The following is a 115,343-nucleotide window of genomic DNA, read 5'->3' as shown; positions in this document are numbered from 1 at the left end:
ACCACAAAAAGCAACAGAAGAATTAGAAAACACTATTTGGACAAAAATTGTAGAAAAAGACGATTTAGAAGAAAATATGAAATTGTACAATGTGTTGTCTAGAAATTTTAATACAGACAATACGTTAAATATCAGAGTGCATGCAGAAGAAAAACCTTCGAACGATTTTGTAGCGGCAACTCCGCAATTAGACGATGTGTATTTTATTGCATTAAAACAAGATGAGCCGGAACTGGTTTAAAGTTTTGGGTGTGCTTTCAATTACACAATTACACAAAATAACAATTACACATTTTATATGTTTTCAACTATTTTTAAACACGAATTAAAATACTGGTTTAACAAGCCTGTTTTTTATATTTATATTTCAATTTTTTTATTAATATCTTTCTTTTTATCGGCAACCTCTGCAGGTATTTGGGATGGAGTTTCTGGTACCACTGGTTCTTCTAGAATTGTAAATTCGCCAATTGGTGTTACAGGTATTTTTAATGCATTTACTATTTTAATCTTCTTTTTATTTCCATCAATTATTGGTGTTTCTATTTATAGAGATTTTAAAAGTGAAATGCACTCCATTTTATTTTCGTATCCGTTTACAAAAGCCAATTACTTATTTGCTAAGTTTTTTAGCGGAATTGTAGTAGTTTCTGCTATTGTTTTGGTGGTTGCTTTAGGTATGGTTATTGGGTTTCGTTTTCCAGGAACCAATGCTGATATTGTTGGTGATTTTAATATTACGACTTATCTAACAACGTATTTGGTCTATATTTTACCAAATGTATTGTTTTTTGGTGCTGTTGTTTTTGCTGTTGTTACATTTTCTAGAAGTGTTGCAGCTGGTTTTATTACGGTAATTATTCTAATGTTTGTTCAGGGAGTAATTTCTAGTATTTTATCTGAACCAGAACAAGCAACTTTATTAGCTATTTTAGATCCTTATGGTTCTTCTGCATCTTCTTATTATACAAAATATTGGACTGTTTCTGAGCAAAATGAAATGCAAATTCCAATAGGTGAATTGGTTATTTATAATCGCTTATTGTGGTTGGTAATTTCTTCTTTAGTTTTTGGATTGGTTTATAAATATTTTAAATTCACACAAAATGCCATTACACTTTCTTTTAGAAAAATAAAAGCAGAAAGAATTACAAAATCTAATTTTAGCGGAGTTACAAGAATTACGTTACCAAAAGTATCTCATGATTATTCTTTTATTCAGAATTTAAAAGTGATGTGGCACTTGTCTAACATCGATTTTAAATACATTTTTAAAAGTTTACCATTTATTTGTATTCTTATTGTTGGTCTTTTAATGTTGTTTGGTACTTTATTTATTTCTAGTGAAATTTTTGGAACAGATACATTACCAGTTACTTGGCAAATGTTGGGTGGTGGAAATATTTTTAGTTTATTTGTTATTAATGTTTGTACTTTTTTATACGCAGGTATGTTGGTACAAAGAGCAAGAACTGCAAAAATTAGTCATTTAGTTGATAGCACACCAATACCAAATTGGACATTATTATTCTCTAAATTAATAGCAATTTTAAAAATGCAATTGGTTTTACTGGCAGTAATTATGGTTTCTGGTATGTTGTTTCAAGCGTATCAAGGATATTATAATTTTGAAATTGGCCATTATATAAAAGAGTTGTTTGGGTTAAAGTTTTTAAACTATGCAATTTGGGCTTTCTTAGCAATATTTGTACAAACGTTGTTTAAAAATCAATATTTAGGTTTATTGGTTTTGTTAATCGTTGCTATGGGGATTCCGTTTTTAGACTTAATAGGAATTGAGTTAGCTATTTTTAAATATAACGAAGGTCCAGGTTTTAGTTATTCGGATATGAATGGTTATGGCTCTGCGTTGTCTCGCTATTTATGGTATAAAATCTATTGGATTTTAGGAGGAACATCATTACTTCTTGTAAGTGTTTTATTTTGGGTTAGAGGATTACCAAATTCTTTTTCTGAAAGAATGGATATTGCTGTAGCAAGATTTAAAACACCTCAAAAAGTTGGTTTAGCGGTTGTTTTGGTTGCTTTTTTAACTTTAGGATTTACGATTTATCAAGAAACAAAATCAGAGGATGAAAACTCAGCATCTAAACAAGCTGAATTAAATGCTGTTAAATGGGAAAAAAGTTATAAAAAATACGAAGATTATAAGCAACCAAGAATTGTAGCTGTAAATGCAGATGTAGCTATTTATCCGAAGAAAAGAACGTACAAAGCAAGTGCTGTTTTTACAATGATAAATAAAACGGATAAAGCAATTGATAGTATTTTCTTAAATCATAATTCATTAGAAAATACCTTCGAATTTAATAAACCAAATAATTTGGTCTTAGAGGACACGGTTTTTAATTTTGATATTTATAAGTTCGATAAAAAAATACTACCTGGAGATTCTTTACAACTTACAGTACATGTAAAAAGTAAAGAAAATACCATGTTTCAAAGAAAATCGCCTGTTTTAGCAAACGGAACATTTTTAAATAATTTTTCAATGTTTCCTTCTTTAGGATATTCTTCTGCAGGAGAATTAACAGACAATAAAACAAGAGAAAAGTACGATTTACCACCTAATAATTTACAATCTCAACCAACAGATTCTACCGCTTTAGGAAACACGTATATTTCTAAAGATTCTGATTGGATAGATTTTGAAGCAACCGTTTCTACATCCGAAGATCAAATTGCAATTGCACCAGGTTATTTGCAGAAAGAATGGACAGAAGAAGGGCGTAAATATTTCCATTATAAAATGGATAGTAAAATGTTGAATTTCTATGCGTTTAATTCCGCAAGATATCAAGTTAAAAAAGAAATGTGGAATGGCATTAGTTTAGAAATTTACTATCACAAACCACACGATTATAATTTAGATAGAATGCTAAAAGGGATGAAAGCATCTGTAACGTATAACGAGAAAAACTTTAGTCCTTATCAACATAAACAGTTAAGAATTGTAGAGTTTCCGAGAACACAAGGTACTTTTGCGCAATCTTTTGCAAATACAATTCCGTTTTCTGAAGGCTTTGGGTTTATTGCAGCTGTAGATGATACAAATGATGATGGAGTAGATTATCCTTTTGCGGTAACTGTACATGAGGTTGCACATCAATGGTGGGCGCATCAAGTTATTGGTGCAGATGTTTTGGGTGCTACTATGTTGTCAGAAAGTTTGTCGGAATATGTTTCGTTAAAAGTATTAGAGCATCAAAATGGAAAACCGAAGATGCGTACCTTTTTAAAGAAAGCCTTAGATGATTATTTAATGCAAAGAACCATGGAAAGAAAACGTGAAAATGCATTGATGTATAACGACGGACAAGGGTATATCCGTTATCAGAAAGGGTCTTTAGTTTTTTATGCTTTAAGTGATTATATAGGTGAAGAAAACTTAAATGGTGCTTTAAAAAAGTATGTAGAAAAAGTGAAGTTTCAAGAAGCTCCATATACAACTTCTGTAGAAATGGTAAATTATATTAGAGAAGTAACACCAGACTCTTTACAATATGTAATTAAAGATATGTTTGAAACCATTACGTTGTACAGAAACCAAATTTTAGAAGTAAAATCTACAGAACTAGACAACGGAAAATACGAAGTAGAAATAGAATTTGAAGTTTCTAAATATAGAAATGATGAAAAAGGAAAACGCTATTATGGTGAAAAAGTAGGAGATACTTTAACGTATCAAACGGATGATATGAAAAAACCTATTTTATCAGTTCCGTTGGCAGATTATATTGATATTGGTATTTTTGCGCAAGAAGAAGTTGATGGAGAAAAGAAAGAAAAAGAACTATATTTAAAGAAGCATAAGATTACAGAGATCAATAATAAAATTACAATTATTGTTGATGAAAAACCGATTGAGGTAGGAGTAGATCCTTACAATAAGTTAATAGATACGCAATCTGAAGATAACAGAAGAAAGTTGTAGTGTTTTATGATATTTGACCTTTCATTTTTTTAATTTGAAAGGTCTTTTTCAAAATTAAAATTATGAAAAGTATTGTTTTAGGTATTTTAGGTTGTCTTGTTTTTTGTTCTTGTAAACATGAAAAAGCAACCGAATTAAATTTTTTAGATGAATTTGTTTTAGCAGATTCAATAGCATTTCAAAACTCAATTATTGGTGGTTTGTCTGGTGTGGATTATGCAAACGGAGAATATTATTTTGTAGTAGATGATGCTAGAAATCCTCGTTTTGTAAAAGCAGAAATTAAGATCAAACAAAATAAAATAGAAGCTGTAGATTTAAAACAGGTTGTTTTACTAAATGATACTACAGCGTCTTATTATAAAGAAAACGCTTTAGATTTGGAATCCATTTTTGTAGAAGCAGAAACCGAAGAGGTATATTTTGTTGGAGAAGGATCTATTAATAACGGTAAAAGTCCGACTGTTTTTAAAACAGATTTAAACGGAAATTTTGTAGAAGCTTATGAGCTTCCTAAAAACTTAAGTGATACTAATAATATAAAACACAATGCCGTTTTTGAAGGTTCTTCTAAAAGCATAGACGGAAAAGGATTTTGGGTAGCAATGGAAGGTCCTTTAAAATCAGATGGAGAAGATCCTACTTTTACAAAAGCATCATCACCAATTAGAATTACGTATTTTGATAAAACATCAAAAAAAGCGACAAAGCAGTATGCGTATCAATTAGAACATATTACAAAACCATCTAAAGGAAATATTAATTTAAACGGATTAACATCGATCTTAGAGTATAAAGAAAATCACTTTTTTATTATTGAAAGAACGTATCAAAGTGGTTATGGTTCTTATGGGAATATTGTGAGAATTTTTGAAGCAGTAATCGATAAAGAAACTACGAATATTTTAAATATTGATGCTTTAAAAGAGTCGGATTTTATTCCGCTTAAAAAGCGTTTGTTATTAAATTTTGAAGAGGTTAAAGATCAGCTAACAGATGGAATAATCGATAACATAGAAGGTATTACATTGGGTCCAAAATTAGAAAATGGAAATCAATCTTTACTTTTAGTTGCTGATGATAATTTTCAGGTGTATGGAAAACAATTAAATCAATTTATTTTATTAGAAATTAAGTAGAATTAATTTCTAATTTTTATCAAGATAATCTATTTTAAGAATGAATTTTTTGAAGTTAAAAGAATCCAGTATCAAAAAAAAGTTTGATAAAAATATCAAACAAGTATCTGAACGCAGAAATGTTTCTCAAAAGGAAATTAAATCTGTGGGTATTTTAACAACGGCAAGTATTTCTTTAAGTATAGATTTACAAGCAAAAATAGAAGCTGTTCTAGGCGTTAAAAATGTTAGAATATATAGTTTTAAGAAAAGTGATGCTACAAAAGATACTTCCTTTAAATACTTTACACAAAAAGATATCAATTGGAAAGGGATTTATATTGAACCTAGTTTTAAAAGTTTTTTAGAAGAACCATTCGACTTATTAATAGGTTATTTTAGTGAAGCTAATTTGTATTTAGAAACTGCCGTTTTACAATCTAATGCTACTTTTAAAGCCGGTTTTTCTGGAGTGAATTCTAAATTGTATGAATTAGAAATTTCCGAAAGTACAGCACATGTAGAAGCGTTTTCATCAGAATTAAAAAAATACCTACAAATTCTTAAAAAACTAAAAAATTAAACTTTAATAATAAAGTTGTTTATTCTTGGTAAGAATTGTTTTTTTAGTGATGAAATTCAGCATTAAATTGTAATTTTACGCCTTATAAAATACATAATAATGCAGAAATTTATTGGAACTGGAGTTGCGTTGATAACACCTTTTAAAGAAGATTTAAGTGTAGATTTTGATGCACTTGTAAAATTGGTGAATTTTAACATCGATAACGGAACAGATTATTTAGTTATCAATGGTACAACCGCAGAAAGTGCAACCATTACTAAAGAAGAAAAACAAGAAATAATTAATGTTATTATTAAGACAAATAATAAACGTTTGCCTTTGGTTTTAGGTGTTGGAGGTAATAACACTGCTTTAGTTATAGAAGAATTACAAACAAGAGATTTTACAGGTTTAGACGGTATTCTATCTGTTGCTCCTTATTATAGTAAGCCAACGCAAGAAGGCTTTTATCAGCATTTTAAAGCCATTGCACAAGCTACAGATTTACCAATTATTTTATATAATGTTCCTGGTAGAACTGCAAAAAACATGGAGCCTGCAACCACAATACGTTTGGCGAATGAATTTGATAATATAGTAGCTATTAAAGAAGCAGGTAATAACCAACAACAATATTATACATTGTTAAAAGACAAACCAGCAGATTTTTTAATTATTTCTGGAGATGATGATATGGCTTTAGGCGTTGCCTTGGCAGGAGGTTCTGGAGTAATTTCTGTAATCGGACAAGCTTTTCCTAAAGAATTTTCTGCAATGATAAACCACGGTTTACAAGGTAATAATAAAGAAGGATATGCTATTCATTATAAAATGATGGATGTTGTAGATTATATTTTTGAAGAGAATAATCCTGCAGGTATAAAAACTGTTTTACAGGAGTTAGGTCTTTGTAAAAACGATGTTCGTTTACCTTTAGTGCAAGCAAGTGCAGAACTTCAATCTAAAATTGCTAAATTTGTAGCGAACTTTAAATAGAAAATATGTTATCACCAGTTATAGAAAAAGCATTAAACGAACAAATTAGAGTAGAAGCACAGTCTTCTCAAATATATTTGTCAATGGCTTCTTGGGCAGAAGTTTTAGGTTTTGAAGGCGTTGCACAGTTTATGTACGCACATTCAGACGAAGAAAGAATGCACATGTTAAAGTTGGTGAAATTTATAAATGAACGCGGTGGTCATGCAATAGTATCAGCATTAGATGCACCTCCGGTGGAATTTGGTGAATTTAAAGAAATGTTTCAAGAATTATTTAATCATGAAGTTCATGTTTCTGCATGCATAAATGATTTAGTAGATATTTGCCTACAAGAAAAAGATTATGCTACTCATAATTTCTTACAATGGTATGTTTCTGAACAAATAGAAGAAGAAGCATTGGCTAGAAACATCTTAGATAAAATAAAGTTAATTGGTGATGATAAAGGTGGTTTTTACCTGTTTGATAATGATATTAAACAGTTAATTACAGCAGCTGCACCTACGCAACAATAATATTAACAAACTTTTAGTAACAACTAATCGCTTTTTTTGCGTCTTTTGTGTCGTTATTGTATGACATAATTTATTGTCAAAAAAAGCGTTTTAGTTTCATGTGTTATTCTTAATACTGTGTGTTTAGAACTTTCATTGAAACAGTTATCCTAAAGTTGTTTTAGGAGCTAAAAGGGAAGAATTATTTGAGAAAAAATAAATTCTTTTATTATCCATATTTAATCACTAATTTTGCACGATGCAAAAAATTAAAAATTTAGCGTGTTTATTGATGTTCTCACTTGTATTATTTTCATGTGGGGAATATCAAAAAGTTTTAAACAAAGGTACTACGGAAGAGCAGTATAAAATGGCTGTGAAATTGTACGAAAGCAATAAGTTTAGTAAAGCTTTGCGTTTGTTTGAGAAAATTACACCAACTTATAGAGGGAAACCACAAATGGAGCGTATCCAATTTATGGTAGCACAGTCTAATTTTAACGAGAAGAATTATAGCATGTCTGGTTATTATTTTGATCGTTTTGCAAAGAATTATCCTAAAAGTTCTAAGCTTGAGGAAGCAGCTTTTTTATCAGCGTATAGCTATAAATTGGCTTCTCCTAGTTTTAGTTTAGATCCAACGGATACAAATAAGGCATTAGACGCTTTTCAAAGTTTTATAAATACGTACCCAGATTCTGATAAAATAGAAGAAGCGAACCAACATTATAAAGAATTAAGGTATAAGCTTCAGAAAAAATATTTCGAAATTGCTAAAACGTATTATAGAACAGCAGAATATGATTTAAGAAATTATAAAGCGGCAATACAGGCTTTTGATAATTTATTAGCAGATTTTTTAGGTTCTGAATTTAAAGAAGAGGCATTATATTACAGGTTAAAAGCGGCACATGACTTTGTGTTAAAAAGTTATGATAGAAGAAAACCTGAACGTATAAAGGATGCAATAGATGCATACGATAAGTTAAAAAGAAATTACCCAGAATCTCAATTTATGGAAGATTCAAATATAATGTTAGCGACCTTACAAAAAGAACAAGTAAGAATTGATGCATTGATTGCAAAACAGGTTGAAGTTCAAAATTCAAAAAAGAAATAATAATTAATTATGGATTATAAAGATACAAAGGCACCTTTAAGTACTATTACTTATAATAAGAATGAAGTAGAAGCTCCTACACAAAATATTTATGAAGCTATTTCTATTATTGCCAAAAGAGCAAATCAAATCAACGGTGATTTAAAGAAAGAATTGGTTGATAAATTAGAAGAGTTTGCGACTTATAACGATAGTTTAGAAGAAGTTTTTGAAAATAAAGAGCAAATAGAAGTTTCTAAATTTTACGAAAGATTACCAAAACCAACAGCTATGGCTATGGAAGAGTGGTTAAACGGTAAAGTTTATTTTAGAACTCCAGAAACAGAATAATGTCTGTTTTAAGTGGTAAAAAAATTTTATTAGGAATTACTGCTGGAATTGCTGCATACAAAACGGCTGGTTTAGTCCGTTTATTTATAAAATTAGGCGCAGAGGTCAAAGTTATTATGACTCCTGCGTCTAAAGATTTTATAACACCTCTCACACTTTCCACACTTTCTAAGAACCCTGTTTATTCTACTTTTTATAATAAGGAGGATGAAGAAAATGAGCTTTGGAATAATCATGTAGATTTAGGTCTTTGGGCAGATTATATGGTAGTTGCTCCGGCAACTGCAAATACGATGTCTAAAATGGCAAATGGTACTTGCGATAATTTATTATTAGCAGTCTATTTATCTGCAAAATGTCCTATTTATTTTGCGCCTGCAATGGATTTGGATATGTACATCCATCCATCAACCAAAGAAAGTTTACAGAAATTAAAATCTTTTGGAAATACAATTATCCCTGCAACTTCTGGTGAGTTAGCAAGTGGTTTAGTTGGTGAAGGAAGAATGGCAGAGCCAGAAGATATTGTGTCATTTATAGAAAATGATATTTTATCAAAATTACCTTTAAAAGGAAAAAAACTTTTATTGACTGCTGGTCCAACGTATGAAGCAATAGATCCTGTACGTTTTATAGGAAATCATTCTTCTGGTAAAATGGGCTTTGCAATTGCGAATGCAGCGGCTAATTTAGGTGCAGAGGTTTTTTTAATTTCTGGTCCAAGTCATCAAAAAATAAATCATTCTTTAGTACATAGAATAAGTGTGGTTTCTGCAGATGAAATGTACAATGCTGCTCACAAATACTTTAAAGAAGTAGATATTGCTATTCTTTCTGCTGCGGTTGCAGATTATAGACCAAAAAATATAGCAACTCAGAAAATAAAAAAGACTACTTCTGCGTTAGAGATTGAGTTAGAACCAACAAAAGATATTTTAGCATCCTTAGGTGAAATTAAAGAAAATCAATTTTTAGTTGGTTTTGCTTTAGAAACCAATAATGAGCTAGAAAATGCAAAAGGGAAACTAAAACGTAAGAACTTAGATGCTATTGTTTTAAATTCTTTGCAAGATAAAGGTGCTGGTTTTGCTACAGACACAAATAAAGTTACTATTATTGATAAAGATTTGACTGAAAAATCATTCGAATTAAAATCGAAAGAGGAAGTGGCCAAAGATATTATGAATGAAATTTTAAAGAATATTTCTTAAAATTTCTAGTCTCCTCGAGCGCAGTCGGGAGGTTTTAGTTTAGGTCTCGACTGCGCTCGACCAAACAGTAAAAAATAAAACGAATGCGTAAACTTATATTCTTTTTTCTGTTTTTATTTTCGGTTTCTGTGTTAAAAGCACAAGAATTGAATTGCTTGGTAACTGTAAACTACAACCAGGTTCAAGGTTCAAATACTCAGGTTTTTAAAACTTTAGAAAAATCTTTGTCAGAGTTTGTAAATCAAACCAAATGGACAAATAACGAGGTAAAGCCAGAAGAAAGAATAGATTGTGCTTTTACAATTATTATCACTTCTAGAGATGCAAATAATTTTAATGCAACCATACAAGTTCAATCTACAAGACCCGTTTTTGGTTCTACATACGCATCACCTATATTAAATTTAAAAGACAACGATTTCAATTTTAAATACAATGAGTTCGACCCATTAATTTTTAATAAAAATTCTTATGATAGTAATTTAATCTCTACCATTGTTTTTTATGCAAACATTGTTTTGGGAGCGGATGCAGACACTTTTAAAAGAAATGGTGGAGAGTCGTCTTTTAGAGTTGCAGAGAATGTAATGTTACAAGCGCAGCAAAGTGGAATTGCTTCTTGGCAAAATGTAGTAGGAAAGCAAAATAGATTTTTATTGATTGATAGTTTCTTATCACCAAAGCTTTCAGCATACAGAACCGCTACTTATACGTATCATAGAAAAGGATTAGATGAGTTTTCTTTAAACAATGGTATTGCGAAACAAAACATGGAAGAGGCGGTAATCTCTTTAGAAAGTATCTATAATAAAACAGTTGGTAATTATCTAATCCGTGTGTTTTTTGATGCTAAAGCAGATGAAATTGTAAATCTATATACGGATGATGCTGCTTCTAGAAATAAAAATAGACTGGTTGAAATAGTGAAAAAAATATCTCCGAATAACAATCCTAAGTGGAAAAATATTAAGTAAAACATTCCTTATAATTATTGTTTATTCTTGATACAATTTTCCTTAATTTTAGCTTCTAAAATTTCGAGCATTTGTTAACACAACTTTCCATTAATAACTACGCATTAATCAATCACTTATCTATTGATTTTTCTTCAGGTTTATCTATTATTACAGGTGAAACCGGAGCAGGTAAATCTATACTTTTAGGAGCTTTAGGATTGGTTTTGGGTAACAGAGCAGATTTATCATCCTTAAAAGATACAAGCACTAAATGTGTTGTAGAAGCTAAAGTTGCTATTGCGAATTACAATTTAGAAGAATTTTTTAACGAAGTAGATTTAGATTACGAAGCAGAAACCATTATTAGAAGAGAGATTTTACCATCTGGTAAGTCTAGAGCTTTTGTAAATGATACGCCCGTAACGTTGTCTGTTTTAAATAAATTAAGAACAAAATTGATTGATGTGCATTCTCAGCATCAAACCATAGAATTATCAGACAATCTTTTTCAGTTTTCAATTTTAGATGCTTTAGCAAAAAATACAGCAAAAATAGCTTCTTACAAACGTGGTTTTTCGCAGTTAAGTAAATTAAAGAGAGAATTTTCTAAATTAAAAGACCAACAGAAAGAAGCTAATCAACAATACGAATACAATTTGCATCTTTTTAAAGAGTTAGAAGAAGCTAAAATTAAGGCGGAAGAACAAGATGATTTAGAGGAACGTTTAGAAAAGCTGAATAATATAGAAGATATAAAAGGGAATTTATCGGAAGCTTTAGAAATTACGGTGAATGAAGAAATCGGAATTCAGAATTTGCTAAATACATTAGAAAATAGATTGTCTAAAATTGCAACATTCTCTAAAGAATATCAAGTACTTTCAGAAAGAGTTACTTCTGTGAAGATTGAAATCGATGATATTGTTTCTGAGTTAGAAGACGCTAATGAAAATGTAGATTTTAATCCGAATGAAGCAGAAGAAATTAACGATAGATTACAATTACTATATAATTTACAGAAGAAACATACAGTAAGTAATAATGTAGAATTACTTAAAGTTTTCGAAGAACTTTCAAAAAAAGTAGCGCAAGTAGAGTCTGCAGACGAAGTCATTATTGAGAAGCAAAAGGAGATAGATGAAATTTCTTTAAAATTAGATAAAGTTGCCGATTTAATTTCGAATGCAAGAACAAAGTCAATTCCTAAATTAAATAAAGAACTACAAGCTTTATTGTCTGATTTAGGTATGGAAAACGCTCGTTTTTCAATAAAAATAAAACAAACTAAAAATTATTTTGCAAACGGAAAAGACGAATTAGAATTTCTTTTTTCTGCAAACAAAGGAGGTAGTTTTGGAGAATTGAAAAAAGTAGCTTCTGGTGGAGAATTGTCTAGAATTATGTTGTCTGTAAAAACAATTTTATCAGAAAACACACAATTACCAACCATTATTTTTGATGAAATTGATACTGGAGTTTCTGGTGAAGTTTCAAATAAAATAGCCGCAATTATGCAAAAAATGAGTGCTAATATGCAAGTAATTGCTATTACGCATTTACCGCAAATTGCTGCAAAAGGAGCGAATCATTACAAAGTGTATAAACAGGAAGTAAAAGGAGTAACCACAACCAATTTAAAACTTTTATCTACAGATGAAAGAATTAAAGAAATTGCAGAAATGCTAAGTGGTAAAGATATCTCTGACTCTGCACTTACCCACGCAAAAGAATTATTGAATTAGTTTATATAAAACTTAAAAGTTTATAATGTCATTTCGAAATGAGCTTTTTAGCCTTTCGACTTCGCTCAAGATAAACTAATGAGAAATCTCATAAAACAAACACTAACAACATGTACAACTTACTAAAAGGAAAAAAAGGAATTATTTTTGGTGCTTTAAACGAAAATTCTATCGCTTGGAAAACGGCACAAAGAGCACATGAAGAAGGAGCAGAGTTTGTGTTAACTAATGCACCAGCTTCTATTAGAATGGGTGAATTAGATGTTTTAGCAAAGAACACAAATTCTCAAATTATTCCTGCAGATGCAACTTCAATAGAAGATCTAGAAAACTTGATAGAAAAATCTATGGAGATTCTAGGTGGTCAAATCGACTTTGTATTACATTCTATTGGTATGTCTGTAAATGTTAGAAAAAAGAAAGCTTATACAGATCCAAATTACGATTTTACTGAAAAAGGTTGGGATGTTTCTGCGGTCTCTTTTCACAAAGTTTTAAATGTTTTGTATCATAAAAAAGCTATGAAAGAGTGGGGGTCTATCGTTGCCTTAACTTATATGGCGGCGCAAAGAGTATTTCCAGATTATAATGATATGGCAGATAATAAAGCGTATTTAGAGTCTATTGCACGTAGTTTTGGCTACTATTTTGGTCGTGATTTTAAAGTGAGAGTGAATACCATTTCTCAATCACCAACGCCAACTACTGCCGGAAATGGCGTAAAAGGTTTCGATGGATTTATCAATTTTTCTGAAAAAATGAGTCCGTTAGGTAATGCTTCTGCGGCAGATTGTGCAGATTATACCATTTCACTTTTCTCTGATTTAACCAAGAAAGTAACTTTACAAAATTTATTTCACGATGGCGGATTCTCTAACATGGGAGTAAGTGATGCTGTTATGGATAAATTTGAATAACCATATATTCAATCTGATTTTTTTAAAATAGCTTCATATAAATATTTTTATTTGAAGCTATTTCTTGTTATGAGGTTATCTTGAGTGTAGTGGAAAGACACTCACTTTTTTTTAATTAGAGAAATAATAAAAAAGAGCTCAAACAAATGCTTCAATAAGAGTTAAACTAGTTTACTTATTTAAGCTTTATAAGCATCAATAAGCCCTTGTATAACTTCCGAAGTCAACTCAAAACCTTTTAGTTGAGGCCAACCTTCCCAAACAACAATCCCATTAGGATCAATAATTATACAATGCGGAATTCCTTTAATTTCTAAGGCTCTATTAAGTCTAGCTCTTCTATCAATCGCACTATAATATTCAATTTTAGCTTTATTAAAACGTTCAATTTTAGCCGTAGATTCATTACTGAGACCAATAACCACCATCTCTTTAGCAAACTCTTTATAAAAAGAATTCATTTCTGGAATACCTTTTACACAAGGTCCACACCAAGTTGCCCAAAAATCGATTAAAACAAATTTACCTTCCGTTTCAGGTTTATCCGTTAACCATTTACTAACCACTAATTCTGGTGCTTTTTTATTTAAAAAAGACTTGGCCCACATCTTTTTTTGTTGCGCGTAGGAAGTCATAAAAAAGAGACAAATAGATAATAAGGTAATTTTTTTCATCTGTTTTTTATTCTATGATTTCGTAATCAATACTTAATTTTCTTAGTGCTCTTAAAGAAGAACCAGTATTTTTATCTTCCATTTCAATATCTACAACGTCACCTTCTAAAAGTATTTCTGTAAGTTCATTAGATAAAGATTCAGAAATGTTCATCGAAATTTCTACAATACATCTAGCAATAGCTCTCTTATCTGGTCTTTGTGCATCACAAGACAATAAGTTTATTTTCATAATATTTATTTGTAAATGCAATATACAAGAATTGAAATAAGAACAGTCAGTATATTCATTCCGATATAATTTTTTTTAAGAGATTGAGGAATCTCGTAGCTTTATAATTAATAGATTTTTACTGCTTTATAGGTCATGATTAATAATGCAAGATGAACCATCATTGTGAATGATAAAGGATTTCAATTATTTTATATTCAATCTTATAGAATAAGTTTAGATTTTTTGTTTCTTTTTTCATCTATAGAAAAAAGAAAAGAATACTATCTTTACTATAACCAAAAAACGAATAATGAAAGTAGTTACACTTACCATAAATCCTGCGTTAGATAAAAGTGCTAAAATAGATGAAATGACACCTTTTGATAAATTAGAGTGTTATGATATTACCTATCATCCGGGAGGAGGCGGTGTAAATATTTCTAGAGTTTTACACCGGTTGGCTGTAGAAAGTCATTGTTTGTTTCCTTACGGAGGTAAAACAGGAGAGCATTTGGTAGAGTTGTTACAAGAACAAAATGTACAAGTAATTAGTACGCCAATTTCTAATTTAACTAGAGAGAATTTTGCGGTCTTTAATACAGAAACAAAATTACAATATAGATTCGGAATGCCTACAAGTCCGTTTTCTGAAGATGAATTAGCCCATTTAGAAGCGTTAATAAATGTACAGGTGGCTACCAATGATATTTTTGTTATTAGTGGAAGTTTACCAAAAGGATTGCCGACAGATTATTACTCTAAAATCATTCAGAACTTAACAGTAAAAGGCGTAAAAGTAATTGTTGATACCTCCGGACCTGTTTTTAACGAAGTTTTAAAAAATGAATTGTTTTTAATAAAACCGAATCAAAAAGAATTGGCCAGATTAGCAGGTAAAAAATCTTTAAATAAAGTAGCACAAGAAGCTTTTGCAATGCAACTCGTTACAAATAAAACAGCACAATATGTAGTAGTTTCTTTAGGGAAAGATGGTGCGTTTATGGCGCATAAAAACGGAATTGAATATGTTTCGTCACCTGTGATTTCTGTAAATAGTACTATTGGAGCAGGAGACAGTATGGTGGCAGGTTTAATTTATGCAATCACACAAAATGAAACTCCTAAAAATATGTTACGTTGGGGCGTTGCCTGTGGTGTATCTGCAACCTTAAGTGAAGGATCTGATTTGGCACACAAAGAAAATATAGAGAAAATTTTAAAATTATTATAAAATGGTATTTAGCATTTTTTAGAAACAAAGTAATCGCTTTGTAAAATAGATGTGAAATTATCCTGATTTTTTTTTTTACGGATGATAAATTTTTTAGGAAGCTATTTCCTGCTTTCCACTATATCTTTTTTATGAAAAATAAAAAAGGATGTCGTTTCAATCAGGGCTAGAACTGCTTGCTAACTTTTTTTAAAGTAGCAATCAAGTAGCTTTTTATCTATTTCCTCTTCTTGTCATTTCCTCTTCCGTAATAAAACTATCTCCGTTTGTATCTCTTTGATCAAAATTTTCTTTCAACCTTCCTTTTACTTCAGATTTGCTTAGTTTTTTATCTTTATTGGTATCCATTTTGTCTAATAATTCAGAAAAAAAAGGAGGAGTATTATTGTTATTTCTAGCTGGTTTTTGTTCCGTTTTAGTTGCTTCTTTTTGTGTTTGTATTGTTGATGTGTCTGTATTTAATTTTGTGGTTGGTGTTATGTCTTTAACAGCCCTCACGTAATTATAGACATATTTTACATCGCCTTGTGGACCAAAATATTCTGGATAATTTTCTTTCATACCACTTTTAGGATCACTTCTTTGTGCTCCAGCTCCATGAACATCCATTAAACGATTTCTCATTTTACCTTGTGCTTCTCCAAAAGCAATATAAACGGCACTTGCAAACGGATTTCTACCGTCTAAATGAGAAGTGCTCGTCGAAAAATAAGGATATTGTTCATCTCCATTCGGATCAGTAATTTTTGTGGTTTCAAAAAGAGGATTAATTGCTGGTGAATTTGTTGTTTGTATAGATCGCGAATAATCAACAATACTTTGTAGTTCTTTTGCATTTGGCAAACGCCAATCTGAATGAGAAGCCAATTCTAAATTTTCAGCATAAGAAAGAGACGTTTCCCAGTCTTTACCTATTCCATCATCTGCTTTTTGCCACATTAATCCTGTTGCTAAATCACTAATAGTTCCATCATTGTTGTCAATAAAATTATTTTCTCCGTAGGCTGTATTTCCACGAACCATTCTAAAATACATTTTATTCTCATTTTTAGTTCTAGGATTATTTTTAGGATATCCTTTAATTCTACCATCAACAAAATTTACTCCAAAAACAGTTGCATCAGCATTCATGGTTTTACCAACATATTCGGTGGCGCTCCAAGTTTGTGCATCAATTTCACGTTCATTGGCATTGATATCACCTAAAGGTTGATTGAAATATTCGGTATCAATAAACATTTTAATAGCTTTTTCACCTTTTACTTGTCCAGAGAATAAAATAAGAGAATACAATTCTTTAATCGTAGGGATTCTCCAATCTGAATAACCACCTAAAGTAGCATTCTCGGCTTTAGAAAAAGCTTCCTCAAAAGTCATTTTTTCTCCCATGTCTTTTTGCCACATCAATCCAGTAACATTGTCTGTTATGGTTTGGTTGTTATTGTTTGTGTAAGAAGGAGTATTGCCTAAATAATTAGCATCCTGACCGTAAAAAGCTTCGTTTACTGTGGGATTAGAAATACTTTCTACATCAGAATAAAAGTCTTTTACATTCGTGTCTACAATTGGGTAAGAAAGTTGTTGCGCTGTTTTATTTTTAATTACAATACTTTTATCTACTGGAATTTTCATTAAATCTTTTGCAAAAAGCACATTTCCTTTATAGTTTTTCCTCATTTCTGCGGTAGTAGCTGCTTCGTCAATATCTGTAAAATTAAAATGAGTTAACACTACGTTTTTAACATTCGCTTCTTTTGCCATTAAAGAACTTTCAGCCAAATTAACATGTGCTTTTTGGGTGTTTTTTCTATTATTCTGATTTCCATTAGGTCTAGCTTTTTTGCCTAATTCAATAGCTCCGCCAGAATCCATAATTAAATAATCGACATTTTTTGCCAAGACAGATAAGGATTTAGAATAGATTAAATCTCCAGAAATTACAATAGATTGGTTGCTAGTTTCAAAACGATATGCGAGTGTAGTAATGGTGTGATTTACGGGAGTGGTGGTAATTTTTATCTCTCCAATAGTAAAAGACTCATTTCCTTTCAAATCGGTATATGTACTGTTTTTAATGGCATTTTTTAAACTTCGACCAGATTTAGAAAGTCGATAATTAATATCTTCCTCATAAGTATCTAAAATATTATGAACCATGGTAGTGGTAGGGGCAGGACCTGAAATAGTTACTTTATTTCCGCCTAAAAGAGATTGAATAAAAATAGGCGTAAACTCTTCATTATGATCTAAATGATGATGTGTAAACAACAAGCCGTCTATACTTCTTATTTTGGTATTGAGTTTATTCAAATTAGCTTGGGTTCCGTTCCCCATATCAACCAAAATATTAGTGTTTTTGTAAGAAATTAATACTGAAGGTCCAGCTCGTTCTGTATTAAATTTTGGCGAACCAGAACCAATAATTGTAGCATTTAACTGGTTGGTGTTTTGTTGAGATAATAAAGGGAAATTGATACTTAAACAAAGAGCAATTAAAAGAAAATAGGATCTCATAAATAAGTTTTTGTATAAGACCTAATTTTATGTGTAAGGTTTAATTTATTATAAAAACTATTAATTTTAGAAGTACTGTCATTCCAAAATGAGTTTTTTTAAGTGACAGCAGATGTTCATTTTCTTTTTTCTTGCAGAAAAGCTTTCTTAACTTTAGAGTTTAAAATCTAGCTATTTTTAAGAAAAACCTCTTTTTTTTAATAGAATGTTATTTGGATTCTTTTTTTTTCCAAACAGCACTTTTTGTTAAAAGAGTTAGTGTTACAAATATTAAAAGAAGTATAATTTTTCCAATTAAATAACCAAAACCATATTCAGTTAATCTATCAAAATCATTATTTAGAATATTAAAAATACTGATTAGTAATATTATCGAAATTACAGAAGAAATATAAAATATTATTTTTTTCATTTTCAGATTATTCAAAAAGAAGGTAACTGTTAAATTACCTTCTTTTATTTAATTTACAAACTATTTAGTTACTGTAGTTGTAGATGGAGTATAAATTCCGAATGTTAAAGCAGATACTAATCCGTTAACAAATGATTGTCTAGTGAAAACAGTATAATCTTTTGCACCATCTGCCATTTTTTTAGAGTCAGAAACTCCAACTGGAGCTAATCCATAAACAACATAATGATTCCATTGAGTTGTTTGAGAATTCCCTTTAGCACCTTCACCTACAACACTTGTGTAAGAATAACAAGAAGATAATAACATTGATGAAGCAAATAAAACAGTCATCATTTTCATTGAATTTTTAATCATTTTTTAAGTTTTAAATTAAACATTATTTATAATACTCTTTATTGAGTTTTGTTAGGGCATTTTATACCCATAATTTATGCAGATTAGTCTTTCATTTTGCAAATGAAGTTAATCTTTTTTAAGTTTTATATTCTAATTTAGAAATTCTTTCATAGCAAATAAGAAGAATTTGTAATGTTAAAATTAGTGATAATATTGGTTTTAGACTTCTTTACTTTTAATTTTTTTTGTGTTTTTTTTAACATAATCCTTATAGGTTGATTTTAAAATAATTACAAATATTTAAATTGTAACTACATTTCTTATTACTTGATTATAATTTATAAACTAGGTTAAAAATCATTGTTTTCTATGTAAAAGTAGTCCCTAATGAATTGAATTAAGTAAGGCTTTCCGTAAAGTGATTCGTTTTATAGTAGTCATGCTGAAATAAGTTTGTTTTCAGTATTTGAGAAATTTCACTTTCAGGTAATTTTTAGATTTCCCCTCCTTTGTCGTTCTAAATGACAAAGGTGAGTTTTGATTAAGTTTAGAAGAGCGAGGTAACCATTCTACTCTATATTTTTTATATGATATATATTAGGTTAAGTATGTCATTTCAAAATGAGTTTTTTCCGATTGGGGAATCTTATTTTGTAATGATTATAAATGTTCTCTGTAAGTTCATTATTGTATTTATTAAATAAAAGCGAATTGTATATAAATCACCATCTATTCTAAGTATTTCACTGCACTTATCAATCGATAAAAAGAAAGAATTAAAATAAATTATAACCCTACAAAATAAATAGACATCGTATTTTTTAATAATGTAATGATTTGTTATATAGTGTTTTAGTGAAATGTGTAACCGTTGGGTATAGTATGTTTAAACGTTTAAATATTTATAAAACACAATAAAATGTTATTTTTGGTAGCTGATTATCATTTAAATAATTAAAGAACAAACAAATGGCAAATACATTATTTGACAAAGTATGGGATTCACACGTTGTTCGTCAAGTTAAAGACGGACCAGATGTGTTTTTTATAGACCGTCACTTTATCCACGAAGTTACAAGCCCTGTAGCTTTTTTAGGCTTAGAAAGTAGAGGAAACAGTGTTGTATATCCTGCGCGTACATTCGCAACGGCAGATCACAACACACCAACCATAAATCAACATTTACCTGTAGAAGATCCTTTATCTGCAAATCAGTTAGATGCTTTAGAAAGAAATGCAAAAAAGCATGGTATTTCTCACTGGGGTTTAGGAGATCTTAATAATGGAATTGTACACGTTGTAGGTCCGGAAAACGGAATTACATTGCCTGGAGCAACTATTGTTTGTGGAGATTCTCATACATCTACGCATGGTGCTTTTGGTGCTATTGCCTTTGGTATTGGTACTTCGGAAGTAGAAATGGTATTATCTACACAATGTATTATGCAACCAAAACCTAAATCGATGCGTATTAACGTAAACGGTAAATTAGGTTTGGGTGTAACTCCTAAAGATGTTGCTTTATATATTATTTCAAAACAAACGACTTCTGGTGCAACTGGATTTTTTGTTGAATATGCTGGAGATGTTTTTGAAGATATGTCTATGGAAGGTCGTATGACTGTGTGTAACTTATCTATAGAGATGGGAGCACGTGGAGGTATGATTGCTCCAGATGCTAAAACTTTCGAATATTTAAAAGGTCGTGCTCAAACTCCTAAAGGAGCAGATTGGGACACCGCAATGAAATATTGGGAAACTTTATATACAGAAGAAGGAGCAGAGTTTGATGTTGAATTTAATTATGACGCAGCAGATATCGAGCCAATGATTACTTACGGAACAAACCCAGGAATGGGAATGGGCGTAACTAAATCAATTCCTACTGCAGAAAGTTTAGAAGGTGGAGTAGAAACTTACAGAAAATCATTAGGATATATGTCTTTTAACGAAGGAGATTCTATGATTGGAAAAGAAATAGACTTTGTGTTTTTAGGTTCTTGTACAAACGGACGTATAGAAGACTTTAGAGGATTCTGTTCTATTGTAAAAGGAAGACAAAAAGCACCTAATGTAACTGCTTGGTTAGTACCAGGATCACATAAAGTGGTAGATCAAATAAAAGCAGAAGGATTAGATAAAATAATTACAGATGCAGGTTTTGTTTTAAGAGAACCAGGTTGTTCAGCTTGTTTGGCTATGAATGATGATAAAGTTCCTTCAGGAAAATTATCAGTTTCAACATCAAACAGAAACTTCGAAGGAAGACAAGGACCAGGATCTAGAACATTATTAGCTTCTCCATTGGTAGCTGCAGCATCTGCAGTTAGCGGAGTAGTAACGGATCCAAGAACAATTTTAAACGCTAACGCTTAACACAGAAAACATGGCTTACGATAAATTTGACGTACTAACAAGTACAGCATATCCTTTACCTACAGAAAATGTAGATACAGATCAAATAATTCCTGCTCGTTTCTTAAAAGCAACTGAGCGTAAAGATTTTGATATCAATTTTTTCCGTGACTGGAGATTTGAACAAGACGGAACACCAAAAGCAGATTTTCCATTAAACAAAGAAATTTATGCAGGTTCTAAAATATTAGTAGGAGGTAGAAACTTTGGTTCTGGTTCTTCTAGAGAGCACGCAGCTTGGTCTGTGTACGATTTTGGTTTACGTTGCGTCATCTCATCTGCCTTTGCAGATATCTTTAAAAATAACTGTTTAAACGTAGGGGTTTTACCTGTACAAGTTTCTGCAGCATTTGCAGACACATTATTTGCTGCAATTATGGCAGATCCTAAAACAGAAATTAAAGTAGATTTACCAAACCAGAAAGTAACTTTAGTTGCAACTGGTGAATCTGAATCTTTTGTAATTAATACCTACAAAAAAGACAATATGTTAAACGGTTTTGATGATATTGATTACTTAAAAAACATCGAAAACGAAATTTCTGCTTTTGCTGAAACAAGACCATTTTAAGAATACTTTTTTAGGTTAAATATGGCTAGAAGAAAGATTGAAATAATGGATACGACACTACGTGATGGAGAACAAACATCAGGAGTGTCGTTTTCAGTTTCCGAAAAATTAACAATCGCAAAATTACTCTTAGAAGAATTAAAAGTAGATCGTTTAGAAATAGCATCTGCAAGAGTTTCTGAAGGAGAATTAGAAGCTGTTAAAAAAATAACTTCTTGGGCTTCTGAACAAAAATGTTTAGAAAAAATAGAAGTATTAACTTTTGTTGATGGAGGAAAATCTATCGATTGGATGCTAGAGGCTGGCGCTAAAGTTCAGAATTTATTAACCAAAGGATCTTTAAACCACTTAACACATCAACTTAAAAAAACGCCAGCACAACATTTTGCAGATATCAAAGCAAATATTGAGTCGGCTGCTACGCATAACATTAAAACCAATGTATATTTAGAAGATTGGTCTAACGGAATGCGTAATTCTAAAGAATATGTTTTTGAATATTTAGATTTCTTAACGGCTCTAAATATAGAACGTATTTTATTGCCAGATACTTTAGGTATTTTAACGCACGATGAAACTTTTAAATTCATTGCTGAAGTTCGAGAAAAATACCCAACAACGCATTTCGATTTTCATGGTCATAATGATTATGATTTAGGAGTTGCCAATGTTATGGAAGCTATAAAAGCGGGTGCAAATGGTTTGCATTTAACCATAAATGGGATGGGAGAACGTGCAGGAAATGCACCAATGGCAAGTGTAATTGCTGTTATTAATGATTTCCTTACGGATGTAAAAATCACTGTTAATGAAAAAGCATTAAATAAAGTTAGTAAACTTGTAGAAACTTTTTCTGGTTTTCGAATTCCTGTAAATAAACCGGTTGTAGGTGCAAATGTTTTTACGCAAACTGCCGGAATTCATGCAGATGGAGATAATAAAAACAACCTTTATTTTAATGATTTAATGCCAGAACGTTTTGGTAGAAAACGTAAATACGCATTAGGAAAAACATCTGGAAAGGCAAATATTCAGAAAAACTTACAAGATTTAGGTCTGAGTTTAAATGATGAAGAGCTAAGGAAAGTTACCCAAAGAATTATTGAATTAGGCGATAAAAAAGAAGTCGTTTCTCAAGAAGATTTACCTTATATTATTTCTGATGTTTTAGACAGTAATGCTATTGAAAAGCGTGTTGTTGTAGAAAATTATGTTTTAGGACATGCAAAAGGAATGAAACCATCTACCACTTTACAATTAAGAGTAGAAGGCGTGCAATATGAAGCACATGCACAAGGAGATGGGCAGTTTGATGCCTTTATGAATGCTTTGCGTAAGTTGTATAAAAAACACAGTAAAAGAGATTTACCGTCTTTAATAGACTATGCGGTAAGAATTCCTCCGGGAAGTAATTCTGATGCTTTGTGTGAAACAATTATCACTTGGAAATTAGAAGAAAAAGAATTTATTACTCGTGGTTTAGATTCAGATCAAACAGTATCTGCAATTAAAGCTACCGAGAAAATGTTGAATATTATTTAAAAAAAGTTCGCAGTAGGCAGTATTCAGTCTGTCAGTTCGAGTGATTTTCGATTCTTTTTTAAAAATTATATCGAGAACATTTTAGAAAACGAAAAACTATTCAATAATTAAAACATCTCGATACAAAATTCTTGAAAAAAGAATTTCACTCGATGTGACATTACGATAAAAAAGTAAATTTAAAATTAAAAGATTGAATTATTTAATCTTTTAATCATTCAATAAAAATTAAACACATGAAATTAAATATCGCATTATTAGCAGGAGACGGAATAGGACCTGAAGTAATTGACCAAGCAGTAAAAGTATCTGATGCAATTGCTAAGAAATTTAACCACGAAATTACTTGGAATCCAGCTTTAACTGGTGCTGCTGCAATTGATGCAGTTGGTGAACCTTATCCAGATGCAACACATGATATTTGTGTAGCTTCAGATGCTGTTTTATTTGGTGCAATTGGGCATCCAAAGTATGATAATGATCCTTCTGCAACGGTTCGTCCAGAGCAAGGTTTATTAAAAATGCGTAAAAAATTAGGCTTATTTGCAAATGTAAGACCAACGTTTACGTTTCCTTCTTTGTTAGATAAATCTCCATTAAAAAGAGAAAGAATAGAGGGAACTGATTTGGTTTTTTTACGTGAATTAACTGGAGGAATTTACTTTGGTGAAAAAGGTAGAAGAGATGGTGGTGAAACTGCATTCGATAATTGTGTTTATACAAGAGCTGAGGTACAAAGATTGGCTGTAAAAGGTTTTGAATTGGCAATGACTCGTTCTAAAAAATTATGTTGTGTAGATAAAGCAAACGTTTTAGAAACTTCTCGTTTATGGAGAGAAACTGTACAAGCAATGGAAAAAGATTATCCAGAGGTTGAAGTTTCTTATGAGTTTGTAGATGCAGTTGCAATGCGTTTGGTACAATGGCCAAATAGTTATGATGTTTTAATTACTGAAAACTTATTCGGAGACATTTTAACGGATGAAGCTTCTGTGATTTCTGGTTCTATGGGATTAATGCCAAGTGCATCTGTAGGAACTGAAAATGCTTTATTTGAGCCAATACACGGTTCTTATCCGCAAGCAACAGGATTAAATATTGCAAACCCAATGGCTACTGTTTTATCTGCAGCAATGATGTTTGAAAACTTTGGTTTACATGAAGAAGGAAAAGCAATTAGAGCAGCTGTAAATAGTGCTTTAGATGCAGGTTTTGTTACTGAAGATTTAGCAGACGGAGGAAAATCTTACGGAACTAAAGAAGTAGGAGACTGGTTAGCTAAAAATATCTAGGATTATCTATGTCCGTTCGAGCCCAGTCGAGAACTTATTGAGGTTTTAAATCTTAAATAATTTCTTCTTCTTTACGCAACGAGACAAAAAGTATATATTAAAAAAGGTTCGCAATTTGCGAACCTTTTTTAGCTTTAAAATGTATGTTCTTATTTTGTTTTTTTAGCTCGTTTTACCAATTCTAATTTATCTGTAGTTGTTTTTGTAGTAAAGAAACCATAATTAATAGTTACTTTTTTCTTATCAATTTTATCGATTGTACCCACAGAGTTTGAGCCAATAACTTTTACGCTATCATCAATTTGATAATTGTACTCAGACTTTTCTTTGGCTATCTTAGCTTCTTCTATTTTCTTTTCTTTTCTAACTTCTACAACTTTTTGTAATACTTCTTTTTCTACTTTTTTAATAATCTCTTGCTGTTGTTTTTCGGCTACTTTTGCTTTGTGCTTTTGTGCTTTGGTTACAGGAGCTATAGGTTTTTTCATGACTTGTTTTACTTTTAAGTCGGCAACCCATTTATTGAAATTAGTATTTAATTCCTTTTTATTATTGGTTTGAAAGTATTTGTTAAGTAACTCATTTGTTTTTCTTCCTAAAGAAAGCATTCTTTGGTTTTGATCATATAATTCTTGAAAACCAGATAGTTTATCTTGAACACGTTGTTCTTTTTCTTGTAAATTATCTAAATGCTCTTGTCCTTTAAATTTTTGTTGCTCTAAATTATCAGAATGCTTTTGTAATCGATTACGTTCTTTTTGAAGTTTAGAAATTGTTTTATCTAAACGCACTTTTTCTGTTTCAACACGTTTTTTAGCTTTATTGATAATGCTAAACGGAATTCCATTTTTCTGAGCAACTTCAAACGTAAAAGAACTACCTGCTTGTCCAATAAATAATCTATATAGCGGTTCTAATGTACGTTCATCAAACTGCATGTTTGCATTGGTAACATTTTCTAATTCGTTTGCTAAGACCTTTAAGTTGGAATAATGGGTGGTTATAATTCCGAATGCTTTTTTATAATAAAATTCTTCTAAGAAAATTTCTGCCAAAGCACCACCTAATTCAGGGTCTGAACCTGTACCAAATTCATCAATTAAAAACAAGGTGTTAGGTCCACATTTACGTAAAAAGTTACGCATGTTTTTTAAACGATAGCTATAGGTACTTAGTTGGTTTTCTATAGATTGATTGTCTCCGATATCTGTTAAAAAAGTATCAAAAATATACGTCTGACTGCGTTCATCAACAGGAATTAAAATACCACTTTGTAGCATTATTTGCAATAAACCAATGGTTTTTAAAGTGATACTTTTTCCACCAGCATTAGGACCCGAAATAACAATAATTTGTTGTTTTTCATTTAGTTCTATACTTTGAGAAATGGTAGGTAAATCTTGTTGTTTATTTTTTCTCCATAAAATGGGATGATATGCGTTCTTAAAATAGATTTTCTTTTCTCTAGAAATTTTAGGCAAAACAGCATTCATTTCAACGGCATATTTTGCCTTTGCTCCAACAACATCAATATGAATTAAAAAAGATAGATATTCTTCTAATAAATAAACATACGGACGAACAGTGGCAGATAATGCGCGTAATATTTTTACAATTTCTTGCTTTTCGTCATAAATTAAATTTTGATATTCTCTAGAGTATGCAAGTGTTGCTTGTGGCGCAATATAAACGATGTTACCAGATTTTGAAGAACCTAATAAACTACCAGCAACCTTTTTTCTGTGCATTGCAGAAACAGCTAAAACACGCTGATTGTCTACAACGGTTTCTTTAATATCATCTAAATGACCTGCAGAAATTGCTCTAGATAAAGCGCTAGAAAAACTCGCACCAATTTTTCCACGAACATTATTTATGTCTTTTCTTATTTGTCTTAAAGAATCTGAAGCGTTGTTTTTTACTTCACCAGAAATATCAATTATTTTTTTGATTTCATCATCTATAAAAGTGGTGAATTCAATTTCTTGTGAAAGCTCGAAAAAAGTTGGGAATTGCACATTAAATTTCTTGAAAAATTTAATCAATTCGTTTACGGTTAAAGAAGTAGTGGCAATTTTTAGAAAAGCATCGGTTTCTACAAAGCTATTTTCTATAGCCAAACGTTTTACATTTTCTGTAATATTATCGAAACTATGATTGGGAACTCTATTTTCACTTTGAAAAGAAGAAACGTATTCGTTTACCAAATACAACTCTTTAAAAAGTGCTTTTTTATTAATGATAGGTTCAATCTCAGTAACTTGTTCTTTACCCAAACCAGAAATACAATGTTCTGCAACATGCTGTAAAACTGTAGAAAATTCTAAATCTTGTAATGTCTTGGATGATATGTTATTGTTCAAAAAAAGTCGATTTTATTGCGAACACAAATCTATAAATTCTTTTCGTTTGGTTTTAGAAACTGGCACTCTTTTTTTGTTCTCTAATACAATATATCCTTCATTTTCGAAATGACGCACTTTTTCTAGGTTTATAATGTGAGATTTATGGCATTTGTAGAAGAAATTATTCATCATTTTTTCATACTTCCCTATATTGTAGGAGCTTACGATTTCTGTGTTGTCTATAAGGTGAATTTTGGTATAACCATCAAATCCTTCTATATGTATCACTTCTTTTTGCGGAATAAAAGAAACACCTTTAATAGTTGGTATAATTAACTTGTTTGAGTTAGAATTTGTTTCTGCAATAAACTGTAAAAGGTTTGCATTTTTTTCGTTCTCGTGTTTTAAAGTGATACTTTCTTTTGCTTTATGAACAGCTTTTATTAAATCATCATCATCTATTGGTTTTAAGATGTAACCAATAGCACATTTTTTAAAGGCTTCTATAGCATATTCGCTAAAAGCAGTAACAAAAATTACTTGAAAATTGATTTCTCTTAATTTTGATAACAATTCAAAACCATCAATTCGGGGCATTTCTACATCCAAAAATAAAATATCAGGTTGTTGTTTTGTGATGTTGGTAATTGCTTCTTCTGGTTTTTGGTAAGTACCAATGATGCTTATGTCTGGAAACAAATTAGCCATCTTTTTCTCCAATCCTTTTAGGTTAGAAATTTCATCATCAACAATAATAGCAGAGATTGTATTCATGTTATTTGCTTTTAATTATAAAAGTAGATATGTTTCCTTTTTCATCGTTTTTAGGATGTAATTCTTCTGTAAAATACAAAATCTCCCATTCTTCTAAAGTGTTTAAATAGGTTAAACGTTGTTGTAAAACGTTAGAAGACTTTATTTTTTTACTTTTGGACTTTGTGTTTATAAACCCAACACCATCATCTATAATTAAAACTTTATAAGTTAAAGTATCTACTTTTTTGAAGTTGATGGTCACTGTACCTGTATCAAATTTATTGAAAATTCCATGGTTTACAGCATTTTCTACAATGGGTTGTAACAGCATTGTTGGTATTTTCGTGTTTTTAATATCAATAGCATCATCAATATTAATTTGGTATTCTAGTTTTTCTCTAAAGCGTAGTTTTTCTATTTCTAAATAATTGGTAAGCAGTTTTATTTCTTCGGTTAATGTGATGGTCGTTTCTTTAGACAGTTCGAAAAAACGTCTAATTAGTTTAGAAAATTTTACTAAATATTTTTCTGAAGCTTCAAAATTATTTTCATTAATAAAATATTGAATGGCGGCCAAAGAGTTGAATACAAAATGTGGATTCATTTGCGAGCGAAGTGCTTTTAATTGAATCTCAGAAAGTTGTTTTTCTTGAAAAAGCTTTTTACTTTTTTGCTGTTGGCTTCGTTTACTTAAATACCAAACAGCTCTAAAAAACAAACTTGTTAAAGTTAAAAGTACGATGGCTTTAAACCAAAATGTTTGATGCCATAAAGGAGTAATTGTAAATTCAATTTTCTTTTTAATATTTTGTGATTCAACTTTAAATATATAAGTATTGGGCTGTAAGTCATTAAAATTAATATTGGTTGTTTCAGTAGCTTTCCAATCACTTAGTAGTGGTTCTAATTTGTAATTATAGCTAAAGTTGGTGTTGTTTTCAGTAAAATCTATTCTAGAAATTGCAATACTAATATTGTTGTTTTCTAAGTATTTAAAAGTATTGTTATTTTTAGTTACTGTTTGGTTGTTGTACGTTAATTTATCGATATAAATATCTAGTAACTGGTTGGTGATTTCTTGTTTTTTGGGTAAAATAGCAATACCATTATTTGTGCTTAGAATAAGGTCATTGTTATAAATATATATATCATTAACTTGTTGCGAAGGAATACCGTTGGCGACTGTTAATTTTTTTTCTAAAGTATAATTCTCATCCTTTAATACATATTTAAAAAGACCAGAGTTGCTGGCCAACCAAATATCTTTGTTTTCTACAAAAGCATTATTAACAATTAAAAATTCTGATTTTGGTAATTGTTCTATCTTATTTAAATCGGTAATAAATGATCCAAATCCATCTGTATTTAACAATACATGGGTTTTAGATATTTTTGTAATGCTTAGAATCGGTTTAGAAAATATTTGTTTATTAAAAGTAACTTCACTTAGTGCTTCATTTTTAATTTGCTTTAAGCCGTTTGTAGTAGCCACCAATAATCGATCCTTAAAAACCATTAAATTGGTAATTCCTCGTTGGTTATAAACTTTAAGTATTTTCAGGTTGTTTGTATCAATTTTATTAATTCCTGCAGTAAAATCACCATACAAATAATTGTTATAATAAGTTAAGTCTCTAGCAGTTTGATTTGTATAAAAAGGGTATTCTGTAAAATTAAACTCCTCGGAGGCTTTAGTATTTTTTTTACGTATAATTTTATTCTCCGAAATATAGAAAGCTGTTTTTAAGGAATCTATATAATTAGAACTAAAAATGTAATTATTTTGGTTAATAAACGGTATAAAATCTTTTTTGTCAGGTTGATATTTAAAAAAACCTTTGTTGTAAATATTTGCAATTATAGTATCGTTTATCTTGTTGGTTTTAAGAATGTTTTCGTGTTCATAAGCATATTTAATACTTCTTTTAGCTTTAGTCAATTTGTAAACACCATGTAAAAAAGTAGCAATCCAAACCGTTTCTTTTTTATCAATCATTGCAAAATGTGCATCTAATTTTTTAGGAATTAAAACTGTTTTTGTAATGTGATAGTTCTCATCTAAAATACCTACAAAGCCTCTTCCTGTAATTTGAATTTGATTGTTTATGAGCTGTATTCTGGTGTGTTGAGATTTACTGATACCTACTTCATCTTTAAAATTGCGTTTATACAGTTTTAACGTATTTAAGTTTAATATTGAATAATATTTATCTGCTGTCCAATAAAACAAACTATCTGTTATTTGACCTCTATAATGGACAGTGGTTAGAATATTTTTAAGATTGGGTACCTTTTTTATATTTCCGTTTTTGTAGGTTAATTTTATAGTGTCTAAATTAGTACTTGTCTCGTAAGAAGTAATAGTTGGGTGTTTAAGATAAACTGGTGTTCTTTTTTTTAAGGAAGTCTTTTCTGAGACTAATTTCCATTTATCATTAATTAATTCATGCGCTCTAGAATTACTTGTTAGTATAATTTGGTTGCCTATTTGACTCGTATAATTGGGAGTGAATATTTCATTTTTAACCTCACTTTCAAAAGCATAAACACTATCGTTTTTTATATAACCTAATTTAGATGTTTTAGATAAATACCATAAATTACCATCTGGTGTTGGATGAATTCCCCAAATATCATTGGTGGACAAACTATTTCTTGTCGTAAAAGTTTTTAAGGTGTTACCATTATATTTTACTAATCCTTTGTCTGTAGCAAACCAAATAAAACCATAAGCATCTTGTACAATTTTATAAATATGATTGCTTGGTAAGCCATCTTTTACAGTAATATTTGTGTATTGTTGAGAATAGGAAAAACTCCATAACATAGTTATAAATAAAGTGATATGGAGTTTTAACATTGGTAATTCTAATTTCTCTTTTTCAAATGTGGTTGTGGATTACTAATTTACAATAACTTTTTTAGTTAACCATTTATCTTTACAAACAAGCTTTAAGAGATGTTTGTCTTTTAATAAAGCTTATGTATTATCGCTACCATCACAATTACTATCTATTTTATCATCTAAAAATTCTCTGGTATAAGGATGAATTTTTTCATCAGTATCATCACAATCTAAATTATTGGTAACCCCTTCTGCTGGAGTAGCTTTTTGTGAGCCATAACCATCACCATCTTCATCTATATAATATTCAACAATATCTATAATTCCGTCGCAATTATCATCGATTCCATTTTTTTCTATTTCTACAGCTTTTGGGTGTATTTCTGCATTATCATCATTACAATCTCCAGCAAACCAAGAATAATTATCTGGAGCAGTGGTATTGTTTTCAATTTCAATAATAATCGGAGTTTCACTACCAAAACCATCTCCATCTTTATCTGAATAAAAAGTGTAAGCAAATTTCCCGTTACAATCTTCATCTATATCATTATCTGGTATTTCTGTAGCACCAGGATAGACATCAGCATTAGTGTCATCGCAATCAATATCATTTTCTACATATCCTTCTGGTTGTTCTCCTTCCATTACAGCAGTACCTGCCAAACCATATCCGTCACCATCTGAATCTTTATGCCATACATATTCTTTTAAATCAGGAACTCCAGAACAACCCGCTCCAATAATAAAAATAGCAGTTATTAAAAGTGCTATGGGTATAAATGTGTTTACAATTAATTTTTTCATAATTTTTGTTTAAATAGTTATTGTTTTTGATTTTAATTTGAGATATAAATAAGCCGTTATGCTTATAAAAATAAATGCAATAAATTGAGAATGTGATAGGTAATCTTGAATAACAAAACCTCTTAAATCTCCTCTAAAAAGTTCTAAAAGACTCCTTGCAATTGCATATAGTATGATGTAAGAAAAAAATACTTGTCCATCAAATTTCTTGTTTTTTCTAATGATAAAAAGCAAACCCATAATTATTAGAATAGAAAAGACTTCGTATAATTGGGTAGGGTGCACGGTTACAGAATTTGTGGTTGGAAAACTCATTCCGAAAATAGAATTTGTTGGTTTGCCATAACAACAACCTGCAAAAAAACAACCCATTCTACCAATTGCATGCACAATGGTTGTGGTAATAGCTAGAATGTCCATTAAAGGTAAAATTGTTATTTTATGTTTTTTTAAATACCAAAAAGTAAATATTATTATGCAGATAAAGGAACCATAAAAAACAAATCCACCAGAAAAAATATTAAAAATATTTTTGGGGTTTTGTATGTAATAAATAGGTCTTTCAAAGAATAAAAATAATTTTCCACCCATATAACCAGTAATAAAGATTAAATAAAAAAAGATGTTTGGTAAAACGAGATTTAGTCTTTTCTTAGTTTGCCATTTTGTATATAAAATGGCTAATAGTGTACCAAAAACAATACAAATTGCATACGTATAAATAGTAATGTTTTGATATTCTAATAGTTTTGGATACATTTTTATAGTTTTTTAATCTGGTATTTCTACCAATTACTTTAGTAAATAATTCGATTACATGACTAGAGATGTATCAAAGTATTTATTTTTAAGCCTTTTACAAGGTGTTATTTGTATAAATGATAACCTTATTTAAGATAAGTTGGTTTTCATTAAAGGAAAGAAAAACTCCATATGATTTTTTAAAGAATATGGAGTTTTAATATTGAAAATCTAATTTCTCTTTTTCAAGGATGTTTTAGAGAGTGATTAATTTACAATCACTTTTTTAGTAGATGATTTTTCTTTGCTAACCAGTTTAAAGAAGTAAATCCCTTTTGATAAATTTAAATTAGAAATTATATTCTTACCGATGTTTACGTCTCTTTTTTTAATTTCTTTTCCGGTAATAGAGTAAATGAATAATTCAGACCTCTCTAAAGTGGTAATATTCATTTTTCCGTTAGTCGGGTTTGGGTATAAAGAAAACTCTAGTGTATTATATGCATTAGTACTTAATGCAGTACATTCAGCCTGATTATTCACAAAGTTTGATGTTGTATCAATGTTTGTCCAATTGTTTGCACTCCAGGTAGCGTTATCAACTTCTATACAAGTTAGACTTGGATTGTTAATCGCATTAAAGAGTGTAAAAAGAGTATTGTTACCGTTTTTTACATTTAAAGAATGTAGTGCATTAGACTGCATGTCTAAAGAGGTTAATAAAGTGTGCGCACTTACATCTAAATATGTAAGTTGATTATGGCTAACATTTAAATTAGTTAAGGCTGTAAAATCGTCTATACCCGTTAAGTCTGAAATATTTTTACTAGAAACATCTAAATTAGATATAGTATTTATATTGTCTGTAAACACTTTGTTATCTGGAGTTCCTTTATCTAAACCTGCATTTATTAATGCCATTTCAAAATTGTTATCAGGAATCGTAGTTTCTAAAGAAACTGCAGTGTTGTAAGTATTTGTTATTACAGGTGCATTATAGTCGAAATAAATATTCGCAGTCGTATTAAAAGTATCACCAATAACTGAGGTGCTTTTAGGTTTTATTTTATAAAATAACCAACCATGACTAGCAGGTTCATTACTAGTACTATCTGCCAATTGTATGTTTTCAAAAATAAATTCTACTTTATTTGTGTTGGTAATAGCAGTTCTGTAAGAATGACTAGCTGCAATTGGCTGAAAAGTAGCCATGTCTAAATCTACATCAATAATGTCTTTTACTACAATGTTTATTGCTGATGCTGTACCCGTATTCTGAAAACGAACTCTATACGTTAAATCATTTGGTACTTGTGTGGTGCTAATTTTATCACCTTCAAAACAAACCACATCATTGGGGTCGTAAGCATTTACAATAATATCAGAAAAAACATGGGTGTTATCTGTAGGTGTTGCATCACCTGTTAAAGGTGTAATAGAAGTGGTGTAGGTAATTGTATCTCCTCCATTTACCGGATTTATAGGATCTGTAGGTGTATTTATGGTAAAATGAACATCAATATAACTTTCTTGAAAAGGAAGAAGGTTTGTATAGTTCCAAGTTAAAGAATTACTTGTTTGAGTGTCTGGTGTGGTACTCGCATTATTAAATAATTCTTGATTTTCATTAAAATTTAAAGTAACCGTTCCGAATGGAATAATTGTAGAACCATTATTTTTATAGAATATTCTTAACTGTGTATCGAAACCAGGTCTAGATTCCGATGTTGTAAAAGAATATATTTCTACATCGTCTATTTGAGTATTTGCTGTAATACAAAAATCGATAGTTTCTGTGTTACCCGACCCCGTAAAATTAGTGGTTTGTGTAGTTGGAGTTGCTGTAAAATATGAAGGGAAGTTTGGTATTAATTCAGTTGTTACAGAAGTGTCATTAATATAAATTGTGTAGGTGCCATCTGCATCACTAAAAGCCGCCGCACTAACATTGGTACTTGTACTATTAATTCTAGTATTTACAGATTTTGTATCTGCAGCATCGCAACCATCATTATTAAAATCAAAAGAAACTGTACCAGTTATTGTATTAGAATTTACAGGCACAAAAGAACAATATTCTGTAAAGTTGGTTTGCGAATCTATGTTTGCATAGATTCCTGCAGCAACGGTGGCATCATCAACGCAAATAGAGAATAAATTTGGATTGTTATTTGCGACTAAATTATTACCAGAAATGCTAGATGTATTTCCATTTTTAAGATTTAAGCTGCTTAAATTAGGATTAGAGTTACAGTGTAAAGCATTTAAATTTGTAAAACTTGATAAATCTAAATCTGTTAAAAGGTTACCTGTACAATATAGGTTATTTAATGTTGTACTTGTTGTAGTGTCTAAACTTGTTATTTGATTTCCATTACAACCAAGTGTAGACAAAGAAGTGTTAGATAATGTATTTATCGTTGTTAAGTTATTGTTACTACATGAAAGGTTAGACAAGCTTGTATTTAAGCTTACGTCTAAAGAATTGATAGCGTTATCACTACAAATTATAGTAATTAACCCTGTATTTAAACTTGTGTCTAACGTTGTTAATTGGTTATTGCTACATATTAATGTTACTAAAGTAGCTGTAGAAGGTAAGGTTAAACTTGTTAATAAATTATTGGCAGCATTTATAGAGGTTAGTCCAGTTGATACGGAGGTATCTAAAGTTGCTAATTGATTATTGCTGCAGTTTAAAGTTTTTAAAGACGATGATACTGGTAAAGTTAAACTTGTTAATGCGTTATTAGAGGCGTTTAAAGTAACTAAGCCTGTAGACATGGAAGCATCTAAAGTTGTTAAGTTATTTTGATTACATGAAAGTTTTGTTAAAGTAGTACTAGCAGGTACTGATAAATTAGTTAAAGTATTAGAATATACAGAGATATCTATTAGACCTGTGGCGATAGAAGCATTTAAAGTAGTAATACTATTACTCCAAGAATGTAAATGAGTTAATGTATTAGAAGAAGGTAGTGTTAAACTAGTTAAGTTATTGTTATAACTTTTTAAGGTGATAAGGGAGGTGTTGTTTGTAGCATCTAAGCTAGTAATCTGATTTTGAAAACATTCTAGGTTTGTTAAGGCTAAAGAAGATGAGGTGTTTAATGATGTAAGCTGATTATATTCACATTTTAAACTTTCTAATAAAGGCGTATTTGTTATGTTTAAATTTGTTAATACATTATTATTTGTGATTACAGATGTTAATGCTGTTTGATTAGAAAGATCTAAAGTAGATAAGTTATTGTAAGAAGTATTTAATGTTGTTAATGTTCCTGAATTTGGAAGTATAATTGTTGAAATACCTATGGCCATTCCACTAAAATCATTATAATTAATATTTGAAGCACAATCTAAATATGTTAGATTAGATAATGCAGATAGGTCTAAACTCGTTAAATCATTATTACTACAAGTTAAAGAGGTTAAATTAACAAAAGCTTCTATTCCTGTAAAATCTGAAAGACTGCCTTCCAAAAATCCCATAATTTCAAAACCTTGATAGCCAGAAATAATTAATTCAGTAACAGCAGCGGCTTCGGATACCTGTATTTCATTATCATTATTAGTATCTATACTTGGTGAGTAGTTTAGAAGTGCTTGTTTAAATTCAGTATCTGGGATATTTACAATTTGGCAGAAAACCGTGCTAGAAATAAATAAAAAAGTTAGAGAAAGTAGTTTTAGTTTCATAAAGTTGATTTTTTTTCAAAGTTAGGGCTTGTTTTTAGCGGAGTAAAGAGGTAAAACATTGTTTTTTAATAGTTAAAAGACGTATAAAGCTAAGAGTTTTTAAGTTGTTTCTGATGGTACATTAGAGTAAACAATGGTTTGGTTAAAGGAAGCGTCTATTTAGTTTATTCTAATAAAAGAAGTATTTTTGTTGTTATGAATACAATACTTACCAGAAGTTGGCAACTTCTTTTACAATCAGAGTTTGATAAACCTTATTTTGAAGAATTAACAAATTTTGTAACATCAGAATATGAAAATTACCAATGTTTTCCGAAGCAAGAAGACATTTTTGCTGCGTTTAACTTTTGTTCTTTAGATGATTTAAAAGTGGTAATTATTGGTCAAGACCCTTATCATGATGAAGGACAGGCAAACGGATTGTGTTTTTCTGTAAAAGACGGAATGAAACAGCCACCTTCATTAAAAAATATTTTTAAAGAAATTGCAACAGATTTAGATCAAGAAATTCCACAAAGTGGGAATCTAGAAAAATGGGCAAAACAAGGTGTTTTATTATTAAATGCGACTTTAACGGTAAGAGCTCATGAAGCCGGAAGTCATCAAAAAAAAGGATGGGAAGACTTTACCGATGCTGTAATTAAAAGCATTTCTGAAGAAAAAGAAAGCATTGTTTTTTTACTTTGGGGTAAATTTGCAGAAAGTAAAACGAAATTAATAAATTTAGAAAAACATACTGTATTTACCGCTCCGCATCCGTCTCCTTTAGGCGCTTGGCGAGGTTGGTTTGGAAGCAAACATTTCTCTAAAACTAATGAGGTTTTAAAGAACTTAGATAAACCTACGATAGAATGGTAGGGAAAGCGGTTTGATTTTCATAAGGTAATAAAATAGCATCTAAAATATCTTCTGTAGTATCTGGGTAATCTACTGGGATAAAAATATCACTCTGAATCCATTTGGCTATTTTAAGAACTTGTTTTCTATTTAATTTTTTCAATACAGAAACCCCCATTTTTTTTAGAGCTAAAGCATTACATTGTTGTTCATATTGATTTTTCATAGGAATTACCATTAACTTTTTCTTTAAAAATAAAGCTTCAGAAGGTGTTTCGAAACCTGCTCCACAAAGAACTCCTGCAGAAGAAGCCATACTTTTTATAAAATCGAATTCGTTAATTGGGTAAATGGTAATGTTCTTTTTAAAGATTAAACGTTTATTTTCTTTAGAAAAAATATGCCATTTTATAATAGGTATTTTAGACAAGACGGCTACAATTTTAGCCACATTATAAGATGGTAAATAAACTGTTATATGCCCTTTGTTGCTTATTTTTTTAGCTCGAATACTTTTTCTTATAATCGGTGTAAAAGTAGCAGAACTATAAGGTTTAAAATGAAAACCAAACCGAAGACTTGCAGGTGCGTAGTGCTTTAAAATTAGTTTTTCTATTTTGTGTTTTCCATATTTTGGAGAAGCAATATCTAAAACCGCATTTTGGTGGCTTAAAGATACAATGCTTATGTTATTTAGCTTTGCGGCCCAAGCAGAAACAGGCTCAAAATCGTTTACTATTAAGTCGTACTTTTTTATGGGGAAGTTTTTAATTTCATTATAAAAACGAGACAATTTCATTTTTTTGTAGCTTTCCCAAAAGTCAATACCTCCTTTTTTCCCGAAAGTAAAATTTAAGCCATGAAGTTTATATTTTATATCGAAACCAATATCTAAATTATTCTCATTTCCACTAACTAAAATATCCAAATCTCCTTTCTCTTGAAGAATTGGTATAATTTCTTTAGCTCTTGTGATATGGCCGTTTCCTGTACCCTGAATTGCATATAATATTTTCATAATTAATTATTTTAAGGGTTTTTGAATATCAAATTCTTTCAGTAATTCTTCAAAAAGAAAATTGTTCTTTTCTTCTTTATTTGCATTCTTTAGCTCATTTTTACTAAGTTTCTTTTCAGTGTTTTGAGCTATTTCATCATTTGTGTATTCATATAAACTCCATTTTCGATTTTTGTATTCTAAAGCCGTTAAATTTTCGATCCAATCACCAGAGTTTAGGTAGGTAGTTTTTCCTTTTTGGTTTTCAATTTCTCTAATTTCTGGTTGATGAATATGTCCGCATATTACATAGTTATACTCATTTTCAATAGCAATGTCTGAAGCCGTTTTTTCAAAATTGTCAATAAACTTAACGGCGCTTTTTACACTGTTTTTTATCTTTTTAGAAAGTGATAGTTTTCCGTAACCAAAGAGTTTACTAATCCAATTTATAAAGGTGTTTATTAGAATTAGAAAATCGTATCCTTTTCCGCCTAATTTTGCTAACCATTTAGAATGTTTCATGGTGATATCAAAAACATCTCCATGAAAAATCCATGCTTTTTTATCATCAATATTTAAAACGACTTTGTTTAAAATTTTAAAGTTTCCTAGTTGAAAACCTTTAAATTTTCGAAGCATTTCATCATGGTTTCCAGTAATGTAATAAATGGTTGTTCCTTTAGAAAGGAGGGAAGTAATATGTTTAATTACATTCATATGAGACTTAGGAAAGTAACGTTTGTTAAATTGCCAGATGTCTATAATGTCACCGTTTAGTATTAATACTTTTGGCTGAATTGTTTTTAAGTAATTTAATAATTCTTTAGCTCTACAACCATAAGTACCTAAATGTACGTCTGAAATTACAACATAATCTAACTTTCTTTTTTTTTGTTTTTTCATTTTGTTTCATAAAAAGAAAAAGAATTGTTTCTTGAGTAAACAAGTTTATGAAGAAAATGATTTTCTAAATATATGTAAACAATTATCTTGTTTCTAAGTTCTTTCAAACATAAAAAGAGAATGTATTGTAAACGTAAAATAAAAATGAAAAAAAGGTAAGATAAACTTTATGAAAAAGTTTACGAATAGTTAGCTTACTATTAAGAGGTATAGCGGTTTAGAGCAAAAAAAATCCGCAGTAAACGCGGATTCATTGAATTTGAAATTAAGAAACAATTAGATTTTAAGTTAAATCTACTTGCTTTAAGGTTGTTTGAATAGTTGTGGTGTTATCTGCTAAACCGCAAGATTTTGAGGTACTTCTACAAGAAGAAAAACAAAGGATTCCTAAAATACAAACTGCAATAAATACTACTTTTTTCATAGATAATGGTTTTTCGTGCTAAATGTACATATTTTTTATGAAATTGCTCGAATTTTTCTTCTCTTCAATAACGTTAAACTGAACCATTTTATTTTGTATGCGTGTAATTTTATTTTTAGAAATAGGTTTTCCGTCATTCCATTCGGTAATTTTTAACCATTGCTGGATGTCTTCTAATTGCTGCTCGTACCTTGCTGCCAGAATTTTATCAATAGCATCAATTTTTTTAAAGTCTTTTGTTTTGCCATTAATAATGTCTAAAACTTTTTTAACTTCTTCAAAATTATTTTCTAAAACTTCATCTCTAACTGCAATTACAAAACAAGGCCAAGGAGTAGGGCAATCGTCAATTAATCTAAAAGTACCATTGTCTACTAAAGGTTTTGTGGTAAAATGTTCCCACATAAAATAGTCTGCTTCTCCGTTGGTTAAAGCATCAATTCCGCCTTGTAAATTACCTATTACTTTAAACTTTAAATTGGCTATATCCCAACCTTGGTTGTGAGCATTTACAATAGCCATTAAATGCGAACCTGAACCAAAACGACTAATGGCAATGGTTGCGTGCTCTAAATCTTCAATGTTTTTAAAAGATGATTTTGAGCCTACATGAATTCCCCAAATTAATGGAGATTTTACAAATGTCTGTACAATTTTAGAAGGGTTTCCGTCTGCAATATCTTTAATAATTCCTTCGGTTAAAACAATAGCAATATCTACATCACCAGCACGTAAAGCTTTACACATGGCACCTGTTCCGCCAGGGAAATCTTGCCAACGTAGATTGATGTTGTGTTTTTTGTATTCTTTATTTTTTAAGGTTAAATACCAAGGATAATTAAAATGCTCTGGAACTCCGCCAATTGTAAGGTTTGTCATCTACTCAATTAATTTTTCAAGTGTATATTCTATTAAATCGGCAACTACTTTTCCTGGGTTTTTGCTAAAAGATCCATTGGCTCTATTGGCAATAATTGCGTTTATAGAACAAGCTTTGTGACCTAAAAGTTTAGATAAACCATAAATAGCTGAGGTTTCCATTTCTAAATTGGTTATTCTATGTTGGTTAAAACTAAAACTATCAATCTTATGGTTTAGTTCATTGTCTTGTATCGCTAAACGTAAAATTCTACCTTGAGGCCCATAAAAACCTCCGGCAGTAGCTGTGATTCCTTGGTGTGTTTTATCAGATTTTAATCTGTTTTCTAATTCTTTACTATTTTCAATAACAATAGGATATGATTTTTTAGCACTCCAATTGGTATGTTTTACAAAAGCATCTTCAATTTCTGGATTAGAAATGGGATCAATTTGATAGGAGTGAAGCAATCCGTTTAAATCTAATCCGTGAGAACCAATTACAAAAGAATCTACCGGAATATCGTCATGCAAAGAACCTGAAGTTCCTATTCTTACAATATTTAAAGAAGTTAAATTTTCTTTTGGTTTTCTAGTTTCTAAATTGATATTAACAAGTGCATCCAATTCATTTAAAACAATATCTATATTATCTGGACCGATTCCGGTAGAAATAACTGAAAATTGTTTGTTCTTGTAAGTACCTGTTGTTGTTTTAAATTCGCGTTTTTGAGTAGTAAACTCGATAGAATCAAAATGTTTAGTGATTTTATCGACTCTATCTTGATCGCCAACAAAAATTATATTTGTGGCAATATGTTCTGGTCTTAAATTTAGATGATAAATACTTCCATCCGGATTTAAGATAAGTTCAGATTGTTTTATAGACATTTAAGATGTAATTTGTAATAGTTTTTCTGATTGATGATTGTAAAGAAAACTATATTTTTTTGCTCCACCAAGATACGAATTATCATTGCGAAGTTCGCCATAAAAATTTAGCTGGTTTTCTAGTACTTTTTTTCCTTTTCTAGATAATTTTACTGGATCGAAAGAGGTAAATAATTTTTGAAGTTGCTCTATATGATGTTCGTACTGTAAATCTCCCAAACCATAAACAGTTTGTGTTTTTAGCAATTGATGTACTAACTGGTCTTTAGATGAAAATTGTTGTGTGTTTGCAGTTTCTATAATAGTGTTTTCAACTTTATTTAGTCCATTTTTAATGGAAGGAAATCTTTGTAAATGCGCTTCTAAAGCTTCTACTAAATAAGTGAAAGGAGACATTGGGTTAAATTTATAAACAGTTTCTAACCTAAGTGGACTGTCTGAGCAGTATAGTTGCCAAATATAGTCTGCGTATTCAATATCATCTTGAGTTAAATCTATTCTGTTTTTATAATGTTGCTGAATTTGATTTTCAGTAAGCTCAGATAAACTCTTTGGTTTCTTATTTCCTTTTATTTTACCACTAGTTACTAAAGAAATATGATAGCCACTTCTATAGGTTTTTAACCAACTAATAACAGCAATCATGTTAATTTGACAGAACAAATCGTGATCAAACCATAAGACTATTTCTTTAGATTCCTTTTTACTACAAAGGGTTCTATATTCTTTTAAAGTAAAGTCTATAAATTTCCTTTTGCTAATATTGTAGGAAGTTTTTAAAAAGTCGAACCTGTTTTTCCAGAAAGTTTCACTTCCTACATCTACAGTCGTTTTTCCTTCACATAACATTTCTCTCCAAGTAATAAAACTTCCGGAGAAATTAAGTTTTTTCAGATAGTTTGTAGTACTATCTCCATTTGTAATATGTAGTATAGACGAGTTCATAATTTATTAATAACGTTTACAGTAATTATTTATTGTAAGAGTACTAAATTTTATCCACCAACTCGCTTCACTTTAAAGCCTTTATCTTTTAGCATGGTCATTATTTGATCTCTAAAATCACCTTGAATAATAATTTTATCATCTTTAAAACTACCGCCAACAGATAGTTTGGTTTTAATCTCTTTTGCAAGTTTCTTAAAGTCTGATGTTGCACCTGTATAGCCTTCTAAAATTGTAATTGGCTTTCCTTTACGTTTTTCGTATTTGCAAATAATCGGATCATCTTGTAACCAAATATCCGATTTTTCTTTTACAGGTTCTACAGTTTCCTTATGCTCTGGAAATAAATTTTTTAATTGATCTTTAAAATCCATTTTTTATCAGTTTACAGTTCTCAGTAGCAGTTTTCAGTTAACTTGTTACTGCCAACTGCTACTGTAAACTGATTACTTTTTAAGTCCTAATTCTCTTAATCTTTCGTCTAAAAATTCACCAGCAGTGATATCTTCAAATTGTTTTGGGTTGTTTTCATCGATACAATTTTCTAAAACATCTAATTTCATATCAGAAACGGGATGCATAAAAAACGGAATTGAATATCTTGATGTTCCCCACATTTCTTTTGGTGGATTCACCACTCTGTGAATGGTAGATTTTAATTTGTTATTACTATGACGAGATAACATATCTCCAACATTTATCATTAATTCGTCTGGTGCTGCCATAGCATCAATCCAATCTCCTTTATGGTTTTGGACTTGTAACCCTTTACCTTGTGCCCCCATTAATAAGGTAATTAAATTAATATCTCCGTGGGCTGCAGCTCTTTCTGCTCCTTTAGGTTCTGTTTGTATTGGTGGGTAATGTATTGGGCGTAGAATACTATTTCCATCTTTAATATAATTATCAAAGTAGGTTTCTTCTAAGCCTAAATGCAAGGCCAAAGAACGTAACACGTACTTTGCCGTTTTTTCTAACATTTGATACGTTTCTTTACCAACGGCATTAAAGTTAGCCAATTCATTAACAGTAACGTTTTCTGGATATTCTTTAGCGTATTTAGAAGCCGCGTCTACATACTGACCAAAATGCCAAAATTCTTTTAAATCGCCTTCTTTTTTTCCTTTCGCAGATTCTTTTCCGAAAGAAACATAACCACGTTGACCTCCAATTCCTGGAATTTCATATTTTTCTTTGGTTTCTACTGGTAAATCAAAAAAGTTTTTAATTTCTGTATATAAGCTTTCTACTAATTTGTCATCTAAAAAATGACCTTTTAAAGCTACAAAACCTATGTTTTCGTAAGCATGACCAATTTCATCTATAAATTGTTGTTTTTTGCTTTTATCCGAAGATAAAAAGTCTGCTAAATTTACACTAGGAATTTTATTCATGATATTTTGTTTAAAAAAAATAAGGTTGATAAAGTTACTAAAAAATACTAAGTTGTAATAAAATTACTTTTTCTTAAAAGGAATTAAGTAGGTAAGTGTGTAGTTAAATCCGAAACCTGTACCACTATCAAATACTCTATTAAAGCCGGGTGCGTAAAGAGTTTCAAAATTATCTGGTTCTTTTACACTTATAGAAATCTTATAAGAACCGCTAAAAGAAACGAAGAAATTATTAAAGGTTTCTACTTTTAAACCTATTATAAACTCTGTCCAATGTACATTTAAATCTGTAGCTGACACAGATGAGGTTATTTCATCTGCAGGGAAATATACTGAATTAACGTTGGGTGTGTAAGTGTTTAAAGTTTGATCGAAAAGACTAAAACCATAACGAGCTCCTATAAAGATTTCATTGTTCATGTCTAACCAATTTTGGTAGACATTATAGTTAACACCAAGTCTTAAATAACTTCCTTTTACAGTCGAGTTTGTATAGTCTTCAGTAGTTGTTTCTTCTTCGTAACCAACTTCTGCAGCAAGGTATAAGTTTTTTTTAATTCTATAATCTCCTACAATTTCTAATCCAGAGTAAGAACTATTAAATTGTGCCAAAATGGGTTTGCTTATGTCTACACCAACTCTTAATCCATATTTAGATTTATAGACAATAGAATCTTTTTCAGCATTTATAAGTGTGTCTTTTTTCTGTTCTTGAGATTGCCCATTAACAAAAACAAAAAGGAAACAGATGCTAATGAAATATTTGTACATGTGCTGTGTTTTGATTGTCTAGTGTTGTTAATGTTGATGGTGTAAATTCTTTTATCCAAGTATTATCAGAATAAAAAGTAACATCATTAAAGGTAATTTTATATCCACAAGAACGAGATACATATTCTTCTTTTGGAGTATAAGTTATGGTAAAAGTATCTACATCTGTTCCGTTAGAAAGTTTATAAACAGTTTCTGTTGTTAAACTATTTAAAGGAATATAAATAGAGTCTAAACTAGTACCATTAAAATCTGCGATGGTATCTTTTCCTTCTGCCCAAACATATAAAGTACTCACATCTTTTGTAGATTCCTTATTCGTGTCATCATAAAAACGCAATACCAAATTAGGAGTAACAGGGTTTTGCAAACAGAAATCATCTTTAGTACATGAGGTGTTTATAAGCAAACCAATTACTAAAACAACTGTTATTTTATAGATCCTATTCTTCAACTTCTACAATTTTATTGATGGCTTTAGCCAATTTAAAATCTAATTTGGTGACACCATCAACATCATGTGTTGTTAACTTAATATCTAAAGTATTATAGTTGTTTGTCCATTCTGGATGATGATTTAAAGCTTCACATTCAAATGCAATTCTATTCATTGCAGACATACAATCTTTAAAGTTATCGAACTCAAAATCTGTATGCAAAGCATCGTCATAATAATCCCAATCATGTAATTTTTCTAATTTTCTATTGATTTCGAAGTCTGTTAATTTTTTCATTTTTTTAGCTTTAACTTTAAAGTATCAATATATAATGATTCCTTTTAATATTAGTTGTACGTTTTAATAAAATTATCTTAAATCTTATAAATCGTTCTTAGTAGAAGTTTTTATAAGAATTTATAAATGTTATTTCTTCTCAAATAAAACCACTGTTTCAATATGACTTGTATGCGGAAATTGATCTACCAAACTAATCTTTTTAATAAAATAACCAGCTTCTGCTAACAACTCTGTATCTCTAGCTTGAGTTGCCGGGTTACAAGAAACATATACCATTCTATCTGCATTTAGATTGATGATTTTTTGTAATGTTTTAGGCGCAATTCCTGCCCTAGCAGGATCTAAAATAATGGTCTTTATTTTATCTTTATATTCTGGATGTGCAACTAAGAATTTACCAACATCTGCTGCATAAAATTTTAATCCATCAATATTATTTCTTTTGGCATTTTTTTCTGCATCTTCAATTGCAGAAGCTACAATATCTACACCAACAATTTTTGCGTTTTCACTTTTAGAAGCTACAATTTGCCCTATGGTTCCTGTTCCGCAGAATAAATCCATTACCACAGTATTGTCTACCTTGGTTTTGTCTTCTAAAACATATTCAACAACTTTAGAGTATAATTTTTCTGCACATTTAGGATTCGTTTGAAAAAAGCTTTTCATGCTGATTTCAAAATTCAAACCTAATAATTCTTCTACAATTTTATCTTTACCATACACTAAATCTAAACTACCGGCTGTTGCAATGGTTCTGTCACCAGTTTCATCATTAATAGTATGTAATAAACCAGCTAAACGATCACCAAAAATATCTTTTAGAAAAGAAGCAAATTTCTGTAAATCGAAATTCTCTAATTCTGGAGAAGTAGTTACTAAATTACATAACAACTCATCTGTTTTAAAAGATTTTCTTACCACAAAATAACGGAAGAAACCTGTCTTTTTTGGACCATGCCAAGGTTCTAAACCAGTGTCTATACAATATTGACGAATGTTTTTTAGATTGTCTTCTAGTTGTTTATCAAACAAACCAGAATCTTTTTCTAGATTATCTCCCATCCACCAAACACCACGTCTTTTAAAACCTAATGTAAACTCATCTTTATCTCTTTTTGTAACTCTATCATATCCAATAGCAGAAAAACCATATTCCATTTTATTTCTATAATGAAATACGTTTGGAGAGGTTACAAATTCATCAAATAGATCTTCGATATTAGCTACTTTTCCTATTTTTTTAAATAAAGTTAAAGTGCTTTCTTTTTTATATTGATGTTGTAAATCTATAGGTAATTGTATGTAAGGTGCACCAGGAATGTCTTGATAAGGAACTTCTACTTCATCTTCAGATGGTTCTAAAACGTCTATCAACTTCGCTTCTGCATAGTTTTTACTAGACTTACTTATTTGTGCTTTTACTAATTGACCAGGCAAGGTATTCGGAACAAAAATAACAAAACTACCTTCTTCAGACTGGATTCTTGCAATCCCTTTTCCGCCAAAAGCGTAATCTTCAATTTTTAATTCTAAAACTTGATTCTTCTTTACAAATTTATTTCGTTCTCTACGTGGCATTCTTAATTGTTTATGTAGTGCAAAATTAGGGAAAATATAGTTTGATGAAACAAAAAAGGCCACTCATTTGAGTAGCCTTTTTATTAAAGTAAGATTATATTTAGTTTCCAGCTTCTTTTTGTGCTTCTTGAATCATTTGTTCATTGGCAACAATAGCAAACTCTACACGTCTGTTTTGGCTTCTTCCTTCTGCAGTTTCGTTTGTTGCAATAGGGTCATTAACACCTAAACCTTTGGTTTCAAATCTTGCATTTTCAAGACCTTTAGTGGTTAAGTACTCTTTTACAGAATTTGCTCTTTTAGCAGATAAGGTTTGGTTGTATTCAACACTACCAGTACTATCTGTGTAACCATAAATAACAATATTAGTGTTTTCGTAACTATTAAAAATAGGAACTAATTTTTCTAAGTTTGCTTGTGCACTTGCAGATAATGTTGCCTTATTAGTATCAAATCTAACGGCATTTTCACCTAAAGTTAACATAATACCTTCCCCAACTCTTTCTACTTCTGCTCCAGGTATTGCTTCTTCTATTTCACGAGCTTGTTTGTCCATTTTATTACCAATTACACCACCGGTAACACCTCCAATTACACCACCTAAAACAGCGCCTAATTCAGAATTTTTACCGTTTCCAACATTGTTTCCAATTACGGCACCTAAAATAGCACCTGCTGCAGTACCAATACCGGCACCTTTTTGTGTGTTGTTTGCATTTTTAACAGCTTCACAAGAGGTAAGCATGCTTGCTGTTATAAATAATACTGATAAACTATAAATTATTGATTTTTTCATTGTGTTTCTTTTTTAATTATTTTCTTTGAAAAGAGTAAGTAATATCTTTTGTTTGTCCTGCAACGTTAATTTGGTCTACCAATTGGAAGCTTGATTCTGTTACATTTATAATATCTAAAACAAAACCGTTATTTACTTCTTTTGCTTTGTAGTCGTTAATGATTTTTAAAACAAATTTTCCATCTTTATTTAGGTACCAAGTTATTGGAGAGCTAAATTCTTTACAAGAAGTACTTAGGCTAGTAAGTGCCATTTCTCCTTTATTGTTATTAGAAACAAAACTCCAGTCACTACCAACAAAACATTTAGAGTCTGCTATGTAAAAAGAAGTTACATTTAAAAAGTCTGATCCAGGAAAGTCAACAGCAGTCATTGTAAAATTTCCTTTTAAAATACGTTCGGTTTTATTGTCTAATTTGGTACTAACTGCAGAGGTAGATTTACATGCAATAGCTACTGAAATAAATAAAACAATACATAAAAATTTTTTCATAAGTAATATAGATTAGTTTTTTGCAAAGTTAAGAATACTAGTTAGCATATTATTTATTTTTATATGCTATAATTTAAGACACGTTTTTATAAAGATAGTCACTTTTATTGACATAATATTTGAGTTTTTTCTACAATTCATTTTAAATAAAATCTATTTTGTTATTTAATGTTGATTTTGTTGAGGTTATAAATAGAAAATATCATTTTTAAACTTTATTTTTTTTAGCATTTTTCTGTAACAAATTTATTTTTAATTCGTCTTATTTCTGTAACCAACCAAATATAAAAATGAGTTTTATAAGAGTATTACTTGCTATTTTCTTTCCGCCACTTTCTGTGATAGATAAAGGTTGTGGTTCTTTCTTTATTATTTTTTTACTAACGCTTTGCGGATGGATTCCTGGAGTAATCGGAGCTTTAGTTATTTTAAATAATCCGAAGAATTAATTTAAATAGAGTTGTTTTTGGTCAATTTTATAATTTTTAGAGACAATAGACAATCTGTGCCTTTTTTAAAAGAAATCCTATATTTAAGATTATTTTATGTGATTTTTTTAAATTCCTTAAACCTTAAACCTTAAACCACTAATTAACTTGCTCTCCGTTTTTTATCTCTTTAGAGGCTTGTAATAAAACGACATCTCCTGCTGTATTATAAACACCTATCACCAAACATTCACTCATAAAGTTGGCAATTTGTCTAGGTTTAAAATTTACAACTACAGCAACTTGTTTGTTTAGTAAATCTTCTTTTGTATATAAATCTGTTATTTGCGCACTAGACTTTTTAATGCCCAATGCGCCGAAATCAATTTTTAGTTGATAGGCAGGTTTTCTTGCTTTAGGAAAATCATTTACTTCAATAATAGTTCCTATTCTAATATCAACTTTTAAAAAATCTTCAAAGGTAATTTCTTCTTTCATTCTTTATTTTTTCTTTCCTAATTTTTGTATTACCCATAAAGGACCAATCAATAAAAATTCTAAATCTTTTAAGAATGATGGTTTAGCACCTTCTACTTTATGTCCATAAAACTGCCCGATCCAAGCTAAAACAAAAATAATTAAAGAAGCGAAAAGCAAGTTTACTTGATTACCGAGCCAAAAATTAGCTGCAATTGCTATAAAAATTATCAAAGACATTTCTATAAAATACCAAAAGCCTAAACGCAGATAAAAAATAGAAATAACAAGCCCAACTATTACAGCCCAATTTTCTATTAAAGGATTGGATAAGTTTAATGTGTTTTCTAAAAATGTGGTTGGTATACTCATGAGTAAACCAATAACACTAAAAAAAATTAAAGGAACACAAATATAATGTATCGCTTGGTTTGTTTCGTTTTGATGACTAACTGCATACTCATCAAAATATTCTTTAGCTGTTTTCATAAGTCGTTTTTATTTCCAGCCTTCACGAATCATCAATTCTTCTATGTGTGCAAAATGGTGTTTACTGTGCCAAGCATATATACAAATGTTTTCTTTTAAACTAACTTCTACATTTCCTGAAGGATGAATAAATGTTTTGTTTAACTGTGTATCCGTCAATTTACGTAAGAAATACACCCATTTAGAATGTAATGCTTTTAAAGCATCAATTGATAAAAATACAGGGTCAGATTTAGAATCTTCTAATTCTGCCCAACGTTCTTCATAATAGGCTTTAATAACAGGTTTGTCTTCTGTTAAAGCCCATTTAAAACGCGTATATGAATTATGATGACTGTCATAACAATGATGTATTACTTGTCTAATTGTCCAACCGCCCTCACGGTAAGGTGTGTCTAATTGTTTGTCAGATAGGTCTTTGGTTAGGAATTCTAGTTCTTGAGGAAATCTTTCCAAAATAGAAATCCAATCTTCAATATTTTTATTTGTGATGTTTTTAGGAATATTTGTTTTTCCTATCGGATATTTTAGTTCTTCTAGTGTCATTTATTTCTTTGTTATTTTCTTTAAAAAACGTTCAGAATTTCTGTTTTCTGGGTTAATAGCTAACGCTTTTTTAAAGTTGATAATTGCATTGACAGTATCTTTTTTCAAAAAATAAGCTTCTGCCATGCTATCAAAAACGTTTGATTTATTTGGGTATAAGATAGCGTTTATTTTAAAAATCTCTAAAGCTGAATCAAAATCTTCTTTTTTAATATACTTATAACCTAATCTATTTAAGGTTCCTTGACTTATAATTGGGTTTAATGAATCTTTTTGTTGAATCATTTTAAAAGCATCCAACGCTTTATCAAATTGTTGAGCTTCAAAATATTCATGAGGCGTTTTTTCTCCATTCTTTAATTTTCGGAAGTCGTATTTTATTCCTTTATGTTCTCTTTTTTCTGCTAATTGAATATGCATTTGTGGGCGACTCACAAAAAGTATTTTTTCATTTAACTCTTTCATGTAAAAAGCAGTATCATTAACTTTTAGCAATTCAAGATCAGTTCTTCCACGCCATTTTGCGTACAATTTTTGTTCTTTAAAATAGATTTCTATGACTTCATTGTCATTAAATAAATAACGTCCTTGTGTAGTTGAAATAAATTCTTCTGAGTTTTTTCGTGAGGTACAGCTTGTAAATAAAACAAGTAAAAATATTAAAGATAGAAGTTTTTTCATAACGAGTTTGGTAGTTAGGTTCTCTTTTTAGACGACTAATTTAAAGGATTTGTTACATGTTTTATTGAAATATTTGGTATTGATGAAGATTAAACGCTTTAAAATAGCCAAGTTTAAAAACAATTTACTTTTTAATCATTTATTATTTTGAATGTTATTTCACCAATTTACTAAACTCTATAATCTTATTAATGGTTTTATTTGGGTCGTTCTTTCTCCAATTGATAAACAAGTCTATTTCTTCATTTAGTTCAATAAATCGTATGTTTTTGTATTTAGAAAATTGATATGAATACGGCAGAATAGAAATGCCAAGTCCTCTAGAAACAAGGTTTAAAATCATGCCACCAAAATCTGATTCTATGATAGTTTTGGGTTCAAAATTATTTTTCTCAAAAAAGGTTCTTAAAAGGGAAGCGAAAAAAGTGGTCTGATGCAAGCCTGCAATAATAAATTTTTCGTTTTTTAACTCGTTAATGTTGTTTAATGAAGCTTCGGTTAACCAATGATTTTCGGGAACTACAACACAAATTGGTTCAGAATTTAGTTTTAAGGAATCTATGTTTATATGATTTATTTTATCTCTACTAAAAGCAATATCAGTGTCGTAATTTAGTAATAATGTTTCGTGACTCTCGTCTGTGGGCTCAATCAATTCTAATTTTAAATCTGGTAGATTAGAACTGATAACTTCTAAAAAATTAGGAAGAAATTTAAAGGCAATAGAACCAGGATAACTGATAGAAACAAAACCTAAAGTACCTTCATCAATCTTTTTTGCTTGTCGGTGTACTTGGTCCAGTTCTTTTATCATTGTAGACCAATGATCTCTTAAAAAAGTACCTGCATCTGTTAACTTTACGTTTCTTTTATCTCTTTCAAATAGTTGAATACCCATTTCACTTTCAAGTGCCTGAATTTGTCTACTTAAAGAAGATTGAGAAATATAGACCTTTTCTGCTGTTTTCCAAAAATGGAGTTCGCTAGCAAGGGTTAGAAAATATTTTATTTGTTGAGTTGTCATGTTTAATGCGTTTTTTGCATTAATCAATCAAAAATAAGTATTTTTATAGAGGTTGCAAAATAGTTCCTTTGTATTCAGTTTTATTTTAATATAAGAATATCATGGGAATAGAAAATTTTATAGCTTTTATGTTGAGTGCATTGTTTTTTGTAATCACTCCAGGCATCGATACCGTTTTTGTTTTAAATAAATCTATTGGTCAGGGAAGAAAATCTGGAATACATGCTGCTTTGGGTATTAATGCAGGAGTATTAACACATACCTTTTTAGGTGCTTTGGGATTATCTGTGTTGATTTCTAAATCGGAATTGGCTTTTGATGTGATAAAATATGTTGGTTTTCTGTACTTGGTGTATGTTGGTTTTTTAAAGCTTAAAAACCGTAAAAAAATAATGGATTTTGGTGATGAGAATAAGCCTCGAAAAAAAGGGAAAAGCGATTTTTGGTCAGGATTTCTAACCAATACGTTAAACCCGAAAGTTGCATTATTCTTTTTAGCCTTCTTTCCACAGTTTATCAACCCTCTGGAAATAGAAAATCCAGTGCCTTTTCTTTTATTAGGTTTTACATTTGCGCTTATTGGTACAGTTTGGTATTTAGGATTGTCTTTTTTTGCGAGTCTTTTTTCTCAAAAGCTACAGAGTAATCCTAGTTTTAATGTCTGGCTAAATAAAATTAGTGGGTTTATTTTTATTTTGATGGCATTTTCGATTATACTAAGCTAAAGCTATCTGTTTTTTTGTTGTTTTTTTTGATTTATGAGCGTTCAATTTTTTACATTTACAAGATCGTTTTAAATTGGTTTTACTTTTAAAACGTTGAAAATATTTATAATTTGAGTCTCAATTTTTCCTTAATAATTCCAGTTTACAATCGTCCTAATGAAATAGAGGAGTTGTTAGAAAGTCTTACAAAACAAGATTTTTCTAGTGATTTTGAAATTTTAATTATAGAAGATGGTTCTACGGAAAAAAGTGAAATGATTGTTGAGAAATATAAGTCTCAGCTTCATTTAAAATACTTTTTTAAAGAAAACAGTGGAGCAGGGGCTAGCCGTAATTTTGGAATGCAAAAAGCTTCAGGAAATTATTTTATCATTTTAGATTCTGATGTTATTGTACCAGCACAGTATTTATCCGAAGTAAAAAAAGCGTTAGAAACAAATTATACAGATGCTTTTGGAGGACCAGATGCAGCACATAAAAGTTTTACATCGTTACAAAAAGCGATTAACTACTCCATGACTTCTGTGTTGACTACTGGCGGAATTAGAGGGAAAAAACAAGCTGTTGGTAAGTTTCAACCAAGAAGCTTTAATCTTGGTTTGTCTAAGAAAGCATTTGAACAAACACATGGTTTTTCTAAAATGAAAAACGGAGAAGACATCGATTTAACTTTTCGACTTTGGGAAAACGGTTGTGAAACACAGTTGATAGAAAAAGCATTTGTCTACCATAAAAGAAGAAGTACAATTCAGCAATTTTTTAAACAGACTTTTGGTTTCGGAACTGCAAGACCAATTCTGAATAAAAAATATCCAGAAACAGCAAAACCGACCTATTGGTTTCCTTCTTTGTTTATTATTGGAATTGATGCAAGTATTATTTTAGCAATCTTTGGCTACAATCAATTGCTCTATTTTTACGGATTTTATTTTTTGCTAATATTCCTTGATTCTTTAGTGCAGAATAAGAACTTGTATGTGGCGTTTTTAAGTATGTTTACTTCTTTAACCCAGTTTTTAGGATATGGATTAGGGTTTTTAGAATCGAAATTTTATCCGAATAAAAATAAATAATTACCTAAAAAACTCCTTTGATTTTTCCCAATACACATCCATTTCAGTTAAAGACATATCAGCAAGATCTTTGCCTTCTTTTTTAGCTTCTTGCTCTAAAAACTGAAAACGATTGATAAATTTTTTGTTGGTTTTTTCTAAAGCATTTTCTGGGTTTACACCAATAAAACGAGCGTAGTTAATCATAGAAAATAAGACATCACCAAATTCCTTTTCGGTATTTTCTTGGTTTCCTGCTTTTACTTCTTCGTTTAGTTCTGTTAGTTCTTCTTGTACTTTTTCCCAAACTTGTTCGGGTTTTTCCCAATCGAAACCAACACCTTTTACTTTTTCTTGAATTCTACTTGCTTTTACAACGGCAGGTAAACTTTTAGGAACACCTTCTAGAACAGATTTGTTTCCTTCTTTTAATTTTAATTGTTCCCAATTACGTTTTACTTCTTCTTCCGTTTCGGCAACAACATCTCCGTAAATATGAGGGTGTCTGTGTATTAATTTGTCGCATATAGCATTAGCTACATCGGCAATATCAAAAGCCTTTTTTTCACTTCCAATTTTAGCATAAAAGACGATGTGCAGAAGCACATCGCCTAATTCTTTTTTAATTTCTTGTAAGTCATTATCTAGAATAGCATCGGCCAATTCATACGTTTCTTCAATAGTAAGATGACGTAAACTTTCTAAAGTTTGTTTTTTATCCCACGGACACTTCTCGCGAAGATCATCCATAATGTCTAACAATCTATTAAAAGCGGCTAATTGTTCTTTTCTGCTATTCAAAACGATGTTTTATTAAAATGTCATTTCGAAATGAGTTGATAAACGATTGAGAAATCTAAAAGAAATCCCTCCTCATTCTTCGTTCGGAAGGACAATTATTATATTATTTAATGCTTAATACTACAAACAAGCTAACTGAAAACTGAGACTGAAAACTGAGACTGAAAACTGTTTACTCCTTTTTCAGTTTCTATGTTGTATATTATGTGAAACCTATTGTAAACCTAAATATAATTATGAGATTTCTCAATCGCTTAAAAAAGCTCATCTCGAAATGACATTCGTTATATTATTTGGTTTTTAATACTTAATACCACAAACAAGCTCACTGAAAACTGTGACCGTGACTGAATACTGTCTACTCTTTTTCAGTTTCTTCAGCAGCAACTTCTTCTACTTTAGGAAATTCCATACCTGCTTTTACTAACATATTAAACCACTGAATTACTTTTTTGATGTTAGAAGCATATACTCTTTCTTCATCATAACCAGGTAAAACCTCAGAGAAAAAAGCGGTTAAATTTTTACTGCTTTCTTTATGAGATAACGCTTCTTTACCTTCTGTTTTTTCATACATAGAAGTAAAAATGTTTAATAAAGGTACATCTTCTTCATAGGTGTAAATTGCTATGTTTTCTAATAGGCTAACGTTTTGAGCAGCATTAATTGCTACACGTTTTTTTTCTACTAAAGATTCTGCGATTACTGCATTTTTAGATTGTGAGATTACTTGAAATAATCCAGGTTTACCAGTTACGGCAATAATTTTGTTAAATTCCATTTTTGTATATTTTATTAGATGTCATTTCCAAAACAGGCAAACGTTTTCTTAAATCAAAAACAAAAGCTTGTGACTGAACTAGAAAAAGACATGGTTTTTTGTTATTTACCTTTTTTAGCATTTGGGAAACGCATTCTGTAATCTGCATTAATTTTTCCCTTAGAAATATTTTCTAATTTCTTTTTAATCAACCTCTTTTTAAGGGAAGAAAGTTTGTCTGTAAACAAGACTCCATCTATATGGTCGTATTCATGTTGAAAAACCCTTGCTGCTAAACCGTCTAAAGTTTCTGTATGAGTTTTAAAATCTTCATCTTGATATTCAATAGTAATTTCTGGCTGACGAAAAACGTCTTCTCTAACATCAGGAATGCTTAAACACCCTTCGTTAAAAGCCCATTCGTCACCTTCTTCCTTTAGTATTTTAGCATTTATAAATACTTTATTAAAATCCTTTAAAGCTGCTCTATCCTTTTCAGATAAATCTTCATCTTCAGCAAAAGGAGAAGCGTCAATAACAAATAAACGGATTGCTTTACCAATCTGAGGAGCTGCCAAACCAACACCAGAAGCATTGTACATGGTTTCTTTCATATTAGAAATCAATTTTTCTAAATTAGGATAATCTGCATCAATTTCTACGGACATTTTTCGTAAAACAGGATCTCCGTAAGCTACAACTGGTAATATCATTTCTTTATTTTTAAGATTGGCAAAAATACAATTTACAATTACGAATTACGAATTTTTTGAAATTGGATTTTAATTTTTTTTGAAGTTTTATTTTTTAAACAGTTTTGTCTTTGATCTAATAAGATAAAAACATCTAAAAAGAACCTATTGTTTAAAAGTGAGTTTCTCATTCTTCGGATGAAAAAACTAAATTGTAAAAGTTGCTAAATTAATAGAATAACATTAAGAAATAATCTAACAACTTTGCGTTTTATTACTTACTATATAAATAAGACTGTAAAATAATGGTAGCACTAATTTCATCAACCAAAGCTTTGTTTCTACGTTGTTTTTTATTTAAGCCACCATCAATCATTGTTTGAAAAGCCATTTTAGAAGTAAAACGTTCATCAATTCTTAACAACGGAATTTGAGGTATTTGGTTTTCTAGTTTTTTTAGAAATGGAAGTATTAAAACTTCACTTTCACTATCTGTATTATTCATCTGTTTCGGTTTTCCTACCAGAAAAAGATCTACTTTATTTTCAGAAATATATTTTTTCAGAAAAGGAATTAAATCATCGGTGTTCACCGTTGTTAAACCAGAGGCAATAATTTGTAGTTCATCTGTAACTGCAATACCTGTTCTTTTTTTACCAAAATCGATGGCGAGAATTTTACCCAAATTAAATGTTTTTTGCAAAAATAAAAGTTATAATATAATAACTACTGTTTAATTGAAATATTATCAATTAGTTAACGTTTTTTTTAACTATTGAATAATTGTATTTTAAACAAGATGTAATAATCTGTTTAAAAAACGTATATTCGTCCACGTTTTTGTGGATAGATTTATATTTGCGCAAATATACATATTACAATGAAAGAAATTAGAGAAATCATAGAGTCAGCTTGGGAAAACCGCGAGTTGTTAAAAGAAGAAAATACAATTAACACAATTAGAAAAGTTGTTGATTTATTAGATAAAGGAGAATTAAGAGTTGCTGAACCAACAACTGATGGTTGGCAAGTAAATGAATGGGTTAAGAAAGCAGTAGTTTTATATTTCCCTATTCAGAAAATGGAAACTTTAGAAGCTGGTATTTTCGAGTACCACGATAAAATGCCTTTAAAAACAGATTACGCAGCGCAGGGAGTTCGTGTAGTTCCTGGAGCGTCTGCTCGTAAAGGATCTTATCTTTCACCAGGTACTATTTTAATGCCAAGTTATGTAAATATTGGTGCGTATGTAGATGAAGGTACCATGGTAGATACTTGGGCTACGGTGGGGTCTTGTGCACAAATTGGTAAAAACGTTCACCTTTCTGGTGGAGTAGGTATTGGTGGTGTTTTAGAGCCATTACAAGCTGCACCCGTAATTATAGAAGACGGAGTTTTTGTTGGTTCTAGATGTATTGTTGTAGAAGGTGTAAGAGTAGAAAAAGAAGCAGTTTTAGGTGCAAATGTTGTATTAACAATGAGTACTAAAATTATTGATGTTACTGGTGATGTACCTGTAGAAACTAAAGGAGTTGTTCCTGCTCGTTCTGTAGTGATTCCTGGTAGTTATACAAAGAAATTTCCAGCAGGAGAATTCAATGTGCCATGTGCTTTAATTATAGGAAAGAGAAAAGAAAGTACCAATAAAAAGACTTCTTTAAACGATGCGCTACGTGAATATGATGTAGCCGTTTAAGAATTAGGTTACTATGACAAAAATCACAGCAATTATACCTACATTAAATGAAGAAATTCATATTGCTGATGCTATTAAATCAGTAAGTTTTGCAGATGAAATTATTGTTATAGATTCTTATAGTACAGATAAAACTTTAGAAATAGCTGAAAAGCTACATGTAAAAATCATCAAGCGAAAGTTTGATGATTTTTCTTCTCAAAAGAACTTTGCAATTGATCAAGCCACACATAACTGGATTTATATTTTAGATGCAGATGAAAGAGTTACGCCAGAAGTAGAAAAAGAAATTTTAGAAGCGGTTAAAAATCCGAATGGTTTTGTCGGTTTTTATGTAAGAAGAACTTTCTATTTTTGCGAAAAAAAAGTGAATTATTCCGGTTTTCAGAGAGATAAAGTAATTCGTTTATTTTTAAAAGAACATTGCAATTATAAAGGAGTTGTTCATGAAAGAATTGCAGCAAATGGAAAAATTGGTTTTTTTAAACATAAAATAGACCATTTTTCATATAGAAATTATGATCATTATATTTCTAAAATGAATCATTATGCAGCAATTAGAGCCAAAGAATTACATGAAAGAGGAGTTAAAGTGAATATTTATCATGTAATGATAAAGCCCTCTGCAAGGTTTTTTATTCATTATTTTATCCGCCTTGGGTTTCTAGATGGTTTTACGGGTTTTTTAGTTGCAAAAATACAAGCTTATGGTGTGTTAACTAGATATGTTAAGTTATGGTTATTAAATAATAAGAAGCATTTAAATGGAAGAATCTAAAGAAATTGTTATAGATGCTGTTATTACTTGGGTAGATGGAAATGATCCTGTACATAAAGCTAAAATGTCAAACTATTTAAGTGATAAGAGTACTGGAAGCAATACATCTTTTAGAACACTTTTTGATCAAGTAAATGAAATTGAATTTTGTGTAAAGTCCATTTTAAAGTACGCTAAATTTGTACGAAATATATTTATTGTTACAGATAATCAAACACCCGGTTTTTTAAAAGATAAAGAGAAAGCAAAAGAAAACTTTCCCAATGTATTTATAGTAGATCATAAAACTATTTTTAAAGGAAATGAACAATATTTACCTACGTTTAATTCACTTTCAATAGAAACGTTGCTGTTTAAAGTGCCTGATTTAGCAGAGCATTTTATTTATTTTAACGATGATTTCTTTTTAATTAATGAAACAACACCTAATGATTTTTTCATAAATGGATTGCCAGTATTAAGAGGGAAATGGATGCCTCATAATAAAAACATAGTAAAGAATAGAATATTTAGTAATAAAAAGGAAAAGTATACCGTTTTATACAGAAAGGCGAAAGATACGTCATCAAAAATTTTAGGGTTTGATAAGAGTTTTAATATTCATCATTCACCACATCCAATAAGAAAATCTACTTTAGTTGATTTTTTTAAAAAAAATGAAGCTATTTTATTACAAAATATTAAATTTAAATTTAGACATGAAGATCAATATATTTTACAGTCTTTAGCCAATCATATAGAACTTAAAAATAACACTTGCATTCAAGAAAAGAAGTTAGCAATTGTTTATATGAAATCATACACTTTCTTTAAAACGTTTAAAAAGTTTACAAGAGCTAAGTATAACAAAAATTACCTCTTTATGTGTTTGCAAAATTTAGATCAATGTGATGCTAAAAAATTAGTTTTTATTAAAAAGTGGCTTCATAAAAAATATAATTAATTTATAGTTAAATTTAATTACGATGCAAGAGAGTGAAAATCTTATTATAGATGCTGTGATTACTTGGGTAGATGGAAAAGACCCTATTCATAAAGCTAAAATATCTAACTTTCTTGAGAACAAATCTTCATTGGATAGTAAGGCTGTTAAAATGCGGTTTAACCAAGTTAATGAAATTGAGTTTGCTGTAAAATCAATTTTAAAATATGCTAAATTTGTAAGAAACATCTATATTGTTACAGATAACCAAACACCAGGTTTTTTAAAAGACAAAGAAAAAGCTTCAAAAGAATTTCCGAATGTTATTGTTGTAGATCATAAAGTTATATTTGAGGGTAATGAAGATTATTTACCTGTATTTAATTCAATATCAATAGAAACACTTTTATTTAAAATTCCCTCTTTAGCAGAGCATTTTATTTATTTTAACGATGATTTTTTTTTACAAAAAGACACGAAAGTTACAGATTTTTTTATTGAAGGAAAACCTATTATAAGAGGTTATTGGTGTTCTTTTTACGATGATATTTGGCATAAAAAGTTGAAAAATATGTTTTCTAAAATTGTAAATAAAAAACAGAAAATAGTTTATAAACATAGAAAAGGATTACAAAAATCTGCTGAGTTTTTAAATTTTGATAAATATTTTTTCACAGAACACACACCAAGCGCAATTAGAAAATCGACATTAGAATCTTTTTTTAGTAAAAACAAAACTTTATTAAATTCAAATATTAAACATCGTTTTAGGGATCCGAATCAATTTGTAATGCATTCATTAGCGAATCATTTAGAAATACAAAGCGATACTTGCTTTTTAAAAAATGATTTCCAATTAGTTTATTTTCAAAACTACAAGAAACCTTTTTGGTGGTTAAAGAATAAACTTAAAAGAGCTGAGAAAGATCAAAATAAACTCTTTCTATGTATGCAGAGTTTAGATCAATGTCCTTCAGAAAAACTAATTTATCTAAAAAAATGGCTTCAAAATAAATACGAGTAATTATTTTGAAGTCCAATTATAGCTTTAAATATTTAGTCTACAGTTGTAGGTTTAGGTGCTTTCTTGTTGTTAAAATATAAATACTTAGTTGTGTAATAGTAGGCAGATAAAAGGCTATCCATTTGTTGTGCAACTTTAGGGTTCTCTAACTGAATATCTTTTACTGTATTTGCATCTAAACTGTACAAACTTGTTTTTTTAGAGATGTTTGTTTTCTCGTAATAAAAATTATCTTTTAATACACCAACACCCTTTTCTCCTTTACTTTGTAAGTACACAAAGGCAGCAGTATCTGTATTTGTACTATCTAATAGATCTCTTCCTAAAGTATAATTTGTATAGTCTACTTTAGCGATACTTGTTGCTGTAGGAAACACGTCTATCAATTTAGCATATTTATCAACTACTTGAGGTTTTACATATTTTGGAGCATGAATAAAAAATGGCACATGGTGTACTTGTATACCTAAATCGTCTTGATTGTTTTTTAAGAAATTTAATTTTTTCATACCACCTCTGTGATCACCAAAAAACACAAAAATAGTATTGTCATAATAACCAGTTTCTTTAGCTCTTTCTAAAAAACGTGCAACATTAAAATCTAAATATCTTATTGCGTTTAATTGCCCTAAAGATCTAAAACCTCCTTTTAGCAAGGTTTCTTCGTCTATTTCGTCTTCTAAAATTGGTTTAAAACTTTCTTTTTGATCAGGTACTGTAAAGGGCATGTGGTTTGTTGCTGTTTGTATGTAGGCAACAAAAGGCTTTCCGCTTTCATGTAGTTTTTTAAATTCTTTGTCAGACTCTTTAAATAAATCGTAATCATCAATTCCCCAAACATCGGCTCTATTTTCTTCTTCGAAACTACCTTCTTCAAAGATTTGTAAATCTTTTACATTAGATTGAAATACGCCTCTTATATTCGCCCAATTTGCAGAGCCACCTATAAAATATTGCTTTTGATACCCTTCATACTGATCAAAAATAATACGCTGATCTATAATCATAGGGTTTCTAGAAGCCGTTTTTACATCTTCTATATCTGGTAAACCTGTAACACTAGCAAAAACGCTTGCTGCGGTACCTGGTTTATGAACGTAGAATTTAGAGAAGCTTAAACTTTCCTTTATAATAGAATCCATTTTTGGGCTAGAGTTTAAAGGATTACCATAGTGACTCAATGTTGCAGTTCCTGTAGATTCTAGCATTACATAAATTACATTTGGCTTCTTTTTATAAGGTTTTTTAAAAGTTACTTTCTTTGCAAAATTTATAGTGTCTTTTGGTAAGTTTAGGTGTTTTGCAATTACAGGGTAATAAGCTTTAAATTTTTCAATATTAGCACCTTCACTTCTAAATGAAAAACTGTCAAAGAAATATAAAACAGGGTTTAATGCAAATTGATTTACAGTTGTATTTTTAGAGAAAAAAGCCTCACTCCAGCGCAATGGGTAGTGTGTAATACTGTTATAGATACCAAAAGATAAAACGAGTACGGTTAGGATAATAATTGCTGCTTTTACTTTTTTTGTTATTTCTTGATGTGCTTTTGAAAATAAATTATAAACAAAATTGGCATATTTATAGATGATAAAACATAAGATTATCAACCCTATAATACCTTTATAAATAGGGTAACTTTCCACTAAAACTTGACTAGATATTTTTAAATTACCTAAAAATCGAAGTGATGAAGCATCTAATCTAATTGATAAATACTCGTAATACCCAAGATCGAATAGGTAGAATAACGTTAAAGTCAAATAAGTCAATACGAGATATGTATTCGCTATCTTTTTATAAATTTTCCTTTCAAAAAAACGGAAATTTTTGATTAAAAGTAATATCGCTAGCGGGAAAAAAGCAATAACGGCAAGTTTTAAATCAAAACGTAGCCCTAAGAAAATAGCTTTTTGCAATTTTAATGGATCAAGATCTTCTACTTGTATAAATAGAAGGTAGAAGATTCCTCTAAAAAGTACTGCGAAAATAAATAGAAAAAATACATTTGTAAAAATGTATTTTATGTAACTCGGAATTTTTTGAAACATAGGTATTATATAGGAGCGCAAAGATAGTATTTTTAGAATACACAGTTATAAAGTTCATTTCAATATTTGAAGGAATGTAGCGTTGGTTTTTAACTTATACATATAGCTAAAGACTTGAATAAAACAAAGCAGCTATAGATACCAATCATTAAGTTGTTTTATTGCGTGTTATTTACCCTAGAGATTATTGCTTTGCTGATTGTATTTGTAAATATTACCTTAAAATCATTTTAAGAAAAAGTAATTCATTTTTTTGTGTAGCATGTTTTATATAGTAAATTTGCGGTAAATTAACATGAATGTAAAATAACCAATTACTTATAGATTGGTGACTTATATTCGAACTTTAAGAGCATAAATTCATGCAAAAACAATTCTTTAAAGAAGCAATTTCTTTAGAAATATTTAATGTTATATCCAAAGCATCCAGAGAGTTACAAATAGAGAGTTATGTAATTGGCGGTTATGTACGTGATTTTTTTTTAAAAAGAGGAAACTCTAAAGATATTGATGTTGTAGCGGTTGGTAGTGGTATTGAGTTGGCTCAAAAAGTTTCTAAACTATTGCCCAATAAACCCAAAGTACAGGTTTTTAAGACCTACGGAACTGCAATGTTACGTTATAATGATGTCGAAATTGAATTTGTTGGCGCTAGAAAAGAATCTTATTCTGAAGATAGTAGAAATCCTGATGTTACAGAAGGTAATCTACAAGACGATCAAAATAGAAGAGATTTAACGATTAATGCGTTGGCTTTAAGTTTAAATGAAGATAATTTTGGCGCTTTATTAGATCCTTTCAATGGAATAGAAGACTTGAAAAGCAAGGTGATTAAAACACCTTTAAATCCAGATATTACCTATTCTGATGATCCTCTAAGAATGATGCGTGCCATTCGTTTTACTACGCAGTTAAATTTTAATATTGATACTGAATCTTTAGATGCAATTTCTAGAAATGCATATCGATTAAAAATTATTACTCGTGAAAGAATTGTAGACGAATTGAATAAAATTTTGTCATCTCCAAAACCATCAATTGGTTTTTTATTGTTAGAACAAACAGGTTTGTTAAAGCAAATATTACCTGAGTTAATGGCTTTAAAAGGAGTAGAGGAAGTAGAGGGACAGAAGCATAAAGATAATTTTTATCACACCTTAGAAGTGGTTGATAATATTTCTGAAAATACAGAAGATGTTTGGTTAAGATGGGCAGCATTATTGCATGATATCGGAAAAGCACCAACTAAAAAGTTTAGTAAAAAAGTAGGTTGGACCTTCCATGCACATGAATTTGTTGGTTCTAAAATGGTATATAAGTTATTCAAGCGTTTAAAAATGCCTATGAATAACAAAATGAAATTTGTTCAGAAAATGGTCATGTTAAGTTCTAGGCCTATTGTTTTGGCAACGGAAGTTACAGATTCTGCAGTTAGACGCTTGGTTTTTGATGCTGGAGATGATATCAATTCTTTAATGACGCTGTGTGAGGCAGATATTACAACTAAAAATCCGAAGAAATTTAAACGTTATCATCAGAATTTTGAGTTGGTAAGAGATAAAATTAAAGAAGTAGAAGAGCGGGATCAAGTACGTAATTTTCAACCTCCAGTTACTGGTGAAGAAATTATGGAAGCTTTTAATTTAAAACCTTGTAGAGAAATAGGTCAAATTAAAGAAGCTATAAAAGAGGCTATTTTAGAAGGAGAAATACCAAATGAAAAGCAAGCTTCTTATGATTTTATGATTGAAAAAGGCTTAAAACTAGGATTGAAACAAAATTAGTATTATAAAAATTTTAGTTACAAGACAAAAAAAGACCATTACTAATCAGTAATGGTCTTTTTTGTATAACTATATTAGTATGCTTTTTAACTTAAACTCTGCATTGTAACCAGTTTAAAATACTCTCCTTTTTTAGTTAGTAACTCGTCGTGTTTACCTTGCTCTACTATTTTACCTTTTTTAAGTACTACAATTTTATCTGCTTTTTGAATGGTAGATAACCTGTGTGCAATTACTAGAGATGTTCTGTTTTGCATCATTTTTTCTAAAGCAAGTTGTACCAGTTGTTCAGACTCTGTGTCTAAGGCAGAAGTAGCCTCGTCTAAAACCATTATTGGAGGGTTTTTTAAAACTGCTCTTGCAATAGATAAACGTTGTTTTTGTCCGCCAGAAAGTGTGTTACCACTATCTCCAATATTTGTATCATATTTTTCTGGTAAATTCTGAATAAACTCGTCTGCATTAGCAATTTTTGCAGCTTCTAAAATCGCTTCATCAGTTGCCTGTTGTGTTCCTAATTTAATATTATTGGCAATCGTATCATTAAATAGAATTGAGTCTTGAGAAACAATACCCATTAAATCTCTTAAAGACTCTTTAGTAATGTCTTTAATATTGTTGTCATCAATAAGTACTTCCCCTTTATTAACATCATAAAAACGAGTAATTAGATTTGCTAAGGTAGATTTACCACTTCCAGATTGACCAACCAGAGCGACGGTTTCTCCTTTATTAATTGTTAAAGAAAAGTCTTTTAAAACATACTCATCTTTATACTTAAAAGAGATATTTTTAAATTCTATTTTACTTGTAAAATCTTGTTTTTTAATTGCGTTCGGCTTGTCTTTAATGGTGTTTTCTGTATTAAGAACCGTCATAATTCTTTCTGCAGAAGCTTCTCCTTTTTGAATGTTATAAAAGGTAGTCGTAATTAATTTTATAGGGTTTAAAACAGTGTAAAACAGTACAATGTATCCTAAAAACTGACTCGCTTTTAAATTACCTGTATTAGACAAAACTTCTGTACCTCCATACCAAAGAATCGCAATAATTGTTGCCGATCCTAAAAACTCACTCATAGGTGAAGCTAATGTTTGCCTATGATAAACACTCGTCATTAATTGCTTAAAATTAAGTGTTGAGTTATTGAATTTTTTAGCGATTACATGTTCTGCATTAAAGCCTTTAATAATTTTTAATCCAGTTAATGTTTCTTCAATAAAAGATAAGAAATTACCAGTTTCCTTTTGTGCTTTTGCCGATTTCGATTTTAATTTTTTACTAATAGATGATATTATAAATCCAGAAACGGGTAATAAAACAAAAACAAATAATGTTAGTTTTAAACTCATGTACAGCATAATTGTTATAGAAATAACAACTGTTAAAGGTTCTCTAACAATGGTTTGTACAGAACTTATTATTGAGTTTTCTACTTCTTGTACATCTCCAGTCATACGAGCTATAATGTCTCCTTTTCTTTTTTCTGAAAAATAGGCAATAGGGAGCTCTACAATTTTATTGTACAAGTTATCTCTTAAATCTTTTACAATTCCTGTTCTTAAAAAAGCAATTGCATAAGAAGCTAAGTATCTAAATAAATTTTTAAAAAAGAATAATGACAGTGATAATAAACAAATAAATAAAAGCACGTTTATTTCTCCGTCATTAATAATTTTTTGAGAAATAAAGTAGTTGAATTCATTTTCTAGATAACTACCAATATTTCCGATACCACTATAAATTGGCTTTGAAACGGCTACTCTTTCTTCTCCAAATAAAATTTTTAGAACAGGAATAAACGCCAATACCGAAAGCACATTAAAAACTGCGTAAAGTATATTAAATAGAATATTTAAAATAGTAAATTTTCGATACTTTTTCTCATATTTTAGAATGTCCTTAAAATATCCCATTAATTCAATTTCATTTCTTTAATAATTCTTTGAATTTTTGCATCTAAAGCAGCTTCTACAGAAGTAGCGTTTTCTTTAGTATCTAAAGATGTGTTCACACTAAAGTAAAACTTTATTTTTGGTTCTGTTCCACTTGGTCTCGCTGCAATTCTTGTACCAGACTCTGTTTGATAAATTAAAACATTAGATTTTGGTAAATCGATGTTTGTTACTTCGCCAGTTATTAAGTTTTTTCTAGTTGATGCGTCATAATCAGAAAGAGACTCTACTTTTTCACCATCAATTTCAGTCAATGGATTGTTACGCATATCGCTTAACATTTGCTGAATTTCTGCAGCCCCATCCATTCCTTTTTTAGTAATTGAAATTAAATGCTCTTTATAGAAGTTGTTTTTAACATAAATAGCTAATAATTCTTCATAGAAAGAACTTCCGCTTTGTTTAGCATACGCAGCAACTTCACAAGCTAAAAGTGTTGCAGTTACTGCATCTTTATCTCTTACAAAACCACCAACCATGTATCCAAAACTTTCTTCTCCACCACCAATAAAGTCTAGCTCAGGAAAATCTCTAACCATTTTAGCGATCCATTTAAAACCGGTTAAACCAACTTTAGTCTCAACACCATAACTTGCAGCAACATCATTCACCAATTCAGTAGAAACAATTGTTGATCCTACAAATTGTTTTCCATTCATTTTCCCTTCTTCTTTCCACTTCTTTAACAAGAATTCAGTCATAACAACCATTGTTTGGTTCCCATTCATTAATTTCATGTTTCCGTCTGTATCTCTAATAGCTACACCTAATCTGTCGCAATCTGGATCGGTACCAATAACAATATCTGCACCAACTTTGTTCGCTAAGTCAGTTGCCATCTTTAAAGCTTCTGGCTCTTCTGGGTTTGGAGATTTTACTGTTGGGAAATCTCCATCTGGTTCTCTTTGTTCTTCAACAATATGAACATCCGTATAACCTGCTTTTGCCAATGCATCAGGTACAGAAACAATAGAAGTTCCGTGTAAAGATGTAAAAACAATTTTTAAATTTTTGCGATCTACTTTATCAGATAAAGTTCCGTTTTTAACAGAAGCATCAATAAAAGCGTCATCTACTTCTTTACCAATTACTTCAATTAAAGCTTCGTTTGCATCAAATTTAATTTCAGAAAAATCTAGAGCATTTACGTTTCCAATAATTCCACCATCATGCGGAGGAACAATTTGTCCACCATCTGCCCAATATACTTTGTAGCCGTTATATTCTGGCGGGTTGTGAGAAGCTGTTAATACAATACCTGCATCACATCCTAAATGACGTACAGCAAAAGATAATTCTGGAGTTGCGCGTAAATCTTCAAAAAGAAATACTTTTATATTATTTGCAGATAAAACATCTGCTACTACTTTGGCAAACTTTTTACTATTATGTCTACAATCGTATGCTATTACTACGCTTAATTGTTCTTTTTTTACGTTTTCTATTAAATAATTAGACAAACCTTGAGTTGCTCTACCTAATGTATATTTATTAATTCGGTTGGTTCCAGCACCCATAACTCCACGCATTCCTCCAGTTCCAAATTCCATGTCTTTGTAGAATCTGTCTGCTAAAGCATCAGGATTATTGTTAATTAATTCTTGAATTTCAGTTTGAGTTTCAGCATCAAAAGTAGCTGTTAACCATTGTTTTGCTTTGTCTAAAATATTATCCATCGTTTAAAGTTATGTTGCTTAGTTGAAATACAAATATACTATTTAGAAATTGAGTTTTTCTTTAATTGTATAGTGTTTTTCGTTACTTTTTGTTTTTATAATGAGTTCTCCAATAAATCCTGCTAAAAATAATAGTGTTCCTAATATCATAGAAGTTAATGCTATATAGAACCAAGGATTATCTGTAATTAAAATTGTTTTAATGCCGTTAAAAAGTTTGTAAAGCTTGTAAGCGCCAATATAAAATGCAGATGTTGTTCCAAATAAGAACATTAAAGTTCCCCAAAGACCAAAAATGTGCATGGGTCTTTTACCGAATTTTGATAAAAAAGAAATGGTAATTAAATCTAAAAAACCATTTACAAAACGGTCCATTCCAAATTTAGTTTCTCCGTATTTTCTTGCTTGGTGTTGTACTACTTTTTCTCCTATTTTAGTATAGCCTTCGTTTTTTGCTAAAACGGGAATGTATCGGTGCATTTCTCCGCTTACTTTTACTGCTTTTATAACCTCGTTTTTGTAGGCTTTTAGTCCGCAGTTAAAATCGTTTAGTTTTAAACCAGATGTTTTTCTGGCTGCAGCGTTAAATAATTTTGAAGGAATGTTTTTTGTAATAACGTTGTCATAACGTTTCTTTTTCCAACCAGAAATTAGGTCGAAATCTTCTTTAATAATTAAATCGTATAATTCAGGAATTTCATCTGGATTGTCTTGTAAATCTGCGTCCATGGTAATTACAACAGCTCCTTTTGCCATGTCGAAACCAGCATCTAAAGCTTGCGATTTTCCGAAGTTCCTTTGAAATCGTATTCCTTTTACCTCGGTATGTGCAGCGGATAATTTTTCAATTACATTCCACGAATTATCTGTACTACCATCATCAATAAAAATGATTTCATATAAATAACGATTGGATTGCATAACTTTTGCAATCCAATCGTATAATTCTTGTAAAGATTCATCTTCGTTAAGAAGTGGTATTACTACCGAAATATCCATGTTTGTTCTATTCAATATTTATAATTCAAAGTTTAGTTTGTATGAAAACCTTAAATATTAAAATTTAGTATGTTTCCTCTTCCGTTTTTTTCATGATTGCAGAAGCAATTGCAGAAATAATAAAACCTAATATTGCAGCACCAATAATTGAAATAGCAGCTATAATACCTGGAGATTGAAATTTCTGAGCTATTTCATTAGCGCCTTCAATTTGCGCTTCTGTCATTCCTCCATCTAAATATGCTTGATTTTGAATTTCCATAGCTTGTTGCATAAAGTCAGGCTCTATAACAGTCATAAAAATATATTGATAAATGGCTGTAATTAATGCAGAAAGTATACAAATACCAACACCAATTTTAACACCTTGTCCCCAAGAGATAAAACCATTATTAATTTCTTTATATTTTTTTATACCTAAAACAACTAAAGCTGTGGTTAAACCAATAGATATAACTGAAATTGACCAATGTGGTTTAAGGTGTTCACCCATTGCGTAGGTAATAACACTCAATAATATTCCAGCAACTGCTAAAATAACACCATAATTTACAATTAGACTTTTACTGTTTGCTTGATCTTCCATTTTTTTAATTTAGTTAGTTATACAAATATATTGTTTTCATTGATGATAGTTTTTAATTATTTATAAAAGTTTGTTTACTATCACAACAATTCATTAGTATTCAGAGTGTTGAAAATGTTACATAAAATTTACACTTTTTTTATTGCCAATATGAAAAAAGCGTGTAAATTTGCCCCGGCAAGTCCTACACAACTAGCTCCCTTTGAATCCTCCAGGGCGGGAACGCAGCAAAGGTATTAGGTTGTAGCGGTGTGATGTAGGTAGCTTGCCATTTTTTATTTCCTATAATTTAATTCTGAACTTCTTCAGAATTTTTTCTTTTTAGAGCAGTTATTAACTTTCTCCTTTTTAGTTTTCTACATTTAGTTTTAAGATATTTGCAGTTCTATTGAAGAATTCAAAAATTAAACGATTAAAAGTTTATTGCTGAATTTTAATCTTTGAATCATTTAATATTTTTATAAACTCATGTATAAAGTCGTATTAATTACCGGAGCTTCTTCTGGAATAGGAAAATCTGTTGCTACTTTTTTATCTAAAAAAGGATATAAAGTATATGGTACAAGTAGAAATCCTAAAAACACAGCTAATTTTTCTTTTGAATTGATTGCTTTGGATGTTTTAAAGGTTGATACCATTAATGCAGCTATCGACTTTATTATTGAAAAAGAAGGAAAGTTAGATGTTTTGGTAAACAATGCAGGAATGGGAATTACGGGGCCAATTGAAGATACGCCGACTGATGAAATGAGAGCTGTTTTTAACACCAATCTTTTTGGTGCTGTAGATGTAATGAAAGCTGTTTTACCACAAATGCGAAAACAGAAATCAGGAACTATTATAAATGTAACTTCTATTGCTGGTTATATGGGTTTACCTTTTAGGGGATTATATTCTGCGACAAAAGGTGCTTTAGAAACCATAACGGAAGCAACAAGTATGGAAGTAAAACCATTCGGAATTAAAGTAGCTTGTGTTGCACCTGGAGATTTTGCAACCAATATTGCTGCAGGAAGATATCATACACCGGTTTTTGATGATTCTGCTTATAAAGAGAATTATCAAATGAATTTAAATTTGATGGACGCGCATGTAAGTGGAGGAATGGATCCGATAGAAATGGCAAAGGCTGTACATAAGATTATAGAAAATAAGAACCCTAAGATTCATTATAAAGTAGGTGGTTTTATGGAAAAATTCTCTATTGTTTTAAAGCGAATTTTACCAGATAGAATGTATGAAAAGATTTTAATGAACCATTATAAATTATAGTTTTACGATGGTTTTTTAATGTTTATAAATAGTAAGTAAATAGTTTTATTTCAATTCTTAATTTTATAAACAAGTAACTATCTTTGCGTTAGGGATTGAAGCAATTGTTTGAGCTCTTTTTTGTTTTTTAACAAAAAAAGCGAGTGCGTAAAGCCTGCTCGAACGCCCCAAACCTCTCGACTCCGCTCGAGATGACAATTATTAAGAACAATTACAACTAAATATATACAAATGAAATTTTTTATTGATACTGCAAATTTAGAGCAAATTAAAGAAGCGCAAGCTTTAGGTATTTTAGACGGAGTTACTACAAACCCATCTTTAATGGCTAAAGAAGGTATTACTGGCGAAGTAAACATCATTAACCATTACAAAGAGATTTGTGAGTTGGTAGAAGGTGATGTTTCTGCAGAAGTTATTTCTACAGATTTTGACGGAATGGTAAAAGAAGGTGAAGCTTTGGCTGCTTTAAATCCTCAGATTGTTGTGAAATTACCAATGATTAAAGACGGTGTAAAAGCGTGTAAATATTTTTCTTCTAAAGGGATTAAAACAAACGTAACGTTAGTGTTTTCTGCAGGTCAGGCTTTATTGGCTGCTAAAGCAGGAGCAACGTATGTTTCTCCGTTTATTGGTCGTTTAGACGATATTTCTACAGACGGAATGAACTTGATTAAAGAAATTCGTTTAATTTATGACAATTACGGTTTCGAAACTCAAATTTTAGCAGCTTCTGTACGTAATACAATGCATATTATTAACTGTGCAAAATTAGGATCTGACGTTATGACTGGACCTTTAAGCGCTATTGAAGGTTTGTTAAAACACCCTTTAACAGATAGTGGTTTGGCTACATTTTTAGCAGATTACAAAAAAGGAAACTAGTTTTAAAAATAGTTACAAAGTCGCAAAGTTTCAAAGTTAAAATTGAAAGTTTGCGGCTTTCTGTTTGTATAAATATAAGGCTTAACTTTGCAACTAATTTAGCTTTGTAACTTTGTTACTGAAAAAAAATGTACCCTAAAAAAGAACTCGCACAAATTGTAATTTCAGCATGTAGTCAATTTAATATTGATACGGTTGTTATTTCTCCAGGATCTAGAAATGCTCCTTTAACGGTTGGTTTTTCTAATCATCCAGAAATAAATGCATTAAGTGTTGTAGATGAGCGTTGTGCTGCTTTTTTTGCATTAGGTATTGCACAACAAACTCAGAAACCGGTTGCCATTATATGTACATCTGGTTCTGCGTTGTTAAATTATTATCCGGCAATTGCAGAAGCTTTTTACAGCAATATTCCGTTGGTTGTAATTTCTGCAGACAGACCAAAACATTTAATTGATATTGGAGACGGACAAACGATTCGTCAAGAAAATGTGTTTGATAATCATATTTTGTTCGCTGCCAATTTAATTGAAAACGAGAAGTTTAAAACACGTAATTCTCAGTTAATAGGAGAAGCTTTGCAAATAGCAGTTTCGCAAAAAGGACCTGTGCATATAAACGTTCCGTTTGATGAACCTTTGTATGAAACGGTAGAGGAAATGCAAACTTTTAATTTTCCGCATATATCTTTAAGTTCTTTAGATAATTCTCATATTGATTATGGTAATTTGTCAAAAATATGGAATACAGCAGAAAAGAAAATGATTCTTGTTGGGGTTAATTATCCTGATGCCGATTTACATAAATTAATGGATTTGTATGCAGAGGATGAATCTGTTTTAATTTTAACAGAAACAACTTCTAATTTACATCAAGAAAAATCTGTTAATTCTATAGATCAGTTAATTTTTTCTTTGGATGATAAGCAGTTTGAAGATTTAAAACCAGAAGTGCTAATTACTTTTGGAGGCATGATTGTTTCTAAGAAAATTAAACAGTTTTTAAGAAAATATCCACCAAAACAGCATTGGAATATTGATGAAAAGAAAGCGGTAAATACGTTTTTTTGTTTATCAGAATTTATACAAATTAAACCATTAGATTTCTTTTCGAAATTTAATAGAACAATAATAAAAAAGGAAAGTAACTATCAACAAAAATGGTTGAAAATTCGTGATGAAAAACGCATAAAACATCAAGAATATTTATCAAGAGCAACACATTCAGATTTTAAAGTTTTTGAGCAAGTTGTAGAGAGTGTTCCTACTAATAGTCAGTTACAAATTAGTAACAGTTCTATAATTAGATACGCACAATTATTTTCTATTGATAAAACAAATACAGTTTTTTGCAATAGAGGTACAAGCGGAATTGACGGAAGTACGTCTACCGCAATTGGAGCTGCTTTTGCAAATAAAAATCAGACGGTTTTTATTACGGGAGATATTAGTTTTTTCTATGATAGTAATGCTTTATGGAATACGAATATTCCAAAGAATTTTAGAATTATATTAATCAACAATGCTGGTGGCGGAATTTTTAAAATTATTCCAGGACCAGGAACTACCAATGCTGCGAGGTATTTTGAAACTCCGCATACTTTAACTGCAGAACATTTGTGTAAAATGTACGAGTTAGATTATTTAAAGGCAGATTCTATCGAAACAGTAACGGCACAATTACAAGGTTTTTATGAAACATCAGAAAAACCAAAAATATTAGAAATTTTCACTCCAAGTGAAGAAAATGATTTAATTTTATCAGCATATTTTAAATACATACAATAATGAGTTTACAAGAAGATTTATACGAAGAAGACGAGAATTTACAAGATGGTGAGGATAACTCGGAAGAGGTAGATATGTACTTGAAAGAAGGAGATAAGGTCAGTTTAGTAATTGAGACAGAAACCAATTTAGGATATACTGTTTTAATTAATGAAGAATTTGACGGTTTACTTTTTAGAAGTGAAGTTTTTCAGGAGTTAGAAGAAAATATGGAGGTTGTTGGTTATGTGAAACAAATTCGTGAAGACGGAAAAATAGATGTTTCTTTAAGACCACAAGGTTTTAGAAATGTTATTGATTCTGATGTAGAAAAAGTACTGACAAAACTAAAAGATAGTAGAGAAGGTTTTTTATTATTAACTGATAAAAGTTCTCCAGATTCTATTCGTTTTCATATGAAAATGAGTAAAAAGGCATTTAAAAAAGCTGTTGGAAATTTATACAGACAAAAACTAATTCTTATCAAAGAAGATAGAATAGAGCTTGTTTAAAAGTAAGCAGTTTTCAGTAGCAGTCAGCAGTGTCAAACTGACTGGGTACTGCTACTGAAAACTGTTTTTTTTACCTTCCTCCCAATCTTAAAATGTTTTCATAAAATCTATCTGCATTTGGGTCTGCAGGATCCATTTTTCCGTAACCAATTTTATAATGTACAATTGCTTTACTGATTTGTTTACTACTTTCGTAAAATTTACCAATATAGTAATCACCTAGCGGAGATGAAGGGTATAATTTCAAAATCATTTTACCAAAAGGAAGTAACTGATCTCCATTTTCCTTTTCCATAATTATTTTCTCGATAGCAAAAATATCACTTTCTCGAATTCCTAAATTACTTCCAAAAAGGAAATCAATTTCTAAGTATTTGTTTTCTAAATAAGCAATCGCATCTGATGGCGATAAATCTTTTATGTTTTTGTCAAACTCCTCTTTAGAAATAGCAGAGTATACTTGAAAAACTTGATTTAAGGCTCTAGGAATTGCTTCACTAATAGCAGATATGCTACTTGGTGTGTTAATGGTGTCGTTTATAATGTTTAGGTTTTTTATCTCTAAAGACTTTAAACCTCCTTGTAATTCTCCTATTTTAGTTTGTTTATCTACAGAAAACGACGTAGAGTTGTTTATGTATAGGTAAAAAGTATTGTCTTCTTTCTCATATCTCGGTAAATTATAACTTTGCAATTGCTGTCCTATAAAATCAGAAAAAAGAGGGTTTATACAGATGTAAGAATTGATAAGTGGAATTTTTTCTCCTAAAAAAAAGGATACTAAGTTTGCAGAAGTACCTTGACCAACAATAGAAATAAAAGGAGAAGTATTGTAATTGCTTTCGATTTCAAAAATAACTTCATCCTTTACAAATTGATAAAATTTCTTGTTGTCTGTAGTTAATTCTCCTGTTGTAGTATTAAAGTAAGTGTCTTTTTTACGGGTTTTAGCCATTTCAATTCCTACCACAATTTGCTTTGGTGCTTTGTCTTTAGCAGCAAATAACACAGAATTTCCTACATACGCATCAAACAAAAGCTCACTATCTAAAACAACTGCTAAAGGATAATTTTTTTCTTCTTCAGAATCATAACCTTCTGGTAAATATATTTTTATGTCCCTTTTATCATCAGCATAATCAGAGATAATTGTTTTTTTTATAATTTTTTGTGCATACCCGCTAAGGCAAATCAACATAAATATTAGGGTGAACGATTTCTTTATCATAAATTTGAATCTTTATTTTTGTAACCAATTTTTTTGTTCTTCTAAAAGAACGTCCAAAATACAAAATTATGATACAACCCGAGTGGAAAACTGTTAAAGAATACGAAGACATTACCTACAAAAAGTGTAATGGAGTTGCTAGGATAGCATTTAATAGACCTAATGTTAGAAATGCTTTTAGACCTAAAACAACAAAAGAATTATACGATGCTTTTTACGATGCAGGCGAAGATGTAAATATTGGAGTTGTGCTACTTTCTGCGGAAGGACCAAGTACAAAAGACGGTGTGTATTCTTTTTGTTCTGGAGGAGACCAAAAAGCACGTGGACACCAAGGTTATGTTGGTGAAGATGGTTACCATAGACTAAATATATTAGAAGTGCAACGGTTAATCCGATTTATGCCAAAAGCAGTAATTGCAGTGGTACCGGGTTGGGCAGTTGGTGGTGGACATAGTTTACATGTTGTTTGCGATTTAACTTTAGCTTCTAAAGAAAATGCTATTTTTAAACAAACAGATGCAGATGTAACGTCTTTTGATGGTGGTTATGGTTCTGCATATTTAGCAAAAATGGTGGGGCAAAAAAGAGCTAGAGAAATCTTTTTCTTAGGAAGAAATTATTCTGCGCAGGAAGCTTATGAAATGGGAATGGTGAATGCCGTTATTCCTCATGGTGAGTTAGAGTCTACTGCTTACGAATGGGCACAAGAAATTTTAGAAAAAAGTCCGACTTCTATTAAAATGTTAAAGTTTGCGATGAACTTAACAGACGACGGAATGGTTGGTCAACAAGTTTTTGCTGGTGAAGCAACTCGTTTAGCCTACATGACAGATGAAGCAAAAGAAGGTCGAGATGCTTTTCTTGAGAAGAGAAAACCAAACTTTCCTAAAAAATGGATACCATAGTCAATTAATAATTTTGAAATTAAGAATTAGGAATTATTGTAATTCGTAATTTAAAATCAGTAATTCATAATTAATTAGAATGAAACCACAAGTAGTCTCTTTTTTAATAAAATGTCCAGATCAAAAAGGATTGGTAGCTAAAATCACCACTTTTTTTTATGAAAATGGATTCAATATTTTAAGTTCTCAGCAATATGTAAATTCTGTTGAGAATACATATTTTATGAGAGTTCGTCTAAATGCAGATGGAACAAATATTTCTAAAGAAGCATTAGAAAATAACTTTCAACAACTGGCAACGCCTTTGGATATCGATTGGTCTGTTAATTATGGCGATAAAAAACAAAATGTAGCCATTATGGTTTCGCATACCAGTCATAATTTATATGATTTATTAGAGCGTTCTAAAGAAGGACGTTTAGACTGTAATGTGAAGATGATTATCAGTAATCATAATAAATTAAGGTATGTTGCAGATATGTTTAATATTCCTTTTTATCATTTACCGGTAATAAAGGAGACCAAAAGAGATCAAGAAGATCAAGTTGTGCAATTGCTAGATGCTAATGAAGTAGATTTAGTTATTATGGCTAGGTATATGCAGATTTTATCTTCAGATTTTATCAAACATTATCCAGAGAGAATTATCAATATTCATCATTCTTTTTTACCTGCTTTTCAAGGAGCAAATCCGTATAAAAAAGCATACGAAAGAGGTGTGAAGTTAATTGGAGCAACGGCACATTATGCAACGGTAGATTTAGATGAAGGCCCAATTATTGAGCAAGATGTAAAGCCGGTAACCCACGAAAGTACACCAACAACTTTAAAGAGAATTGGTGCTGATATAGAAAAATTGGTGTTGGCAAGAGCGGTTAAAAACCACTTGAATCATCAAATAATCGTTTCAGGAAATAGAGCTATTGTTTTTCCGGAAGCAGGAGAATAAAATTTAATTACAAATTGTGAATTACGAATTTCTATAATTCGTAATTCATAATTTAAAATTAGTAATTGAGTATGAAAATAATTTGTATTGGGCGCAATTACGCAAAACACATAGAAGAATTAGCAAATGAAAGACCAGAGAATCCTGTGGTGTTTTTAAAGCCAGATTCTGCTATTTTACCAAGAAAAAATCCATTTTTTATTCCACCTTTTTCAGATGATGTTCATTATGAAGTAGAGGTTTTGGTAAAAATAAATAAAGTTGGTAAACATATTGATGCAAAATTTGCGCATAAATATTATGATGAAATCGGATTAGGGATCGATTTTACAGCAAGAGATGTACAAGCAAAATGCAAGGAAAAAGGTTTGCCTTGGGAGAAAGCAAAAGCATTTGATGGAAGTGCCGTTATTGGTGAGTTTTATCCGAAGGAAGAATTTGATTTAGAGAGCTTAAAATTTCAATTATTTAAGAATGATGAACTTGTTCAGGATGGAAACACCAATGCTATGTTATGGAAGACAGATGAACTAATTGCTTATGTTTCTCAATATTTTACCTTGAAAAAAGGAGATATTATTTTTACAGGTACACCAGCAGGCGTTGGGAAAGTTGTAGAAAACGATAACTTAAAAGGAGTTATTGAAGGAAAAGAAGCTTTTAATATTAGAGTAAAGTAGGTTGATAAATTTTACAATACAAATAATAGCATCAATATTTGTTGGAGTTTGTTTTATGTATTTGGCTAAAAGGTTTCAAAAAAATAATATCTTTTACTTTTGTATAGGTTTTTTTGTATCTCTTACAATCCGAATTATTTATTTACTTATTTATGGCTTTTTTACAGATTTTAAACTTCAGCAAGATTTTGAATATAATAGAAATTTATCAGTCTTATTGAGTGTTATTATTTCATGTTTATTTTTCGGATTTTTACGAAAAAGATTAAAGAATAAAAATTTAGATTATCAAAATATAAATGAAATAGGCGCATAATGAATGCAGAAATTATTACAATAGGAGATGAAATCCTAATTGGTCAGATTGTAGATACCAATTCACAATTTATTGGTCAGGAATTAAATAAAATAGGAGTTTCAGTTTATCAAATTACTTCCATTCAAGATGATCGACAACATATTCTTAACGCTTTAAAGGAAGCACAAGAAAGAGTAGATATTGTTATTTTAACAGGTGGACTAGGGCCTACAAAAGATGATATCACTAAAAAAACAATTGCAGAATATTTTAATGATCATCAATTAATAGAATATCCAGAAGTTATTGCGCAAATTAAGGAGATGTTTATAAAAGTAAATCATCCTTTTAATGAAGTGCAAAGGTATCAAGCTCAATTGCCATCTAAAGCAACCTTATTAAAGAATGTTTTTGGTACAGCACCCGGAATGTGGTTTTATGAAAACGAGACTGTCTTTGTGTCACTTCCAGGAGTTCCGTATGAAATGAAAGGTTTAATTACCAACGAGGTATTACCAAAAATTCAAAAGCAGTTTAAATTACCTTTCATTATTCATAAGACAATTATGACTTATGGGCAAGGAGAAAGTATGATTGCAGAAAGAATTGAAGACTTCGAAAACAATTTACCAACTTATATTAAGTTAGCATATTTACCATCATTTGGTAAAGTTCGATTGCGTTTATCCGCCAAAGGCGCTCATAAAGAGATTTTAGAAAAAGAACTGAATGATAAAGTTGCAGAAATTTATCAATTAATACCAGAGATTATTACCGGTTTAGATGATGATAGTTCTTTAGAAAAAAGAGTAGGAGCGTTGTTAAAAAGAAATAATGAAACAATTTCTACGGCAGAAAGCTTAACTGGAGGTCAAATTGCGGCGAATTTAGTTTCTGTTGCTGGGGCATCAGACTATTATAAAGGTAGTTTTGTAACGTATTCTGCAGAAACAAAAATTAATTTATTAGGTGTTTCCAAAGAAACGATTGATAAGTATAGCGTTGTTAGTAAGGAAGTCGCCTTAGAAATGGCAAGAGGAGCGAAGGCTAAATTGCAGACAAATTATGCAATTGCAGTTACTGGTAATGCAGGACCAAGCACAGATAATACAGACAAAAGTGTAGGTATTGTGTATATTGCTTTTATATCGGATACTACAGAGTTGGTGCAAGAATTTGACTTTGGCCAACCAAGAGAAAAAGTAATTAATAGAACGGTAAGTAAGGCTTTAGAAATAGCAAATAAAGAAATTCTTAAAAAATAATTAAAATTGTTTTGTTCAGAATTAGAATTAAGTGTATATTTGCACCTCGTTTAGAGATAACACTATAAATACTGTCGAAAAGATGTCTAGAGTTTGTGAATTAACAGGTAAAAAAGCAATGGTTGGGAACAATGTATCTCATGCTTTAAATAGAACTAAGAGAAAGTTTGACGCTAATCTAATGACCAAGCGTTTTTATATCCCAGAAGAAGATAAATGGATAACATTAAAAGTTTCTGCTTCTGCATTAAAAAATATTAACAAGAAAGGAATTTCTTCAGTTATAAAAGACGCGAGAGCTAACGGATTTTTAACTAAATAAGCGCTCAAGCGATTTAAAATTTTATACAAATGGCAAAAAAAGGTAACAGAGTTCAGGTAATTTTAGAATGCACAGAGCATAAAGCTTCTGGTAAAGCAGGTACTTCTAGATACATTACAACAAAGAACAAAAAGAACACTCCTGATAGAATGGAAATTAAAAAATTCAATCCTATCTTAAAGAAAATGACTGTTCACAAAGAAATTAAATAATTAAACTATCTAGAACTCAGAACAGAGCACATAGATTAAAAAACTTAGACAATGGCAAAGAAAACAGTAGCATCGTTACAAACATCTTCAAAAAGATTAAGTAAAGCTATCAAAATGGTAAAATCTCCAAAATCTGGAGCTTATACTTTCGTAGAATCAATTATGGATCCTTCTAAAGTAGATGCTTTTTTAGCAAAAAAGTAATATTTACTACATAAAATATATAAAACTACTTTCTAATTTAGAAAGTAGTTTTTTTTGCGTCTTATAATTATGTATTTTTGGGCGTTACCTAAAGGTCGCGCTTTACATTATATCTTTTCTTATACTGTTATAGTTAAGAAAATTTTGTGCTATTAATAATTGTATTTTATTTAAAAAGTAAATTATTTGCTTTTTTGTAAGAAAAGGATGCCATTTCAATCGCTAACGCAGGCTTTTTTAGTGACAATTTGACCAAACCCAACAAATGGCACGTTTTTTAACGTATTGCTATTATAGTATAATTAGATAAAGATGAGTTTTTTTAAAAAAATATTTTCAAAAGAAAAAAAAGAAACCTTAGACAAGGGATTAGAAAAGTCTAAAGAAAGTTTCTTTGGTAAACTAACAAAAGCGGTAGCTGGTAAATCTAAGGTAGATGATGCAGTTTTAGATAATTTAGAAGAAATTTTAGTTGCTTCTGATGTTGGTGTAGGTACAACGCTTAAGGTTATTGAAAGAATAGAAGAAAGAGTTGCCAAAGATAAATATGTTGGTACAGATGAATTAAATAGAATCCTGCGCGAAGAAATTGCAGGTTTACTTTCTGAAACCCATGTTGGTAATGAAACTGAATTTGTAATTCCAGAAATTCCTAAAGATAAAGATGGTAACAAAATGCCATATGTTTTAATGGTTGTTGGTGTAAACGGAGTTGGTAAAACAACTACTATTGGTAAGTTAGCAGCACAATTTAAAAAACAAGGATTAAAAGTTGTGTTAGGTGCCGCAGATACTTTTAGAGCAGCAGCAATAGATCAATTACAGGTTTGGGCAGACAGAACAGATGTGCCAATTGTACGTCAAGAAATGGGGTCTGATCCTGCTTCTGTAGCTTTTGATACTTTAAAATCTGCAGTAAATCAAGATGCAGATGTTGTAATTATAGATACCGCTGGTCGTTTACATAATAAGATAAACTTAATGAATGAGTTGACCAAGATAAAACGTGTAATGCAAAAGGTGGTGGCAGATTCTCCACATGATGTATTATTAGTTTTAGATGGTTCTACTGGTCAGAATGCTTTTGAGCAAGCAAAACAATTTACTTTGGCTACAGAAGTTACTTCTTTAGCGGTTACTAAATTAGATGGTACAGCAAAAGGTGGAGTTGTTATTGGTATTTCAGATCAATTTAAAATACCTGTAAAATATATTGGAGTAGGAGAAGGAATCGATGATTTACAAGTGTTTAATAAACATGAATTTGTAGATTCATTCTTCAAATAAATCTTATTAATTAAAAAGTATTTCGTCTTTTCAGACTTAACTTATTTTAGTTACTGAATGTCCTTCGACAAGCTTAGGAAGACATTTAGATTTTCAATTGTTTTAGCTATATAGTAAAATTGGTGTAAGAATTTAAATTAAATTCAGATTGACAAAAAATAAGCCTCACAAATTGTGAGGCTTTTTCTATGATTATACTTTATGTAAATTATTATTCTGTTAGAAGTCCTTCTACAGAAAGGTAACGCTCACCTGTGTCATAATTCATGGTTAATATAACTTCTTCACCTTTTAAGGTTGCTAACTGTTTTCTAACTGCAGCTAACGAGGCTCCTGTAGAAATACCTACTAAAATTCCTTCTGTTTTTGCAATGTTTCTAACTTCTTCAAAAGCTTCTTCATTGGTTATTTTAACAGCTCCATCAATTATGTCTTTATTAAAAGTTTCAGGAAAGAATCCTGGTCCAATCCCTTGTAATTTATGAGGTCCTGGTTCTCCGCCAGAAATAATAGAAGATCCTGTAGGTTCTACTGCCAATACTTTTATGCCTGGAAATTTTTCTTTTAAAACTTCTGCCATACCTGTAATATGTCCACCAGTTCCAACACCTGTAATTAAGTAATCTAAACCTTCCGGAAAGTCGTTTACTACTTCTTGTGCAGTAGTTTTATGGTGAATTTTCGGGTTTGCTGGGTTTGTAAATTGCGATGGCATCCACGCATTTTTATTTTCAGCCACCATTTCCTTTGCTTTTGCAATAGTACCTCCTAATCCTAATTCTTTAGGAGTAAGTACTAAATTAGCCCCGTACGCTTTCATTAAAGCACGTCTTTCTAAAGACATAGATTCGGGCATTACTAAGGTTAGGTTTAAGTTTTTTATAGCAGCGACCATTGCTAATCCAACACCAGTATTACCAGAGGTTGGTTCTATAATTTCTGTATCTTTATTAATTAGGTTTTTCTTTTCAGCATCTTCAATCATTGCTAATGCAATTCTATCCTTAATACTTCCACCTGGATTTGCTTTTTCTAGTTTCATCCAAACATTTGCATTCGGAAATAATTTTGCCAATCGTACAACGGGTGTGTTACCGATACTTTCTAATATATTATTGATTTTCATAAAAATTTTATATTTAGTTTGTATTGTTATTTCTAAGAGTAGCTAAGTTAGAAAATTCAGTTATAATAGCCTTAGTATAAACCTTAATTTAATGCTAAATTAGAAACAATAGCTTTAACACTTTTTAAAGGGATTGTGTTTTTTAGACTTCCTTAAATGGAATAAAAGAAGTTGCTTATAAAGTTTATATCATAAAAAAAGCCTCACAACTGTGAGGCTTTTAAAAGAGAATAAGTACTAAATTACCTATTGATTTACTTTCTTTTTGAATTTATCAAACTCATTAGCTTCTTTTTTAGGCCAGCTATTGTTAGAAGTATCTACATCTGCAGTTTCAAAGTCTGGATCTACTGTTATGCTTGTAATTTCTTTAGTAGAAGAAAAAACTCTTTTAGCACTAGTGTCATTTTTCATCCAAATCTGTGCAGGAAATGTTTGTTTATCTGTAGTACCATCTGCATAGGTCAATCCTACAATAATTGGCATTACTAAACCTCCTGGTTTTTCAAATTCTACTGCATATAAATATGAAGGAACTTCTTTACCATTTACGTGAGCATCCATTGCTTTTGCATTAGCATCTTCTTTCTTATCTGTGATGTAAACTAATTCTCCTAAACCATCAAAATATTGCTTGTATTGTTCTTTTAATTTGGCAACTCTTTCATTAGGTTTGTCTGTTAAGTATAAAGGTTTTACTTCTTTAATACCTATGTCAGTTACATCTGTAGTATAGAACCAACCTCTCCAAAACCAATCTAAATCCATTGCAGAAGCATCTTCCATTGTTCTAAAGAAGTCAGAAGGTGTTGGGTGTTTGAACATCCATCTTTGCGAATAGGTTCTAAATGCGTGGTCAAATAATTCTGGTCCCATAATAGTAGTACGTAAGATGTATAAAGCCGCTGCAGGTTTTGTATATGCGTTTGGTCCAAATTGCTTTACGTAATCTCCTTGAGACATAATAGGAGAGATGTTACTTTGGTCTCCGCCCATATATCTTGTTATTTCTTTAGCCGGATTTTTTGAAAATAAGTCATAATCATATGAAAATTCTGCCAATATTTCTACAAAAGAGTTTAAACCTTCATCCATCCAAGTCCATTGTCTTTCATCAGAATTTACAATCATCGGGAAAAAGTTATGTCCTACTTCATGAACAATTACTCCAATCATTCCTTTTTTTGTTCTATCAGAATAGGTTCCATCAGGATTAGGACGACCAAAGTTGAAACAAATCATTGGGTATTCCATTCCTTGTCTTTCTGAGTGTACAGAAATTGCTTTAGAATATGGATAGTCAAACGTTAATTTAGAATATTCAATTAATGTATGTGCAACTGCTCTTGTAGAGTGCTCTTCCCATAAAGGATTTCCTTCTTTAGGATATAAAGAAACGGCCATTACTGTTTTCCCATTTATGTTGGTAGCCATAGCATCCCAAATATATTTTCTAGAAGATGCGAAAGCAAAATCTCTAACTTTTTCAGCTTTAAATGTCCAAGTTTTTGTTTTGGTAGCACGTCCTTTTTCTGCTTCTTCAGCTTCGGCCTGTGTAACAATCATTACTGGGGTATCAAAAGTTTTTCTTGCTTTTTCCCAACGATTACGTTGTGTCTTCGTTAACACATTTTTTTCATTTTGTAAATCACCAGTTGCATCTACAATATGATCTGCAGGTACTGTTATATTTACTTCATAGTCTCCAAACTCTAACGCAAATTCACTACGACCCCAGAATTGCATATTTTGCCATCCTTCTACATTGTTATATACCGCTAATCTTGGAAAGAATTGTGCAATAGTATAGTTGTTGTTTCCGTCAGGGAAAGTTTCTAAACCAGAACGTCCACCATCTTTATTAATATCGTTTATTTTATAATTCCATTTAATACTAAATTTAAAAGTATCTCCAGAAGCCAATGGTTTTGGTAAATTAATACGCATCATGGTTCTGTTGATAAAGTGTGATAAAGGTTTACCATTACTTTCTACTTCTTCAATATTAAATCCAAAACCTTTCCCTTCATTCATAAAGTCTTTTTGGAAATTCTCTGGAGTTATAAAAGGAGTTGCACCTGTAGATTTAGCCAAAGGTGTTTTAGAATCATCTGCTCTCATGTTTTGATCTAATTGTACCCATAAATACTCTAATTGATCTTTAGAGTTATTGTGATACGTAATTGTTTCATCTCCATAAATTTTGTTAGTGCTTTCTTCTAAACGAATGTCCATTACATAATCAACTTTTTGTTGCGTGTATTGACTTCCTGGTGCACCAGAAGCAGCATGTTGATCATTAGGAGTTGCCAAAACGTCTTTTAGTTGTCTAAATTTGTTTTGGTCTGTGTGCCCTTGTTGTGTCTCTGTTTTTTGAGTTTCTGCTCTTCTTCTTCTTTCTTGGCCAAAGTTTGTAGCAACTAAAAAGAATAAAGAGAAAACTAATAAAGAAATTTTTTTCATTTGAGTTATTTGAATTAAATAGTGAGCTAAGCTAATAATATAGTAGCATATCTGTTAAAAAAAGTTAAAACTTTAACAAATTTTTATAAAAAAAAGCGATATGCTGCCATATCGCTTTAATTAAAGTGCTTTTTGTTATCCTTTTATGTTGCTTTTAAATTTATCAAACTTATTGTTTGTTTCTTTTGGCCAGCTATTGTTAGAAGTGTCTACATCTGCAGTTTCTAAATCTGGATCTATGGTAATTTTAGTTACCTCTTTTGTCGTAGAAAATACTTTCGTTATTTCTTTGTCATTAAGTCTCCAAATTTGTGCAGGATATACTTTTCTTTCTGTAGTACTATCTTTATAGGTAAATTCTACAATAATTGGCATTACCAATCCGCCTGGTTTATTGTAAGTAATTTCATAATGAAATTTAGAGTCTTTACTTTTAGCATTTCCAAAAGCTAATCCTGTAGTTGTGTCTTCAATAAAATCTACATTATCTTCATTTTCTTTTGTATGAAATTTCTTTACACCTTTAATACCAATGTCTGTAACATCTGTTGTGTAAAACCAACCTCTCCAAAACCAGTCTAAATCTACACCAGAAGCATCTTCCATTGTTCTAAAGAAATCTGCAGGTGTTGGGTGTTTAAACATCCATCTTTTAGAATAGGTTTTAAAAGCATGATCAAATAATTCATGTCCCATTATAGTTTCTCTTAAAATCCATAAAGCAGTTGCAGGTTTACCGTATGCATTGTTTCCAAATTCATACACATGGTCTCCTTTAGACATAATTGGTGCAATTTTAGATTGATCTCCAGCCATATATTTTACAATATTTTTCGGATATCCTCTAACAATCGGAAAATTTTTATCGTATGCTAATTCCGCTAACATTTCCATGTAAGAGTTTAAACCTTCATCCATCCAAGTCCATTGTCTTTCATCAGAATTTACAATCATAGGAAAAAAGTTATGTCCAACTTCATGTATGGTTACTTTTATCATTCTGTATTTTACTCTGTCAGAATAACCACCGTCTGCTAAATCTGGTCTCCCCGGATTGAAACAAATTTGTGGATACTCCATTCCCATTTGTCCGTCTACAGAAATTGCTTTGTGATACGGATAATCGAATGTATAGTTAGAATATGTTTTTAATGTTTGTGCAACTGCTTTCGTAGAATGGTCTCCGTATAAAGGATTTGCTTCTTTAGAATATAAAGAATGTGCCATTACCGTTTTACCGTTAATATCTACTGCCATTGCGTCCCAAATAAATTTCCTTGAACTAGCAAAAGCATAATCACGAACGTTTTTGGCAACAAATTTCCAAGTTTTTGTTTCTTTAGATTTACTTTTTTCTATTTTAGTAGCTTCTTTTTGAGTTCTAATAACAACAGGGGTATCAAATGTTTGTTTAGCCTTAGCAAATCTTTTTAACTCTGTTTTTGTAAAAACATCACTTTCATTCTGTAAAACTCCAGTTGCTCCTAACATGTGATCTTTAGGAGTGGTAATATTTACTGTAAAATCTCCAAATTCTAAAGCAAATTCACTTCTTCCCCAAAATTGACCATTTTGCCAACCTTCTACATTATCATACACGCACAATCTTGGATAAAATTGAGCAATTACATAATTGTTATTATCATTTTCTGTAAAATGTTCAAAACCAGATCTACCACCTTGAGTTCTGTGATTATTGATGTTGTACCACCAATCAATTTTAAAAGAAAAAGTTTCTCCAGAAGCCAAAGGTTTTGCTAAGTTAATACGCATCATTGTTTGGTTAATGGTGTGTGATAAGTTGCTACCATCTGTATTGGTAACACTCGTAACTTTAAATCCACCATCAAAAGGTTCTGAATTATAAGTACTTTCAAATGTGCTTTTAGTAATACTTTTTGAAATTTTATTAGGCTGAATATCTGGTGATTTAGAATCTTTAGCTCTTACATTTTGATCTAGTTGTACCCATAAATACTCCAATTCATCTTTAGAGTTATTATGATATGTAATGGTCTCGTTACCTATTATTTTTTCATTTTCATCATCTAAAACAATGTCCATTACATAATCTACCTTTTGCTGCGTGTAATTTACACCTGGAGCACCAGAAGCAGTTCTTTGACTATTTGGAGTTGCTAATTCATCTTTAAGTTGTTTAAACTTGTTCTGGTTGGTATGACCTTGTTTTGTTATTTTTTCTTGGGAGAATGTAGCGGTCCCAACAAAAAAAATGCTCAATAAGAGTAGTGTAATTTTTTTCATGTATGCCTGAGTTTAATTTGCCTACAAATTAAGGATTAGTAGGAGAAAAAGTTAAAAAGAGTTAAAATTTTAACAAACCTTTATCATTTTTAGCATTTAGCAGAAGACTTTTGTGCTTTTTGCCAACTTTAGATTTGATTAAATTTTCTTGTTTTGGAAAGTGATTTGTCAATATTTTATTGGTGACTTCTATGTTTTTGAGTTCCTTAACATCTTCTATTTCTAGATAAAAGTAAACTAAATCACCATCATATTCTTTACCGATGTAATTAAAGTCTCTAGATACACCATCAACTTTTAGGTGTAATTTTTTGTTTAAATATTTTATAAAATAAACATCATTATCTTTTAATTCTTTCTTTGTGGTTAGTTGTAAATCAATGTTGTAGTCTTTGTTTAGGGCGAGCTCAATATCGTCCATAAAAACATTAATTGTTATCTGAACAGCTTGTAATTCACTTCTATATTCAATTTGAGTGAGGCTCAGATAATATTTGTGAGTAGAGAAGGAGAGAAGCGGAATTATTAATAAAAGTAAAATAGATTTTTTAGTATTCATGCTGGTTTTAAAACAATTATTCTGCCAATTTACTCTTTTTTTATGATTTGTAAATAAGGCACACTTTCTTTCTGAAATATTTTGATGAGTTCTAAAAGATTACTTTCTTTGTGAAGACGTTCTATATCTAAAGGATTACAGTAGTCTAGAAAATGAAAGTAATTGTCTTTTGGGATTTTTAATTCTTCAAAGAAAAATGGTTCACCAAGTTCTATGAGTATTTTATCTGGAACAGCTTGTTTACGGTTCAACTCTTTACGTAATAGTAAATCTTTAAATTTAAAAGGAATTGAAGCGCTGCCACCACCACCACCACCAAATGAATTTGCAACTGTGTTAACAATTGGAGGCTTCATTCTTATGTTAGCATCAATTCTTGTGTCTATGAGTTTAAAATCGATTTTAGAAAAATCTAAGGTCTTTTGTAACAAAGAATCTTTTCTATCTGTTGGTACATCTTTTATATGACACCTAATCTTCCTATTAAATGATGTTTTTTTAATTCAAATTCATCTAAAACAAACGTATTTGTTCCCAATCTAATGGTCATAAATTTATTGTTGATAATCTCTTTGCTTATTCTAAGTTTCCGGGTAATGTGCTGCACAGAGGAAATTTGTAAAGAATCTCCTTCTTTAGCATAGATTTTAAACACGCCATCATCCGAAGAAAAAGTACCTTTATTAGTCTTTAGGTTAATGATGTTTACGTTTTTGACAGTACCTAAAGAGTCTACAACTTTACCGGAAATTAAGGTTTGTCTTTCTTGAGATAAAGAGGTGCATGTTACAAAAAATAATAAAAATTGAAGTAGATTTTTTTCCATGCACGCCTGTTTTATTCTTCTTTTATGATTTCTAAATACGGGATACTTTCTTTCTGAAATATTTCTATAAGTTTTAAAACTTTATTTTCGTTATATATTTTATCGAGATCTAAATAATCACAATAATCTAAAAAATGATGATACTTCTCCTTAGGGATTTTTAATTTTTCAAAGAAGAAATCTTCACCAAGTTCTAGTAATATTTTGTTTCCCAATGCTCTTTTACGATCTAACTTTGCATCAAGTAATCTTGATTTTTCGAATTTTTTAGAAGAAAAAAGTCCACCTATCAGTCCTGCTGCATCAATTCCTGAATAAGAATTAGCAACCGTATTTACTACTTTAGATTTTGCTCTGTCATTTGCATCAATTCTATGGTCTTTCAACGAGAAGTCTACATTAGAAAAATCCATATTACTTTTTAATAAAGCGTATTTTTCTTCAGTAGGTATACTCTTAACATCTACCGCCAATCTACCGATTAAGTCATGTCTTTTTAATTCGAATGCATCCAAAACATAGGTATTTGGTTTTAGTATAACAATAAGCGCTTTATTTTCTATAATTTGCTGAGTAATCTTTATCCTTTGGGTGATGTGTTGGATGGATGAAATTCTTAAAGTATCTCCTTTTTTAGCATAGATTTGAAAACGCCCAGCATCCGAAGAAAATGTACCTTGATTGGTATTTAGATTGATAATATTGGCGTTTTTTACAATGCCAAGAGAATCTAAAATTCTACTAGAAATTAACGTCCCATTATTTTGAGACAAAGAGGGGAGTGTTATAACAAATAAAAAAATAGTAAGTAGTTTTTTTTCCATTCAATAGGGTTATTATTGGTTTGTTAAATATAGTTCTTCCTCAACTACTCGTTTAGGAAATAGTTTGCTTTCCCTCATTAATAAGTTTAGCACATCTAATTTGTTTTCTCTCTTAAATACGCGAATTATATTTTTATCAATACAGTCATTTAAAAACTGATTGATATAGATTTTTTCAATTTTTAAGTCTGTAATAAAAAAGTCATCCGTAAAATAGTCTCTTACCTTTTTAAGTTCAGTATCTTCTAAAGCCATCTCCTTTAGTTGTTTTTCCCTTTTTGCATTTCCGTTTAATATATTTATTAAATTGTCTAAATTAACAGAAGCTCCAGATTGAAATTTTACGATAGATTTATCTTCCTTTGCTTTTACATTAGCATAAGGTAAATTTAAGGCTTTTGCGTCTACGACGATACCATTATTAGGAAGTATTTCTGGATCTTGGTAAAAAATACTACGTTGTTTCTCTAGTACCATTTCTTTTAAAACAACCGTTTCTTCTTCTAATGGAATGCTTATTTTTTTAGTTGAAAGCATTTTGTCTGTAATAACAATATGCTTGTCTATATATTTTAAATGAGAGTAATATAAAGTATCACCTACTTTAACTGGTATTTCAAAAAAACCATTGGTATTGGTAATCGTACCACTACTTGTATTCTGGTTAATGATATGAACATCTGGAATAGTCAAACTATCTAAGACAGTTTTACCAGTTAGGTTCGTTCTTTTTTCTTGAGCTTCTAAGGATAGAAAACTTATAAAAAAGGCAAGAAAAGTAATTGCTTTTGACATTAATACAAAGTAAAGAAATACGTGTCTTAAAACTCTATTAAGAGAATTGTAAACTTGTGTTAAAATGAATAGTTAAATTCTTATTTTTGGACTATGAAAAAAATGATTATTGCAAGTACATCAACAGTACACGGAAGTAGCTATTTAGAATATTTATTACCTACTCTAAAAACACATTTTAACGGAGTAAAACAATTACTATTTATTCCGTATGCAAGACCAAGCGGAATTAGTTATGACGATTATACTACAACAGCAAAAAATGCTTTTTCTACTATTAATATTGATGTAAAAGGTATTCACGAATTTGAAAATGCTAAGGAAGCAATTCAGGATTCTGAAGGTATTTTTACAGGAGGAGGAAACACCTTTGAGTTGGTGAATCAATTGTACAAAAATGATGTATTATCAACGTTAAAGCAAGTGTTAGATAATGGTACACCGTATTTAGGCACAAGTGCCGGAAGTAATATTTGTGGTTTAAACATGAAGAACACCAATGATATGCCAATTGTGTACCCACCAAGTTTTACAACTTTAGGTTGCATTCCTTTTAATATAAATGCGCATTATCTAGATCCTATTGAAGGTTCTACTCACATGGGAGAAACGAGAGAAACGCGTATCAAAGAATTTCATGTTTTTAACGAAGCTGCTGTTTTGGGCTTACGTGAAGGAAGTTGGTTAGAAGTGGTAGATGAAGCTGTTTTTTTAAGAGGTAAATTGACTGCTCGTTTGTTTGAACAAAATAAGCAGCCAATTGAATTAAAAAGCGGGGGATTAATTGAATTTTAATTATTTTATACCATAGCGCCATTTGCACCAATAACTTGACCAGAAACCCATTTAGAATCATCGCTTGCTAAAAATAATGCGACTCTAGCAATATCTATAGGTTTTGCTAATCTGTTAAAAGCATTCATAGAACTTAATTGTTCTATAAATTCTGTTGATTTTCCTTCTAAAAATAATTCTGTTTCAGTTGGGCCAGGAGCTAATGCATTTACAGAAATTCCTCTACCGATTTCTTTAGAAAATACACGTGATATTTGTTCTACCGCAGCTTTTGTTGCAGAATAAATGGCGTATGTTGGTAACATTAATTTTACGGTACTAGAAGAGATGTTAATGATATTACCATTATCAGCAAGCTTACTTTCTGCTTCTTGTAAAGTATTATACAACCCTTTTACATTTACGTTAAAATGGATGTCGAAATCTTGTTCGGTAATGTCTTTTAATTTCTTAGATTTCATAACACCTGCATTGTTAACTAACACATCTATTTTGCCATAGACCTCAATGGTTTTATCAAATAGATGTGTTACTTCTTTTCTGATACTAACATCTGCTTTTATTGCTATTGCTTCTCCGCCGTTGGCGATGATCGTTTTTACGGTCTCATTCGCTTCAGCTTCACTGCTAGAGTAATTTACAATTACTTTAGCCTTATTTTCTGCGAATAATATTGCAATCTCTTTCCCGATTCCTTTAGAGGAACCTGTTATAATAGCTACTTTATTTTTTAGTTTCATTTTTTTTAATTTTTTATTAATTAAAAGATACTATGGGTATGTTTTTCATGAAAATAAATCAGACTTTAATTTGATTGATATAGGCTGATAAACCAAATGTATATTGGTCAAGAATATAATCGTTGTCATATAGCTTTCGTATTCCTCTAATGCCTTCAAAAGCACTAATTAAATAAATAGCTGTAGCCTCACTAGAAATGGATTGTAGAATACTATTTTCTTTTTTTCCTCTTTCAATTAAATGTATCAATGCAGATTTCCATTCTTCAACAATATTCTTTAAAGCAATTTGATAGATTTTTTCAGAGTCTCCAACTTCATTTATAAAGTTATTCATTGGACAGCCAGATTGCTTTTCATCTAAAGGGAAAGATTTAATTCTGTCTAAAAAAGTCTGTTTTAAAATATCTATGGCATTGCCAGGGTTGTAGAGAGGAGAGATCATTCCTTCATAAACTCTTTTTTGAATTTTAAGTTTGATAACAGCAAGACCTAATTCTTTTTTATTTTTGTAATGATGATAGAAAGCACCTTTGGTAAGTTGAGTTTTTACCATTATTTTATCGACACTAGTTGTTTTAAAACCGTCTTTATAAAATAATTTAAAGGATTCATCGAGAATTAATTGTTTTGTAAATTCCGACTTTTGTTTCTGTAACATAATTCAAAGTTAATAAAAAATACTAAGTAGTATGTTTTATTAACTTTAATTAACACTTAACTTATTCTAATGGAAATCAAATATCCTCTAGGTTGTGCCTAGAGGATATTTGATTTCAAAAAAAAAATATTAAAAAATGTTGATTTATAAAATAGAGGTAAAGGTATTAGTACCCTACATAATCTACAATCTCTAAACCATAACCAATCATACCAACACGTTTTGTTTGTTGCGTATTTGTAATTAGTTTTAATTGACGGATGTTTAAATCGTGTAAAATTTGAGCACCAATTCCGAAATCTTTATTATCCATTTTAATTTCTGGAGCTTTAATATTTCCATTTTTTTGATTCTCTTTTAAAGTAGTTAATCTACTTAATAAGTTTTGAGATTGATTTTGTTGATTTACAAATATAATAGCTCCTTTTCCTTCATCATTAATTACCTGAAACATTTGGTCTAGTTTCTTGTCGGCATTATTGGTTAAGGTTCCTAAAATATCATTATTTACTAAAGTAGAATTTACTCTCGTTAAGATTGCTTCGTCTTTAGACCAAGAACCTTTTGTTAAGGCAATATGAACTTGGTTATTAGTAGTTTGTTGATATGCTCTTAATCTAAAATCTCCAAATCTAGTTTGTAAATTAAAATCTTCTTTTATTTCAATTAAAGAATCGTGCTCCATTCTGTAAGCGACTAAATCTTCTATAGAAACAATTTTAATATCAAACTTTTTAGCAACTTCTAACAATTGAGGTAAACGAGCCATGGTACCATCCTCGTTCATGATTTCTACAATAACACCAGCTGGTTGTAAACCTGCTAAACGAGCAAAATCTATAGCAGCTTCTGTATGTCCAGTTCTTCTTAAAACGCCACCTTCTTTGGCTATTAACGGAAAAATATGACCAGGTCTAGCTAAATCAAAAGACTTGGTGTCTTTATCTACCAATGCTTTTATAGTTAAAGCTCTATCTCCCGCAGAAATACCAGTTGTAACTCCTTTACCACGCAAATCTACAGAAACCGTAAAAGCCGTTTCCATTGGGTCTGTGTTGTTATTTACCATAACGTGTAAGTCTAGTTCTTTACAACGTTTTTCTGTTAATGGTGCACAAATTAATCCTCTACCATGTGTTGCCATGAAATTAATCATTTCTGGCGTCACTTTCTCTGCTGCAGCTAAAAAATCTCCTTCATTTTCTCTATTTTCATCATCTACAACAATAATAATTTTACCGTTTCTTATGTCTTCAATTGCTGCTGAAATTGAATTTAACTCTGTACTTTTTTTAGTGTTTTGAACAGTCATAATATCTTATGCTTCTTTTTTTGTAAATATTTTTTTAAAAAAATTGATAATAGGTTGCGTAATAGCATCCATATTAAAAATCCCTTTGTCTCTTGTAGCTCTTCTTGTTAAAATAATACCAATTGGAACCATTATAAAAGCAGATGACCAAGAACCTAAAAAGGAGGTGACCTTACTTTCTTCTGCTAAATTTTTACCAAACGTATTGCTAAAGAAGTAGGTTACGTAAATGGCAATAGCTAATATCATAGGCAAACCAAAACCACCTTTTCTAATAATTGATCCCAACGGTGCGCCTATAAAAAAGAGAATTAAACAAGATAACGAAAATGAAATTCTGTTATAGTACTCTGTGTCGAAAAAATTTAGATTTTTTCTTTTGTATTTAATGGAGGTTTGACCATTTTTTATAGAGCTTAACGTACGTTCTGTTTTTGTAGTGGCAGAGTTTAGAATATTAATTTTAGATTGTAAGTCAAAGTTTTCTAGGACGTCAATATCTATGTTTTCTGTTTTTAATGAATCTGGATACTGGTATAAGTCTCTTGCAACTACAGTGGAGTATAAGTTCTTAGATTTTAGCAATAAAGCTTCATCATAGCTTGCTTTTAAATCTGGTATGGTGTCGCTTAATTGATTTAAACTAAGCATCATAAAGTTTTTGGTATGGTCTGTTTTACTTAGATCATCGTCTCCGGTAACGGAAGAAATATCTATGTTAAACTCGTACTCTTTAAAGGTGGCATTAGAAGCTGCCATCTTTTTCCTTTGTAAATTTGTTTTAGCCGTTTTTACGTGTTCTTGATAGTAGTAACCATCGTAGAGAATAAAAGTCATATATCTACTTCCTTCTTCCGAGATAATCTTACCACTTTCTGCTGTAATTACTTTTTGGTTCCCTTTTCCGGCAGTTAAATCGTAAATTAATACTTTTTTTAATAAACTTACTTCTTTTCCGTCTTTACCTTCTTCATCAAATTTTTCATCAAATTTAATTTGAAAACCAGGAAGATCACTGTTAAAACTTCCAGGGACTAATGCTAGTGCTGGTTGTTTCTTTTTTATATTTAAGTATAAATTCTTCTGCTTTAAAACGGCATAAGGATAAATGTTGTTTAAAAACAAGAAGTTAACTCCACTAAGAATCAGTGTTAAAAATACTAAAGGTCTTACCAAACGCTGTAGCGAAATACCTGCAGATTTTGCTGCTGCAAACTCGTAATTTTCACCTAAAGTACCCAATGCCATTATAGAGGATAAAAGGACTCCAATAGGCAATGCTTGTGGTGTAATAATTAACGTAGAGTAGTATAAGAATTTTAAGATAAAAGGCAAGCTAATTCCTTTACCAGCAATGTTTTCGAAGGTTTGCCATAATACTTGCATCACCAAAACAAAAAGCACGATTAGAAACGTAGCTATAAAAGGAACTAAAAAGGTTTTTAAGATGTATCTATCTAAAATTTTCATCTAGGCAAAAGTAGTTTCTTATCTTGAAATAAGCTACTAAATTTCTGTTAATTGGAAAATAATTAATCTATTGAGAAGTTTAGCTTTTTGTATTTTGCTTCATCAAATGAAAAATGCGAATTCGGCAGATTTTGATTGCTTTTAAATTCATTAATAGTAAAGGTTGTTTTAGAACCGTTAGAACCTGTCTGAATCAACTTATAAATGTGCTTTGTTTTTGCATCGATTGCCAATTCTACTTTTACAATATCAGAAGTGCTATCTATTGGGCTTAAGGTAACTAGTTGAATTTTTCTACCGTTTAAGTTTTTTAAATTTCCCATTTCAAAATTATAACCTTCTTTGTAAAAGGTTAATAATTTAGAAGGGTAAATAAAACCATCATCACCACTCATATCACCATCTGTAACCGTAATTTCTTTTTCGTCATTATTAATTACATACAGTTTTTTTCCATCAAAAATAAATTGATTTCCTAAGTAATTAAGGCTGTATTTTTCTCCGGATAGTGCAATTTTTCCTCTAATTGGTGGTTCATCACCTTCCATGATGCCTGCATCTTCGTTGCTTAAGGTTTGACTAAAGCTAATAGACATGTTTTTATAAGCTCCCATGGTAGTAGAAACTTCATCTAAAAGAGATTTTGCTTTTTCTGCATTTTGAGAAAAAGTGATCGTTGTTAAAAATAAACTTAAAAATAAAATGGTTACTTTTTTCATAATTATAATTCTTATCATCTCGATTGTAGTCGAGAGACTATTGGTTCTTTTCGTTTTCTAATAATTGCTCTAAGGCTATAAAATCTGGAACTAACACTTGTCTAGCTTTACTTCCTTCAAAACCACCTACAATACCGGCAGCTTCTAACTGATCGATTAATCTACCAGCTCTATTATACCCTAATTTTAATTTCCTTTGCAATAGAGATGCAGATCCTTGTTGCGCCGTAACAATAATTTCTGCGGCATCTTTAAAGAGTTTGTCTCTATCGGAAATATCTATATCAAGACTCGTGCCACTTTCATCATCTACGTATTCTGGTAATTGATACGCTTCTGCATAGGCTTTTTGAGAACCAATAAAATCTGTAATTTTTTCTACTTCTGGCGTGTCTACAAAGGCACATTGTATTCTACTAAGATTGTTTCCTGCTGTATATAGTAAATCTCCACGACCAATTAATTGATCAGCTCCTCCAGCATCTAAAATTGTTCTAGAATCTATTTTAGAAGTTACTCTAAATGCAATTCTTGCAGGGAAATTTGCCTTAATAATACCTGTAATTACGTTTACAGAAGGTCTTTGTGTTGCTACAATTAAATGAATACCAATTGCTCTAGCAAGCTGTGCTAAACGTGCAATAGGAGTTTCTACTTCCTTACCAGCCGTCATAATTAAATCTGCAAACTCATCAATAACCAAAACAATGTATGGTAAAAATTGATGTCCGTCATTAGGATTTAACTTACGTTGTTTAAATTTAGCGTTGTACTCTTTAATATTACGAACCATTGCTGCTTTCAACAAGTCGTAACGATTATCCATCTCTATACAAAGAGAATTTAAGGTGTGTACTACTTTAGTCGTGTCTGTAATAATAGCTTCTTCTACGTCTGGTAATTTTGCTAAATAATGACGTTCTATTTTATTGAATAAAGTAAGTTCTACTTTCTTTGGATCTACTAAAATAAATTTTACTTCTGCAGGATGTTTTTTATACAACAGTGATGTTAACACTGCATTCAATCCAACAGATTTACCTTGACCGGTTGCACCCGCCATTAATAAGTGAGGCATTTTAGCTAAATCTACCACAAAAGTTTCATTAGAAATGGTTTTTCCCAATGCAATAGGTAACTCCATAGTTGATTCTTGGAATTTCTTTGATGAAATTACAGAATGCATAGAAACAATGGTCGATTTTTTATTAGGTACTTCTATACCAATAGTTCCTTTACCAGGAATAGGAGCAATAATTCTAATTCCTAAGGCAGATAAAGAAAGTGCAATATCATCTTCTAAATTTTTAATTTTAGAAATTCTAATTCCTGCTTCAGGTACAATTTCATATAAGGTAATTGTAGGTCCTACAGTTGCTTTTATTTCTGCAATACCAATTTTGTAGTTTTTTAAAGTGTCTACAATTCTATCTTTATTAGCTTCTAATTCTTCTGGATCTATAGAAATAGATTCATTGTATTGTTTTAAAAGGTTAAAGGTTGGAAATTTGAAATTTCCTAATTCTAGAGTAGGGTCAAACTCACCAAAATCTTTTACCAATTGATTGGATAAATTTTCTGTAGAGTGTTCTTCATCTCTTCCAATAGCAACATCAATCTCTACATCTATTTCTACCTCTTTTTCTTCTTCTTTCGCTATTTCAGTTTTTAATACAGGGCCAGTATTTTTTTCTGTGTTTAAAGAAATTTCTTCCTTTTTAGAAGTTACATCAGAATATTTAGAAATTGTTGGTTGTTTTTTTTCTAAAGATAATTCTACAACAGATTTTTCTTTCTGATCAGTTTTTAAAGGTACCGTTTCTGTTTTTTCTACAGTTTTTACTGGTGTAACGGTTTCTTGTGTTGTTTCATTAAAAACCTCTTCTTCTGCTTTTCTAGCTTCTCTTTCTTCTCGTTTTAATTTTAAGGTTTCTATGTGCTTGTCAAAAGTAACTTTATAACGTAAAACTAAATAAGCAATAAAAAAGAAGGTTAAAAGAATGACCAAACCAGTTTTACCTATAAAGGCTTGTAAAAACTCATTAATTTCATAACCAATAACACCAGATAACAATGCGTACTTGTCATATGCAAAACCTAACGTTATAGAAATCCATATCATTACCAAAAGAGACCAGTTCCAAGAAATTATTAGTGAAGAGAATTTCTTTTTAAAAAGAATATACCAACCTGTTAAAAGTATTTGAAACGCGACTATAAAAGCTGCTATTCCAACTCCAGAGTAGATAAAAAAGTTACTTAAATTAGCACCAATTTTTCCCAGTAAATTTTTGCTTCTAACTGTTTTATCTGCAAATTCTTTAAGTATGCTTTGATCTTCTTGCCAATTAAAGAAAAAAGAAATGAAAGCAATACAAAGAAAAAATGAAAATAAAATTAAGAAAGATCCTAAAATTGTCTTTGCTTGTCTTGTTTTAAAATATGCAAAAATACTCGGTTTTTGTTCCGAAGAATTTAAGGGTTTTTTTGAACTTGTTCTTCTCTTAGCCATTAATAATTTTTGGTCGTTTTTAGCAGTAAATAAAAAAAATCACCTAAAATAACAACGTTATTTTAGGGATGTATATAAAACCTGCAATAATTAATGAAGTAAAAGCTGCAAAGCTTGGTGCGCCTGCAGCTATATCTTTAATAAAACCTATTTTCTCGTGATAATCTGGGTGTACAAAATCTGCCACTTTTTCTATAGCAGTGTTTAAAGCTTCTGCCACTAAAACGAGGCCGATAACGATAAACTGAAACATCCATTCTATATTAGAAATGTTAAAATAAAAACCTAAAATAGTAGCAAGTACAGCAACAAAAAGTTGTGCTTTTATGCTGTCTTCCGTAGTCATTAAAAGCCACATACCTCTTAAGGCAAACTTAAAACTACGAAGTCTTCCTCTTATAAAGCTATCATTAGGATTCTTCATAAATTAAATTGCGTTTAAAGCAGCTGTATAATTAGGTTCGTCAACAATTTCAGAAACTTGTTCTGTATACGCAACGTTTCCGTTTTCATCGATAATAACAATAGATCTAGAATGTAAATGTGCTAAAGGACCATCTGCAATTTCTAATTCGTAAGATTTTCCGAAGTTACCATCAGCAAAATCAGATAACATTACTACATTATCAATACCTTCTGCACCACAAAAACGAGCTTGAGCAAATGGTAAATCTTTAGAAACACATAAAACAACTGTATTTTCTAAATCTGCCGCTTTTTTATTAAATTCTCTAACAGACGTAGCACAAGTACCTGTATCTACACTAGGAAAAATATTTAAAATTACCTTTTTACCAGCAAAATCTGATAAACTTTTTTGAGATAAATCTACTGCAGTTAGTTTAAAATCAGCTGCTTTAGTTCCTGTTTTAGGTAAGTTACCTATTGTGTTTATTGCGTTTCCTTTTAATGTGATATTTGCCATTTTAGTATGTTTTTAGTATGTTTTTTAGAACTTCAAAAGTAATGATAATTAAATTATTTATGGAAATATTCTTGTGATTCATTTTATTTTTAAATTTATTTTAAAACCGTAACTAAAAAAATCTCGTAGATATGTTGAACACAAATTATTATTAATTTTAAATATCAAATTATGAAAACCTTAAATTTTTTTAAAGTAACAGTTTTAATGCTTAGTTTAGTTGTTAGTCAAAATTTTAGTGCGCAAGAAAAAACAAAAATGGTGGGTGGAGCAGAAATGTATCCTTCTAAAAATATTGTAGAAAATGCAGTAAACTCTAAAGACCATACAACATTAGTCGCAGCCGTAAAAGCAGCAGAATTAGTAGATGTATTAACTAGTGAAGGACCTTTTACTGTTTTTGCACCTACAAATAAAGCGTTTGATAAGTTGCCAGAAGGTACCGTAAGTACTTTGTTAAAGGCAGAAAATAAAACTAAATTACAAACAATTTTAAAATATCATGTTGTTGCAGGTAAATGGAATGCAGAACAAATTGTTGCCTTAATTAAAGAAGGAAATGGTAAAGCTGCTATTAAAACAGTAAGCGGAGGAACCATTACTGCTTGGATGAAAGGAAAAAACGTTTATATTTCTGATGAAAACGGAGGGAAAGCTAAAGTAACTATTGCAGATGTAAACCAATCTAACGGAGTTATACATGTAATTGATGCTGTTTTATTGCCAAAACCAGCAATGTAAAAAACTGTATTTATCAGTCTTAAAAATCCACTTTGAAAAAAGTGGTTTTTTTGTATTTTTATTTTACAGATAGCAACGATTTATTCTAATTACAAGTTGTATTTTTGCACTCCGTAAAAAGAACAATACACGTGAATATTTCTCAATATACATCAGAATTTAAATACAACTGGAAGCTTGCAGCACCAGTAATGTTAGGTATGCTTGGGCATACATTTGTAAGTTTTATAGATAATATAATGGTTGGCCAAATGGGAACAGCAGAATTAGCTGCGGTTTCTTTGGGTAATAGTTTTATGTTTATCGCCATGTCTATAGGTATTGGTTTTTCTACAGCGATTACACCTTTAATTGCAGAAGCAGATTCATCCGATAATCTAAAACAAGCAAAAGCTACGTATAAAAGTGGTTTGTTTTTATGTACTACTTTAGGTATTATCTTATTTGCTGGCGTCTATTTCTCTAAGCCGTTAATGTATTTAATGAAACAACCCAAAGAAGTGGTAGAGTTGGCAATTCCGTATTTAGACTTGGTTGCTTTTTCATTAATTCCTTTGGTTATTTTTCAAGCAATTAAGCAGTTTAGTGATGGTCTGTCTATGACTAAATACCCAATGTATGCGGCGTTAATTGCGAATGTTATAAATATCGTTTTAAACTATTTATTAATTTTCGGGAAATTTGGTTTTCCAGAAATGGGAATTATTGGTGCAGCGTATGGTACGTTAATTTCTAGAGTTGTAATGGTGCTTTACTTGTGGTTATTGCTGCGTTATAAAGAAAGATCTGCAGAAATAGTAAGAAATATAAAATTCTTTGTTTTAGATATTTTAACGATAAAAAAAATTGTGAATATTGGTTCTTTAAGTGCTATGCAAATGTTTTTTGAAGTTGCTATTTTTACAGCCGCAGTTTGGTTAAGTGGTTTGTTAGGGAAAAACCCACAAGCAGCAAATCAAATAGCCTTAAACTTATCTTCTATGACATTTATGGTTGCAACGGGCTTAAGTGTTGCTGCTATGGTTAGAGTAGGAAACCAAAAAGGATTACGAGATTATAAAGAATTGCGTAGAATTGCTTTTTCTATCTTTTTATTAGGAGTATTATTAGCCGTCTTTTTTGCATTACTTTTCTTTGTTTTTCATAAAAGTTTACCAATGATCTATGTAGATTTAAGTGATACTACAAATTATATAGACAATATGGAAGTAGTTTCTATTGCTTCAAATTTATTAATAGCTGCGGCATTTTTTCAAATATCAGACAGTATACAAGTTGTTTTTTTAGGAGCTTTGCGTGGTATACAAGATGTTAAGGTACCTACAATTCTTACTTTTATTTCTTATTGGGTTATCGGTTTTCCGGTTTCTTATTATTTCGGAAGCGAAGAAATGTATGGTAGTTTTGGTATTTGGTTAGGTTTGCTTGCAGGTTTAACAACAGCTTCTATTTTACTATTTATCAGATTTAATTCATTAACTTTAAAGTTGATAAAAGAGAAAAAATAATTGTGTCCCCTCGAGCGCAGTCGAGAGGTTCTTTAAATAATAAAATTAGTTCTCGACTGCGCTCGAACAGACAGCATCTATAATCAATAAAATATTATGACTTTACCTAAATTTTTATTAGCCGATAACAGTAAATTTCCTGAAGATATTTTTGTGTTACACACAGAGTTTCCTCGTTTTTTAATCAACTTAAAAGATGATGAAGTAGAATGGTTTGAAGATTTAACAGGAGAAAGTGAAGAAGATATAGCAACCGAATTAGCAGATTTAATGGATAAAGCAGGTGCTTTTTATGATGATGAAATGAAGGATTACGAATAAGGATTGTTAAGGTGTTTTTAGCTTAAATAAAGATTTAAAAGCAGCAACGAATCTTATCGATAGAATACTTATAAAAAACGCTTTAAAAACGAAATTATATTTCTGTTTTTAAAGCGTTTTTTTGTGCGACTAAAAGTTTTTTATTTCTCTTAGATTATTCGATTTAAGCTATTCTTATGTTAAAAACAGTAACTTTTTTTTCTAAGAAAGATCAAAAATAAGTTGAAGAAATAAACTGGTTAAAAAAGATAATTTTCAGACTATCAATAGCGTGAAAAATAACATATTTTAACATCTTATCAGTTCTAAAAAGAGCCTAAATTTTAGTATTTTTATCCCATATTTAAAACAAGATAAAATGAAAAAAATACTTATTACATTTATTGTATTTATGGTCTCAATTCCTTCAGCATTGGCTGATGAGGGAATGTGGTTTTTAATGCATATCGAGCGATTAAATCATCGTGATATGCAAAAAATGGGATTACAATTAACAGCAGAAGAAATTTACAGTGTTAACAATCAGAGTTTAAAAGATGGTATCGTGCAGTTTAACGGAGGTTGTACAGCAAGTATCGTATCGGAAAGCGGATTGGTGTTAACAAACCACCATTGTGGTTACAATGCAATTGCAGAATTATCTACAGCAGAACAAAATCATTTAAAAAATGGTTTCTGGGCAGGTTCTAAAGAAGAAGAATTGAAACCAGAAAGCTTATATGTGCGCTTTTTTGTAAGAATGGATGATGTTTCTAAACGTATTTTATCACTTGTAAATGATGAAATGAGTGAAAAAGAACGTGAAGCAATCATTAATAGAGAAATTGCTAAAATTGAAAAAGAAAATAACGAAGGTGGAAAATATACCGTTTCTGTTCGTTCTTTCTATGAAGGTAATGAGTTTTACTACTTTGTGTATGAGGATTATAATGATGTTCGTTTAGTAGGTACGCCTCCAGAAAATGTTGGTAAATATGGTGGAGATACAGATAACTGGGAATGGCCAAGACATACCGGAGATTTTTCTTTATTTAGAGTCTATGCAGATGAAAATGGAGAACCAGCAGAATATTCTACTACCAATGTGCCTTTAAAAGTAAAATATCATTTACCTGTTAATATTGATGGTGTAAAAGAAAATGATTTTGCGATGATTTTAGGATATCCAGGTAGAACAAACCGTTGGATGCCTGCACAAGGAGTAGAGCAAAATGTAAAATATGCTTATCCTGCTTGGGTAGAAGGTTCTAAATTAAGTATGGATGTTATGAAAAAATACATGAATGCAGATGAGTCTGTAAATCTAATGTATGCATCTGCTTACGCTGGTATTGCCAACTATTGGAAAAATAGAGGTGGAATGATTACTGCTTTAACAGAACATAAAACGGTTGAAAAGAAAAGTAAAGTAGAAGCGAAGTTTGCAAGATGGGCTAAGAAAAAAGACAATAAAGAAGCTTACGGAAAAGTTATTGAGAATATCAATAATTACTATAGTTTAACCAACGAGAAAGCAAAACAAACCAACTACTTATTAGGGATGTTGCGTTCTAGTAAATTTGCTGTTTTACCATACAGAATTGGTGGCGCTTTAAAGCAATATACAGCTGCAAATGAAGCTGAGCGTGCAAATATGTTACCAAGATTACAAGCGCTTATAGAGAGTTCTTATAAAGATTTTTACTTGCCTTTAGAAGAAGAGGTTTTTGCAAAACAATTAGGCTTGTTAGCATCAAAATCTAATTACTCATTGCCAGAATTGGTTGCAGAAGTAGGAGGAAAGAACGACAATGATTTTTCTGCGTATGTAAAAGCTATTTTTAAGTTGAGTATGTTTACTTCTAAAGAAGGAGTAGAGGCTTATTTACAATACCCAAATGAAGCCATCTTAAATAGTGATCCTTTATTACAATTGTCTAATCAGTTATTAGATAAATATAGAGAGAACCCAGAAAGTTTGGTTCAAGCAGAAAATGATTTTAAAGCATCATTTAGATTGTTAGTAAAAGGATTGCGTGAATCAGGATTGAGTAATATTAAATATCCTGATGCAAATTCGACTTTAAGATTGTCTTACGGTAAAGTAAGAGCTTTACCAGCGGATAAGAGAAACGATGCGAATGAGAATAATTATACTACTTTTCAGGGGATGATTAAAAAGTACAAACCAAACGATCCTGAGTTTGATTTAGACCAAAGCATGTTAGATATTTACGAAAAGAAAGATTACGGACGTTACGCAAATGAGCGTGGTCAGTTACCTGTAAACTTTTTAACAGATAACGATATTACTGGTGGTAACTCTGGTTCTCCTGTTGTAAACGGAAAAGGTGAATTAATTGGTTTGGCTTTTGATGGAAACATTGAAGCAATGGCAGGTGATGTTATTTTTGACTCAAACTTACAAAGAACTATTAATGTTGATATTAGATATGTACTTTGGTTGATAGATAAATACTCAAACGCAAAACATATTGTAGATGAATTGACTATTATTAGTAAAAAATAGTAAAGGCTATTTGTAGATTTTATAGCAATAAAAAAGCTCTCTGATTTCAGAGAGCTTTTTTTGTTTTAGGAATTGAAGTTTAAGGGTGAGAATTACTAACGTTAAGTATATGAAATCGTTTGGCATTACGGAGCACTTACCTGTCAAACCGCTAGATGTTTTATTAAGTGTAACGACCTTAAAATTAGCACTATTTTCCAAATGTTTTATATACATTGTTGTATGCTGATCTTTGTTTATTATCAGTTAGTTAGCAATTTACTACAATCTAAATTTGTTCAATCGAAGCACTGCTGTTCCTGAAAAAAATAGTTTTTAGGGTTGGCAAAAAAAGCGGTGGCAGGCATACAAGCTCTTTTGCAATTTTTGGTTGCGCGTTGGCTAGTGTGAATTGCAAATGTGCTTGGCTGTGGGGGTTAGTTATTCCTGAGACTTATAAATTAACCAATAAGCGAATGCTGCAGAAGTGTCACATGCTAATTTCTTTGCATTGTCAGGCCGTCTATCAGAAATATCATCTCCTTTATTTTTATTGGGTTGCTCAATTATGTCAGAAATACCCCTAATAACACCAACAAGCATATTACTTGTTTCTCTACCTTGTCGAGTCGCAACTTTTGCAAAACCAAATCCTTCCATTTCAACAGCAGATGTATCATTATAATGTTTTGTTAGTATTTTACCAACCTCTGACTCATAGTGTTCAACAATTTGTTCTCCAGATGCAATTATTCCAAGGTCTGCTTTAACTTCAATATTCCAATCATTTTTAATCAAAGATTTCCAATCATCTTTTCTTCTTTCTCTTTTCGCAAGTTCCATTAATGTGTATGTTGAAGACGCTAAATCAGGGCGAGCCAAAAAAGAACCTTTTTCCGATTTGCCTGCTTCATAAGAATAAATCACTTTTGGGAAAATAACATCACCTATTGAGAAATCGTTTGGTTTTCTAGATCCAGCTATACCAACAAACAATAAGATATTTGGTGTGAAATATTGTATAGCCCTTTCGGTTTCTTGCGCTGCTATCGTGTTTTTGGCTCCGCACTCCCTAATGACAACTTTAGCTATTTCTTTATCGTGAATCTTAAAAATCCCAGCTTCATAAACTGTGTCATTTTGAACAACATCATCAATTTCTATTAAATGTGCACGAACTGCTTTGTATTCTTCTTGTATAGCTGTTAAAATTACAACTGTTGGTAATGATTTTATCATTTCTAATTCTGTTTGATATTTTGTTTTACTGAAACCTGATTCCAAAGAATTTTCAGGATATTTTTTATTCCAAAGACTGTCCCACCGAGTTACGCTAACTAAACTTTTACATTGTTCAAAAGCAGCTTTAAACGAATAGTTATATCTAGATTTATCATAAATATTTTTGGCGGTGTTTGTGTAATCTAATCTGTATACAAGAGAGCCTAGATTTATAGAGGCCGCTTCATTTACTGAACTTGAAAAACACTTAATATAATTAGCCAAGAAAAGATCTTTTAAATTTGGAAAAGACTCGTAGACTCTTATTACTGGTTCAATATTATCCCTATATGCACTAAGAAAGCTTGACATAAATATATCCGATGAAATATAATTTACTAATGGCTCTTCTATTGAATGGAACGAAATTTTACCCTTGATATATTGCGTAATAACTTCCTTTGACGTTTTCTCAATAAAGCTTTGTATATATATTGGAGAAATCTTATTCCAACATTCATCTCTTCGCCCATAATTAGAAATATCTGCAAATTCTGATTCTGAAATACTTTCAATTATTATATCTGGCACTGATTCATTTGAAGTGATTAAATCAAATATTGATTTTACAATTTCAATTTCTCTGCCTTCAATCCCATATGAAAAGTTTCTGGATAGTATTAAGGAAGCGGACCATATATTTAGCCAACATACTTTTTTAGGATCAATATTATTGAGTAAACTTTTATTCTTAGATATACGATTAGCTGTTTCGTGAATTAACTTGGTATTACAGCTAGAAAGAGTAATAGAAAGTAGTTGTTTATCATTTAGTTTTCCAATTAGATAGAGACCTCCAAAAGAGTTTTCTATTGTCAAATCAGTTTCTATTTTTAATTGTTTAATAATTGCCTCTTTAGGTTCTAAATATTTTAATAATATGTCTGCATGCAGTAATAACCATTTTCTTTGTTTAGAAATATTTTCAAGTTTTTTAATTGTTGATTCTTTTATTTCAGCTGGGAGAGTATCCCTTAAAAAGGATTCACATTCAAGTGATTTAGGTAAAATTTGGAATATATTTTCAATTATCTTATCTGTCTGATTTACTAATTTCCATAAAACTTCAATTGTTGATATCGAACACGTTGTAAAAACACTTTTCAAAGTATCCTTAATAGTGTCATGCCACCAATTCTTTTTTGTTTCATAAAATCCAAGGTCAATTAGTTCAGACAAGTTTGAAATATCAATATTCGGATTAATAAATTCCAACTTGATAAATTCTGAAAAGACTTTACACATTCCATTCTCTCCATTTTCAAAGGCTTTCCAATTAATATTTCTTAAAGCTTTAAAATTCTTTTCTATACCTAATTTAATCAATTCGTTTAGGCGATCAATAAACTTGTTTTTGATAGTAGCCCCATCGTTCATTGATGGTGATACTATTGATAACATACGAATATTTTGTCGTATAATATCCGCATTGTCGATAGTCGTAATTTTGTTATAATCACCAAATACTTTATCTAATTGACCGTAGTTTGAAAAGTTACTTTGATCTACATTCAAATCTATAAGGAATGTATAAAATGGATTTTTATCTTTTGACCCTAAAAAAAGAGCTTCTGAATGTGAGGTGATTTTAATCAGTTTATTGTTCTCTGCGTCAATGATAGTTTTATGTAACCATTTGGAATGTAAATCTTTCTGAACTGAGACAATAGTAAGATCCTTTACACCTTCAATATCAGATGGTGAAAAACTTGCTCTATATCTAATTTTCTTCCTGAGTTCTATATTTGGAGCATTCCAAATTTGTTGTATAATATTCTCAAATGATTGTTCATCACCTGTAAACAGAATTGGCAATTTGCCAACTAATAAAGTGCTTATACAATCTTTAATATATAATGGATGTAATTTATTGTTTGAAGAAACGACTTGTGGTGAAAGATTAAATTCAACATCATTTAATACTTCTCTACTTTCAGGTACAATCTCTATGAAATTGCAAAAGATGTCATTTAAATTATTAATAGAATTTATACTATCTAAATTTATAATTAGAGCATGAGTGAAAACCATTCCTGATCGCGTAGCATAAGGATCTGTAAAGGTTTTCGTGAAAATATAATAATTTGACCACGCTGTGCCTGAAAAATAAGCTTGCAAAGCTACACCTGGAGGTAATGCCGCTGGTCTATCTGTAAATGAAATAAGAAACGAAGTTAAATCAGAGTTAATCAAAGATTGATTTATGCAGGCATGACCTCTATTTACTTCTCCGTAAAATGCTTGATGTATAATCATATTATTTACCTATAAACCTTGGAATTGAAAGAGTCAAATCTTTTTCTGCTTTCCCTTTTTCATTAATAATAAATCCGAAATCAATAGGTGTTCTATCAATATAATCATCATCAGGATTATCTGTCAATGTTTTTTCAGTTGATGATAAACCTAAAATTGAAAGAGAGTTCTCATCCCAATTATTACTAACAAAATCCCATAAAAAAGGTAATCGTTCTTTTAATATCTGAGATGGGATAGCTGTTTCTTTAATTTCCAACAAGTCCCAACACGAAAGTATAATGGTAAGGTTTGGCTGAGATATTTTCCGTAATGAAGGAACCCCTTTGATATAAATAAGTGTTTGTAGTAATTCAACGAAATGGGCTGCATCTGAGATTTTTACTGGAGGTGTTGATGATTGTCTTTTTTGAATTTCATCGGGACTTGGGATCCCTCTGTTAACCAAATCTTCTAGAACTTCAATTTCATCTAACCTTACAAATAAAATCCAAGAGTTACTTGTGTCAATATATTCCTTCCACAAATCATTTACTCTTCTATTATCAACTATCATTTTTACTTGCTCACCAGCATAATCTGGAAAGGAAAAAATAACGGAATTCCCATTATTGTCTTCAGATTTTAATTGTATTGTTCTATTTGCTGATGATTCTGTATGTCCAGCTCTCTTGCCTTCGGCAAGTTTTGTCAGAACATCTTCAAATATCGTTAAGTCAGTAGGTCTATTATTTGAGGCAATTTTATATTCAAACTGTCTGCTATTAAGCCTGCCATACAGCTGACCTCCAAAATGAGTTTTACCTGCATTTGGGCCACCAATTATTAGTATGTTATCAATTGATTTATTCATTTATAGCTCTTTTAGAAAGAAACATATCTTCGGGTTTATGCGAGAGTATTCGAGGTATCTGGTTTTTATTGTTGTGTAACTTTTCAATAAGCCAGTCTATAGAATTGCAGATGTTTTGATGAAATAACTCATCTTCACCCGCTTTTACACTTGTCTCATATTCTGCAAAATACTTTATTTGATTTTGCTTAAAGTGAGAACGGATTTGATTTTTTGTTTCAACAGGTATAGTAATGTCTGATTTAGACCAAATTAACTCAAAAGGTCTGTTTCCTAAATTTTCCATAATCCTATCTGCAACAGAATTTATCTGTTGCTTCGCAATCCCGCGTTTTGAATTAGTAGGAGTAAGCATCTCGCAATCTGCAAAAAGTAAAAAAGCATCGCAATTATCATGAATCCATTTAGCACCTTTTGCATTTTCGTTATTCACATTTATTCTCCAGTGGTCAAACCATTCACCGGGTGCGTCTGTAAACACCAAGTCAATTTTTTCACCTTCATTATTTTTAAGTGCAATATGCAATAAGCCTGGTAACCTTCCTGCATTATTAGAGGTGTGTGGCGGGAATTGAATATTTCCGTTATTCTTCCAACTTAAGTACCATGCAATATTTTCCCAACCTATAAGTGTTAATGATCCAGCAAAACTATAGTTACCAATGCTTTCACCATTTCTTAAAAGACAATATAATGATGCAAGGAAAGTTGTTTTGCCAGCACTTGCAACCCCAGTAATTCCAATAAAAATTGGTTTTGATGAAGCAGTCAAATAATTTAAATCAGTCAATCCAAATGAATTTCCAGTCCATGGAATTCTATAATAATTGTCTTCATCAACTTTTTCAACATCTTCAGTAGTGGATTCTTCGGAAATATAATTCTTACAATCCTTTACATTTGAACAACCTTCCACATTACAACCTATTTCATCAGGAAAGCATGATGGTTCTTTACATCTTCCTGCCATTTTATTCTGTAATTAGTCGTTGTGTTAATAAATCATGTAGGATTGCAACAGCTATCTCACTAATATCACTTTCATCTTTATCTTCAATCCCAGTTCTATTTTTAAATTCCTTTATATTAGTTCTGTCATTTAATAAAAGAGCAATGAAATCAGTTATTGATATTCGACCTTCTTCCTCGTTTAACTCAGGGAAAAATGGTTTTAAAACATCTTTAACTCCTTTCTTTGTAATTTCAGTTAAAAAGACTACAAACTTCACTTTGTTCTCTTTCCTTTCATCTAACAAAAACAATGTATCCCTCAAGAGATAATCAACACTAATCGGGGTTACTTCTGGTATTTGATTATTTAAATCAGTACTCATAACTATTGGAAGTAAGTACTTGTCCAAACCTCTATAACTTGTTCTAAGTGATGAAGAATAAAGAGTTTCCTTCCACCATAAAAGTTTACTTCTTCGTTCAACAGATGTTAATGAAGTGAAAGAAGTTTTTAGACTTACATCTAAGCTCTTTTTAAATGCAGCAAAAAATTTATTTATTGGGGTTTCAATGGAATCAGCAGACAGTGAACCTGTAAGCTGGGTCATTGCACTATCAAAAGCAGTTGCAATTCCTTCTGTAGCCAAATCAGCAAAATGAACTCCCCATTGACTGCTTCCTCCATGGTTTTGAGCAGTATGACCACTAGGATCATTATTAATTGCTTCTCTTAATTTTGGTTGAAGTTTTTCAGTATCAATCTTTGCTTTACCTAACTTAATGTCATTAAGTTTTAAAGTACTTAATTTTAATTTGGGTTCCTCTTCAACAAAAGACCATTCCTCAACAGCATTAATTTCTGCTATATCTCCAAGTTTAATTATTAAGCGATCAACAATACTTTTTTCTTTATTTAATTTGACATATGGATAAAGATTTAGTGCGGACAAATAAATAATTCTAGCTGCCAGTGGGTCATCAATTCCAACATTGTTAATTGCATTTAAAATTACTCCTCTTAAAATATTCCTTGGCATTTCAGCGTATTTACTCCTTAATGTTTCCCAATGAACTATTACAATTTTTTCTGTCTCCAATAAAGCAGGTTCAGTATCCGAAATATTTGGATCGATTGCAACTAAGGTATATTTAGGAAGCAGAGAATAATCTTCTTCAAACTGCTTTTGTAAGTCTGCAATTGATTTTTTTAATTTTTCAAGTCTATCATCACTGTCTCCAATTTCAAAGAGGCCTGTTTTTAGAAATGATTGTAAAAATTCATTGTTCATTTTATTAATTTTTTAGATGTTTATCATTATAGTTACGAGTATGGAGCGTTGGCGAAAATTGCACTCTTTTGAAAATTTTGGTTTGTGGGTCGGCTTGTGCGATTTGCAAATGTGTGCAATGTGTGAGGGCTTCCCTAACTGTCTCGAAGGGAAGAAGCGGGTGGGCAAAACTATTTTTTTCTTGCACCAACATCCAATCAATGAGCTAATATTTTCTATCCGTTTTTTCAAATTTATTATAAAATTATTTCAATGTAAGCTTCGGTCTTCGCCTTGCATACAACGTTGTTGTATAAGCTTTGTTGCGTTGTTTAAGGAGTGAATTTAGTAAATAAAGTACGAACGGCGAAATTCCGGAGGAATTTTCCAAGTGAGCCAAAACCAGCAATAAAGTTTATACGGTGTTGTAAACAGTTTTATGCTTTTACGTCAATTTTATTTTCAGATTTTATATTTTTTTCTTTAAAAACCGCTTTCAAATGGTTCGTAAATTATTTTTGTAATCCCGTTCGGATTTAGCATTGATATATTATTTCCTACTTTTATTATCGTGTATATTTTTCCTTGTTCATTCCTATCTCCGATTCTATATTTATTATTTCCTAAATATTCCCACTCAATACTACTAAAACTAATAGTATAACATTCGTCTGGATAATTAGTTGATTCTATTCTTCCGCCAGAGAATTCATTATTAGATTTGAATAATATGTATTGATGTTGTAAACAAACAGGTAATTCTACACTTTCGTTATTTTCAGACATTTCTATCGCTCTCCATTCTCCAATTACAAAATTGAAAGAATCATCATCATCGCTTGAACAGGATGATAAAATCATAATTATTATTGAAATTCCGTAAAATAATTTTAAATTTTTCATTGTTAATTTATTGAGTACAGCGATTTTCGTTTTAATTGTTTACAACTTCTTTATATACTAACTTTAACTACGGATATCCATCATTTAAAGAGGGATATACATAGTAATATTTTTTATTTTTTGGGAAAATTCTTTCATAGCAAAGGGGAAGAATTTGGCAATATAAATGTACAATAAATAACAAGTGTATGTTATTTAAATGTTTAAACATTTATTTTAACTTATTAACAAAGGTTTATAGGGGAGCAATCTCAAAAAAAAAGATTTCAGTAATCACTTTAAAATTGATTTCATACAAGAGAAGTGTGTCTTAGATTTAAAGATTCTTTAACATAGAGAAAGCTCTCTGAGTTCAGAGAGCTTTTTGTAACGTGTTTAAACACCTAGTTTAGTAAATAAAAACTGAATAGAAAATCCGAGAGGATTTTCGTAAGTATGAGAGAACCAGCCATTAATTATACACGGTGTTAGCAAAAGTATTTTATTTACTCTTCTTTTTTCAGCCTTTTCATTATCAATTTCACGATTTTTGGGTCTTTATGAATTCCAACAACTAAATTTTCTCCTGTTATTACTCTATTTCCAGTTGCGTCTTTTGAAAAGTCAATATCAAATTGAGAATTGATTTGTTCAATTACTTCAGAGTCTAAATCAATTGATTGATTTGAAGAATTCACTAATGTGAAACTGATGTTTGCACTTAAAGTTGATGTAATTACGTCAAAGTGTGTTCCATCGTCCATAAAGTCGGTTATTTGTTCATTCAATTCTGAATCGTTCTTTAGCTCGCTTTTTACAGCACTATAAATAGTACTTTTTTGAATTACAGTTGTTTTCGTATTTGTAAATTCAACTTTTACATTTTCAGAACTTGCAAAATCATATTTTCCTTTCAATATGTTTGATATTTCTGCAGACAAAGTTCTTTTTATTTCTTTAGTTTGATTTGAAGAAATGTTCCAACCTGGTGAGCTATTTACTTGGTCCCAATTAATTGATGGTTGATGTGTAATTTCCACTTTTTTTGGTTTTGAATACACTTCAACAATTTGTCCGGGTTTAAAATTGTTACTCGGAAAAGGAAGTTCAACAAATCCTGTTTGTTCTGTTAATCCAATATTTTTAGTCGAAGAACAAGAGTTGATAATTAATAATAGTCCTAAAATTGCAATTGGTAATATTTTTTTCATAATATATTGGTTTTGGGTTGTTTATATTTTTGCTAACTTCCTTATACGCTAAATTTAATTACGGATACCCTTCATTTAATGAAAAATATACTCAATAATAAGTTTAAATTTTAAGGGAAAATTCTTTCATAGTAAATGGGAAGAATTTGATGCTTTTTATTTATAATAAATTACTTATAAATTATTGTTATGTGTAACGGTTATAAGTGTTGTAGCTATTTTTTTATTCAATTATATTTTCAAGATTAGTTACACAGTTTTGTAAAAAAGAAACTTCAGTTGATATTAAAATTATTGAAAAAAGTAGTATTAAGTTTTTCATTTTAGTTGGTTTTAGTTGGTTTCAAGTTATAACCTTTGTTTCTAAAAGTCAATACCTACTTATAGGTATATTTGGTTGTTCAGGTGTTTTCTTAAATTATTGTCAATTTCTTTATATACTATTATTAATTACGCACACCCTCCTTTAATGGAAGATATACTCAATAATCAGTTTAATTTTTAGGGGAAATTCTTTCATAGCAAATGGGAAGAATTTGATGCTTTGAATTTACAATAAATATTGAGGTTATTCTATTTTTTTTTGTAAAATATTGATTTTTAGTTGTCAACGGAAGCTGTATAGGGTATCAACTATAAAAAAACGAGTTTCAGAAATTTCTCTTAAGATGCTTTATTAGTAGGTGCTACTTGTTTTATAATTTTAGCAATCATTTTAAAATTCATTTGGTGTTAGAGCAGTAAATCTTAGATTTTAGTACTCTTTTTACATAGAAAAAGCTCCCTGAAATCAGAGAGCTTTTTGTACTTATATAACTTGTAAAGAAGAGTATTCTTATTTTACAGCCATTAATTCTACATCAAATATAAGTGTTGCATCTGGTGGAATAACTCCTCCTGCACCTGCAGAACCATACGCTAAGTTAGAAGGGATTACAAAACGAGCTTTGTCACCCACTTGTAATAATTGAATTCCTTCATCCCAACCAGAAATAACCTGACCTACACCAACATTAAAATCGATTGGTTCTTTTCTCTTATAAGAAGAATCAAAAACAGTACCGTCTAATAATTGACCTTTGTAGTGCACAGAAACTCCAGCACCTTTAGTAGCTTTTTTTCCTGTTCCTTTTTGTAAAATTTGGTAACGTAAACCACTTGCAGTTTCATCATAACCAGCAGCAACTGTATCTAACAATGCTTTTTGTTTTGCTATTTCTGCAGCTTCACGCTTTTCTCTAGATCCTTCAAAAGTTCTAAAAGCTTCAACAGCATTAAAAGCTTCTGCTTCTGCACCAACTTTAATAATTTCTACAGTCATATCATCTCCTTGAGCAATTGCATCAACAACATCTTGACCTTTAATTACAGAACCAAAAACAGTATGTTTACCGTCTAACCATGGAGTAGGAACGTGGGTAATATAAAACTGACTTCCGTTTGTTGCTGGACCAGAGTTTGCCATTGCTAATTTTCCTGGAGCATCATGTTTTAAATCTGGGTGAAATTCATCATCAAATTTATAACCTGGGTTACCAGTTCCTGTTCCTTGTGGACAACCACCTTGTACCATAAATTCTGGAATTACTCTGTGGAATTTTAATCCATCATAATAAGGAGTTCCTTGCTCTTTTACAGCATTTTCTAAATTTCCTTCTGTTAAAGCAACAAAATTACCAACAGTTCCAGGAGCTTTTTCGTGTTCTAATTGTACTAAAATCTCACCTTTTGGAGTGGTGAATTTTGCATAAATTCCGTTATTCATAATCTTTTAATTTACTTTTTTGTTTTCTCGAGCGCAGTCGAGATGTTTTATTCATTTAATAGTTCTCGACTGCGCTCGAACTGACATTACTAATAACCTTGAAATGCATCAAGATTTTATTGTTATTGATAGGTTTCTGAAACAAATTCAGAATACATTATTTTTTAGTATTTAAAATTGATAAACCATAGGTAAAACCAATGTTTAAATTTGTTGAGTTTACGTTACCATTAGGAGACCACATTTGTCCGCCAGAAGCTGTAAACGAAAAGTTATCGTTTAAATGATAATTAATACCTGCGGTAGGTCTTACTAATACACCTTCGCCAGAATCTACACCACCGCCACCTGCTACACCTGCTGCAGCTTCTGCAAATAATGAAAAATTATCATTTAAAAATTTATTTGATTTTATTCCTAATCCAAAAATTCCATGAGCATAGCCACCTGCACCACCTAAATAAGCAAAAGAAGCTTCTCCAGCTATATAAAAACGATGGTTTAGATCGTAATTAACTTTTAATGCTATTAACTCTAAATCATGTTCTTTATATGATCTATCAAGAATGGCAACATCAAAATAAGTTTGATTTTGCACACCAATTTGTATTCCTTGGGTATTTATATATTTAATTTTTTCTGCTGTATAAGGATCTTTTATTCCGCCGCTTAACCCATAATATTTTAAACTAAAACCGGCTGTATATGCTTCAAAAGTACCACTAACAGATTTATGATAACCACCATGAAGACCTAATCCAAAATTTTTGGTAACTTTTACATCTGCACCCACACTTGGGTACATGGTTAAACCACCTTCAGGGAAAATTCTACCTCCTGCAGCACCAATTCCTGCTTTGGCAAAAAAGTTTACATATTCTGTTTCTACAAAGTTTTTACCAATACCGAAAAAAACATCCATAAAACCAGCTCTTAAACCACCATACATAGCGTCTACATGTGCGTATACAAAGGTGTCTTTGTTTAAATAACGTTGGTACTCAAAACCTAAAAGACTTAATGTTTGGGTAAGTGGAGTGGTGTTATTAAAGTTTCCAATACCATCGTTTCTTGAAGATCCTATTGGAAAAAGATAATCAAAAGTAATTTGTTGTACACTTTTTACAGCAGGTTTCTTCCAAACTTTATCTTTCGTTTCATCGTTAACTGTAAAAGATTTTTGAGCATGTTTGTAAGATGCAGTTCTTAACGAGGTTGGTATTTCTACAAAAAAGGAAATATTATCTCCTTTTTGAATTCCAGTAAAAAAGTTTACATACCCATATTGCAAACCGAATGCATATCCGTTATTTTTATATTGTAAACCTACATTTGGGTAGATAATTCCACCGCCATCAACTAAGCTTCTAAAACCACCACCGCCTCCTACATGCACGTTGGCATCGAAGTATAAGTTTTTATAAAGTTGGGTATTTACCCCTAAATTTACTCCTAAAG

General features: G+C 30.5%; 107 protein-coding genes and 1 other RNA gene (2 of these 108 running past the window's edge). 44 read left to right on the top strand and 64 right to left on the bottom strand.

Translation table 11 applies throughout. The features are described from left to right. The 12 genes from WHD08_RS06320 to WHD08_RS06265 form a co-directional block, all read left to right on the top strand. Positions 1-241, top strand: partial view of an ABC transporter ATP-binding protein gene (locus WHD08_RS06320; protein WP_208888810.1) — the end only. Its footprint begins 647 nt before the window's first position; 241 of the gene's 888 nt are visible here — the last part of the coding sequence; the start codon falls outside the window, past its left edge; it ends in the stop codon at positions 239-241. 57 nt (positions 242-298) lie between these two features. Further along, entirely contained in the window at positions 299-3,955 is a 3,657-nt protein-coding gene (locus WHD08_RS06315) for an ABC transporter permease/M1 family aminopeptidase (protein WP_208888811.1), read from the top strand. 62 nt (positions 3,956-4,017) lie between these two features. Next, positions 4,018-5,094 (top strand): esterase-like activity of phytase family protein, encoded by a 1,077-nt coding sequence (locus WHD08_RS06310; RefSeq protein ID WP_208888812.1) that lies wholly within the window; start codon positions 4,018-4,020, stop codon positions 5,092-5,094. Between the two features lie 40 nt (positions 5,095-5,134). Next, positions 5,135-5,656: a DUF6913 domain-containing protein gene (locus WHD08_RS06305; RefSeq protein ID WP_165730081.1), complete on the top strand. Its 522-nt coding sequence runs from the start codon at positions 5,135-5,137 to the stop codon at positions 5,654-5,656. A 99-nt stretch (positions 5,657-5,755) separates the two neighbouring features. Continuing rightward, positions 5,756-6,634 (top strand): 4-hydroxy-tetrahydrodipicolinate synthase, encoded by an 879-nt coding sequence (gene dapA, locus WHD08_RS06300; RefSeq protein ID WP_208888813.1) that lies wholly within the window; start codon positions 5,756-5,758, stop codon positions 6,632-6,634. 5 nt (positions 6,635-6,639) lie between these two features. Continuing rightward, positions 6,640-7,152, top strand: coding sequence for a ferritin (locus WHD08_RS06295; RefSeq protein ID WP_208888814.1), 513 nt, complete (start codon positions 6,640-6,642; stop codon positions 7,150-7,152). 238 nt (positions 7,153-7,390) lie between these two features. Further along, positions 7,391-8,251, top strand: a complete 861-nt coding sequence (locus tag WHD08_RS06290) for an outer membrane protein assembly factor BamD (protein ID WP_165730087.1) — start codon at positions 7,391-7,393, stop codon at positions 8,249-8,251. A 9-nt stretch (positions 8,252-8,260) separates the two neighbouring features. Beyond that, a complete protein-coding gene (locus tag WHD08_RS06285; protein WP_165730089.1) occupies positions 8,261-8,581 on the top strand; it encodes a DNA-directed RNA polymerase subunit omega in 321 nt (106 codons plus the stop codon). Continuing rightward, complete coding sequence (gene coaBC / locus WHD08_RS06280) at positions 8,581-9,792, top strand: bifunctional phosphopantothenoylcysteine decarboxylase/phosphopantothenate--cysteine ligase CoaBC (RefSeq protein ID WP_208888815.1); 1,212 nt, start codon at positions 8,581-8,583, stop codon at positions 9,790-9,792. Before WHD08_RS06285 ends, coaBC begins: the two co-directional genes overlap by 1 nt. An 83-nt stretch (positions 9,793-9,875) precedes the next feature. Next, positions 9,876-10,766: a DUF4835 family protein gene (locus WHD08_RS06275; protein WP_208888816.1), complete on the top strand. Its 891-nt coding sequence runs from the start codon at positions 9,876-9,878 to the stop codon at positions 10,764-10,766. Between the two features lie 71 nt (positions 10,767-10,837). After that, the gene (gene recN / locus WHD08_RS06270) at positions 10,838-12,490 is read left to right on the top strand and encodes a DNA repair protein RecN (RefSeq protein WP_208888817.1); all 1,653 of its coding nucleotides are present in this window, start codon (positions 10,838-10,840) and stop codon (positions 12,488-12,490) included. A 110-nt stretch (positions 12,491-12,600) separates the two neighbouring features. Then, positions 12,601-13,407, top strand: a complete 807-nt coding sequence (locus WHD08_RS06265) for an enoyl-ACP reductase FabI (protein WP_208888818.1) — start codon at positions 12,601-12,603, stop codon at positions 13,405-13,407. Between the two features lie 179 nt (positions 13,408-13,586). Here the strand turns inward: WHD08_RS06265 and WHD08_RS06260 are convergent, their stop codons facing one another. Continuing rightward, positions 13,587-14,081, bottom strand: coding sequence for a TlpA family protein disulfide reductase (locus WHD08_RS06260; protein ID WP_208888819.1), 495 nt, complete (start codon positions 14,079-14,081; stop codon positions 13,587-13,589). A gap of 7 nt (positions 14,082-14,088) precedes the next feature. Beyond that, positions 14,089-14,313 (bottom strand): hypothetical protein, encoded by a 225-nt coding sequence (locus tag WHD08_RS06255; RefSeq protein ID WP_208888820.1) that lies wholly within the window; start codon positions 14,311-14,313, stop codon positions 14,089-14,091. A 292-nt stretch (positions 14,314-14,605) separates the two neighbouring features. On the opposite strand from WHD08_RS06255, the gene WHD08_RS06250 reads away from it, so the two are divergent. After that, positions 14,606-15,526 (top strand): 1-phosphofructokinase family hexose kinase, encoded by a 921-nt coding sequence (locus WHD08_RS06250; RefSeq protein ID WP_208888821.1) that lies wholly within the window; start codon positions 14,606-14,608, stop codon positions 15,524-15,526. Between the two features lie 213 nt (positions 15,527-15,739). On the opposite strand, the gene WHD08_RS06245 is transcribed toward WHD08_RS06250, so the two are convergent. The 3 genes from WHD08_RS06245 to WHD08_RS06235 all read right to left on the bottom strand — a co-directional run bounded on the left by WHD08_RS06245 (position 15,740) and on the right by WHD08_RS06235 (position 18,809). Then, a complete protein-coding gene (locus WHD08_RS06245) occupies positions 15,740-18,040 on the bottom strand; it encodes a DUF1566 domain-containing protein (RefSeq protein WP_208888822.1) in 2,301 nt (766 codons plus the stop codon). A 208-nt stretch (positions 18,041-18,248) separates the two neighbouring features. Next, complete coding sequence (locus WHD08_RS06240) at positions 18,249-18,452, bottom strand: hypothetical protein (RefSeq protein ID WP_208888823.1); 204 nt, start codon at positions 18,450-18,452, stop codon at positions 18,249-18,251. Between the two features lie 60 nt (positions 18,453-18,512). Further along, entirely contained in the window at positions 18,513-18,809 is a 297-nt protein-coding gene (locus WHD08_RS06235; RefSeq protein WP_208888824.1) for a Bor family protein, read from the bottom strand. A 951-nt stretch (positions 18,810-19,760) separates the two neighbouring features. Between WHD08_RS06235 and leuC the strand changes: the two genes are divergently transcribed. From leuC to leuB, 4 genes are all read left to right on the top strand, one after another. Beyond that, positions 19,761-21,167, top strand: coding sequence for a 3-isopropylmalate dehydratase large subunit (gene leuC / locus WHD08_RS06230; RefSeq protein ID WP_208888825.1), 1,407 nt, complete (start codon positions 19,761-19,763; stop codon positions 21,165-21,167). Between the two features lie 10 nt (positions 21,168-21,177). Next, positions 21,178-21,777 (top strand): 3-isopropylmalate dehydratase small subunit, encoded by a 600-nt coding sequence (gene leuD / locus WHD08_RS06225; RefSeq protein WP_208888826.1) that lies wholly within the window; start codon positions 21,178-21,180, stop codon positions 21,775-21,777. Between the two features lie 21 nt (positions 21,778-21,798). Continuing rightward, positions 21,799-23,319, top strand: coding sequence for an alpha-isopropylmalate synthase regulatory domain-containing protein (locus WHD08_RS06220; RefSeq protein WP_208888827.1), 1,521 nt, complete (start codon positions 21,799-21,801; stop codon positions 23,317-23,319). A gap of 236 nt (positions 23,320-23,555) precedes the next feature. Then, positions 23,556-24,611 (top strand): 3-isopropylmalate dehydrogenase, encoded by a 1,056-nt coding sequence (leuB, locus tag WHD08_RS06215; RefSeq protein ID WP_208888828.1) that lies wholly within the window; start codon positions 23,556-23,558, stop codon positions 24,609-24,611. A gap of 149 nt (positions 24,612-24,760) precedes the next feature. On the opposite strand, the gene WHD08_RS06210 is transcribed toward leuB, so the two are convergent. The 6 genes from WHD08_RS06210 to WHD08_RS06185 form a co-directional block, all read right to left on the bottom strand. Then, positions 24,761-26,974 (bottom strand): endonuclease MutS2, encoded by a 2,214-nt coding sequence (locus WHD08_RS06210; protein WP_208888829.1) that lies wholly within the window; start codon positions 26,972-26,974, stop codon positions 24,761-24,763. 12 nt (positions 26,975-26,986) lie between these two features. Beyond that, entirely contained in the window at positions 26,987-27,730 is a 744-nt protein-coding gene (locus WHD08_RS06205) for a LytR/AlgR family response regulator transcription factor (protein ID WP_165730115.1), read from the bottom strand. 1 nt (position 27,731) lies between these two features. After that, a complete protein-coding gene (locus tag WHD08_RS06200; RefSeq protein ID WP_208888830.1) occupies positions 27,732-30,572 on the bottom strand; it encodes a sensor histidine kinase in 2,841 nt (946 codons plus the stop codon). Between the two features lie 120 nt (positions 30,573-30,692). Next, positions 30,693-31,364: a putative metal-binding motif-containing protein gene (locus WHD08_RS06195; protein WP_165730119.1), complete on the bottom strand. Its 672-nt coding sequence runs from the start codon at positions 31,362-31,364 to the stop codon at positions 30,693-30,695. A 9-nt stretch (positions 31,365-31,373) separates the two neighbouring features. Further along, positions 31,374-32,123, bottom strand: coding sequence for a prolipoprotein diacylglyceryl transferase (locus WHD08_RS06190; RefSeq protein ID WP_208888831.1), 750 nt, complete (start codon positions 32,121-32,123; stop codon positions 31,374-31,376). A 249-nt stretch (positions 32,124-32,372) separates the two neighbouring features. Next, positions 32,373-35,804 carry a DUF7619 domain-containing protein gene (locus WHD08_RS06185; protein ID WP_208888832.1) on the bottom strand — a complete coding sequence of 1,144 codons (3,432 nt, stop codon included), beginning with the start codon at positions 35,802-35,804 and terminating at the stop codon, positions 32,373-32,375. A 195-nt stretch (positions 35,805-35,999) separates the two neighbouring features. Here WHD08_RS06185 and WHD08_RS06180 point away from each other — a divergent pair, with 195 nt between their 5' ends. Further along, on the top strand, positions 36,000-36,662 hold the full coding sequence (locus WHD08_RS06180) for a uracil-DNA glycosylase (RefSeq protein ID WP_208888833.1): 663 nt from the start codon (positions 36,000-36,002) through the stop codon (positions 36,660-36,662). Here WHD08_RS06180 and WHD08_RS06175 read toward each other — a convergent pair. The 14 genes from WHD08_RS06175 to WHD08_RS06110 all read right to left on the bottom strand — a co-directional run bounded on the left by WHD08_RS06175 (position 36,646) and on the right by WHD08_RS06110 (position 47,434). Next, complete coding sequence (locus WHD08_RS06175) at positions 36,646-37,659, bottom strand: glycosyltransferase family protein (RefSeq protein ID WP_208888834.1); 1,014 nt, start codon at positions 37,657-37,659, stop codon at positions 36,646-36,648. The genes WHD08_RS06180 and WHD08_RS06175 overlap by 17 nt on opposite strands. A 6-nt stretch (positions 37,660-37,665) precedes the next feature. Beyond that, positions 37,666-38,544: a UDP-2,3-diacylglucosamine diphosphatase gene (locus WHD08_RS06170; protein ID WP_208888835.1), complete on the bottom strand. Its 879-nt coding sequence runs from the start codon at positions 38,542-38,544 to the stop codon at positions 37,666-37,668. Positions 38,545-38,827: 283 nt separating this feature from the next. After that, positions 38,828-38,968 (bottom strand): hypothetical protein, encoded by a 141-nt coding sequence (locus tag WHD08_RS06165; RefSeq protein WP_157603647.1) that lies wholly within the window; start codon positions 38,966-38,968, stop codon positions 38,828-38,830. Positions 38,969-38,986: 18 nt separating this feature from the next. Beyond that, the gene (locus WHD08_RS06160) at positions 38,987-39,847 is read right to left on the bottom strand and encodes a substrate-binding domain-containing protein (RefSeq protein WP_208888836.1); all 861 of its coding nucleotides are present in this window, start codon (positions 39,845-39,847) and stop codon (positions 38,987-38,989) included. After that, complete coding sequence (locus WHD08_RS06155; RefSeq protein WP_208888837.1) at positions 39,848-40,717, bottom strand: nucleoside phosphorylase; 870 nt, start codon at positions 40,715-40,717, stop codon at positions 39,848-39,850. After that, positions 40,718-41,662, bottom strand: a complete 945-nt coding sequence (locus tag WHD08_RS06150; protein ID WP_208888838.1) for a DUF1835 domain-containing protein — start codon at positions 41,660-41,662, stop codon at positions 40,718-40,720. Positions 41,663-41,712: 50 nt separating this feature from the next. Beyond that, positions 41,713-42,036 (bottom strand): translation initiation factor, encoded by a 324-nt coding sequence (locus tag WHD08_RS06145; protein WP_165730137.1) that lies wholly within the window; start codon positions 42,034-42,036, stop codon positions 41,713-41,715. A 72-nt stretch (positions 42,037-42,108) separates the two neighbouring features. Beyond that, positions 42,109-43,056, bottom strand: coding sequence for an isopenicillin N synthase family dioxygenase (locus tag WHD08_RS06140; RefSeq protein WP_208888839.1), 948 nt, complete (start codon positions 43,054-43,056; stop codon positions 42,109-42,111). Between the two features lie 63 nt (positions 43,057-43,119). Further along, positions 43,120-43,827, bottom strand: a complete 708-nt coding sequence (locus WHD08_RS06135) for a DUF6048 family protein (protein WP_208888840.1) — start codon at positions 43,825-43,827, stop codon at positions 43,120-43,122. Further along, the gene (locus WHD08_RS06130) at positions 43,808-44,281 is read right to left on the bottom strand and encodes a DUF6452 family protein (protein WP_244183233.1); all 474 of its coding nucleotides are present in this window, start codon (positions 44,279-44,281) and stop codon (positions 43,808-43,810) included. Before WHD08_RS06130 ends, WHD08_RS06135 begins: the two co-directional genes overlap by 20 nt. After that, on the bottom strand, positions 44,271-44,561 hold the full coding sequence (locus WHD08_RS06125; RefSeq protein ID WP_208888841.1) for a 4a-hydroxytetrahydrobiopterin dehydratase: 291 nt from the start codon (positions 44,559-44,561) through the stop codon (positions 44,271-44,273). The genes WHD08_RS06130 and WHD08_RS06125 overlap by 11 nt, the downstream gene beginning before the upstream one ends. 129 nt (positions 44,562-44,690) lie before the next feature. Beyond that, on the bottom strand, positions 44,691-46,145 hold the full coding sequence (gene rlmD, locus WHD08_RS06120; protein ID WP_208888842.1) for a 23S rRNA (uracil(1939)-C(5))-methyltransferase RlmD: 1,455 nt from the start codon (positions 46,143-46,145) through the stop codon (positions 44,691-44,693). A 100-nt stretch (positions 46,146-46,245) separates the two neighbouring features. Further along, positions 46,246-46,941, bottom strand: coding sequence for an OmpA family protein (locus tag WHD08_RS06115; protein ID WP_165730145.1), 696 nt, complete (start codon positions 46,939-46,941; stop codon positions 46,246-46,248). A gap of 16 nt (positions 46,942-46,957) precedes the next feature. Beyond that, positions 46,958-47,434 (bottom strand): lipocalin family protein, encoded by a 477-nt coding sequence (locus WHD08_RS06110; protein WP_165730147.1) that lies wholly within the window; start codon positions 47,432-47,434, stop codon positions 46,958-46,960. 290 nt (positions 47,435-47,724) lie between these two features. On the opposite strand from WHD08_RS06110, the gene WHD08_RS06105 reads away from it, so the two are divergent. Next, entirely contained in the window at positions 47,725-47,883 is a 159-nt protein-coding gene (locus tag WHD08_RS06105; RefSeq protein ID WP_082864245.1) for a YqaE/Pmp3 family membrane protein, read from the top strand. 138 nt (positions 47,884-48,021) lie between these two features. On the opposite strand, the gene WHD08_RS06100 is transcribed toward WHD08_RS06105, so the two are convergent. The 5 genes from WHD08_RS06100 to WHD08_RS06080 form a co-directional block, all read right to left on the bottom strand. Next, on the bottom strand, positions 48,022-48,360 hold the full coding sequence (locus tag WHD08_RS06100) for a tRNA-binding protein (RefSeq protein ID WP_208888843.1): 339 nt from the start codon (positions 48,358-48,360) through the stop codon (positions 48,022-48,024). Positions 48,361-48,363: 3 nt separating this feature from the next. Continuing rightward, entirely contained in the window at positions 48,364-48,828 is a 465-nt protein-coding gene (locus WHD08_RS06095; RefSeq protein WP_165730150.1) for a DUF962 domain-containing protein, read from the bottom strand. A 9-nt stretch (positions 48,829-48,837) separates the two neighbouring features. Further along, a complete protein-coding gene (locus WHD08_RS06090) occupies positions 48,838-49,374 on the bottom strand; it encodes a YfiT family bacillithiol transferase (protein WP_208888844.1) in 537 nt (178 codons plus the stop codon). After that, a complete protein-coding gene (locus tag WHD08_RS06085) occupies positions 49,375-50,055 on the bottom strand; it encodes a tetratricopeptide repeat protein (RefSeq protein ID WP_208888845.1) in 681 nt (226 codons plus the stop codon). A 154-nt stretch (positions 50,056-50,209) separates the two neighbouring features. Continuing rightward, entirely contained in the window at positions 50,210-51,079 is an 870-nt protein-coding gene (locus WHD08_RS06080; protein ID WP_208888846.1) for a LysR substrate-binding domain-containing protein, read from the bottom strand. Between the two features lie 101 nt (positions 51,080-51,180). On the opposite strand from WHD08_RS06080, the gene WHD08_RS06075 reads away from it, so the two are divergent. Continuing rightward, positions 51,181-51,804 carry a LysE family translocator gene (locus WHD08_RS06075; protein ID WP_208888847.1) on the top strand — a complete coding sequence of 208 codons (624 nt, stop codon included), beginning with the start codon at positions 51,181-51,183 and terminating at the stop codon, positions 51,802-51,804. Positions 51,805-51,914: 110 nt separating this feature from the next. Beyond that, positions 51,915-52,877 (top strand): glycosyltransferase, encoded by a 963-nt coding sequence (locus WHD08_RS06070; protein WP_208888848.1) that lies wholly within the window; start codon positions 51,915-51,917, stop codon positions 52,875-52,877. Here WHD08_RS06070 and mazG read toward each other — a convergent pair whose 3' ends face one another. The 4 genes from mazG to ruvX form a co-directional block, all read right to left on the bottom strand. Then, complete coding sequence (gene mazG, locus WHD08_RS06065) at positions 52,878-53,657, bottom strand: nucleoside triphosphate pyrophosphohydrolase (protein WP_208888849.1); 780 nt, start codon at positions 53,655-53,657, stop codon at positions 52,878-52,880. A 358-nt stretch (positions 53,658-54,015) separates the two neighbouring features. Beyond that, on the bottom strand, positions 54,016-54,438 hold the full coding sequence (locus WHD08_RS06060; protein WP_165730163.1) for a DUF5606 domain-containing protein: 423 nt from the start codon (positions 54,436-54,438) through the stop codon (positions 54,016-54,018). A 101-nt stretch (positions 54,439-54,539) separates the two neighbouring features. Continuing rightward, on the bottom strand, positions 54,540-55,130 hold the full coding sequence (def, locus tag WHD08_RS06055; RefSeq protein WP_165730165.1) for a peptide deformylase: 591 nt from the start codon (positions 55,128-55,130) through the stop codon (positions 54,540-54,542). Between the two features lie 253 nt (positions 55,131-55,383). Continuing rightward, entirely contained in the window at positions 55,384-55,794 is a 411-nt protein-coding gene (ruvX, locus tag WHD08_RS06050; protein ID WP_165730167.1) for a Holliday junction resolvase RuvX, read from the bottom strand. 195 nt (positions 55,795-55,989) lie between these two features. On the opposite strand from ruvX, the gene WHD08_RS06045 reads away from it, so the two are divergent. The 4 genes from WHD08_RS06045 to WHD08_RS06030 are packed head-to-tail and all read left to right on the top strand — an operon-like array spanning position 55,990 to position 59,529. Continuing rightward, the gene (locus tag WHD08_RS06045; protein WP_165730169.1) at positions 55,990-56,805 is read left to right on the top strand and encodes a 2,3,4,5-tetrahydropyridine-2,6-dicarboxylate N-succinyltransferase; all 816 of its coding nucleotides are present in this window, start codon (positions 55,990-55,992) and stop codon (positions 56,803-56,805) included. A 13-nt stretch (positions 56,806-56,818) separates the two neighbouring features. Further along, on the top strand, positions 56,819-57,583 hold the full coding sequence (locus tag WHD08_RS06040; RefSeq protein ID WP_208888850.1) for a glycosyltransferase family 2 protein: 765 nt from the start codon (positions 56,819-56,821) through the stop codon (positions 57,581-57,583). Continuing rightward, positions 57,570-58,526 (top strand): Stealth CR1 domain-containing protein, encoded by a 957-nt coding sequence (locus WHD08_RS06035; RefSeq protein WP_208888851.1) that lies wholly within the window; start codon positions 57,570-57,572, stop codon positions 58,524-58,526. The genes WHD08_RS06040 and WHD08_RS06035 overlap by 14 nt, the downstream gene beginning before the upstream one ends. Before the next feature lie 22 nt (positions 58,527-58,548). Beyond that, positions 58,549-59,529 (top strand): Stealth CR1 domain-containing protein, encoded by a 981-nt coding sequence (locus tag WHD08_RS06030; RefSeq protein ID WP_208888852.1) that lies wholly within the window; start codon positions 58,549-58,551, stop codon positions 59,527-59,529. A 32-nt stretch (positions 59,530-59,561) separates the two neighbouring features. Here the strand turns inward: WHD08_RS06030 and WHD08_RS06025 are convergent, their stop codons facing one another. Next, complete coding sequence (locus tag WHD08_RS06025) at positions 59,562-61,301, bottom strand: LTA synthase family protein (RefSeq protein ID WP_244183234.1); 1,740 nt, start codon at positions 61,299-61,301, stop codon at positions 59,562-59,564. Between the two features lie 641 nt (positions 61,302-61,942). On the opposite strand from WHD08_RS06025, the gene WHD08_RS06020 reads away from it, so the two are divergent. Next, positions 61,943-63,364: a CCA tRNA nucleotidyltransferase gene (locus tag WHD08_RS06020; protein ID WP_165730179.1), complete on the top strand. Its 1,422-nt coding sequence runs from the start codon at positions 61,943-61,945 to the stop codon at positions 63,362-63,364. Positions 63,365-63,450: 86 nt separating this feature from the next. Here the strand turns inward: WHD08_RS06020 and WHD08_RS06015 are convergent, their stop codons facing one another. The 4 genes from WHD08_RS06015 to WHD08_RS06000 form a co-directional block, all read right to left on the bottom strand. Next, positions 63,451-65,280, bottom strand: a complete 1,830-nt coding sequence (locus tag WHD08_RS06015) for an ABC transporter ATP-binding protein (RefSeq protein ID WP_208888854.1) — start codon at positions 65,278-65,280, stop codon at positions 63,451-63,453. Next, positions 65,280-66,995 carry a phospho-sugar mutase gene (locus tag WHD08_RS06010; RefSeq protein ID WP_208888855.1) on the bottom strand — a complete coding sequence of 572 codons (1,716 nt, stop codon included), beginning with the start codon at positions 66,993-66,995 and terminating at the stop codon, positions 65,280-65,282. The genes WHD08_RS06015 and WHD08_RS06010 overlap by 1 nt, the downstream gene beginning before the upstream one ends. A 42-nt stretch (positions 66,996-67,037) precedes the next feature. Continuing rightward, positions 67,038-67,994, bottom strand: coding sequence for a glycosyltransferase family 2 protein (locus WHD08_RS06005; RefSeq protein ID WP_165730184.1), 957 nt, complete (start codon positions 67,992-67,994; stop codon positions 67,038-67,040). A 64-nt stretch (positions 67,995-68,058) separates the two neighbouring features. Next, a complete protein-coding gene (locus WHD08_RS06000) occupies positions 68,059-68,580 on the bottom strand; it encodes a DUF4199 domain-containing protein (protein WP_165730185.1) in 522 nt (173 codons plus the stop codon). A 175-nt stretch (positions 68,581-68,755) separates the two neighbouring features. Between WHD08_RS06000 and ffs the strand changes: the two genes are divergently transcribed. The 5 genes from ffs (at position 68,756) to WHD08_RS05975 (ending at position 73,015) form a co-directional block, all read left to right on the top strand. Next, an RNA gene (gene ffs, locus WHD08_RS05995) (signal recognition particle sRNA small type) lies at positions 68,756-68,854 on the top strand. A 194-nt stretch (positions 68,855-69,048) separates the two neighbouring features. Beyond that, positions 69,049-69,852: an SDR family oxidoreductase gene (locus WHD08_RS05990; protein WP_208888856.1), complete on the top strand. Its 804-nt coding sequence runs from the start codon at positions 69,049-69,051 to the stop codon at positions 69,850-69,852. A 231-nt stretch (positions 69,853-70,083) separates the two neighbouring features. Next, the gene (gene fsa / locus WHD08_RS05985) at positions 70,084-70,737 is read left to right on the top strand and encodes a fructose-6-phosphate aldolase (RefSeq protein ID WP_165730188.1); all 654 of its coding nucleotides are present in this window, start codon (positions 70,084-70,086) and stop codon (positions 70,735-70,737) included. A gap of 128 nt (positions 70,738-70,865) precedes the next feature. Then, on the top strand, positions 70,866-72,524 hold the full coding sequence (gene menD, locus WHD08_RS05980) for a 2-succinyl-5-enolpyruvyl-6-hydroxy-3-cyclohexene-1-carboxylic-acid synthase (protein WP_208888857.1): 1,659 nt from the start codon (positions 70,866-70,868) through the stop codon (positions 72,522-72,524). Further along, a complete protein-coding gene (locus WHD08_RS05975) occupies positions 72,524-73,015 on the top strand; it encodes a DNA-binding protein (protein ID WP_244183235.1) in 492 nt (163 codons plus the stop codon). The genes menD and WHD08_RS05975 overlap by 1 nt, the downstream gene beginning before the upstream one ends. Positions 73,016-73,085: 70 nt before the next feature. On the opposite strand, the gene WHD08_RS05970 is transcribed toward WHD08_RS05975, so the two are convergent. Further along, entirely contained in the window at positions 73,086-74,213 is a 1,128-nt protein-coding gene (locus tag WHD08_RS05970; RefSeq protein WP_240915405.1) for an alpha/beta hydrolase-fold protein, read from the bottom strand. 98 nt (positions 74,214-74,311) lie between these two features. Here WHD08_RS05970 and WHD08_RS05965 point away from each other — a divergent pair, with 98 nt between their 5' ends. From WHD08_RS05965 to ftsY, 8 genes are all read left to right on the top strand, one after another. Then, complete coding sequence (locus WHD08_RS05965; protein WP_165730196.1) at positions 74,312-75,151, top strand: 1,4-dihydroxy-2-naphthoyl-CoA synthase; 840 nt, start codon at positions 74,312-74,314, stop codon at positions 75,149-75,151. A gap of 79 nt (positions 75,152-75,230) precedes the next feature. Further along, positions 75,231-76,100 carry a formyltetrahydrofolate deformylase gene (gene purU / locus WHD08_RS05960; protein WP_208888858.1) on the top strand — a complete coding sequence of 290 codons (870 nt, stop codon included), beginning with the start codon at positions 75,231-75,233 and terminating at the stop codon, positions 76,098-76,100. 71 nt (positions 76,101-76,171) lie between these two features. After that, positions 76,172-76,780 carry a fumarylacetoacetate hydrolase family protein gene (locus tag WHD08_RS05955; RefSeq protein WP_165730200.1) on the top strand — a complete coding sequence of 203 codons (609 nt, stop codon included), beginning with the start codon at positions 76,172-76,174 and terminating at the stop codon, positions 76,778-76,780. A gap of 315 nt (positions 76,781-77,095) precedes the next feature. Further along, positions 77,096-78,343 carry a competence/damage-inducible protein A gene (locus tag WHD08_RS05950; RefSeq protein WP_165730202.1) on the top strand — a complete coding sequence of 416 codons (1,248 nt, stop codon included), beginning with the start codon at positions 77,096-77,098 and terminating at the stop codon, positions 78,341-78,343. Positions 78,344-78,425: 82 nt separating this feature from the next. Beyond that, positions 78,426-78,665, top strand: coding sequence for a 50S ribosomal protein L28 (gene rpmB, locus WHD08_RS05945; protein WP_158838598.1), 240 nt, complete (start codon positions 78,426-78,428; stop codon positions 78,663-78,665). Positions 78,666-78,694: 29 nt separating this feature from the next. After that, a complete protein-coding gene (gene rpmG, locus WHD08_RS05940) occupies positions 78,695-78,877 on the top strand; it encodes a 50S ribosomal protein L33 (RefSeq protein ID WP_068449915.1) in 183 nt (60 codons plus the stop codon). 51 nt (positions 78,878-78,928) lie between these two features. Next, positions 78,929-79,081 carry a DUF4295 domain-containing protein gene (locus WHD08_RS05935; RefSeq protein ID WP_165730204.1) on the top strand — a complete coding sequence of 51 codons (153 nt, stop codon included), beginning with the start codon at positions 78,929-78,931 and terminating at the stop codon, positions 79,079-79,081. A gap of 312 nt (positions 79,082-79,393) precedes the next feature. Beyond that, positions 79,394-80,368, top strand: coding sequence for a signal recognition particle-docking protein FtsY (gene ftsY / locus WHD08_RS05930; RefSeq protein ID WP_165730206.1), 975 nt, complete (start codon positions 79,394-79,396; stop codon positions 80,366-80,368). A gap of 211 nt (positions 80,369-80,579) precedes the next feature. Here the strand turns inward: ftsY and cysK are convergent, their stop codons facing one another. The 8 genes from cysK to WHD08_RS05890 form a co-directional block, all read right to left on the bottom strand. Continuing rightward, the gene (cysK, locus tag WHD08_RS05925; protein WP_208888859.1) at positions 80,580-81,494 is read right to left on the bottom strand and encodes a cysteine synthase A; all 915 of its coding nucleotides are present in this window, start codon (positions 81,492-81,494) and stop codon (positions 80,580-80,582) included. A gap of 246 nt (positions 81,495-81,740) precedes the next feature. Further along, positions 81,741-83,957 (bottom strand): M1 family metallopeptidase, encoded by a 2,217-nt coding sequence (locus WHD08_RS05920; RefSeq protein ID WP_208888860.1) that lies wholly within the window; start codon positions 83,955-83,957, stop codon positions 81,741-81,743. Positions 83,958-84,092: 135 nt separating this feature from the next. Next, positions 84,093-86,222: a M1 family metallopeptidase gene (locus WHD08_RS05915; RefSeq protein WP_208888861.1), complete on the bottom strand. Its 2,130-nt coding sequence runs from the start codon at positions 86,220-86,222 to the stop codon at positions 84,093-84,095. A gap of 61 nt (positions 86,223-86,283) precedes the next feature. Continuing rightward, positions 86,284-86,781: a DUF6702 family protein gene (locus WHD08_RS05910; RefSeq protein WP_244183236.1), complete on the bottom strand. Its 498-nt coding sequence runs from the start codon at positions 86,779-86,781 to the stop codon at positions 86,284-86,286. A 29-nt stretch (positions 86,782-86,810) separates the two neighbouring features. Continuing rightward, on the bottom strand, positions 86,811-87,212 hold the full coding sequence (locus WHD08_RS05905; RefSeq protein WP_244183237.1) for a hypothetical protein: 402 nt from the start codon (positions 87,210-87,212) through the stop codon (positions 86,811-86,813). 29 nt (positions 87,213-87,241) lie between these two features. Beyond that, positions 87,242-87,607 carry a carboxypeptidase-like regulatory domain-containing protein gene (locus tag WHD08_RS05900; RefSeq protein WP_244183238.1) on the bottom strand — a complete coding sequence of 122 codons (366 nt, stop codon included), beginning with the start codon at positions 87,605-87,607 and terminating at the stop codon, positions 87,242-87,244. An 11-nt stretch (positions 87,608-87,618) separates the two neighbouring features. Continuing rightward, the gene (locus WHD08_RS05895; RefSeq protein ID WP_208888862.1) at positions 87,619-88,431 is read right to left on the bottom strand and encodes a hypothetical protein; all 813 of its coding nucleotides are present in this window, start codon (positions 88,429-88,431) and stop codon (positions 87,619-87,621) included. Between the two features lie 12 nt (positions 88,432-88,443). Further along, positions 88,444-89,226, bottom strand: coding sequence for a carboxypeptidase-like regulatory domain-containing protein (locus WHD08_RS05890; protein WP_165730221.1), 783 nt, complete (start codon positions 89,224-89,226; stop codon positions 88,444-88,446). Between the two features lie 93 nt (positions 89,227-89,319). Here WHD08_RS05890 and pepE point away from each other — a divergent pair, with 93 nt between their 5' ends. Then, positions 89,320-90,021: a dipeptidase PepE gene (gene pepE / locus WHD08_RS05885; protein ID WP_208888863.1), complete on the top strand. Its 702-nt coding sequence runs from the start codon at positions 89,320-89,322 to the stop codon at positions 90,019-90,021. A gap of 5 nt (positions 90,022-90,026) precedes the next feature. Here pepE and WHD08_RS05880 read toward each other — a convergent pair whose 3' ends face one another. From WHD08_RS05880 to tpx, 8 genes are all read right to left on the bottom strand, one after another. Then, the gene (locus tag WHD08_RS05880) at positions 90,027-90,761 is read right to left on the bottom strand and encodes an SDR family oxidoreductase (protein WP_208888864.1); all 735 of its coding nucleotides are present in this window, start codon (positions 90,759-90,761) and stop codon (positions 90,027-90,029) included. A 58-nt stretch (positions 90,762-90,819) separates the two neighbouring features. Further along, entirely contained in the window at positions 90,820-91,422 is a 603-nt protein-coding gene (locus WHD08_RS05875) for a TetR/AcrR family transcriptional regulator (RefSeq protein ID WP_208888865.1), read from the bottom strand. Between the two features lie 166 nt (positions 91,423-91,588). Beyond that, complete coding sequence (gene ribB, locus WHD08_RS05870) at positions 91,589-92,734, bottom strand: 3,4-dihydroxy-2-butanone-4-phosphate synthase (RefSeq protein WP_340833584.1); 1,146 nt, start codon at positions 92,732-92,734, stop codon at positions 91,589-91,591. A 6-nt stretch (positions 92,735-92,740) separates the two neighbouring features. Continuing rightward, a complete protein-coding gene (locus WHD08_RS05865; RefSeq protein WP_165730231.1) occupies positions 92,741-94,204 on the bottom strand; it encodes an LptF/LptG family permease in 1,464 nt (487 codons plus the stop codon). 62 nt (positions 94,205-94,266) lie between these two features. Continuing rightward, the gene (locus WHD08_RS05860; RefSeq protein WP_208888866.1) at positions 94,267-94,923 is read right to left on the bottom strand and encodes a LolA family protein; all 657 of its coding nucleotides are present in this window, start codon (positions 94,921-94,923) and stop codon (positions 94,267-94,269) included. A gap of 37 nt (positions 94,924-94,960) precedes the next feature. Then, positions 94,961-97,435 (bottom strand): DNA translocase FtsK, encoded by a 2,475-nt coding sequence (locus tag WHD08_RS05855; RefSeq protein WP_208888867.1) that lies wholly within the window; start codon positions 97,433-97,435, stop codon positions 94,961-94,963. A gap of 43 nt (positions 97,436-97,478) precedes the next feature. Further along, the gene (locus WHD08_RS05850; RefSeq protein ID WP_165730237.1) at positions 97,479-97,859 is read right to left on the bottom strand and encodes a diacylglycerol kinase family protein; all 381 of its coding nucleotides are present in this window, start codon (positions 97,857-97,859) and stop codon (positions 97,479-97,481) included. Between the two features lie 3 nt (positions 97,860-97,862). Further along, entirely contained in the window at positions 97,863-98,360 is a 498-nt protein-coding gene (gene tpx, locus WHD08_RS05845; protein WP_208888868.1) for a thiol peroxidase, read from the bottom strand. 171 nt (positions 98,361-98,531) lie between these two features. On the opposite strand from tpx, the gene WHD08_RS05840 reads away from it, so the two are divergent. From WHD08_RS05840 to WHD08_RS05825, 4 genes are all read left to right on the top strand, one after another. Next, positions 98,532-99,101 (top strand): fasciclin domain-containing protein, encoded by a 570-nt coding sequence (locus WHD08_RS05840; protein ID WP_208888869.1) that lies wholly within the window; start codon positions 98,532-98,534, stop codon positions 99,099-99,101. A 131-nt stretch (positions 99,102-99,232) separates the two neighbouring features. Further along, on the top strand, positions 99,233-100,609 hold the full coding sequence (locus WHD08_RS05835) for an MATE family efflux transporter (RefSeq protein WP_208888870.1): 1,377 nt from the start codon (positions 99,233-99,235) through the stop codon (positions 100,607-100,609). 96 nt (positions 100,610-100,705) lie between these two features. Further along, on the top strand, positions 100,706-100,930 hold the full coding sequence (locus WHD08_RS05830) for a hypothetical protein (RefSeq protein WP_165730243.1): 225 nt from the start codon (positions 100,706-100,708) through the stop codon (positions 100,928-100,930). 358 nt (positions 100,931-101,288) lie between these two features. Further along, positions 101,289-103,439, top strand: coding sequence for a S46 family peptidase (locus WHD08_RS05825; protein WP_208888871.1), 2,151 nt, complete (start codon positions 101,289-101,291; stop codon positions 103,437-103,439). 420 nt (positions 103,440-103,859) lie between these two features. On the opposite strand, the gene WHD08_RS05820 is transcribed toward WHD08_RS05825, so the two are convergent. The 8 genes from WHD08_RS05820 to WHD08_RS05785 all read right to left on the bottom strand — a co-directional run. Then, a complete protein-coding gene (locus tag WHD08_RS05820; protein WP_208888872.1) occupies positions 103,860-106,955 on the bottom strand; it encodes a hypothetical protein in 3,096 nt (1,031 codons plus the stop codon). Position 106,956: 1 nt separating this feature from the next. Further along, the gene (locus WHD08_RS05815; protein ID WP_208888873.1) at positions 106,957-107,808 is read right to left on the bottom strand and encodes a hypothetical protein; all 852 of its coding nucleotides are present in this window, start codon (positions 107,806-107,808) and stop codon (positions 106,957-106,959) included. Beyond that, positions 107,801-108,778 (bottom strand): TRAFAC clade GTPase domain-containing protein, encoded by a 978-nt coding sequence (locus WHD08_RS05810; protein WP_208888874.1) that lies wholly within the window; start codon positions 108,776-108,778, stop codon positions 107,801-107,803. Before WHD08_RS05810 ends, WHD08_RS05815 begins: the two co-directional genes overlap by 8 nt. A 1-nt stretch (position 108,779) precedes the next feature. Further along, positions 108,780-110,048: a GTPase-associated system all-helical protein GASH gene (locus tag WHD08_RS05805; RefSeq protein ID WP_208888875.1), complete on the bottom strand. Its 1,269-nt coding sequence runs from the start codon at positions 110,046-110,048 to the stop codon at positions 108,780-108,782. 462 nt (positions 110,049-110,510) lie between these two features. Beyond that, complete coding sequence (locus tag WHD08_RS05800) at positions 110,511-110,930, bottom strand: lipocalin family protein (protein ID WP_208888876.1); 420 nt, start codon at positions 110,928-110,930, stop codon at positions 110,511-110,513. Positions 110,931-111,415: 485 nt separating this feature from the next. After that, positions 111,416-112,120, bottom strand: coding sequence for a hypothetical protein (locus WHD08_RS05795; protein ID WP_208888877.1), 705 nt, complete (start codon positions 112,118-112,120; stop codon positions 111,416-111,418). A gap of 835 nt (positions 112,121-112,955) precedes the next feature. Continuing rightward, on the bottom strand, positions 112,956-113,885 hold the full coding sequence (locus WHD08_RS05790; RefSeq protein ID WP_208888878.1) for a peptidylprolyl isomerase: 930 nt from the start codon (positions 113,883-113,885) through the stop codon (positions 112,956-112,958). 157 nt (positions 113,886-114,042) lie between these two features. Beyond that, a protein-coding gene (locus tag WHD08_RS05785) for a hypothetical protein (RefSeq protein ID WP_244183239.1) crosses the window boundary here: on the bottom strand, positions 114,043-115,343 show its 3' portion. The gene runs 292 nt beyond the window's last position; 1,301 of the gene's 1,593 nt are visible here — the last part of the coding sequence; its start codon lies off the right edge, out of view; it ends in the stop codon at positions 114,043-114,045.

The organism is Polaribacter sejongensis (assembly GCF_038024065.1).
Taxonomy (GTDB): domain Bacteria; phylum Bacteroidota; class Bacteroidia; order Flavobacteriales; family Flavobacteriaceae; genus Polaribacter; species Polaribacter sejongensis.
The sequence above is the reverse complement of the archived record's forward strand: the minus strand, read 5'-3'. Positions and strand labels throughout refer to the sequence as shown.

Bases quoted from the DNA above. Each gene is read 5' to 3' on its own strand.
- rpmB (WP_158838598.1), top strand. From the start codon at position 78,426: ATGTCTAGAGTTTGTGAATTAACAGGTAAAAAAGCAATGGTTGGGAAC.
- WHD08_RS06035 (WP_208888851.1), top strand. From the start codon at position 57,570: ATGGAAGAATCTAAAGAAATTGTTATAGATGCTGTTATTACTTGGGTA.
- WHD08_RS06295 (WP_208888814.1), top strand. From the start codon at position 6,640: ATGTTATCACCAGTTATAGAAAAAGCATTAAACGAACAAATTAGAGTA.
- WHD08_RS06020 (WP_165730179.1), top strand. From the start codon at position 61,943: ATGCAAAAACAATTCTTTAAAGAAGCAATTTCTTTAGAAATATTTAAT.
- WHD08_RS05790 (WP_208888878.1), bottom strand. From the start codon at position 113,885: ATGAATAACGGAATTTATGCAAAATTCACCACTCCAAAAGGTGAGATT.
- WHD08_RS06200 (WP_208888830.1), bottom strand. From the start codon at position 30,572: ATGTTAAAACTCCATATCACTTTATTTATAACTATGTTATGGAGTTTT.
- WHD08_RS06190 (WP_208888831.1), bottom strand. From the start codon at position 32,123: ATGTATCCAAAACTATTAGAATATCAAAACATTACTATTTATACGTAT.
- WHD08_RS05850 (WP_165730237.1), bottom strand. From the start codon at position 97,859: ATGAAGAATCCTAATGATAGCTTTATAAGAGGAAGACTTCGTAGTTTT.
- WHD08_RS05880 (WP_208888864.1), bottom strand. From the start codon at position 90,761: ATGAAACTAAAAAATAAAGTAGCTATTATAACAGGTTCCTCTAAAGGA.
- WHD08_RS06125 (WP_208888841.1), bottom strand. From the start codon at position 44,561: ATGAAAAAATTAACAGACTTCGAAATCAATAGAAAATTAGAAAAATTA.
- WHD08_RS06105 (WP_082864245.1), top strand. From the start codon at position 47,725: ATGAGTTTTATAAGAGTATTACTTGCTATTTTCTTTCCGCCACTTTCT.
- ftsY (WP_165730206.1), top strand. From the start codon at position 79,394: ATGAGTTTTTTTAAAAAAATATTTTCAAAAGAAAAAAAAGAAACCTTA.
- WHD08_RS05830 (WP_165730243.1), top strand. From the start codon at position 100,706: ATGACTTTACCTAAATTTTTATTAGCCGATAACAGTAAATTTCCTGAA.
- WHD08_RS06085 (WP_208888845.1), bottom strand. From the start codon at position 50,055: ATGAAAAAACTTCTATCTTTAATATTTTTACTTGTTTTATTTACAAGC.
- WHD08_RS05935 (WP_165730204.1), top strand. From the start codon at position 78,929: ATGGCAAAGAAAACAGTAGCATCGTTACAAACATCTTCAAAAAGATTA.
- WHD08_RS05990 (WP_208888856.1), top strand. From the start codon at position 69,049: ATGTATAAAGTCGTATTAATTACCGGAGCTTCTTCTGGAATAGGAAAA.
- WHD08_RS06290 (WP_165730087.1), top strand. From the start codon at position 7,391: ATGCAAAAAATTAAAAATTTAGCGTGTTTATTGATGTTCTCACTTGTA.
- WHD08_RS05915 (WP_208888861.1), bottom strand. From the start codon at position 86,222: ATGAAAAAAATTACACTACTCTTATTGAGCATTTTTTTTGTTGGGACC.
- WHD08_RS06310 (WP_208888812.1), top strand. From the start codon at position 4,018: ATGAAAAGTATTGTTTTAGGTATTTTAGGTTGTCTTGTTTTTTGTTCT.
- WHD08_RS06245 (WP_208888822.1), bottom strand. From the start codon at position 18,040: ATGAGATCCTATTTTCTTTTAATTGCTCTTTGTTTAAGTATCAATTTC.
- WHD08_RS05900 (WP_244183238.1), bottom strand. From the start codon at position 87,607: ATGGAAAAAAATCTACTTCAATTTTTATTATTTTTTGTAACATGCACC.
- WHD08_RS05975 (WP_244183235.1), top strand. From the start codon at position 72,524: ATGAGTTTACAAGAAGATTTATACGAAGAAGACGAGAATTTACAAGAT.
- WHD08_RS06040 (WP_208888850.1), top strand. From the start codon at position 56,819: ATGACAAAAATCACAGCAATTATACCTACATTAAATGAAGAAATTCAT.
- WHD08_RS05965 (WP_165730196.1), top strand. From the start codon at position 74,312: ATGATACAACCCGAGTGGAAAACTGTTAAAGAATACGAAGACATTACC.
- WHD08_RS06110 (WP_165730147.1), bottom strand. From the start codon at position 47,434: ATGAAAAAATTTTTATGTATTGTTTTATTTATTTCAGTAGCTATTGCA.
- WHD08_RS06135 (WP_208888840.1), bottom strand. From the start codon at position 43,827: ATGTACAAATATTTCATTAGCATCTGTTTCCTTTTTGTTTTTGTTAAT.
- WHD08_RS05805 (WP_208888875.1), bottom strand. From the start codon at position 110,048: ATGAACAATGAATTTTTACAATCATTTCTAAAAACAGGCCTCTTTGAA.
- WHD08_RS06250 (WP_208888821.1), top strand. From the start codon at position 14,606: ATGAAAGTAGTTACACTTACCATAAATCCTGCGTTAGATAAAAGTGCT.
- WHD08_RS06175 (WP_208888834.1), bottom strand. From the start codon at position 37,659: ATGAAAATATTATATGCAATTCAGGGTACAGGAAACGGCCATATCACA.
- WHD08_RS06240 (WP_208888823.1), bottom strand. From the start codon at position 18,452: ATGAAAAAAATAATATTTTATATTTCTTCTGTAATTTCGATAATATTA.
- dapA (WP_208888813.1), top strand. From the start codon at position 5,756: ATGCAGAAATTTATTGGAACTGGAGTTGCGTTGATAACACCTTTTAAA.
- rpmG (WP_068449915.1), top strand. From the start codon at position 78,695: ATGGCAAAAAAAGGTAACAGAGTTCAGGTAATTTTAGAATGCACAGAG.
- WHD08_RS06010 (WP_208888855.1), bottom strand. From the start codon at position 66,995: ATGGATAATATTTTAGACAAAGCAAAACAATGGTTAACAGCTACTTTT.
- leuD (WP_208888826.1), top strand. From the start codon at position 21,178: ATGGCTTACGATAAATTTGACGTACTAACAAGTACAGCATATCCTTTA.
- WHD08_RS06080 (WP_208888846.1), bottom strand. From the start codon at position 51,079: ATGACAACTCAACAAATAAAATATTTTCTAACCCTTGCTAGCGAACTC.
- WHD08_RS05860 (WP_208888866.1), bottom strand. From the start codon at position 94,923: ATGAAAAAAGTAACCATTTTATTTTTAAGTTTATTTTTAACAACGATC.
- tpx (WP_208888868.1), bottom strand. From the start codon at position 98,360: ATGGCAAATATCACATTAAAAGGAAACGCAATAAACACAATAGGTAAC.
- WHD08_RS06160 (WP_208888836.1), bottom strand. From the start codon at position 39,847: ATGACAAACCTTACAATTGGCGGAGTTCCAGAGCATTTTAATTATCCT.
- WHD08_RS06285 (WP_165730089.1), top strand. From the start codon at position 8,261: ATGGATTATAAAGATACAAAGGCACCTTTAAGTACTATTACTTATAAT.
- WHD08_RS06180 (WP_208888833.1), top strand. From the start codon at position 36,000: ATGAATACAATACTTACCAGAAGTTGGCAACTTCTTTTACAATCAGAG.
- cysK (WP_208888859.1), bottom strand. From the start codon at position 81,494: ATGAAAATCAATAATATATTAGAAAGTATCGGTAACACACCCGTTGTA.
- WHD08_RS06075 (WP_208888847.1), top strand. From the start codon at position 51,181: ATGGGAATAGAAAATTTTATAGCTTTTATGTTGAGTGCATTGTTTTTT.
- WHD08_RS06185 (WP_208888832.1), bottom strand. From the start codon at position 35,804: ATGAAACTAAAACTACTTTCTCTAACTTTTTTATTTATTTCTAGCACG.
- leuC (WP_208888825.1), top strand. From the start codon at position 19,761: ATGGCAAATACATTATTTGACAAAGTATGGGATTCACACGTTGTTCGT.
- menD (WP_208888857.1), top strand. From the start codon at position 70,866: ATGTACCCTAAAAAAGAACTCGCACAAATTGTAATTTCAGCATGTAGT.
- ribB (WP_340833584.1), bottom strand. From the start codon at position 92,734: ATGACTGTTCAAAACACTAAAAAAAGTACAGAGTTAAATTCAATTTCA.
- WHD08_RS05815 (WP_208888873.1), bottom strand. From the start codon at position 107,808: ATGAATAAATCAATTGATAACATACTAATAATTGGTGGCCCAAATGCA.
- WHD08_RS05955 (WP_165730200.1), top strand. From the start codon at position 76,172: ATGAAAATAATTTGTATTGGGCGCAATTACGCAAAACACATAGAAGAA.
- coaBC (WP_208888815.1), top strand. From the start codon at position 8,581: ATGTCTGTTTTAAGTGGTAAAAAAATTTTATTAGGAATTACTGCTGGA.
- WHD08_RS06195 (WP_165730119.1), bottom strand. From the start codon at position 31,364: ATGAAAAAATTAATTGTAAACACATTTATACCCATAGCACTTTTAATA.
- WHD08_RS06140 (WP_208888839.1), bottom strand. From the start codon at position 43,056: ATGAATAAAATTCCTAGTGTAAATTTAGCAGACTTTTTATCTTCGGAT.
- WHD08_RS05895 (WP_208888862.1), bottom strand. From the start codon at position 88,431: ATGGAAAAAAAACTACTTACTATTTTTTTATTTGTTATAACACTCCCC.
- WHD08_RS06315 (WP_208888811.1), top strand. From the start codon at position 299: ATGTTTTCAACTATTTTTAAACACGAATTAAAATACTGGTTTAACAAG.
- WHD08_RS06145 (WP_165730137.1), bottom strand. From the start codon at position 42,036: ATGGATTTTAAAGATCAATTAAAAAATTTATTTCCAGAGCATAAGGAA.
- WHD08_RS05855 (WP_208888867.1), bottom strand. From the start codon at position 97,435: ATGGCTAAGAGAAGAACAAGTTCAAAAAAACCCTTAAATTCTTCGGAA.
- leuB (WP_208888828.1), top strand. From the start codon at position 23,556: ATGAAATTAAATATCGCATTATTAGCAGGAGACGGAATAGGACCTGAA.
- WHD08_RS06115 (WP_165730145.1), bottom strand. From the start codon at position 46,941: ATGAAAAAATCAATAATTTATAGTTTATCAGTATTATTTATAACAGCA.
- WHD08_RS06150 (WP_208888838.1), bottom strand. From the start codon at position 41,662: ATGAACTCGTCTATACTACATATTACAAATGGAGATAGTACTACAAAC.
- WHD08_RS06220 (WP_208888827.1), top strand. From the start codon at position 21,799: ATGGCTAGAAGAAAGATTGAAATAATGGATACGACACTACGTGATGGA.
- WHD08_RS05950 (WP_165730202.1), top strand. From the start codon at position 77,096: ATGAATGCAGAAATTATTACAATAGGAGATGAAATCCTAATTGGTCAG.
- def (WP_165730165.1), bottom strand. From the start codon at position 55,130: ATGATATTACCAGTTGTAGCTTACGGAGATCCTGTTTTACGAAAAATG.
- WHD08_RS06205 (WP_165730115.1), bottom strand. From the start codon at position 27,730: ATGAATACAATCTCTGCTATTATTGTTGATGATGAAATTTCTAACCTA.
- WHD08_RS06090 (WP_208888844.1), bottom strand. From the start codon at position 49,374: ATGACACTAGAAGAACTAAAATATCCGATAGGAAAAACAAATATTCCT.
- WHD08_RS05910 (WP_244183236.1), bottom strand. From the start codon at position 86,781: ATGAATACTAAAAAATCTATTTTACTTTTATTAATAATTCCGCTTCTC.
- WHD08_RS05820 (WP_208888872.1), bottom strand. From the start codon at position 106,955: ATGATTATACATCAAGCATTTTACGGAGAAGTAAATAGAGGTCATGCC.
- WHD08_RS06275 (WP_208888816.1), top strand. From the start codon at position 9,876: ATGCGTAAACTTATATTCTTTTTTCTGTTTTTATTTTCGGTTTCTGTG.
- WHD08_RS05920 (WP_208888860.1), bottom strand. From the start codon at position 83,957: ATGAAAAAAATTTCTTTATTAGTTTTCTCTTTATTCTTTTTAGTTGCT.
- WHD08_RS05970 (WP_240915405.1), bottom strand. From the start codon at position 74,213: ATGTTGATTTGCCTTAGCGGGTATGCACAAAAAATTATAAAAAAAACA.
- WHD08_RS06170 (WP_208888835.1), bottom strand. From the start codon at position 38,544: ATGAAAAAACAAAAAAAAAGAAAGTTAGATTATGTTGTAATTTCAGAC.
- WHD08_RS06030 (WP_208888852.1), top strand. From the start codon at position 58,549: ATGCAAGAGAGTGAAAATCTTATTATAGATGCTGTGATTACTTGGGTA.
- WHD08_RS06000 (WP_165730185.1), bottom strand. From the start codon at position 68,580: ATGGAAGATCAAGCAAACAGTAAAAGTCTAATTGTAAATTATGGTGTT.
- WHD08_RS06255 (WP_208888820.1), bottom strand. From the start codon at position 14,313: ATGAAAATAAACTTATTGTCTTGTGATGCACAAAGACCAGATAAGAGA.
- WHD08_RS06260 (WP_208888819.1), bottom strand. From the start codon at position 14,081: ATGAAAAAAATTACCTTATTATCTATTTGTCTCTTTTTTATGACTTCC.
- WHD08_RS06095 (WP_165730150.1), bottom strand. From the start codon at position 48,828: ATGAAAACAGCTAAAGAATATTTTGATGAGTATGCAGTTAGTCATCAA.
- WHD08_RS06045 (WP_165730169.1), top strand. From the start codon at position 55,990: ATGAAAGAAATTAGAGAAATCATAGAGTCAGCTTGGGAAAACCGCGAG.
- WHD08_RS05825 (WP_208888871.1), top strand. From the start codon at position 101,289: ATGAAAAAAATACTTATTACATTTATTGTATTTATGGTCTCAATTCCT.
- WHD08_RS06155 (WP_208888837.1), bottom strand. From the start codon at position 40,717: ATGTCTATAAAACAATCTGAACTTATCTTAAATCCGGATGGAAGTATT.
- WHD08_RS05800 (WP_208888876.1), bottom strand. From the start codon at position 110,930: ATGAAAAATTTAAAATTATTTTACGGAATTTCAATAATAATTATGATT.
- rlmD (WP_208888842.1), bottom strand. From the start codon at position 46,145: ATGCCACGTAGAGAACGAAATAAATTTGTAAAGAAGAATCAAGTTTTA.
- WHD08_RS06015 (WP_208888854.1), bottom strand. From the start codon at position 65,280: ATGGGATATTTTAAGGACATTCTAAAATATGAGAAAAAGTATCGAAAA.
- WHD08_RS06060 (WP_165730163.1), bottom strand. From the start codon at position 54,438: ATGGAATTTAACAAAATTATTGCCGTAACTGGTAAACCTGGATTATTT.
- fsa (WP_165730188.1), top strand. From the start codon at position 70,084: ATGAAATTTTTTATTGATACTGCAAATTTAGAGCAAATTAAAGAAGCG.
- WHD08_RS05840 (WP_208888869.1), top strand. From the start codon at position 98,532: ATGAAAACCTTAAATTTTTTTAAAGTAACAGTTTTAATGCTTAGTTTA.
- WHD08_RS06005 (WP_165730184.1), bottom strand. From the start codon at position 67,994: ATGGATATTTCGGTAGTAATACCACTTCTTAACGAAGATGAATCTTTA.
- WHD08_RS05890 (WP_165730221.1), bottom strand. From the start codon at position 89,226: ATGTCAAAAGCAATTACTTTTCTTGCCTTTTTTATAAGTTTTCTATCC.
- WHD08_RS06265 (WP_208888818.1), top strand. From the start codon at position 12,601: ATGTACAACTTACTAAAAGGAAAAAAAGGAATTATTTTTGGTGCTTTA.
- WHD08_RS05865 (WP_165730231.1), bottom strand. From the start codon at position 94,204: ATGAAAATTTTAGATAGATACATCTTAAAAACCTTTTTAGTTCCTTTT.
- WHD08_RS06235 (WP_208888824.1), bottom strand. From the start codon at position 18,809: ATGATTAAAAATTCAATGAAAATGATGACTGTTTTATTTGCTTCATCA.
- WHD08_RS06100 (WP_208888843.1), bottom strand. From the start codon at position 48,360: ATGAAAGAAGAAATTACCTTTGAAGATTTTTTAAAAGTTGATATTAGA.
- WHD08_RS05810 (WP_208888874.1), bottom strand. From the start codon at position 108,778: ATGGCAGGAAGATGTAAAGAACCATCATGCTTTCCTGATGAAATAGGT.
- pepE (WP_208888863.1), top strand. From the start codon at position 89,320: ATGAAAAAAATGATTATTGCAAGTACATCAACAGTACACGGAAGTAGC.
- WHD08_RS05875 (WP_208888865.1), bottom strand. From the start codon at position 91,422: ATGTTACAGAAACAAAAGTCGGAATTTACAAAACAATTAATTCTCGAT.
- purU (WP_208888858.1), top strand. From the start codon at position 75,231: ATGAAACCACAAGTAGTCTCTTTTTTAATAAAATGTCCAGATCAAAAA.
- WHD08_RS06305 (WP_165730081.1), top strand. From the start codon at position 5,135: ATGAATTTTTTGAAGTTAAAAGAATCCAGTATCAAAAAAAAGTTTGAT.
- WHD08_RS05795 (WP_208888877.1), bottom strand. From the start codon at position 112,120: ATGAAAAAAATATTACCAATTGCAATTTTAGGACTATTATTAATTATC.
- WHD08_RS06165 (WP_157603647.1), bottom strand. From the start codon at position 38,968: ATGAAAAAAGTAGTATTTATTGCAGTTTGTATTTTAGGAATCCTTTGT.